The organism is Edaphosphingomonas fennica (genome assembly GCF_003034225.1).
Classification (GTDB): domain Bacteria; phylum Pseudomonadota; class Alphaproteobacteria; order Sphingomonadales; family Sphingomonadaceae; genus Sphingomonas_E; species Sphingomonas_E fennica.
Window position 1 is genome coordinate 1 of the sequence record NZ_PHHF01000044.1, and the last position, 115,343, is coordinate 115,343.

98 protein-coding genes, 1 tRNA gene and 1 riboswitch (1 of these 100 running past the window's edge) are annotated in these 115,343 nt (G+C 67.8%); of the genes, 47 read left to right on the forward strand and 52 right to left on the reverse strand.

Annotation, left to right across the window (positions count from 1 at the left end; translation table 11 throughout):
- Positions 1-70: 70 nt before the first annotated feature.
- From zwf to CV103_RS10465, 6 genes are all read right to left on the reverse strand, one after another.
- A complete protein-coding gene (gene zwf, locus CV103_RS10440) occupies positions 71-1,525 on the reverse strand; it encodes a glucose-6-phosphate dehydrogenase (protein ID WP_015460014.1) in 1,455 nt (484 codons plus the stop codon).
- Positions 1,526-1,532: 7 nt separating this feature from the next.
- Positions 1,533-4,025 (reverse strand): glycoside hydrolase family 3 protein, encoded by a 2,493-nt coding sequence (locus CV103_RS10445; protein ID WP_107394947.1) that lies wholly within the window; start codon positions 4,023-4,025, stop codon positions 1,533-1,535.
- 76 nt (positions 4,026-4,101) lie between these two features.
- On the reverse strand, positions 4,102-5,418 hold the full coding sequence (locus CV103_RS10450; RefSeq protein WP_107394881.1) for a sugar MFS transporter: 1,317 nt from the start codon (positions 5,416-5,418) through the stop codon (positions 4,102-4,104).
- Positions 5,419-5,461: 43 nt separating this feature from the next.
- The gene (locus CV103_RS10455; RefSeq protein WP_107394882.1) at positions 5,462-7,723 is read right to left on the reverse strand and encodes a beta-glucosidase family protein; all 2,262 of its coding nucleotides are present in this window, start codon (positions 7,721-7,723) and stop codon (positions 5,462-5,464) included.
- Positions 7,724-7,738: 15 nt separating this feature from the next.
- Positions 7,739-9,277 carry a tryptophan halogenase family protein gene (locus CV103_RS10460; RefSeq protein ID WP_107394883.1) on the reverse strand — a complete coding sequence of 513 codons (1,539 nt, stop codon included), beginning with the start codon at positions 9,275-9,277 and terminating at the stop codon, positions 7,739-7,741.
- A 103-nt stretch (positions 9,278-9,380) separates the two neighbouring features.
- The gene (locus tag CV103_RS10465; protein WP_107394884.1) at positions 9,381-11,849 is read right to left on the reverse strand and encodes a TonB-dependent receptor; all 2,469 of its coding nucleotides are present in this window, start codon (positions 11,847-11,849) and stop codon (positions 9,381-9,383) included.
- A 389-nt stretch (positions 11,850-12,238) separates the two neighbouring features.
- On the opposite strand from CV103_RS10465, the gene CV103_RS10470 reads away from it, so the two are divergent.
- The 4 genes from CV103_RS10470 to CV103_RS10480 all read left to right on the forward strand — a co-directional run bounded on the left by CV103_RS10470 (position 12,239) and on the right by CV103_RS10480 (position 15,206).
- Complete coding sequence (locus CV103_RS10470) at positions 12,239-13,261, forward strand: LacI family DNA-binding transcriptional regulator (RefSeq protein ID WP_342749163.1); 1,023 nt, start codon at positions 12,239-12,241, stop codon at positions 13,259-13,261.
- Positions 13,262-13,269: 8 nt separating this feature from the next.
- Positions 13,270-13,587 (forward strand): hypothetical protein, encoded by a 318-nt coding sequence (locus CV103_RS22420; protein ID WP_170112610.1) that lies wholly within the window; start codon positions 13,270-13,272, stop codon positions 13,585-13,587.
- Positions 13,566-14,492, forward strand: coding sequence for an MFS transporter (locus CV103_RS10475; RefSeq protein WP_170112611.1), 927 nt, complete (start codon positions 13,566-13,568; stop codon positions 14,490-14,492). Before CV103_RS22420 ends, CV103_RS10475 begins: the two co-directional genes overlap by 22 nt.
- 84 nt (positions 14,493-14,576) lie before the next feature.
- Complete coding sequence (locus CV103_RS10480; protein WP_107394887.1) at positions 14,577-15,206, forward strand: NAD(P)H-dependent oxidoreductase; 630 nt, start codon at positions 14,577-14,579, stop codon at positions 15,204-15,206.
- Between the two features lie 11 nt (positions 15,207-15,217).
- Here CV103_RS10480 and CV103_RS10485 read toward each other — a convergent pair whose 3' ends face one another.
- Both CV103_RS10485 and CV103_RS10490 read right to left on the reverse strand, forming a co-directional pair.
- On the reverse strand, positions 15,218-16,420 hold the full coding sequence (locus CV103_RS10485) for an MFS transporter (protein ID WP_015460005.1): 1,203 nt from the start codon (positions 16,418-16,420) through the stop codon (positions 15,218-15,220).
- 55 nt (positions 16,421-16,475) lie between these two features.
- On the reverse strand, positions 16,476-17,369 hold the full coding sequence (locus CV103_RS10490; RefSeq protein ID WP_107394888.1) for a LysR family transcriptional regulator: 894 nt from the start codon (positions 17,367-17,369) through the stop codon (positions 16,476-16,478).
- A 126-nt stretch (positions 17,370-17,495) separates the two neighbouring features.
- Between CV103_RS10490 and CV103_RS10495 the strand changes: the two genes are divergently transcribed.
- Both CV103_RS10495 and CV103_RS10500 read left to right on the forward strand, forming a co-directional pair.
- Positions 17,496-18,236 carry an SDR family oxidoreductase gene (locus tag CV103_RS10495; protein WP_107394948.1) on the forward strand — a complete coding sequence of 247 codons (741 nt, stop codon included), beginning with the start codon at positions 17,496-17,498 and terminating at the stop codon, positions 18,234-18,236.
- Positions 18,237-18,284: 48 nt separating this feature from the next.
- Positions 18,285-19,184: an SDR family oxidoreductase gene (locus CV103_RS10500; RefSeq protein WP_107394889.1), complete on the forward strand. Its 900-nt coding sequence runs from the start codon at positions 18,285-18,287 to the stop codon at positions 19,182-19,184.
- Positions 19,185-19,230: 46 nt separating this feature from the next.
- On the opposite strand, the gene CV103_RS10505 is transcribed toward CV103_RS10500, so the two are convergent.
- Positions 19,231-19,830, reverse strand: a complete 600-nt coding sequence (locus tag CV103_RS10505; RefSeq protein ID WP_107394949.1) for a hypothetical protein — start codon at positions 19,828-19,830, stop codon at positions 19,231-19,233.
- A gap of 126 nt (positions 19,831-19,956) precedes the next feature.
- Between CV103_RS10505 and CV103_RS10510 the strand changes: the two genes are divergently transcribed.
- Positions 19,957-20,853: a diacylglycerol kinase family protein gene (locus tag CV103_RS10510; protein ID WP_107394890.1), complete on the forward strand. Its 897-nt coding sequence runs from the start codon at positions 19,957-19,959 to the stop codon at positions 20,851-20,853.
- A 39-nt stretch (positions 20,854-20,892) separates the two neighbouring features.
- A riboswitch (Fluoride riboswitch) is annotated at positions 20,893-20,966 on the forward strand.
- Between the two features lie 23 nt (positions 20,967-20,989).
- A complete protein-coding gene (crcB, locus tag CV103_RS10515; protein ID WP_015459999.1) occupies positions 20,990-21,361 on the forward strand; it encodes a fluoride efflux transporter CrcB in 372 nt (123 codons plus the stop codon).
- A 12-nt stretch (positions 21,362-21,373) separates the two neighbouring features.
- Here crcB and metH read toward each other — a convergent pair whose 3' ends face one another.
- From metH to CV103_RS10535, 4 genes are all read right to left on the reverse strand, one after another.
- Positions 21,374-23,953, reverse strand: a complete 2,580-nt coding sequence (gene metH, locus CV103_RS10520; RefSeq protein WP_107394891.1) for a methionine synthase — start codon at positions 23,951-23,953, stop codon at positions 21,374-21,376.
- Positions 23,954-24,121: 168 nt separating this feature from the next.
- The gene (locus tag CV103_RS10525; protein ID WP_107394950.1) at positions 24,122-25,180 is read right to left on the reverse strand and encodes a homocysteine S-methyltransferase family protein; all 1,059 of its coding nucleotides are present in this window, start codon (positions 25,178-25,180) and stop codon (positions 24,122-24,124) included.
- 134 nt (positions 25,181-25,314) lie between these two features.
- Complete coding sequence (gene metF / locus CV103_RS10530) at positions 25,315-26,256, reverse strand: methylenetetrahydrofolate reductase (protein ID WP_211314378.1); 942 nt, start codon at positions 26,254-26,256, stop codon at positions 25,315-25,317.
- On the reverse strand, positions 26,253-27,215 hold the full coding sequence (locus tag CV103_RS10535) for an ArsR/SmtB family transcription factor (protein ID WP_107394892.1): 963 nt from the start codon (positions 27,213-27,215) through the stop codon (positions 26,253-26,255). Before CV103_RS10535 ends, metF begins: the two co-directional genes overlap by 4 nt.
- Positions 27,216-27,328: 113 nt before the next feature.
- Between CV103_RS10535 and CV103_RS10540 the strand changes: the two genes are divergently transcribed.
- The 3 genes from CV103_RS10540 to CV103_RS10550 all read left to right on the forward strand — a co-directional run bounded on the left by CV103_RS10540 (position 27,329) and on the right by CV103_RS10550 (position 29,044).
- Positions 27,329-28,252: an MlaA family lipoprotein gene (locus tag CV103_RS10540; RefSeq protein ID WP_107394893.1), complete on the forward strand. Its 924-nt coding sequence runs from the start codon at positions 27,329-27,331 to the stop codon at positions 28,250-28,252.
- Positions 28,253-28,397: 145 nt separating this feature from the next.
- Positions 28,398-28,640 carry a hypothetical protein gene (locus CV103_RS10545; protein ID WP_015459993.1) on the forward strand — a complete coding sequence of 81 codons (243 nt, stop codon included), beginning with the start codon at positions 28,398-28,400 and terminating at the stop codon, positions 28,638-28,640.
- Positions 28,641-28,834: 194 nt separating this feature from the next.
- The gene (locus tag CV103_RS10550) at positions 28,835-29,044 is read left to right on the forward strand and encodes a hypothetical protein (protein WP_015459992.1); all 210 of its coding nucleotides are present in this window, start codon (positions 28,835-28,837) and stop codon (positions 29,042-29,044) included.
- A gap of 114 nt (positions 29,045-29,158) precedes the next feature.
- Here CV103_RS10550 and groL read toward each other — a convergent pair whose 3' ends face one another.
- Positions 29,159-30,799 (reverse strand): chaperonin GroEL, encoded by a 1,641-nt coding sequence (gene groL, locus CV103_RS10555; RefSeq protein WP_015459991.1) that lies wholly within the window; start codon positions 30,797-30,799, stop codon positions 29,159-29,161.
- Positions 30,800-30,854: 55 nt separating this feature from the next.
- Positions 30,855-31,142: a co-chaperone GroES gene (groES, locus tag CV103_RS10560; RefSeq protein ID WP_015459990.1), complete on the reverse strand. Its 288-nt coding sequence runs from the start codon at positions 31,140-31,142 to the stop codon at positions 30,855-30,857.
- A gap of 261 nt (positions 31,143-31,403) precedes the next feature.
- Between groES and sppA the strand changes: the two genes are divergently transcribed.
- Entirely contained in the window at positions 31,404-33,290 is a 1,887-nt protein-coding gene (gene sppA, locus CV103_RS10565) for a signal peptide peptidase SppA (protein ID WP_107394952.1), read from the forward strand.
- Positions 33,291-33,346: 56 nt separating this feature from the next.
- Here sppA and CV103_RS10570 read toward each other — a convergent pair whose 3' ends face one another.
- The 3 genes from CV103_RS10570 to CV103_RS10580 all read right to left on the reverse strand — a co-directional run bounded on the left by CV103_RS10570 (position 33,347) and on the right by CV103_RS10580 (position 36,255).
- Entirely contained in the window at positions 33,347-33,973 is a 627-nt protein-coding gene (locus CV103_RS10570; protein ID WP_107394894.1) for a trimeric intracellular cation channel family protein, read from the reverse strand.
- A 173-nt stretch (positions 33,974-34,146) separates the two neighbouring features.
- Positions 34,147-35,556, reverse strand: a complete 1,410-nt coding sequence (gene ahcY, locus CV103_RS10575; protein WP_107394895.1) for an adenosylhomocysteinase — start codon at positions 35,554-35,556, stop codon at positions 34,147-34,149.
- 138 nt (positions 35,557-35,694) lie between these two features.
- Entirely contained in the window at positions 35,695-36,255 is a 561-nt protein-coding gene (locus CV103_RS10580) for a YqgE/AlgH family protein (RefSeq protein WP_015459986.1), read from the reverse strand.
- Positions 36,256-36,389: 134 nt separating this feature from the next.
- On the opposite strand from CV103_RS10580, the gene CV103_RS10585 reads away from it, so the two are divergent.
- The 3 genes from CV103_RS10585 to CV103_RS10595 all read left to right on the forward strand — a co-directional run bounded on the left by CV103_RS10585 (position 36,390) and on the right by CV103_RS10595 (position 39,487).
- On the forward strand, positions 36,390-36,872 hold the full coding sequence (locus CV103_RS10585) for a peroxiredoxin (RefSeq protein WP_107394896.1): 483 nt from the start codon (positions 36,390-36,392) through the stop codon (positions 36,870-36,872).
- A gap of 78 nt (positions 36,873-36,950) precedes the next feature.
- The gene (locus CV103_RS10590) at positions 36,951-38,390 is read left to right on the forward strand and encodes an AMP nucleosidase (RefSeq protein WP_107394897.1); all 1,440 of its coding nucleotides are present in this window, start codon (positions 36,951-36,953) and stop codon (positions 38,388-38,390) included.
- A gap of 155 nt (positions 38,391-38,545) precedes the next feature.
- Positions 38,546-39,487 carry an SDR family oxidoreductase gene (locus CV103_RS10595; RefSeq protein ID WP_107394898.1) on the forward strand — a complete coding sequence of 314 codons (942 nt, stop codon included), beginning with the start codon at positions 38,546-38,548 and terminating at the stop codon, positions 39,485-39,487.
- Between the two features lie 21 nt (positions 39,488-39,508).
- Here CV103_RS10595 and CV103_RS10600 read toward each other — a convergent pair whose 3' ends face one another.
- On the reverse strand, positions 39,509-39,865 hold the full coding sequence (locus tag CV103_RS10600) for a winged helix-turn-helix transcriptional regulator (protein WP_015459982.1): 357 nt from the start codon (positions 39,863-39,865) through the stop codon (positions 39,509-39,511).
- Between the two features lie 122 nt (positions 39,866-39,987).
- Here CV103_RS10600 and CV103_RS10605 point away from each other — a divergent pair, with 122 nt between their 5' ends.
- From CV103_RS10605 to CV103_RS10615, 3 genes are read left to right on the forward strand one after another with little or no spacing between them, the layout of a single operon-like run.
- On the forward strand, positions 39,988-40,815 hold the full coding sequence (locus CV103_RS10605) for an SDR family NAD(P)-dependent oxidoreductase (RefSeq protein ID WP_107394899.1): 828 nt from the start codon (positions 39,988-39,990) through the stop codon (positions 40,813-40,815).
- A gap of 29 nt (positions 40,816-40,844) precedes the next feature.
- Positions 40,845-41,741, forward strand: coding sequence for an NAD-dependent epimerase/dehydratase family protein (locus tag CV103_RS10610; RefSeq protein WP_015459980.1), 897 nt, complete (start codon positions 40,845-40,847; stop codon positions 41,739-41,741).
- Between the two features lie 4 nt (positions 41,742-41,745).
- Positions 41,746-42,546 (forward strand): SDR family NAD(P)-dependent oxidoreductase, encoded by an 801-nt coding sequence (locus CV103_RS10615; protein ID WP_107394900.1) that lies wholly within the window; start codon positions 41,746-41,748, stop codon positions 42,544-42,546.
- A gap of 97 nt (positions 42,547-42,643) precedes the next feature.
- On the opposite strand, the gene CV103_RS10620 is transcribed toward CV103_RS10615, so the two are convergent.
- Positions 42,644-43,144 (reverse strand): GNAT family N-acetyltransferase, encoded by a 501-nt coding sequence (locus CV103_RS10620; RefSeq protein ID WP_107394901.1) that lies wholly within the window; start codon positions 43,142-43,144, stop codon positions 42,644-42,646.
- A 13-nt stretch (positions 43,145-43,157) separates the two neighbouring features.
- Complete coding sequence (locus CV103_RS10625; RefSeq protein ID WP_041864968.1) at positions 43,158-43,415, reverse strand: YjhX family toxin; 258 nt, start codon at positions 43,413-43,415, stop codon at positions 43,158-43,160.
- 227 nt (positions 43,416-43,642) lie between these two features.
- On the opposite strand from CV103_RS10625, the gene CV103_RS10630 reads away from it, so the two are divergent.
- The 9 genes from CV103_RS10630 to CV103_RS10670 all read left to right on the forward strand — a co-directional run bounded on the left by CV103_RS10630 (position 43,643) and on the right by CV103_RS10670 (position 54,328).
- Positions 43,643-44,410 carry a response regulator transcription factor gene (locus tag CV103_RS10630; RefSeq protein ID WP_425443854.1) on the forward strand — a complete coding sequence of 256 codons (768 nt, stop codon included), beginning with the start codon at positions 43,643-43,645 and terminating at the stop codon, positions 44,408-44,410.
- 25 nt (positions 44,411-44,435) lie between these two features.
- Entirely contained in the window at positions 44,436-45,746 is a 1,311-nt protein-coding gene (locus CV103_RS10635; RefSeq protein ID WP_107394902.1) for an ATP-binding protein, read from the forward strand.
- A gap of 82 nt (positions 45,747-45,828) precedes the next feature.
- Complete coding sequence (gene ptsP, locus CV103_RS10640; protein ID WP_015459974.1) at positions 45,829-48,105, forward strand: phosphoenolpyruvate--protein phosphotransferase; 2,277 nt, start codon at positions 45,829-45,831, stop codon at positions 48,103-48,105.
- Positions 48,106-48,228: 123 nt separating this feature from the next.
- Entirely contained in the window at positions 48,229-49,101 is an 873-nt protein-coding gene (locus tag CV103_RS10645; RefSeq protein ID WP_245896767.1) for a helix-turn-helix domain-containing protein, read from the forward strand.
- Positions 49,102-49,233: 132 nt separating this feature from the next.
- Complete coding sequence (locus CV103_RS10650; protein ID WP_107394904.1) at positions 49,234-50,151, forward strand: YbgF trimerization domain-containing protein; 918 nt, start codon at positions 49,234-49,236, stop codon at positions 50,149-50,151.
- A gap of 31 nt (positions 50,152-50,182) precedes the next feature.
- The gene (gene tilS / locus CV103_RS10655) at positions 50,183-51,127 is read left to right on the forward strand and encodes a tRNA lysidine(34) synthetase TilS (RefSeq protein WP_107394954.1); all 945 of its coding nucleotides are present in this window, start codon (positions 50,183-50,185) and stop codon (positions 51,125-51,127) included.
- Between the two features lie 81 nt (positions 51,128-51,208).
- Positions 51,209-53,155 carry an ATP-dependent zinc metalloprotease FtsH gene (ftsH, locus tag CV103_RS10660; RefSeq protein ID WP_107394905.1) on the forward strand — a complete coding sequence of 649 codons (1,947 nt, stop codon included), beginning with the start codon at positions 51,209-51,211 and terminating at the stop codon, positions 53,153-53,155.
- A gap of 84 nt (positions 53,156-53,239) precedes the next feature.
- On the forward strand, positions 53,240-53,842 hold the full coding sequence (locus tag CV103_RS10665) for a DUF3800 domain-containing protein (protein ID WP_070933513.1): 603 nt from the start codon (positions 53,240-53,242) through the stop codon (positions 53,840-53,842).
- A gap of 108 nt (positions 53,843-53,950) precedes the next feature.
- The gene (locus tag CV103_RS10670; RefSeq protein WP_015459968.1) at positions 53,951-54,328 is read left to right on the forward strand and encodes a VOC family protein; all 378 of its coding nucleotides are present in this window, start codon (positions 53,951-53,953) and stop codon (positions 54,326-54,328) included.
- Positions 54,329-54,364: 36 nt separating this feature from the next.
- On the opposite strand, the gene CV103_RS10675 is transcribed toward CV103_RS10670, so the two are convergent.
- The 3 genes from CV103_RS10675 to CV103_RS10685 are packed head-to-tail and all read right to left on the reverse strand — an operon-like array spanning position 54,365 to position 58,468.
- Positions 54,365-55,735 (reverse strand): amidohydrolase family protein, encoded by a 1,371-nt coding sequence (locus CV103_RS10675; RefSeq protein WP_107394906.1) that lies wholly within the window; start codon positions 55,733-55,735, stop codon positions 54,365-54,367.
- A 16-nt stretch (positions 55,736-55,751) separates the two neighbouring features.
- The gene (locus tag CV103_RS10680) at positions 55,752-56,363 is read right to left on the reverse strand and encodes a thioredoxin family protein (RefSeq protein ID WP_107394907.1); all 612 of its coding nucleotides are present in this window, start codon (positions 56,361-56,363) and stop codon (positions 55,752-55,754) included.
- Positions 56,364-56,398: 35 nt separating this feature from the next.
- Positions 56,399-58,468, reverse strand: coding sequence for a protein-disulfide reductase DsbD family protein (locus CV103_RS10685; RefSeq protein WP_107394908.1), 2,070 nt, complete (start codon positions 58,466-58,468; stop codon positions 56,399-56,401).
- Between the two features lie 95 nt (positions 58,469-58,563).
- Here CV103_RS10685 and CV103_RS10690 point away from each other — a divergent pair, with 95 nt between their 5' ends.
- Positions 58,564-60,195, forward strand: a complete 1,632-nt coding sequence (locus tag CV103_RS10690; protein ID WP_107394909.1) for an alkaline phosphatase family protein — start codon at positions 58,564-58,566, stop codon at positions 60,193-60,195.
- 108 nt (positions 60,196-60,303) lie between these two features.
- Complete coding sequence (typA, locus tag CV103_RS10695) at positions 60,304-62,124, forward strand: translational GTPase TypA (RefSeq protein WP_070933508.1); 1,821 nt, start codon at positions 60,304-60,306, stop codon at positions 62,122-62,124.
- 150 nt (positions 62,125-62,274) lie between these two features.
- Here the strand turns inward: typA and CV103_RS10700 are convergent, their stop codons facing one another.
- On the reverse strand, positions 62,275-63,411 hold the full coding sequence (locus tag CV103_RS10700; RefSeq protein ID WP_107394910.1) for an acyl-CoA dehydrogenase family protein: 1,137 nt from the start codon (positions 63,409-63,411) through the stop codon (positions 62,275-62,277).
- 3 nt (positions 63,412-63,414) lie between these two features.
- Positions 63,415-64,569 (reverse strand): acyl-CoA dehydrogenase family protein, encoded by a 1,155-nt coding sequence (locus CV103_RS10705; protein WP_015459961.1) that lies wholly within the window; start codon positions 64,567-64,569, stop codon positions 63,415-63,417.
- Between the two features lie 95 nt (positions 64,570-64,664).
- On the opposite strand from CV103_RS10705, the gene CV103_RS10710 reads away from it, so the two are divergent.
- The gene (locus CV103_RS10710; protein WP_107394911.1) at positions 64,665-65,045 is read left to right on the forward strand and encodes a nuclear transport factor 2 family protein; all 381 of its coding nucleotides are present in this window, start codon (positions 64,665-64,667) and stop codon (positions 65,043-65,045) included.
- Positions 65,046-65,087: 42 nt separating this feature from the next.
- On the opposite strand, the gene CV103_RS10715 is transcribed toward CV103_RS10710, so the two are convergent.
- A complete protein-coding gene (locus tag CV103_RS10715) occupies positions 65,088-67,457 on the reverse strand; it encodes a TonB-dependent receptor (protein ID WP_107394912.1) in 2,370 nt (789 codons plus the stop codon).
- Between the two features lie 249 nt (positions 67,458-67,706).
- Here CV103_RS10715 and CV103_RS10720 point away from each other — a divergent pair, with 249 nt between their 5' ends.
- Positions 67,707-68,117, forward strand: a complete 411-nt coding sequence (locus tag CV103_RS10720) for an EVE domain-containing protein (protein WP_015459958.1) — start codon at positions 67,707-67,709, stop codon at positions 68,115-68,117.
- Here the strand turns inward: CV103_RS10720 and CV103_RS10725 are convergent.
- Positions 68,107-68,832 carry an N-formylglutamate amidohydrolase gene (locus CV103_RS10725; protein WP_015459957.1) on the reverse strand — a complete coding sequence of 242 codons (726 nt, stop codon included), beginning with the start codon at positions 68,830-68,832 and terminating at the stop codon, positions 68,107-68,109. The two genes, CV103_RS10720 and CV103_RS10725, sit on opposite strands and share 11 nt — an antisense overlap.
- Entirely contained in the window at positions 68,829-69,575 is a 747-nt protein-coding gene (locus tag CV103_RS10730) for an enoyl-CoA hydratase/isomerase family protein (RefSeq protein ID WP_070933504.1), read from the reverse strand. The genes CV103_RS10725 and CV103_RS10730 overlap by 4 nt, the downstream gene beginning before the upstream one ends.
- Positions 69,576-69,670: 95 nt before the next feature.
- Here CV103_RS10730 and CV103_RS10735 point away from each other — a divergent pair, with 95 nt between their 5' ends.
- Positions 69,671-71,506 carry a DUF885 domain-containing protein gene (locus CV103_RS10735; protein WP_245896769.1) on the forward strand — a complete coding sequence of 612 codons (1,836 nt, stop codon included), beginning with the start codon at positions 69,671-69,673 and terminating at the stop codon, positions 71,504-71,506.
- A gap of 225 nt (positions 71,507-71,731) precedes the next feature.
- On the opposite strand, the gene CV103_RS10740 is transcribed toward CV103_RS10735, so the two are convergent.
- The 5 genes from CV103_RS10740 to CV103_RS10760 form a co-directional block, all read right to left on the reverse strand.
- Entirely contained in the window at positions 71,732-72,583 is an 852-nt protein-coding gene (locus CV103_RS10740) for a 4-(cytidine 5'-diphospho)-2-C-methyl-D-erythritol kinase (RefSeq protein WP_211314382.1), read from the reverse strand.
- On the reverse strand, positions 72,580-74,280 hold the full coding sequence (locus CV103_RS10745) for a tetratricopeptide repeat protein (protein WP_107394914.1): 1,701 nt from the start codon (positions 74,278-74,280) through the stop codon (positions 72,580-72,582). Before CV103_RS10745 ends, CV103_RS10740 begins: the two co-directional genes overlap by 4 nt.
- An 86-nt stretch (positions 74,281-74,366) precedes the next feature.
- The gene (locus CV103_RS10750) at positions 74,367-75,431 is read right to left on the reverse strand and encodes a PA0069 family radical SAM protein (RefSeq protein ID WP_107394915.1); all 1,065 of its coding nucleotides are present in this window, start codon (positions 75,429-75,431) and stop codon (positions 74,367-74,369) included.
- Positions 75,432-75,476: 45 nt separating this feature from the next.
- Positions 75,477-77,795 (reverse strand): membrane-bound PQQ-dependent dehydrogenase, glucose/quinate/shikimate family, encoded by a 2,319-nt coding sequence (locus CV103_RS10755; protein ID WP_107394916.1) that lies wholly within the window; start codon positions 77,793-77,795, stop codon positions 75,477-75,479.
- 153 nt (positions 77,796-77,948) lie between these two features.
- A complete protein-coding gene (locus tag CV103_RS10760) occupies positions 77,949-78,581 on the reverse strand; it encodes a TetR/AcrR family transcriptional regulator (protein WP_107394917.1) in 633 nt (210 codons plus the stop codon).
- A 110-nt stretch (positions 78,582-78,691) separates the two neighbouring features.
- Between CV103_RS10760 and CV103_RS10765 the strand changes: the two genes are divergently transcribed.
- From CV103_RS10765 to CV103_RS10775, 3 genes are read left to right on the forward strand one after another with little or no spacing between them, the layout of a single operon-like run.
- Positions 78,692-81,073, forward strand: coding sequence for a TonB-dependent receptor (locus CV103_RS10765; RefSeq protein WP_070933497.1), 2,382 nt, complete (start codon positions 78,692-78,694; stop codon positions 81,071-81,073).
- 20 nt (positions 81,074-81,093) lie between these two features.
- Positions 81,094-81,978, forward strand: a complete 885-nt coding sequence (locus CV103_RS10770; RefSeq protein WP_107394918.1) for an alpha/beta fold hydrolase — start codon at positions 81,094-81,096, stop codon at positions 81,976-81,978.
- The gene (locus CV103_RS10775) at positions 81,975-83,228 is read left to right on the forward strand and encodes a spinster family MFS transporter (RefSeq protein ID WP_070933495.1); all 1,254 of its coding nucleotides are present in this window, start codon (positions 81,975-81,977) and stop codon (positions 83,226-83,228) included. Before CV103_RS10770 ends, CV103_RS10775 begins: the two co-directional genes overlap by 4 nt.
- A gap of 1,050 nt (positions 83,229-84,278) precedes the next feature.
- Here the strand turns inward: CV103_RS10775 and CV103_RS10780 are convergent.
- The 3 genes from CV103_RS10780 to CV103_RS10790 form a co-directional block, all read right to left on the reverse strand.
- A tRNA-Pro gene (locus tag CV103_RS10780) sits at positions 84,279-84,355 on the reverse strand.
- A 76-nt stretch (positions 84,356-84,431) separates the two neighbouring features.
- Positions 84,432-85,454, reverse strand: a complete 1,023-nt coding sequence (locus CV103_RS10785) for a 50S ribosomal protein L11 methyltransferase (RefSeq protein ID WP_107394919.1) — start codon at positions 85,452-85,454, stop codon at positions 84,432-84,434.
- Positions 85,444-86,160 (reverse strand): SDR family NAD(P)-dependent oxidoreductase, encoded by a 717-nt coding sequence (locus tag CV103_RS10790; protein ID WP_015459945.1) that lies wholly within the window; start codon positions 86,158-86,160, stop codon positions 85,444-85,446. The genes CV103_RS10785 and CV103_RS10790 overlap by 11 nt, the downstream gene beginning before the upstream one ends.
- Positions 86,161-86,274: 114 nt before the next feature.
- Between CV103_RS10790 and CV103_RS10795 the strand changes: the two genes are divergently transcribed.
- The 5 genes from CV103_RS10795 to CV103_RS10815 all read left to right on the forward strand — a co-directional run bounded on the left by CV103_RS10795 (position 86,275) and on the right by CV103_RS10815 (position 92,258).
- Positions 86,275-86,943, forward strand: coding sequence for a TetR/AcrR family transcriptional regulator (locus CV103_RS10795; protein WP_245896771.1), 669 nt, complete (start codon positions 86,275-86,277; stop codon positions 86,941-86,943).
- Positions 86,944-86,995: 52 nt separating this feature from the next.
- Positions 86,996-87,874, forward strand: a complete 879-nt coding sequence (locus CV103_RS10800; protein WP_015459943.1) for an SDR family NAD(P)-dependent oxidoreductase — start codon at positions 86,996-86,998, stop codon at positions 87,872-87,874.
- 13 nt (positions 87,875-87,887) lie between these two features.
- On the forward strand, positions 87,888-89,309 hold the full coding sequence (locus tag CV103_RS10805; protein ID WP_107394957.1) for an aldehyde dehydrogenase family protein: 1,422 nt from the start codon (positions 87,888-87,890) through the stop codon (positions 89,307-89,309).
- A gap of 85 nt (positions 89,310-89,394) precedes the next feature.
- Positions 89,395-90,804 (forward strand): cytochrome P450, encoded by a 1,410-nt coding sequence (locus CV103_RS10810; protein ID WP_107394920.1) that lies wholly within the window; start codon positions 89,395-89,397, stop codon positions 90,802-90,804.
- A 47-nt stretch (positions 90,805-90,851) separates the two neighbouring features.
- Positions 90,852-92,258, forward strand: a complete 1,407-nt coding sequence (locus tag CV103_RS10815) for a cytochrome P450 (protein ID WP_070933491.1) — start codon at positions 90,852-90,854, stop codon at positions 92,256-92,258.
- A 53-nt stretch (positions 92,259-92,311) separates the two neighbouring features.
- On the opposite strand, the gene fghA is transcribed toward CV103_RS10815, so the two are convergent.
- The gene (gene fghA, locus CV103_RS10820) at positions 92,312-93,157 is read right to left on the reverse strand and encodes an S-formylglutathione hydrolase (RefSeq protein WP_281258478.1); all 846 of its coding nucleotides are present in this window, start codon (positions 93,155-93,157) and stop codon (positions 92,312-92,314) included.
- A 216-nt stretch (positions 93,158-93,373) separates the two neighbouring features.
- Entirely contained in the window at positions 93,374-93,718 is a 345-nt protein-coding gene (locus CV103_RS10825) for a GIY-YIG nuclease family protein (RefSeq protein WP_245896773.1), read from the reverse strand.
- A 248-nt stretch (positions 93,719-93,966) separates the two neighbouring features.
- Between CV103_RS10825 and CV103_RS10830 the strand changes: the two genes are divergently transcribed.
- On the forward strand, positions 93,967-94,263 hold the full coding sequence (locus CV103_RS10830) for a PilZ domain-containing protein (protein ID WP_015459938.1): 297 nt from the start codon (positions 93,967-93,969) through the stop codon (positions 94,261-94,263).
- Positions 94,264-94,781: 518 nt separating this feature from the next.
- Here the strand turns inward: CV103_RS10830 and secA are convergent.
- From secA to CV103_RS10850, 3 genes are all read right to left on the reverse strand, one after another.
- On the reverse strand, positions 94,782-97,517 hold the full coding sequence (gene secA, locus CV103_RS10840; RefSeq protein WP_015459937.1) for a preprotein translocase subunit SecA: 2,736 nt from the start codon (positions 97,515-97,517) through the stop codon (positions 94,782-94,784).
- A gap of 121 nt (positions 97,518-97,638) precedes the next feature.
- Positions 97,639-97,905 (reverse strand): hypothetical protein, encoded by a 267-nt coding sequence (locus CV103_RS22425; RefSeq protein ID WP_015459936.1) that lies wholly within the window; start codon positions 97,903-97,905, stop codon positions 97,639-97,641.
- A gap of 114 nt (positions 97,906-98,019) precedes the next feature.
- Positions 98,020-98,652, reverse strand: coding sequence for an energy transducer TonB (locus CV103_RS10850; RefSeq protein WP_107394923.1), 633 nt, complete (start codon positions 98,650-98,652; stop codon positions 98,020-98,022).
- Between the two features lie 110 nt (positions 98,653-98,762).
- On the opposite strand from CV103_RS10850, the gene argJ reads away from it, so the two are divergent.
- Positions 98,763-99,986: a bifunctional glutamate N-acetyltransferase/amino-acid acetyltransferase ArgJ gene (argJ, locus tag CV103_RS10855; RefSeq protein ID WP_107394960.1), complete on the forward strand. Its 1,224-nt coding sequence runs from the start codon at positions 98,763-98,765 to the stop codon at positions 99,984-99,986.
- Positions 99,987-99,990: 4 nt separating this feature from the next.
- Positions 99,991-100,602 (forward strand): glutathione S-transferase family protein, encoded by a 612-nt coding sequence (locus tag CV103_RS10860; RefSeq protein WP_107394924.1) that lies wholly within the window; start codon positions 99,991-99,993, stop codon positions 100,600-100,602.
- A gap of 10 nt (positions 100,603-100,612) precedes the next feature.
- Here CV103_RS10860 and CV103_RS10865 read toward each other — a convergent pair whose 3' ends face one another.
- Genes CV103_RS10865 through CV103_RS10880 form a run of 4 tightly spaced genes read right to left on the reverse strand, consistent with a single transcriptional unit; the run spans position 100,613 to position 105,031 of the window.
- The gene (locus CV103_RS10865; protein WP_146163411.1) at positions 100,613-101,146 is read right to left on the reverse strand and encodes a hypothetical protein; all 534 of its coding nucleotides are present in this window, start codon (positions 101,144-101,146) and stop codon (positions 100,613-100,615) included.
- Between the two features lie 52 nt (positions 101,147-101,198).
- The gene (dgcA, locus tag CV103_RS10870) at positions 101,199-102,197 is read right to left on the reverse strand and encodes an N-acetyl-D-Glu racemase DgcA (RefSeq protein WP_107394961.1); all 999 of its coding nucleotides are present in this window, start codon (positions 102,195-102,197) and stop codon (positions 101,199-101,201) included.
- 5 nt (positions 102,198-102,202) lie between these two features.
- Positions 102,203-103,774: a hypothetical protein gene (locus CV103_RS10875; protein WP_107394926.1), complete on the reverse strand. Its 1,572-nt coding sequence runs from the start codon at positions 103,772-103,774 to the stop codon at positions 102,203-102,205.
- Positions 103,775-103,804: 30 nt separating this feature from the next.
- Positions 103,805-105,031: a polyhydroxyalkanoate depolymerase gene (locus CV103_RS10880; protein WP_107394927.1), complete on the reverse strand. Its 1,227-nt coding sequence runs from the start codon at positions 105,029-105,031 to the stop codon at positions 103,805-103,807.
- Between the two features lie 142 nt (positions 105,032-105,173).
- Here CV103_RS10880 and CV103_RS10885 point away from each other — a divergent pair, with 142 nt between their 5' ends.
- From CV103_RS10885 to CV103_RS10895, 3 genes are all read left to right on the forward strand, one after another.
- A complete protein-coding gene (locus CV103_RS10885; protein ID WP_107394928.1) occupies positions 105,174-106,946 on the forward strand; it encodes an ABC transporter transmembrane domain-containing protein in 1,773 nt (590 codons plus the stop codon).
- A gap of 5 nt (positions 106,947-106,951) precedes the next feature.
- On the forward strand, positions 106,952-107,650 hold the full coding sequence (locus CV103_RS10890; protein WP_107394929.1) for an HAD family hydrolase: 699 nt from the start codon (positions 106,952-106,954) through the stop codon (positions 107,648-107,650).
- 89 nt (positions 107,651-107,739) lie between these two features.
- A complete protein-coding gene (locus CV103_RS10895; RefSeq protein WP_015459926.1) occupies positions 107,740-108,582 on the forward strand; it encodes an AAA family ATPase in 843 nt (280 codons plus the stop codon).
- Positions 108,583-108,622: 40 nt separating this feature from the next.
- On the opposite strand, the gene CV103_RS10900 is transcribed toward CV103_RS10895, so the two are convergent.
- From CV103_RS10900 to CV103_RS22130, 5 genes are all read right to left on the reverse strand, one after another.
- Positions 108,623-109,591 (reverse strand): DUF2268 domain-containing putative Zn-dependent protease, encoded by a 969-nt coding sequence (locus tag CV103_RS10900; protein ID WP_107394930.1) that lies wholly within the window; start codon positions 109,589-109,591, stop codon positions 108,623-108,625.
- A gap of 14 nt (positions 109,592-109,605) precedes the next feature.
- Positions 109,606-110,805, reverse strand: a complete 1,200-nt coding sequence (locus tag CV103_RS10905; RefSeq protein ID WP_070933478.1) for a class I SAM-dependent RNA methyltransferase — start codon at positions 110,803-110,805, stop codon at positions 109,606-109,608.
- Positions 110,802-112,208, reverse strand: coding sequence for an NAD(P)H-hydrate dehydratase (locus CV103_RS10910; RefSeq protein WP_107394931.1), 1,407 nt, complete (start codon positions 112,206-112,208; stop codon positions 110,802-110,804). The genes CV103_RS10905 and CV103_RS10910 overlap by 4 nt, the downstream gene beginning before the upstream one ends.
- Positions 112,189-113,910 carry a dihydroxy-acid dehydratase gene (gene ilvD / locus CV103_RS10915; protein WP_107394932.1) on the reverse strand — a complete coding sequence of 574 codons (1,722 nt, stop codon included), beginning with the start codon at positions 113,908-113,910 and terminating at the stop codon, positions 112,189-112,191. Before ilvD ends, CV103_RS10910 begins: the two co-directional genes overlap by 20 nt.
- A 213-nt stretch (positions 113,911-114,123) precedes the next feature.
- On the reverse strand, positions 114,124-114,315 hold the full coding sequence (locus tag CV103_RS22130) for a hypothetical protein (protein ID WP_041864966.1): 192 nt from the start codon (positions 114,313-114,315) through the stop codon (positions 114,124-114,126).
- A gap of 53 nt (positions 114,316-114,368) precedes the next feature.
- On the opposite strand from CV103_RS22130, the gene CV103_RS10920 reads away from it, so the two are divergent.
- On the forward strand, positions 114,369-115,208 hold the full coding sequence (locus CV103_RS10920; RefSeq protein ID WP_107394933.1) for a class I SAM-dependent methyltransferase: 840 nt from the start codon (positions 114,369-114,371) through the stop codon (positions 115,206-115,208).
- Positions 115,209-115,253: 45 nt separating this feature from the next.
- On the opposite strand, the gene phaR is transcribed toward CV103_RS10920, so the two are convergent.
- A protein-coding gene (phaR, locus tag CV103_RS10925; protein ID WP_015459920.1) for a polyhydroxyalkanoate synthesis repressor PhaR crosses the window boundary here: on the reverse strand, positions 115,254-115,343 show its final stretch. The gene runs 492 nt beyond the window's last position; 90 of the gene's 582 nt are visible here — the last part of the coding sequence; the start codon falls outside the window, past its right edge; the stop codon is at positions 115,254-115,256.

The following is a 115,343-nucleotide window of genomic DNA, read 5'->3' on the forward strand; positions in this document are numbered from 1 at the left end:
ATACGCCCGGCGCCCCGCCGCCGACCGCTCCACCACCCGAGACGTAACTGACGATATAATCGGGTGAAGATCAGTCATGCCAGCTTACTCCATCGCGTTCGGTGAGCGCGATCGCGGCGGTCGGCCCCCAGGTGCCGGCCGCGTAACCGCCGGGGATCATGCCGGTGGCCTTCCAGCCGGCGCGGATGCCGTCGATCCAGCGCCACTGCGCCTCCACCTCGTCCCGCCGGACGAACAGGGTGGGATCGCCCTCGACCAGATCGAGCAGCAGCCGTTCATAGGCGATGCGCCGCCGGACGCCGGCAAAGGCATTGGGCACGGAGATGTCGAGCGGCACTTCCCGCACCAGGATGCCGTCGCGATCGAGGCCCGGTTCCTTCGCCATCACGAGGAGGCGGATATTCTCGTCCGGCTGGAGACGGATGACGAGCTTGTTGGCCGTAAGCCGGCGGCCCTCGAAGATCGAATGCGGCACGCCGCGGAACTGGACGATGATCTCCGACTGGCGGGCGGGCAGCCGCTTGCCGGTGCGCAGATAGAAGGGCACGCCCTTCCAGCGCCAGTTATCGATATGCGCCTTCAGGGCGACGAAGGTTTCGGTATCGGACGCGCGGCCAAGCTCGTCCGCATAGCCCGGCACGATCGCGCCGCCGACCGCACCGGCGCGATACTGGCCGATCACGCTGTGGCTGCCGATGCTGGCCGCGTCGATCGGGCGCAGCGATTTCAGCACCTTCACCTTCTCGTCGCGCACGGCGGCGGCATCGAAGCGGGCCGGCGCCTCCATGGCCACCAGCGCGAGGAGCTGGAGCATGTGGTTCTGCACCATATCGCGCAGCGCGCCGGTGCCGTCGTAGAAATCGACGCGCCCTTCGAGGCCGACGGTTTCCGAGACGGTGATCTGGACATGATCGATGCCGGCGGCGTTCCACAGCGGCTCGAACAGGCTGTTGGCGAAGCGCAGCGCGATCAGGTTCTGGACGGTTTCCTTGCCCAGATAATGATCGATGCGGAACGTCCGGTCCTCCGGGAAGGCGGCGGCCACCGCATCGTTGATCGCCCGGCTGGACGCGAGATCGAAGCCCAGCGGCTTTTCCAGCCCGATGCGAACGTTGTCACCGGCCAGACCGGCGGCGGCGAGGCCGGCGATCGTGGGTTCGAACAATTGCGGCGCGGTCGACAGGAAGATGGCGATCCCATCGCCCGCGCGCGGCCCCAGCGCATCGGCCAGCCGGCCGAAGCTTTCCGGCCGCGAGGCATCAAGCTCGACATAGCTCAGCCGGTCCAGGAAGGCGGCGATGCTGTCCACGCTGCGGTTTTCCGGCAGGACGTGCCGTTCCAGCGCCGCTTCGGCCATGGCGCGGAAGGAGGCATCGTCCTCCCCGCTCCGCGCCGTGCCGACGATGCGGAAATCCGGGGCGATCAGGCCATCCGCATGCAGGCCGTAAAGCGACGGCAGCAGCATGCGGCGCGCGAGATCGCCCGTCGCGCCGAACAGGATGAGGGTCTTCGCAAGCGACGGCATGGGAGGCTTACCGGTCTCCACAAACCGTCATCGGGGTCGAGACATAATCGAGCCGGATATCGGAGATCGACAGATCGAGGCCGGCCCCGCCCGAGAGGATGAAGGGCACGCGCACCTGCGACATATCGAGCCCGTCGCGGCGGAAGCAGCCGAGCGGGATGGCGAGCGTGGTCCATTCGCCCGGCTTGGCGGCGATGGTGCGGGTGACGGGCATCGCCTGGCGGCGGCCTTCGGTGCCCATGCCGATCGTCACCGGCCCCTGCCCGGCCTTGTCCAGCCGATATTCGACGATCAGGCTGATCTCGCCATTGGTCTCGCGCGAATAATCGAGCGGCTTGGGCGCCTCCAGCCGCGCCTCGGCCGTGCCGCTCCAAACGAGGCGGCGCGAATCCTCCTGCGCGCGATGGTCGACGCCGGTGACGGCAAGCGCGCCGCCCTTGCCGACCGCGCCGGCAAGCTTTGCGCCGCCCGCCCAGAAGGACCAGCCGTCCGGCAGGCGCCCCTTGCTCCAGAAACGGGTGGCCGGGCCGGTTTCCATGCCCTTGGGCCGGGTTTCGTCCAGCTTGCCGACATGGGCCGGCTGCGCATAGGTGAGGCCGTAGCCGATCGGGAAGAGCGGGTCATAGCCCGGATCGCGGCGGTTGAGGACGAACTGGTTGGGCAGCTTCGGCCAGGAGAAGCTGAGCCTGCCGCGCCAGTCATAGGCGATCGAGCCATCCGGCTTGCGGAACAGCATGTCGGCCACGCCGGCGCCTTCGGCACCCGGCAGGAAGGCGGCGACGAAGGCGTCCGAAGCGTTGATCTCCGCATTCACCCAGAGCGGCCGGCCGGAAAGGAACACGGCGACCACCGGAATGCCCTGCGCCTTCAGGCGGCGCAGCATCTCCAGATCGGACTTGTCCTCCGCGCTATATTCCAGATCGGCGCGGTCGCCGCGGAACTCGGCATAAGGCTGTTCGCCGAACACGACGATCGCCGCATCGGGCTTGGCGGTGAAGCGGCCTTCGGGCGAGAAGGTGGCGGTGCCGCCGCCGGCCTTAACCACATCGGCGATGCCGCTCCAGATCGACTGGCCGTTGGGGAAGGCCGAATTGGGCACGTCGATCCCCTGCCAGGTGATCGACCAGCCGCCGGCCGCCTGGCTGATCGTATCGGCGCCCGCCCCGGCGACGAGGATGTTGGCGCTGGGCTTCAGCGGCAGCACGCCTTCATTCTTCAGCAGCACCATGGATTCGCGCACCGCCCGGCGCGCCAGCGCGCGATGGGCCGGGGCTGCGATATTTTCGAACTTGCCGGCCATCGGCCGCGAGGACGGGCGGCCCCGCTCGAACAGGCCAGCGCGGATCTTCACGCGCAGGATGCGGCGCACGGCATCGTCCAGCCGCGCCATCGGGATCTCACCCGATTTCACCTGGGCGAGCGTGTTGGCATAGAGCTTCTTCCAGTCCGGCCCCGAATACATGAACATGTCAAGGCCGGCATTGATCGCCTTGGCGCAGCTTTCGTTGGTGCAGCCATCGACCTGGCCGTGGCTGTTCCAGTCGCCGACGACGAAGCCGTCAAAGTGCATGCGATCCTTGAGCACGCCGGTGAGCAGGCTCTTGTTGCCGCTCATCTTCTCGCCATTCCAGCTCGAGAAGCTGGCCATCACCGATTGGGTGCCCGCCTCGATCGCCTGCGGATAGCCGCCGAGATGAACGTCGCGCAGCACCTCCTCGGTCACGCGGGTATCGCCCTGGTCGCGGCCGCCGGTGCCGCCGTCGCCCAGGAAATGCTTGGTCGTGGCGATGACATGGCGGGGCGAAAGGAAATCCGGCGTGTTCACCTTGCCCTGCACGCCTTCGATCATGGCGCCGGCATAGGCCTGGGGAATGGCAGGTTCTTCCGAATAGCTTTCGTAGGTGCGGCCCCAGCGATCGTCCTGCACCACGGCGAGCGTGGGCGCGAAGGTCCAGTCGAGGCCGGCCGCCGCCGTCTCCAGCGCGGTGGCGGCGCCGATTTCGCGGATCAGATCGGGATCGTTGGCGGCGCCCAGCCCGATATTGTGCGGGAAGAGCGTGGCGCCGACGATGTTGTTGTTGCCGTGGACCGAATCCGTGCCCCAGATGATCGGGATGCGCGGGCGGCCGTCGCTGCGCTCCATCGAGGCGTCATAATATTCGTCCGCAAGCTGCATCCACTTGGCGGGCGAGGCATATTCATCGCCATAGGGGCCGGAATTGCCGCCGTTCAGAACCGATCCGATCTTCCACGTGCGGACATCGGCCGGGGTAATGCTGCCGATATCGACCTGGATGAGCTGGCCGACCTTGTCCTCCAGGCTCATCGCCGCCATCAGCTTGTCGATCCGCGCCTCAACGGCCGGATCGCGCGAGGGCTGCGCCTTCACCTCGGGCCAGATTTCCGGCCGGGCGACCGACGAGAGGTTTTCGGCGGTCGCCGGCCATGCCCCGACCAGAGCGACGGCGGCGAGGGAGACGGCAGTCAGATAGCGTGTCATCTTCTTGTCCCGGATCAGGCTGAAGCAGGCGGCCCAGCGACCGCCCGGATGGAAGAATGGAAAGGTGCGGCCGGCATCAGGCCTCCACCGGCGGCAGGGCATCGCCAGGCTCGGCGAGCCCAAGCTCGGTGGGATTGCGCCGGCAATAATAAGCGAAGGCCGCGATCAGCGCGTAGCAGACGGCCGGCACGATCAGCGCGAAGCGCAGGCTGGTGACGTCCGCCGCCTTGCCGGTGAGGAGCGGCACGATCGCGCCGCCGACGATGGCCATGCAGATGATGCCCGATCCTTCGGCCGCGCGTTCGCCCAGCCCCTCGCTCGCGAGGCTGAAGATCGTCGGGAACATGATGGCGTTCATCAGCCCGATGGCAAGCAGCGACCAGCCCGAGACGATCCCGGTTGTGTTGGCCGAGATCAGGATCAGCAGGATCGCGCCGAAGGTGACCGCAACCAGCATCCGGGCGGGCGCGATGAAGCGCATCAGCGCGGCGCCGATGAAGCGGCCGACCAGCGCGCCGCCCCAGTAGAAGATCAGGTGCTTGCCGGCATCCTCCGCGCCCAGCCCCATCACGTCCGACTGGACGAGATAGTTGACGATCAGCGATCCGATCGCGACCTCCGCCCCGACATAGAGGAAGATGCCGAGCGTGCCGAAGGCGAAGCGGGGGCGCTTCAGCAGGCCGAACGCCTGCAGGATATTGTCCTGCGCCTGATGTTCGCGCAGCCGGTTGCGGCCCATCCACACCACGCCGGCGATCACCAGCAAGGCGGCGGCGAGGCCGAGATAGGTGTGGACGATGGTGCGGGTCTCCTCCGCCCGGAACGCCGCCAGCGCGCCGCCGGAAAGCGTGGAGGGATCGACGGTGGCGAGCGAGCCCAGGATGAGGATCGAGCCCACCGGCGGGAAGATGGTGGTGCCCAGCGAGTTGAACGCCTGCGCGAAGGTGAGCCGGCTGTGCGCCGTGCGCGGCGCGCCGAGCATCGAGATCAGCGGATTGGCGACGACCTGGACGATGGTGATGCCCGCGCCCAGCACGAACAGCGCGCCCAGGAACAGGCCGAACTGGCCCGCCCCCGATGCCGGCACGAACAGCAGGCAGCCCGCCATCATCGTCAGCAGGCCGATCGACGCGGTGCGCATATAGCCCATGCGCTGCACGATCATCGCGGCCGGCAGCGAAACGATGAAATAGGCCGCGAAAAAGGCGGACTGGACGAGCATCGCCTCGTGATAGCTGAGCGTGAAAAGCTCCTTCAGCTTCGGGATCAGCACATCGTTGAGGCTGGTGATGCCGCCGAAGATGAAGAAAAGCGCGAAGACGAACCAGCGGAGGCTGGCGACCGATCCGGTCGTCTCAGCCGCCTGGCCCGTGGACGCCACGGAAAGCGCCATGTTTATTTCCCCCCTGCGATATGGCGGCCGATGACCGGAACCGTCACGGCTGCATCCGGTCCGCGGCGAGCGTGATCGTCCCTTCCGCGACATGATCGATCGCGGTGCGGCCGATGGCGAAGCGGCGCGGGCCGCCATCCACCACCCAGCCGCGCTGCGCGGTATCGAAACGCGCGAAGGTGCGGCATTCCAGCGGGATCGTCACCCGCTGCGTCCGGCCCGGATCGATCGAGACGCGGGCGAAGCCGGCCAGCCGCCAGGTCGGCGCATCCGCCCCGCCCTGCACATAGACCTGAACGACATCGTCGCCGGCCCGCGCGCCGCTGTTGGTAACGTCGATGCTCACCGTCGGCGCGGCGCCGCCGGTCGCCTCGGGCTTGCCATAGGTGAAGCGGGTGTAGCTGAGGCCGTGGCCGAACGGGAAAAGCGGCTTCTGGCCGGTCTTCTCATACCAGCGATAGCCGACGTCCGCGCCTTCCTGATAATCGACCGGGAAAGACTCCACGCCCACGGATACGCCATGGTTGGAGGTGGCGCCCGCCGCCTTCGCCGCCTGCATCGCCTTCAGCTGGGCAAGGCCCACCGGCTCGGGCCGGGGCGCCTGGCTGGCGCTCGCCGGGAAGGTGATCGGCAGGCGGCCCGACGGGTTCACGGCGCCCGTCAGGATATTGGCGATCGCCTCGCCGCCGCGCTGGCCGGGATACCAGGCCTGCAGCACCGCCGGCACCTTGCCGATCCACGGCATCAGCACCGGGCCACCGGTTTCCAGCACCACCAGCGTCTTGCCGTTGGCGGCGGCAACCGCATCGATCAGGGCGTCCTGATCGTCCGGCAGCGCGATCGTCTCGGTATCCTGCGCCTCGGTCTGCCATTGCCAGGCGAAGACGATGGCGAGATCGGCATCGCGCGCGGCGGCCGCGGCGGCGGCGGGGTCCTTCCCGTCGACATAGCGGACGTCCGCGCCCGGCAGCGCCGCCTTGATCGCCTTCAACGGCGACGAGGCGTGCCAGGTGACGCGGGCGAAGGACGCGGCCTCGCCCTCGGTCAGCGGGATTTCCACCGGCGCGCCGCCGGTCGACCGCACCTGCGAGGAGCCGCCGCCGGAAAGCACGCCGACATCGGCATGCGCGCCGATCAGCACCACCTTGCGCGCGGTGCGCGCCAGCGGCAGCAGTTCGCCTTCATTCTTGAGGAGAACGATGCCCTTTTCGGCCACCGCCTGCGCGACATCGGCATGATCGTCGAGCGGGATGGGCTGCGGCGTGGCGGGCACCGGATCGTCCATCAGCCCGCTGGCGATCACGCCCGTCAGGATGCGGCGCACCATATCGTCCAGCCGCGCCTGCGGCACCCGGCCGGCCTTGATCGCCGCGCGCAGCGGCTTGTCGAAATAGATCGCCTTGTCGAGTTCCTGGCCGGACTGCTGATCCAGCCCCGAAAGCGCGGCCTTCTCGGTCGAATGGACGGCGCCCCAATCGGACATCACCCAGCCCGGATATTTCCAGTCGCCCTTCAGCACGCCGTTCAGCAGCGCATCCTGCTCGCACGCATAATGGCCGTTGATCTTGTTGTAGGCGCACATCACCGAACCGGGCCGGCCGCGCTCGATCGCGATCTGGAAGGCAAGGAGATCGCTCTCGCGCAGCGCCTGCTCGCCGATCCGCGCGTCGAGGACGTGGCGGCCGGTCTCCTGCGAATTCAGCACATAATGCTTCACGGTGGAGACGATGTGATTGCTCTCCACGCCGGCGATCGCCTCGCCGCCCAGCACGCCGGCCAGCAGCGGGTCTTCGCCCAGATATTCGAAGTTGCGGCCGTTCCAGGGATCGCGCGTCAGGTTGACGCCGCCGGCCAGCAGGATGTTGAACGTCTTGGCGCGCGCCTCCGCGCCGATCATGACACCGCCGGCGCGGGCCAGTTCCGGGCTGAACGTCGCCGCCGTGGCGAGGCCGGCGGGAAGCGCCGTCGCCGTATCGCCCTTGCGCTGCTCGATCTGGTTGGCAACGCCAAGGCTCGCATCGCTTTCGCGCAGCGTGGGGATGCCCAGGCGCGGGATACCGGGGATATGGCCGGCGGACGGGATCATCCCCATCTTCTTCGCCGGCTTGGCGAGCGGCGGGAAATAGCCGTGCACCATCTGGATCTTCTCGTCGAACGTCATCGCCTTGACGAGGAGGTCGGCCCGCGCGGCGGCATCCAGGCTGCGATCCGCCCAGGGCTGCGCCGCGGGAGCGGCCATGGCCGGCAGCGCCGCGACCGGCACCGCACTGGTTGCGAGGAGGACGGAGAGGATCAGCTTCTTCATATCGGTCCTTGACGCTTACGCAGCCCGCAACTGTTCGAGCAGCGCACGATGGGGCGGAAGTTCGGCCACCGCCTGGCGGGCGGCCTGGAAAACGCGGACGAAGGCGGCGCCGGCCTGCTCATCGTCGCGATGGCTGGAGGAGACCGCCGCCGGATCGGTGCAGAATCCCATGCCATAGAGGATGAATTGCCAGCTCGCCGGCAGGAAGGTTTCGTGATCGACGACGAAATCGAAGCGCGAGGGCGGGCGGTGGCGCCATTGCGCCAGCTTGTCGCGCAGCCCCTCGGGAATGCTCGCCGCGTCGCTATTGTCGCGCCAATAGGCGGTGTCGCGGCGGCCGCTGATGCAATAATGGAGCTTCAGGAACTCGACGATCGCATCGAAGCGGGCGAGCATCAGGCGGTTATACTGGCGCGCGGCGGCGGCCATTGCGGCCTCGTCGATCGCCGGGGAGCCGAGGAAATCGGAGATCATCCGCGCCGCCACCTCGATCAGCATGATGCCGGTCGATTCCAGCGGCTCGAAAAAGCCGGCCGAAAGGCCGACCGCCGCGCAATTGCCGATCCACTGGACCGAGCGATAGCCGCTTTCGAAACGAAGCTGGCGGGGCGAAAGGCCATCCGCCGCCTTGCCGATATAAGCGCGCAGCACGCGCTCGGCCGCCTCGTCGTCGCTGTGGCGGCTGGAATAGACATAGCCGATGCCCCGGCGCGCGCCGAGGCCGATATCCCACGTCCAGCCCGCCTCGTGCGCGGTCGCCAGCGTATAGGGGCGGATCGGCGTATCGGCATCGCCGTGCGGCACCTGCATCGCCAGCGCGCGATCGTTGAACAGCACGTCGCCGACATGCCGGAAGGGCGAACCCAGCGCCTTGCCGATCAGCAGCGCGCGGAAGCCGGAGCAATCGATGAAGAAATCGCCCTCGATGGCCTCGCGGCCATCCCCGGGAACCACGGCGGCAATGCGGCCGTCCTCGGCCTGCCGCACCTCGTTGATGGTCGCTTCGATCCGCTCGACGCCGTTGGCCGTGGCCACCTTGCGGAGATAATCGGCGAAGCGCGCCGCGTCGAAATGATAGGCATAGTTCATCGGGCCGTCGAAGCCCGGATCGCTGGCGCGCTTGGGCGCGCAGCCGGCACGGATCACATGCCCCTGCACCGTCACGGCATCGGCATAGGAAGGCCGCCTGGCCTCGCCCGCCGCCTTGATCCAGTAGGGAAGCAGCCCTTCGTCGCCGCCATAAGGCAGGTTGAAGGGGTGGAAATAATCGTCGGTATCGTTGCCGGGTGTTGGACCGCCGGTCCAGCCGGAAAAGCGCACCCCCTGCTTGAAGCTTCCATCCGCCTCGCGCAGGAACTCCCGTTCGTCGACGCCGATGGCCGACAGGGTTTCGCGGATCGTGGGGAAGGTGCCCTCGCCCACGCCGATGATGCCGATATCCGGGCTTTCGACCAGGGTGATCGACCAGCCGGACCGGCCGAGCGAGCGGATGAGATAAGCAGCCGTCAACCAGCCGGCGGTGCCGCCGCCCACGATGATGATCCGCTTCGCCATACCGCACCGTCCTTCAAAAAGGAGGCGGTCATTGCCTTCCGAAGATTGCAATGACCGCGAAGGGTTGGGCCGTGCGAGGGGACGCCCGGCCCGGGGAGAGACCTTAGAACTTGGTCCGCGCCCGCACGCCCCACGTGCGCGGCGGCTGGAGGTTGGAGAGGAAGACCGGGTCGTAACGCGGTGCGCCGAAGGCGCCTGCGCTGGTGCGGATCTTCCCGTTTTCGATGTTCTGGATGAAAGCCTCGACCGAATATTTGTCGTCCGCGGCAGTGAAGCGGATCGACGCATCGGTGCGGATATAGGCCTTCTGGCGATCCCAGCTCGTGCCCCAGCCACCGCGGTTCGGAATGTTATCCGTATTCTCGGTGATGAAGGGGTTGCCGTCGCCGTTGAAGTAGCTGAGCCAGCTCTTCGTCTCATAGTGGGTGCTGACGCGCGGCGTGATCGTCGCGCCGCTGGCCAGCTCGAAGTCATGCTCGTAGCTTGCCGTGGCCGAGAAACGCGGCGCGTGGGCCAGCTCGTTGCCCTTCAGCTGAACGACCGAGGAAGGCTTGCCGCCGTCGTAGAGGCGGCCGTCCACGCTCTCCAGATCCTCCAGCTTGGTCTTCTGGATGGTGCCGGAGAATTGCAGGCGATCCTGATCCGTGACGTTGGCGACCAGTTCCGCTTCGAGACCATAGGCCTTGGCGCCCTTGGCGTTCTGCGTGACCATCTGGCTCCGGATGACATTGCCTTCGTCGTCGCGGAAGGTGACGGCCTGGTTGACCTGATAGCCCTTGAAGTCGCTGTAATAGGCCGCGAGGTTCAGCGTCACGCGACGATCGAACAGGCGGGTCTTCAGGCCGACTTCATAGTTGGTCAGCGTCTCCGGCTTGGTGAGGCCGGCATTGTCCTGGATGTTGCCCGACTTAAAGCCCGAGCTGATGCTCGCATAGCCCAGGATGTCGTCGGCCAGATCCGCATCGACGCGGGCGAGGTAGGTCACCTTGTCCCACTTGCCCTTCACGTCGTTGTTCGAGATCGAGTAGCCGGGCAGCAGGTTGACGAGCTCATCGGCGGTGGCATCCGGATAGGCGCCGAAGATGCCACCCTGGCAGGCGCCGCCGGGGGCCTTGTCCGCATCCGAGCAACCATCGCCCGAATACATCACGTTGCGGCCGCCCTTGTCCTGCTTCTTGTCGGACGTGTAGCGCAGGCCGCCGGTGACGCGCAGCCAATCGGTGGCATGCCACACGGCCTGGCCGAAGACGGCGCGGGAGTCGATCTGGCGGTTGGCCTGGATGAAGCTGCCCGCCCAGGAGAAGGTCCCGTCGCGATAGCCGTTCCGCTGGTCGATATCGAAGCGGATCTTGTTCTTCTCGTGGCTGTAGTAAGCGCCAAGGATCCAGTCGACGGCCTGCTCGCCGGTCGACTTCAGCTGGAGCTCGTGGCTCTGGAAGTCGTAGCGCGACCAGACGGTGCGGTTCTCGTTGAAGGCGCCCAGATACAGGTCGTTGCCGTCGGCATCGACCTGGCCGGTCGGCGGCAGCGCGCCGGCATCGGAATCGACCTGGGTGGAACCGCCGATGCGCGACCAGCCGGCGATGTAGCTGACCTGGATGCCATCGGTGACGTCGTAGTTCATCGTGCTGCGCACGGCGACCGAGTAGCGATCGGTGTCGGGCGCGGTATCGCTCAACGTCGACCAGCGCTTGGTGCCGGGGCGCGCGGTCTGGAGCAGGCCGACGACCGGGGCGCCATTGTCGAGGAAGCCTTCAGCGGAGAGGTTCCAGCTGAAGCGATCGCTGGGTTCCCACAGCATCGACACGCGGCCGGACTGCTGATCGGCGGCATAATATTTCTTGCCGGTCGACACGAAGGCCGACTTGTTGATCCCCGGAACGTCCGGCGCCTGCTGGAAATCGGCATAGCCATCGTGACGATCGGTCACGAAGGCGACGCGGAAGGCCAGCGTGTCGGTGACGGGGATGTTGATCGCGCCGCGAACGCCGAGGCGATCATAGTTGCCCGCGACGACTTCGACATTGCCGCCGAATTCGCCGAGCTTCGGCTTGGCCGAGATCAGGCTGAGCGCACCGACGGTGGCGTTGCGGCCGAACAGCGTGCCCTGCGGGCCGCGCAGCACTTCAACGCGCTCCATGTCGTACATGAGCACCGAGGCGCCCTGCGCGCGCGGCGAATAGATGCCGTCGACATAGATGGCGACTTCCGGGTCGGCGACTTCCGTGAAAGCGCTGTCATTGCCGATGCCGCGAAGCGTGAGCAGCACGGCCGACTGGTCGCCCTGCTGGTTGAACTGGAGGCTCGGCACGAAACGCGCCAGATCCGTGACATCCTTGACCTGCTGCTTGTCGAGCGCGCCCTGGCTGAAGGCCGAGACGGCGATCGGTGTGCTCTGCAGGTTGGTTTCGCGACGCGTGGCCGTGACAACGATGTCATCAACGCCACGATATTCGCCGGCCGTCTGGGCGGCATCACCCCCCGCGGGCGAGGTCTGCGCGAAGGCGCCCTGCGTCCACGAAATCGCTACGGCGAAGGCGGTGCTGGCCGCCAAAATGCCCCTATTCTTCATGCTCGGTCTCCCTGGCCGGGCCTTATTATCAGGCCGCGACATACGTCAACACGCCCGAAATCGTCCAGCGATTTCGGGATTTATCGATTATACGACAATATCACCCGCCACCCCGTTGGGATCGCGAGCGAATTTCGATGATCTTTAGTTGGATCCAGTCACGCGCATAACTGCGCTCATGCGGAACTGCTCATAGGACATCCCCTAAATTGCCGGGCTCAACCGGTCTCTGCGACTCCCCTTTAAGCAGATATTGAGAACGTTCACAATATCAAATCGCCACCCCAGATTCCCGTTGCGGCGCGGCGCGCGCTGGCTGATAGCTTGGGGAAACAAGCGAACCAGTGGGAAACGGGTCGGCGGAGATGGGCGCAGTAACGATAAAGCATGTGGCGAAAGAGGCCGGCGTTTCGCTTCAAACGGTGTCCCGCGTTGTCAACAACGGACCCAACGTCACCGATGCTATGCGCGAACGGGTGCGCGCCGCGATCGACAAGCTGGGCTATGTGCCCAACATGGCCGCGCGCCGCATGGGCGGATCGAAATCCTACCTCCTCGTCGCCTTCAACGATCGCAAGCCGACGCTGGAAAAATGGCGCGCGGGCCGCGGCAGCGACTGGGTGGCGCAGATGCTGCTGGGCGCGATCCCGCGCTGCGAGCGCGACGGATATCACCTGCTGCTGGAACTGCTGGACGGCCATTCGGCGAAGCTGCACCAGAAGATCGATGCCATCATCTCCTCGCTGCGCCCGGACGGCGTGATCCTCACCCCGCCCCATTCGCAGGACCGGAGCATCATCGACCAGCTCGAGCATCGCAAGGTCCCCTATGCCCGCCTCAGCCCCGGCGAGGACGACGAACGCGGCTTCCGCGTGCGGATGGACGAACGGCAGGCGGCCGTCATGGCGACGCGCCACCTGCTCGACCTCGGTCACCGGCGCATCGGCTTCCTTACCGGATCGGCGGAATATGCCGTCAGCACGGAACGGCTCGAAGGCTTCCGCGCCGCGATGGCCGATGCCGGCGCGGCGATCGCGCCGGAATGGGTGCGGCAGGGCGAGTTCAGCTTCGAATCCGGGATCGCATCGGCCGACGCGCTGTTCGCCCTGCGCGGACCGCCCACCGCGATCATCGCCAGCAGCGACGAACAGGCGCTGGCCGTCCTGCATCGCGCCAAGGATATGGGGCTGGATGTGCCGGCGGACCTTTCGCTGATCAGCTTCGACGATACCCCGCCGATCGCCTTCAGCCTGCCGCCGCTCACCGCCATCCGCCATCCCACCGCCGCCATGGCCGAACGCGCCGCCGCGCTGTTGATCGAAGGCCATGGGCTGGACATGCCCCCCTCCCCGCCCTGCACCCTGCCGTTCGAGTTGGTCGTGCGCGGCTCCACCGTGCCGCCACGCCGTTGACCCGGCCGATGGCCTCGCCGCCGCTCCGGCGCTTCCTCTGGCTCTATCCGCTTGCCAATGGGGGAGCCTATATCGCCTTCCTGCCCTTGCTGACGCTGATCGTGCCGCTGCGCGCGGCGGAGATCGGCGGCGCCGGCAAGGTCGCGCTGCTGAGCGAGACGCTGGCCGCCGGCGTGCTGATGGCGACCGTCGCCAACATCCTGGCCGGCATGGCGAGCGATCGCACGCGGGCGCGCTTCGGCACGCGGCTGCCCTGGCTGTGGATCGGGCTGGCGGCAAGCTGGATCGGCTACGGACCGGACTGGTGCTGGCCGCGCGGGACATGATCGCCCTCATATTGGCGGTGGCCTTCTTCCAGGCCGGCTTCAACACGCTGTTCGGGCCAATGACAGCGTTGTTCGCGGATAAGGTGCCGGACCGGCTGAAGGGCCGGGTTTCGGCCTTCGCCAGCCTTGCCTGGCCGGCCGGGCTGCTCGGCACCGCCTTGATCGGCCTGCCCGCCTTCACCGGCAACAACGGCCGGGTGCTGGCGCTGATCGGGTTTACCGCGCTGCTGATCCTGCCCCTGCTGCTGGCATGGCCCCGCGCGCTGGCCGATGTGCCGACCCCGCCGGCAGGCGCGGACGACAAACAGGCGAGGCCGCGCCTGTCGGCAACATTCTATAGCCTGTGGGCGGCGAAGCTGCTGGTCCAGCTATCGGGCAACGTGCTGCACAGCTATTTCCTCTTCTACCTGCAGGATCTGCTACGCCACCCCTCCCCCCACGCGCCGCCGACCGCCGAGATCGGCTTTGCCGGGATCATGACGCTGTCGACGATCGCCACGGCGCTGCTGTCGATCGCCTTCGGCCACAGTTCGGACCGCGCCGACCGGCGCAAGCCGTTCCTGCTCGCCGCCATCGCCCTGATGGCGACGGGGCTGGGCATCCTCATCCTCGGCAGCAGCTGGACGGCGGCGCTGATCGGCTACACGCTGACCACCGCCGGGCTCGGCGCGTTCATGACCGTGGATATCGCGCTCGTCGCCCAGATCCTGCCTTCGGACCGGCATCGCGGCCGCGACCTCGGCGTGATGAACGTGGCCAACACGCTGCCCGCGATGATCGGCCCGATGATCACGCTGACGATCCTGGACAGGATGGGCGGCGGCTATGACGGCCTGTTCGCCTTCCTCCTCTGCGCGCTGGCGGGAAGCGCCATCATCCTCATCGCCAATCGGACGCTGCGCTAGGGTATAGCTATCGGATTTTCCGGGGGACTCCCTCGCCGCCCCGCTTCGCGCTACAAGGACGGCCCAGACAGCCGGGAGACCGCCATGAGCATGTCGTCGAGCCGCCCCAAGCATGTCCTGATCCTCTGCCACCCCGACGAGCACAGCTTCAACGCCGCGGTGGCCGAGCGATATGAGCGAACGATACGGTCGCTCGGCCATGAGGTGGTGGTCCGCGATCTCTACCGGATGCATTTCGATCCGGTGCTGAAGGCGTCCGAGCGGCCGACCGCCGCCGATTTCACCCTGTCCGCCGATGTCGCGGCCGAACTGGAGCTGATCCAGGGCGCGGCGGCCTTCGTCCTCGTCTATCCGCTCTGGTATGGCATGCCGCCGGCGATGCTGAAGGGCTATGTCGAACGGGTGCTGGGCGCGGGCTTCCCCTTCGGGGCGCTGCGCATGCAGATGCCCAATCCCCTGCTGAGCGGGCGCCGGCTGCTCAGCTTCACCTCATCGGGCACGACGCGCGCCTGGCTGGACGAGCAAGGCGCCGCGCTTTCGCTGCGCAACCTGTTCGACGATTATCTCCGGCACGGATTCTCGCTGGAATCCACCGATCACGTCCATTTCGCATCGATCGTGGAAGGCATCCAGCCGCGCGTGGTGGAGGAACATCTGTTCGAGGTGGAGCAGACGGCGCGGAAGCTCGCCAGCCTGCTGCCGCGCAACGGCTAGGTTCCGGCAGATCAGCAGGCGAGCGCGCGGCGGCGGCTCGCTTTCTCGTCCCACACGGCGATGCCGAGGATCGCCAGCCCGCCGAGCGCGAGCAGGCTGCCCACCGGCCCGGTCGAAGTCCAGCCATAGCCGGCGGCGATCGCCAGGCCGCCCAGCCACGGCCCCAGCGCATTGGCGAAGTTGAAGGCGCTGTGGTGCAAGGCGGCGGCAAGCGTCTGCGCATCCCCCGCCACATCCATCAGCCGCGTCTGCAGCACCACGCCCACGCCGCCGCCCAGGCCGATCAGGAAGATATTGGCGGAAAGCGACCAGATATTGCCCGCCGTCAACGGGAACAGCGCCAGCGTCACCGCGCTCCACAACAGCATGCCCGCCGCCGTCGGCATCAGGGCGCGATCGGCCAGCCAGGCGGCACCGAGATTGCCGATGGTGAGGCCGACGCCGAATATGCCGAGCACCAGCGGCACCATCTCGCCCGATACATGCGTCACCTCCAGCATGGTGGAGGCGACATAGGTGTAGACGGCGAAGAGGCCGCCGAAACCGATCGCGCCGGTGCCCAGCGTGAGCCAGACCTGCCGGCGGCCGAGCGCCCCCAGCTCGCGCAGGGGGCTCGCGCCGGCGGCCGGGCGGTCATGCGGCGCGAACTTCCACACCAGCAATGCGGTGATCAGCGCCAGCACCGCGACGATGGCGAAGCCCCAGCGCCAGCCGATAAGCTGGCCCAGCCCGTTGGCCGCCGGCACGCCGATCACCGTGGCGATGGTGAGGCCGGCCATCACCCGCGCCACCGCCTGCGCCCGCCGGTTGGGCGGGACGAGACCGGCGGCGACAAGGGCCGCCACGCCGAAATAGGCGCCATGCGGCAACCCGCTCAGAAAACGGAACAGCAGCATCCAGCCGTAAGTGGGGGCCAGCGCGCTCAGGCCGTTGCCCAGCGCGAACATCGCCATCAGCAGGATCAGCAGGGTGCGCCGCGGCATGCGCGCGGCCAGCACCGCCACGATCGGCGCGCCGACCACGACGCCGAGCGCATAGGCGCTGATCACATGGCCCGCCGTCGGCGCATCGATGCCCAGCGCCGGCGCGAAATAGGGCACGAGGCTCATCGCCGCAAACTCGGTGGTGCCGATCGCGAAGCCGCCCATCGCAAGCGCGAGCATGACGAGCCCGGGGTGAACCGCCGGGGGAGCGGAGTTGGTGGTGTCGGCCATGATGTCCATGCTGCACTGCAAGATGGCATGCAGATAACGCTACCACCCGGCTCCATCAACCCACGGCGGCGAATTGGCGGGCCGCCCAGTCGAGAAAGACCCGCACGCGCGGCGACAATTGCCGGTTGGGCGGATAAAGCAACGACACCGGCACCGAGGGCGGCGGCGTTTCGAGAAGGATCGGGACGAGCGAGCCCTGGCGGAGATCCCGCTCGGCATGGAACAGCGGCACCTGGAACAGCCCCAACCCCAGCCGCGCCACCACGATATAGCTTTCGGTGCCCGTGACGGAGACTGGGGCGGGCAGCATGATCGATCGATAGCCGCCCTTGCCGTCGGCGAATTCCAGCGGCGCGAGGTGGCCGGTGGTGATCGATCGAAGGCCGATCATGCGATGGCCGGCAAGGTCGTCCGGGCTGCGAGGCACGCCATGTCGCTCGAGATAGGCGGGCGCCGCGCAGGTCAGCCGCTCGATCATCGTCACGCGGCGGCGCACCATCTCGCTGTCGGGCAGATGGCCGTAGCGCAGCACGCAATCCACCCCTTCGCGCACCATGTCCACCCAGCGCTCGCCCTCGCTGATCACAAGCTCGATATCGGGATATTCGGCGAGGAAGGCCGGCAGGCCCGGCAGCAGGAAGTGGCGCGCCAGCGTGCCCTGCACCTCCACCCGCAGCAGGCCCCGGGGCTTCGCCGCACCGAAGGCGCCTTCGGCATTTTCGATATCGGCGAGAATCGCCACGCAGCGGCGGGCATAGGCCTCGCCGTCCAAAGTAGGGCTGACGGAGCGGGTGGTCCGCTGGAGCAGCCGCACGCCAAGCCGCTCCTCCATCTGCTTGATCACCTGCGTCACGGTCGATCGCGGCACGCCGGTGTCATGGGCGGCGGCCGTGAAGCTCCTCCGCTCCACCACCCGCACGAACAGGCGCATCGCATCGATCCGGTCCATGGCCGCCTTATTGTTTGTTAAATCGGAACAGTGATGCCGAATATAGGCCGATTATCTTCCATCCGTCATGCGGCAAATTGCCTTCGTCAGCCCCGCCCGGTCCCTGGGCGCACGATGGAGGAAGAGATGAACCAGCAGACAGGCAAGGTTGCGATCGTCACCGGCGCGTCGCGCGGCATCGGCGCCGCAATCGCCCGGCGCCTCGCCGCCGACGGCCACATCGTCATCGTCAACTATGCCGGCAGCGCCGCGGCGGCCGAAGACCTCGTCCGCGCGATCGAGGCGGGTGGCGGCCGCGCCATCACCGCCCAGGCGGACGTAAGCGACGCCGGCGCGGTCGCCCGCATGTTCGACAGCGCGGAGGCCGCATTCGGCGGGGTCGACATCCTCGTCAACAATGCCGGCATCATGAAGCTGGCGCCGATCGCCGAAAGCGACGACGCGCTGTTCGACAGCCAGATCGCGATCAACCTGCGCGGCACCTTCAACACGCTGCGCGAAGCCGGCAACCGCCTGCGGGACGGCGGCCGCATCATCAACTTCTCGACGAGCGTCATCGGCCTGCGGCTGGAAAATTACGGCGTCTATGCCGCCACCAAGGCGGCGGCGGAGACGCTGACCGCGATCATGTCGAAGGAGATGCGGGGCCGTTCCATCACGGTCAACGCGATCGCCCCCGGCCCCACCGCGACCGCCCTGTTCCTCGACGGCAAGTCGCCCGAGCTGATCGATCGCATGGCGAAGATGAACCCGCTCGAACGGCTCGGCACGCCCGAGGATATCGCAGCCGCCGTGTCCTTTCTCGTGGGGCCGGACGGAGGCTGGATCAACGGCCAGGTGCTCCGCGCCAATGGCGGCATGATCTAGCGGCCGCCGGCAAAGCGATCCGCTGCCCTTTCGAAAAGGATCATAACGATGAAGCAGGTCATCATCATCACCGGCGCATCGAGCGGCTTCGGCGCCCTCGCCGCGCGCCAGCTCGCGCTCGCCGGCCACAGCGTCTATGCCGGCATGCGCGCCACCCAGGGCCGCAACGCTCCGCAGGTCGCCGCGGTCGAGGATTTCGCCCGCGAACATGGCGCGGACATCCGCGCGATCGAAATGGACGTGCAGTCCGATGCATCGGTCGTCGCCGCCATCGACCGCCTGATCGCGGAGCAGGGCCGGATCGATGCCGTCATCCACAATGCCGGCCACATGTCCTTCGGCCCGGCCGAAGCCTTCACCCCGGAACAGTTCGCCGAACTCTACGACGTCAACGTGCTGTCTACCCAGCGCGTGAACCGGGCCGCGCTTCCCCATCTCCGCGCGCAGGGCAAGGGGCTGCTGCTCTGGGTTTCGTCCAGCAGCGCGCGGGGCGGCACGCCGCCCTATCTCGCCCCCTATTTCGCCGCCAAGGCCGCCATGGATTCAGTGGCGGTTTCCTATGCCGGCGAGCTTGCCCGCTGGGGCATCGAAACATCGATCATCGTGCCCGGCGCCTTCACCAGCGGCACCAACCATTTCGCCCATTCCGGCAAGCCCGCCGATGCCGCGCGGGTCGCAGCCTATGATCAGGGGCCGGGCGCGGACATAGCCGCCATCGCCCTGAAGGGATTGGCCGATCTGGAGCCCGCGGATGCCGATGCGACGGAGGTGGCGCGCGCCATCGTGAGGATAGTCGGCATGCCCCATGGCAAGCGCCCCTTCCGGGTCCATATCGATCCTTCCGAAGACGGTGCGGAAGTCGTCAACGCCATGGCGGATCGCGTGCGCGCGGAGCTGCTGCGCCGCATCGGGCTGGAAGATCTGCTTCGGCCCCGTATCGCCGCCTGACCGGCGGAGAATGAGAGGTCGGCGCGGCGCATCCGGCCGCGCCGGCTTACTCCGCGTTCGGCGGCACCTTGTAAGGCTGGCCGATCTTCACGAATTCCTCGACGAACCGGTCGGCCGCCGCGCGGGCCTCCTTCAGCTTCGCATAGGGGAATTCCACGCGGCCGCGCACGTCCCAATAGCCCCGCTCGACCGTCCACAGGCCGACGCCGACGCGCTTGTCGCCCTGCTGCGCGCGGAAGATGCCGATATAGCCGTCCACGCCCTTGCCGGGCCGGTCATACGGGCCTTCGGACACCACCTTCACATCGGCCAGCCCGTTGAGCGCCATCGGCTTGGCGATGATGAAATGCTCCTTCGCGGTCATGCCGATGATGTGGACGATCGCGATCCTCAGCGAGATCGGCGTGCCATCCGCCAGCGTGCGCTTGTAGGCGACGCCGACATAGTCGCCGCTGCCGTCGAACGCCGCCTGGCCGACCCGCTCGAACCCGGCGATCCGATCGGGGAAGCGCGTGCCGCTTTCCACATGCACCAGCATCGCCCCCTCGGTCGCGAAGGCGCCCGCCTCGCCCGTTTGGGCCGGGGCCGATTGCGCCGCGATCGCCAGGCAAAGCAGAGGGGCCAGGACAAGAGGCAGCTTCCGCATCATTCGTCTCCACGGTGGACATGCTCGACAGGAAGCCCTGCCTCGCGCGCCCTCTTAGCAGCCGTCGCCGCGAACGGAAATCCATCGCTCTTGCGCCGATGGCCGCGATCGTGCGTTCTGTCCCTCGTGACCGAAATCAGACCGCTCCCCCGATCCGCCGTCCTCATCGTCAATGCGAAGTCCCGCAAGGGACGCAAGCTGTTCCGCAGGGCCGTCACCGGCCTCAGGGCGGCAGGCGTGGAGATCATCGCCGCCCATGCGGTGCGCAAGCCCAAGCTGTTCGCCCCCGCCATCCGCGAAGCCGTGCGATCGGGCGCGCCGATGGTGATCGTGGGCGGCGGGGACGGATCGCTCTCCTCCGCCGTCGATCATTTCGTCGGCCATGATTGCGTGTTCGCACTGCTGCCGCTGGGCACGGCCAACAGCTTCGCGCGGACGCTGGGCATCCCGCTCGACCTGGAAGGCGCGATCGGCGTGATCGCGGGCGGACAGCGGCGGCGGATCGACCTCGGCATGATCGACGGGGACTATTTCGCCAACTGCGCCGCGATCGGGCTTTCGCCGCTGATCGCCGAAAGCGTGCCCCACGGCTTCAAGGCCTGGGCCGGCCGTGTCGGCTACCTCAGCTGGGCGATGCTGGTGCTGTTCCGGTTCAAGCCGTTCCGGCTGACGGTGGGCGAAGGCGATACGGCCGAGACGATCGACGCGCTGGAGGTGCGCATCGCCAATGGCGGCTTCCATGGCGGCACCGAACTGGTGGACGACGCGGAGGTGGACAGCGGCGAAATCGTCGTCCAGGCGGTCGTCGGCAAGGCGCTGCCCTATCTCGGCTGGAGCTGGCTCACCAGCCTGCTCCGCCTGCCCCAGCGCCGGCAGACCACCCGCGAATTCCATGGCCGTGCGCTGCGCGTGGCGACCGATCCGCCGCTCTCCATCTCGATCGACGGCGAGGTGCTGGCGAAAACGCCGGTGACGGCGCGCGTGGCGAAGGGCGCGATCGAGGTGGCCGCGCCGGCTGGGTGACGGGCTGCCATTGACGCGCTGCCCCACCCCCGCCATATCGCCGGCCACGGCAATGGATTCCTGCCGGGCCTCGCGCCGAACCGCCATTGAGGGCTGATGATTCCTACCTGCGGCCGCCCTGCGGCAAGGAGGAATCATGCGTTCGGTATTTCTCGTCTTCATCGGATCGGGCCTGGGCGGGGCGTTGCGCCATCTGGTCGGGCTGGCATCGCTGCGCCTGCTGGGGCCGGGCTTTCCCTGGGGAACGCTGACGATCAACGTGCTGGGATCGACGCTGATGGGCGCCGTTGCCGGCCTGTTCGCGGCGCGGAGCTGGGGCCATCCCGAATGGCGGCTGTTCCTCGCCACCGGCGTGCTCGGCGGCTTCACCACCTGGTCCACCTTCTCGCTGGACGTGGTGACATTGTGGGAACGCGGGCGGCCGGCGGCGGCGCTGGGCTATGTCGCCGCCAGCCTGATCCTGTCCTTCGCCTTCATGGCCGCGGCCCTGCTGATCGCGCGGCGATGAAGGCGGGCCGGGTCAATCCAGATTGGGCCTGAGCCAGCGTTCCGCGGTTTCCAGATCGACGCCGCGCCGCACCGCATATTCCTCAAGCTGATCGCGGCCCACCCGCGCCACCCCGAAATACTGGCTTTCGGGATGGCCGAAATAGAAGCCGGAAACCGCCGCCGTCGGCAGCATCGCGAAGCTTTCGGTCAGCGTGATGCCGGTCGCGTCGCCGGCCTGCAGCAGATCGAACAGGATCGGCTTCTGGCTGTGATCCGGGCAGGCCGGATAGCCGGGCGCAGGGCGGATGCCGCGATATTGTTCGCGGATCAGCGCCTCGTTGGTCAGCTGCTCGCCCTCGGCATAGCCCCAGAGCACGGTGCGGACATGGGCGTGCAGCCGCTCGGCAAAGGCTTCCGCCAGGCGATCGGCCAGCGCCTTCAGCAGGATGTCGCGATAATCGTCATGCTCCGCCTTGAAGCGGGCGAGATGCGCGTCGATGCCGATGCCCGCCGTCACCGCGAAGCCGCCGATCCAGTCGCCGGCGGGATCGATGAAATCGGCCAGGCACATGTTCGCGCGGCCCTCGCGCTTGGCGATCTGCTGGCGGAGGAAGGGCATGCGCACATCGCCGCCCTCGGTTTCGATCACGACGTCGTCGCCTTCGCGCCGGCACGGCCACAGGGCGGCGACGCCCTTCGCCGTCAGCCATTTCTCCGCGATGATCTGGTCCAGCATCGCATTCGCGTCGGCGAAGAGGCTGCGCGCGCTTTCGCCGACCACCTTGTCCTCCAGGATCGCCGGATAGTTGCCGGCCAGCTCCCACGCGCGGAAGAAGGGCGTCCAGTCGATATAGTCGCGCAGATCCTCCAGCGGCCAATCGGCGAAGACATGGCGCCCCGGCTGCCTCGGCGATGCCGGCTTCTGCGCGAAATCGGTGGGGAAGGCGTTGGCGCGGGCGGCGGCGATCGGGATCAGCTCGCTCTGCCCCTTGCCCTCGCGCGCCTTGCGGACGGCTTCGTAATCCGCCGCCGTCTTTTCCACGAAGGCGTCGCGCTGGGTGTCGGACATCAGGGTCGAGGCCACGCCCACCGCGCGGCTGGCATCCAGCACATGCACCACCGGCCCCTGATAGGCCGGCGCGATGCGGAGCGCGGTGTGAACCTTCGAGGTGGTGGCACCGCCGATCAGCAGCGGCATCTCCATGCCGGCGCGCTGCATCTCGCTCGCCACCGTGACCATCTCGTCCAGCGAGGGGGTGATGAGGCCGGAGAGGCCGATGATGTCGGCGTCATTCTCGTTGGCGGCCTTCAATATATCCATCCACGGCACCATCACGCCGAGATCGATCACCTCATAGCCGTTGCACTGGAGCACGACGCCGACGATGTTCTTGCCGATATCGTGGACGTCGCCCTTCACCGTCGCCATGACGATGCGGCCCTTGGAACGCTGGCCCGCCACCTTCTCCGCCTCGATGAAGGGCAGCAGGTGCGCCACCGCCTTCTTCATCACGCGGGCGGACTTCACCACCTGCGGCAGGAACATCTTGCCCGATCCGAACAGGTCGCCAACCACGTTCATGCCGTCCATCAGCGGGCCTTCGATCACCTCGATCGGCCGGGCGAACATCTGCCGCGCCTCTTCGGTGTCGTCGACGACATAGGCGTCGATGCCCTTGACCAGCGCATGTTCCAGCCGCTTGACGACATCCCAGCCGCGCCATTCCTCGGCCGCCTTTTCCGCCGCCGCATCCTTGCCCTTGAAGCGTTCGGCGATGGTGATGAGCCGCTCGGTCGCATCCGGGTTGCGGTTGAGGATCACATCCTCGCACGCCTCGCGCAGCTCGGGATCGATCGTGTCATAGACGTCGAGCTGGCCGGCATTGACGATGCCCATGTCCATCCCCGCCGGAATGGCGTGGTAGAGGAAGATGGAATGCATCGCCCGGCGCACGGGCTCGTTGCCGCGGAAGGAGAAGCTGAGGTTGGAAAGGCCGCCGGAGATATGCGCGTGCGGGCAGCGCTTCCGGATCTCGCGCGCCGCCTCGATGAAATCGACGGCATAATTATTATGCTCCTCGATCCCCGTCGCCACCGCGAAGATGTTGGGATCGAAGATGATGTCCTCGGGCGGGAAGCCGTCTCCCACCAGCAGCTTGTAGGCGCGCTCGCAGATTTCGACCTTGCGGTCCTTCGTATCCGCCTGCCCCACCTCGTCGAACGCCATGACGACGACGGCCGCGCCATAGGCCCGCACCTTGCGGGCATGTTCCAGGAACTGGGCCTCGCCCTCCTTCATGCTGATCGAATTGACGATCGGCTTGCCGGATACGCATTTCAGCCCGGCCTCGATCACGCTCCACTTGGAGCTGTCGATCATGATCGGCACGCGGGCGATGTCTGGCTCGGCCGCGATCAGCTTGAGGAAGGTGGTCATCGCCACCTCCGCATCCAGCAGCCCCTCGTCCATGTTGACGTCGATGATCTGCGCGCCGTTCTCCACCTGCTGGCGCGCGACCTCCACGGCCTTCACATAGTCGCCGGCCATGACGAGCTTCTTGAACGCCGCCGATCCGGTGACGTTTGTGCGCTCGCCGATATTGACGAACATGGCGCGGGCCGGCGTGGGAGCGTCGTCGGGAAGGTCTGGTGCGGTTGCCACTATCTTCTCTCTTCTTCGTCACCCTGAACCTGTTTCAGGGTCCACCGCGCGACGGGCGAAGGCGACGCCGGTGAAAAATGGGTGCTGAACCAGGCTCAGCAGACGGCGCGGACAAGGCTATGCAGCGATCACCATCGTCTCCAGCCCGGCCAGCACGGTGCGGACCGGGGGACTTGCGATCGCGCGGGGAGCCGCGCCCTGCACCGCGTGGCGCATCGCCGCGATATGGGCGGGGGTGGTGCCGCAGCAGCCGCCGACGACGTTCATCAGCCCGTTTTCCGCCCAATCGCGGATGAAGCCGCCGGTGGTCTCCGGCTCCTCGTCATACTGCCCCAGATCGTTGGGCAGGCCCGCATTGGGATAGACCATCACCAGCGTATCGGCGATGCCAGCAAGCGCCGACACATGCGGGCGGAGCTGCGGCGCGCCGAACGAGCAGTTCAGCCCGATGGTGAGCGGCCGGGCATGGCGCACGCTGGCCCAGAAGCTTTCGATCGAATGGCCGGAAAGGTTGCGGCCGGACATGTCGGTGACGGTGAAGCTGATCATCAGCGGAACCTCCGCGCCCCGCGCCTCGGCCGCCTCGATCCCCGCCATGATGCCGGCCTTGGCGTTCAGCGTATCGAAAATCGTCTCGATCAGGATGAAATCGACGCCGCCGTCCAGCAGCGCGTCGATCTGCTCGCGATAGACCTGCTTCAGCTCGTCGAACTCGATCGCGCGATAGCCGGGATCGTTCACGTCGGGCGACAGCGACAGCGTCTTGTTGGTCGGCCCCAGCGCACCGGCCACGAAGCGCGGGCGACCATCCTTCGCCTCGGCCGCCTTCGCCGCGTCGCGGGCGATCTGCGCGGCGGCGAGGTTCATGTCGCGCACCAGATGCTCCGCGCCATAATCGGCCTGGCTGATCCGGTTGGCATTGAAGGTGTTGGTGGAAACCATGTCCGATCCGGCATCCAGATAGGTTTCGGTGATCTCGGCGATCACGTGCGGCCGCGTGATCGCCAGGATGTCGTTATTGCCCTTCTGGTCGAAGCCGAGGTCGAGCCCGCCGCGATAATCCTCCTCGGTCAGGCGATAGCCCTGGATCATCGTGCCGAACGCACCGTCGGTCAGCAGGATGCGATCGGCGGCCTCCGCGCGGAAGCGGCGGGCGGCTTCGGATGGGGTCAGCATGTTCATATTCTCAACTCCAAACCGCTCATTCCGAGGAGCCATTGAGCCTGGCGAAACGGCATCTCGAAGGATGTTCCGAAACGAGCCCTCGGCAAGCCCGGTCCCTCCTCAGCATGAACGGGAAATCCGCAGGTTCACGCCGCCTTCTCCGCCGCCGCCGGATTGGGCCGAAGCCCGAGCAGATGGCAGATCGCGTAGCTCAGCTCCGCGCGGTTGAGCGTGTAGAAATGGAAATGCCGCACGCCGCCCGCATAAAGCTTGCGGCACATCTCGGCCGCGATCGTGGCGGCGACGAGCTGGCGGGCGGCCGGGCGGTCGTCCAGCCCCTCGAACAGGCGGTCCATCCAGGCGGGGATGGCGGCGCCGCACATGCCGGCGAACTTGCGCGTCTGGGCGACGTTGGACACCGGCAGGATGCCCGGCACGATCTCCGCATCGATGCCGGCGGCCTCCACCGCGTCCCGGAAGCGGAAGAAGGCATCGGCCGAAAAGAAGAACTGGCTGATCGCGCGGTTGGCGCCGGCATCGATCTTGCGCTTCAGATTGTCGAGATCGGCCGCCACGTCCGTCGAATCGGGATGGCATTCGGGATAGGCCGCGACCGATATCTCAAACGGCGCGACCGACTTCAGCCCCGCGACCAGCGCGGCCGCATTCTCGAAACCGTCGGGATGCGCCTGGAACTTCTCGCCCTCGCGCGGGGGATCGCCGCGCAGCGCCACGATGTGCCGCACGCCGGCCGCCCAATATTCGCGGGCGACATCGAGTATCTCGTCGCGGCTGGCATCGACGCAGGTGAGGTGCGCGGCCGCCGGGATCGCCGTTTCCCGCGCGATCCGGGCGACGGTGGCGTGCGTCCGCTCGCGCGTCGATCCGCCCGCGCCATAGGTGACGGAAACGAAGCGCGGCCCCAGCGGCGCCAGCGTCTCGATCGCGTTCCACAGCGTCTCCTCCATCTTCTCCGTCTTGGGCGGGAAGAATTCGAAGCTCACCTGGCAATCGCCGGCGAGGTCGGCGAACAGCGGCGCATCCAGCGCGCGGCGGGCCTCCTCCATCTGGGCGATCGAAACGCTCATGCCGCAATATCCTCTCGTGCGTCGGCCGGGCGACACCGCCCCAGCCACAATTTCACCGTCAGCTCGCCGCCGTCGAGCCGCTCGACCGCCTCGACGTCCAGCCCGGCGGCCGCGAACCAGCCCGCCATCTGTTCGTCGTCGAAACCCAGACGGACATGCGCGTCGCGGGTGCGCAGCTCCTCCTTCTCGTGCCGGTCGAAATCGACGATCAGCAGCCGCCCGCCATCCGCCAGCAGCCGCGCCGCCTCGGCGATCGCGGATGCCGGCTGGTGGGCATAATGCAGCACCTGGTGCAGGATCACCGTATCCGCCGATCCGCTCGCCAGCGGCAGGGCATACATGTCGCCCTGGCGCAGCTCGGCCTTGTCCAGCCCGGCCTCCGCCAGCTTGGCCCGCGCCATGCGCAGCATCTCCGGGCTGCGGTCCACGCCCAGCGCGCTCGTCGCCGTGCCGCCGACCAGCTCGATCATCCGGCCGGTGCCGGTGCCGATATCGATCAGCCGACCGATCGCATCCCGCCCCAGCAGGCGCCGGATCGCATCCTCCACCGCGCTTTCGGCGACGTGGAGCGAGCGGATGGCATCCCATTCATCGGCATGGGCCGCGAAATAGCCTTCCGCCGCCGCCGCGCGATCGGCGCGCACCGCCGCCAGCCGGGCGATATCCGCGATGGCCCAATGATCGCCGGGCTCGCCCGCCGCCCAGGCATCCATCGCCGCGAGGAGCGGCGCGACCCGCGCATCATCCCCCAGCGTCAGGAACACCCAGCTTCCTTCCTTGCGGCGATCGGCAAGGCCGGCATCGGCCAGAATCTTCACATGGCGCGAAACGCGGGGCTGGCTCTGCCCCAGCACCTGTGCCAGTTCTCCGACCGAAAGCTCCATCGCACGCAGCAAGGCCACGATCCGCAGGCGCGTCGGATCGGCCAATGCGCGGAAGGTGTCGAGCATGCGCGTCATGATGGATAAGGATATAAAGATATCTTTATATCCGTCAAGCAACTTGTTCGCGCTTTGCCCCTATGGCAGGCGCGGGACAGGGGGCTGTGGAATCGTTGCAAGAGGCCGTTTAGATGCGCATTTTCGTCACCATCGCCGCCGCCGCGCTGCTGGCAGGGTGCGCCACCACGCAGAAAAGCGCCGCGACCGATCTGGAAGCATCCGGGCCGCGCGATCCGCTGGAAGGCTTCAACCGCGCCGTCTGGGGCTTCAACCAGACGCTCGACAAGGTGGCGATGAAGCCGGTTTCGACCGTCTATCGCACCATCACCCCGCGCGCGGCGCGGCGCGGCATCCTGCACGTCTTCGATAACCTCACCGAGCCATGGTCCTTCGTCAACAACCTGCTGCAGGGCAAGCCCGGCCGGGCGGTGAACAATCTCGGCCGCTTCGTCGTGAACACCACGATCGGCGTCGGCGGCCTCGCCGATCACGCCACCGGCCTCGGCATCAAGCCCGCGCCGGAGGATTTCGGCCAGACGCTGGCGGCGTGGGGCGTGAAGAGCAGCACCTATATCGTCCTGCCGCTGTTCGGCCCCTCCACGATCCGCGACGGCATCGGCACCGGCGTCGGCATGTTCGCCGATCCGGTGAACATCTGCCTGCGCGAATGCACCGACCTGTCGTGGACCGAACGGATGATTCCCGATGTGGTGAATCTGGTGAGCATCCGCGCCAACCTTACGGAAACGGGCGCCGATACACTGCTCAACACCAGCCTCGATCCCTATGCGACCGCGCGTTCGGCCTATTTCCAGCGCCGCGCGGCGGAAATCGCCGATCAGGCGGGCGATGCCGGATCGGCCAGCGACGCGGACGTCGATGCCGCGATCAAGGAACTGGATGCGGATACGCCCACAGCCGACGCGCCGAATCCCGATTCCGCGCCGGCCGGGGACGAACCGGCCGCCACCCCTGCCCCGCAACCCACGGAGCAACCACAGGAAGAGCCGGCCGCGCCGCCGCAGCCATCCTCGTCCGATCTTAACCTGAAATGATCAGTCTACCGGAACAAGAGAGATTGCGCCGCCGCATCGAACCCGATAAAGGGGGCATCGCTGGTTTCGGGGGAAACACGCCTTGATCTGTGATTAAGCGGCGTCCACGCATCCATCAGCTATTGCCACCTGGAGGGTTTAGCCCATGAAGAAGATCGTTGTTCTCTCGCTCGCCGCCGTCGCTTCGTTCGGCCTCGCCGCCTGCAGCAAGCAGGAGCCGGCTGCCTCGAACGAGACCGAAGTCACCAACGAAGTCGCCGACGTGAACGCGACTGTCGAAGAAGCCGTGACCGACGTGAACGCGACCGCCGAGAACGCCGTTGCGGACATCAACGCCGCGGCCGAGAACGCCACGAACGCCGTCGAGAACGCCACCAACGCGCAGTAATGCCGTTGGGGACGTTGCGCGCGCCATAACGCGCGCACGGTTCCGGGATCAGGGGCCGCGCCTCGCACGAGGTTGCGGCCCCTTTTCTTTGCCCCTCCCACATCCCGGCCCGGCCGCCGGCCGCCGGCGATTTTGCGTCCGGCGCCAATCGCGATACTATTCCGGTTCCTGACCATTTTCCCGGAGCCGGCGCCATGATGCGGACGAAGTGGATGTCGATGCTGGCGGCGATCGCCGCGATCGGCCCGCTCAGCGCCTGCGGGCGCCCCTCCCCCGACAACGCGCAGGTCAACACCGATCCGGCTGCCACCGAAATCGAGAGCGTCCCCGCCGACGGCCTCGTCGCGCCCGCCAACATGGCCGAGGACAGCGAGAGCAGCCAATCTTCCGACAACGGCTATTAGGAACGGCGCCGGACGACGCGGCCGGCGGGCAGCCGTCACTCTCTGAAGGCATAGAAAAAGGGCCGGGGATCGCTCCCCGGCCCTTTCCTTTGCCGTTCGGCTGGAAGCGTGGACTTAGAAGTCCATGCCACCCATGCCGCCCATGCCACCCGGCATCGCCGGGGCGGGCTTGTCGTCCGGCAGCTCGGCGATCGTCGCCTCGGTGGTGATCAGCAGGCCGGCGACCGAGGCCGCGTCCTGGAGCGCCGTGCGCACCACCTTGGTGGGATCGATCACGCCGGCAGCCACGAGGTTCTCGTAGGTGTCGGTCGCGGCGTTGAAGCCCTTGGTCTCATCATTCTCGCGGAGCAGGTTGCCGGAAACGACGGCGCCGTCATGGCCGGCATTCTGGGCGATCTGACGAAGCGGGGTCTGGATCGCCTTGCGGATGATGTCCACACCACGGGTCTGGTCGTCATTCGCGCCCTTCAGGCCTTCGAGAGCCTTGGTGGCGTAGAGGAGAGCCGTGCCGCCGCCGGGAACGATGCCTTCCTCGACAGCCGCGCGGGTGGCGTGGAGGGCGTCGTCGACGCGATCCTTGCGCTCCTTCACCTCGACCTCGGTCGCACCGCCGACCTTGATGACGGCGACGCCGCCGGCCAGCTTCGCCAGACGCTCCTGGAGCTTCTCGCGATCATAGTCGGAGGTCGTGATCTCGATCTGCTTGCGGATCGCTTCCACGCGGCCCTTGATCGCATCGGCATCACCGGCGCCATCGACGATGGTGGTGTTGTCCTTGTCGATCGTGACGCGCTTGGCGGTGCCGAGCATGCCGACGGTGACGTTCTCGAGCTTGATGCCGAGATCTTCCGAGATCAGCTCGCCCTTGGTGAGGATCGCGATGTCCTCGAGCATCGCCTTGCGGCGATCGCCGAAGCCCGGCGCCTTGACGGCCGCGACCTTCAGGCCGCCGCGCAGCTTGTTGACGACGAGCGTGGCGAGAGCCTCGCCCTCGATGTCCTCGGCGATGATGAGGAGCGGACGGCCCGACTGCACCACCGCTTCCAGGATCGGAAGCATCGACTGCAGGTTGGACAGCTTCTTCTCATGGATCAGGATGTAGGGGTCGTTGAGCTCGACCTGCATCTTTTCCGGGTTGGTGATGAAGTAGGGCGAGAGGTAGCCGCGGTCGAACTGCATGCCTTCGACGACGTCCAGCTCGAATTCGAGGCCCTTGGCTTCCTCGACGGTGATCACGCCTTCCTTGCCGACCTTCTCCATCGCTTCCGCGATCTTCTGGCCGACTTCGGTGTCGCCATTGGCCGAGATGATGCCGACCTGGGCGACTTCGTTCGATCCGGCGACCGGCTTCGAACGCTTGGCCAGATCCTCGACGACCTTGGCGACGGCGAGATCGATGCCGCGCTTCAGATCCATCGGGTTCATGCCGGCCGCGACCGACTTCATGCCTTCACGCACGATCGCCTGGGCGAGCACGGTGGCGGTGGTGGTGCCGTCGCCGGCGACGTCGTTGGTCTTCGAGGCGACCTCGCGGACCATCTGGGCGCCCATATTCTCGAACTTGTCCTTCAGTTCGATTTCCTTGGCGACAGAAACGCCGTCCTTGGTGATACGCGGCGCGCCGAACGACTTGTCGATCACGACGTTGCGGCCCTTCGGACCCAGCGTCACCTTCACCGCATCGGCAAGGATATCGACACCGCGCAGGATGCGTTCACGCGCGTCGCGCGAAAACTTGACGTCTTTCGCTGCCATGTTCTTGTTCCTCTAGCTTATCTGAATTGGAATTCTGGTCGGTCGGGCGATCGGCTCAGGCGATGATGCCCAGGATGTCCGATTCCTTCATGATCAGCAGGTCTTCGCCGTTCACGCGGACCTCGGTGCCCGACCACTTGCCGAACAGGATGCGATCGCCGGCCTTCACGTCGAGCGGGGTCACCTTGCCGTCCTCGGCCTTGGCACCGGCGCCGGCGGCGACGACTTCGCCTTCCTGCGGCTTTTCCTTGGCGGTATCGGGAATGATGATGCCACCGGCCGTCTTCTCCTCGGCCTCGACACGACGAACCAGCACACGATCGTGCAGCGGACGGAAATTCATTGCGCGTCACCCTTTCTAGTCTTGCGGCTCGCCGATCCTCCCCGTGGTCGGACAGCGGCGGCGCGCTGGGAACGAATGATCTGTTAGCACTCCCCATTGGCGAGTGCCAGCCGCCATATTGGAGCCGACCCGAAAACCGTCAAGCGTGGCCGGGACGAAATTTTCGCTTTCCGCCGCGATCCGGGGCGGCGGCGCGACGATCGCCCTTTCATGCGGCCGCCGAACAGGATAGCCCCTGCATGTTTCAGCATGGGGACGATGATGCAGTTGCTGCGCGGATTGTGGAAAATCCTGGTCGGCGTGAAAGATGCGCTGGTCCTGCTTTTCATGCTGATCTTCTTCGGCGGGCTCTATGCCCTTCTGTCCGCCACGCCCAAGCCCGCGACGGCGACCAGCGGCGCGCTGGTCCTCGATCTCAGGGGCACGCTCGTCGAGCAGCCGGCCCAGCCCGGCACGATCGACACGCTGACCGGCGGCAACCCCGCAAGCCGCGAATACCGCCTGCGCGATATCGTGCGCGCGCTGGATGGCGCGGCGCGCAATCCCTCGATCAAGGCGGTGGTGCTGGATCTAGATCGCTTCGCCGGCGGCGGACAGGCGACGCTTGCCGCCGCGGCCAAGGCGATCGACGGCGTCCGCGCCGCGAACAAGCCCGTGCTCGCTTATGCGACAGGCTATACCGACGACAGCTACCAGCTTGCCGCCCATGCCAGCGAGGTGTGGGTCGATCCCTTCGGCGCGGTGCTGCTCACCGGCCCCGGCGGATCGCGGCTCTATTACAAGGGGCTGCTCGACAGGATCGGCGTCCAGACCAAGGTCTATCGCGTCGGCCAGTTCAAATCGGCGGTCGAACCCTATACCCGCACCGATCAGTCGCCCGAGGCGCGGGCCGCCAACCAGGCGCTGGTCGACAGCCTGTGGGGGACCTGGCAGGCGGACGTGCAGCGCGCACGCCCCCGCGCGCAGCTCGCAACCTATATCGCCGATCCCGAACAGGCCCTGGCCAAGGCCGGCGGCGATATCGCCAAGGCAGCGCTGGCCGCCGGGCTAGTGGACAAGGTGGGCGATCGCGTGGAATTCGGCCGGCGGATCGCCCAGATCGCGGGCGAGGCCGGCGATCGCGAGGCCGGCGCCTTCAAGGCGATCCCGCTGGAAGGCTGGCTCGCGGCCAACCCGGAAAATGCGAGCGGCCAGATCGGCGTCGTCACCATCGCCGGCGAGATCGTCGACGGCGAGGCGGCACCCGGCCGGGCCGGCGGCGATACCATCGCCAAGCTGATCCTGAACGAACTCGCCCGGAACCGCATCAAGGCGCTGGTGGTGCGCGTCGATTCGCCCGGCGGATCGGTCACGGGCTCCGAACGGATCCGGGAAGCGATCCTGGAGGCCAAGCGCAAGAAGCTGCCCGTCGTCGTCTCGATGGGCACCTATGCGGCATCCGGCGGCTATTGGGTCTCCACGCCGGGCGACTTCATCTTCGCGGAACCGGCCACCGTCACCGGATCGATCGGCGTGTTCGGCCTGCTGCCCAATTTCGCGGGCACGCTCTCCAAGGTCGGCCTGTCGGTGGATGGGGTGAAGACGACGCCGCTATCGGGCGAACCCGATCTGCTGCGCGGCACCTCGCCCGAATTCGATCGGCTGATGCAGGCCGGGATCGACGATATCTACCGCCGCTTCACCGGCCTCGTCGCGCAATCGCGCAACCTGCCCGTCGCCCGCGTGGACGAGATCGGCCAGGGCCGGGTCTGGTCGGGCAGCACCGCCGTCGGCCTCCGCCTCGTCGACAAGACCGGCGGGTTGAGCGACGCCATCGCCGAGGCCGCGCGCCGGGCGAAGATCGATCCCGCCAAGGCCCGGCCGCTCTATATCGAACGCGCGCCCAGCCTCATCAGCCAGTTCCTCGCCGGGCTGGTGCAGAGCGAGGAGCAGGCCGATGCGCCGCGCGATGCCTATAGCCGCATCGCTCGCCTGCCCGAACAGCAGATGCTGCGCGCCTTCCATGATCTGAAGGCGATGGCGGAAGGGCCGGCCATCCAGATGCGCTGCCTCGAATGCCCCATTGCCGCTACCCCCGCGCCCCGCGCCCGTGGCGGCCTGATGGAGGCGCTGCTCATGAAGCTGGGTCTGGAACGGCTCGTCCTCTGATTGCGCCGGATCGGCCGCTCCAGCTTTTGCTTGCCGCGTTTTCTTGGAAAGCCTCTCTAGCCGCGGCGATAGGCGGGCAGCCCCAGCCCGCGGGCGATGGCGAGGGCACGGAGCGCGAAGCCCGCGGCAGCGCCGGCGCCCCAGGCGATCGGCAGGGATGCCCCGAGCAGGGTGAGCACGACGAACAGCCCCGCCGCCAAGGCGGCGGCGGTCACGTAGATTTCGGGCCGGAGCAGGATGGAAGGCTCGCCGGCCAGCACATCGCGAATGATGCCGCCGCAACAGCCCGTCACTACCCCCATCATCGCCGCGGCAAGCGGCGGGACGCCGAAGGCCAGCGCCTTGGACGCGCCATAGACCGCATAGGCCGCCAGCCCCACCGCGTCGAACCAGTCCAGCGCGCGCGGGCGCCACCAGCGCGACGGCGTCAACCACACCAGCCCCGCCATCACCAGGCACACCGCCAGCGCCGGATTGTCCTGCATCCAGAATACGGGCGCGCCGATCAGCAGATCGCGCAGCGTGCCGCCGCCCGTGCCGGTGATGACGGCGAAGAAGGCGAAGGTCACCAGCGTCTGCCGCGCGCGTGCCGCCGCCAGCGCGCCGGAAGCGGCGAACACCGCGATGCCGGCAAGGTCCAGCCACTCGGGCGCCTGGTCGAGGATCGGGGCGTGGATCGACATGGTGGCTCCGAATGGGTCTGGCTGATCGTTAGACGAACAGGGGGCATTCCGTCATGCTGAACTTGCCCCCTCCCCGCCCGATGCCGCGATTGCCGGCACCCGGCGGGACGATATGAAAAAAGGGCCGCCCACCTCCCGGTCGACGGCCCCTTTCCCGAAAATGTCCGGTCGGATCAGTAGCGGTAATGATCCGGCTTGAACGGGCCTTCCGGCGTCACGCCGATATAGGCCGCCTGCTTCGGGGTGAGCTTGGAAAGCTTCACGCCCAGCTTCTCGAGGTGGAGCGCGGCCACCTTCTCGTCGAGATGCTTCGGCAGCACATAGACCTCGTTCTTATATTCGTTCGACTTGGTCCACAGCTCGATCTGGGCCAGCACCTGGTTGGTGAAGCTGGAGGACATGACGAAGCTGGGATGGCCGGTGGCGCAGCCCAGGTTCACCAGGCGCCCCTTGGCCAGCACGATGATCTTCTTGCCGTCGGCGAACTGGACCTCGTCCACCTGCGGCTTGATCTCCGTCCACTTCATGTTGTTGAGGCCGGCGATCTGGATCTCGCTGTCGAAGTGGCCGATGTTGCACACGATCGCCATGTTCTTCATCGCGCGCATGTGATCGACGGTGATGACGTCCTCATTGCCCGTCGCGGTGACGAAGATGTCGGCGCGGGTCGCGGCCTCCTCCATCGTCACGACTTCATAGCCTTCCATCGCCGCCTGCAGCGCGCAGATCGGGTCGATCTCGGTCACCAGCACGCGCGCGCCGCCGTTGCGGAGCGAAGCGGCCGAACCCTTGCCGACATCGCCGAAGCCGGCGACGCAGGCGACCTTGCCGGCCAGCATCACGTCGGTGGCGCGGCGGATGGCGTCGACCAGCGATTCCTTGCAGCCGTAGAGATTGTCGAACTTCGACTTGGTGACGCTGTCGTTCACGTTGATCGCCGGGAAAGGCAGCTTGCCCTTCTTCGCCAGCTCATAAAGGCGGTGGACGCCGGTGGTCGTCTCTTCCGAAACGCCCTTGATGGCCTTGACCGTCTCGGTCAGGTAGCCGGGGCGTTCCGCCAGGAAGCGCTTGAGCGTCGCGACGAAGATTTCCTCTTCCTCGTTGGACGGGGTGAACAGCGCTTCGCCGGCCTCGACGCGCGCGCCCCACAGCGCGAACATGGTGGCGTCGCCGCCATCGTCCAGGATCATGTTGGCGGTGGTATCGCCCCAGTCGAAGATGCGGATCACATAATCCCAATATTCCTCCAGCGTCTCGCCCTTCACGGCAAAGACGGGGATGCCCTGCGCGGCGATGGCGGCGGCGGCGTGATCCTGGGTGGAGAAGATGTTGCACGAGGCCCAGCGGACCTCGGCGCCCAGATGCACCAGCGTCTCGATCAGCACCGCCGTCTGGATCGTCATGTGCAGCGAACCGGTGATCCGCGCGCCCTTCAGCGGCTGCGACGGGCCATATTCCTTGCGCAGCGCCATGAGGCCCGGCATCTCGGTTTCGGCGATCTCGATCTCCTTGCGGCCGAATGCGGCGAGCGAGATGTCGTGGACCAGATAATCGGTGAAGCTTTCGGCAGGCAGGGTCGCCACGTCGGTTCTCCTTGGGGGGACACGGGTACTACCGCGCGGGAAAATGGCGCGCGGAACATGACTGCGGCACTTAGCCGGGCCGGCGCCGCAACGCAATTCCAAATATAAAGATTTCTTTATGTCCTGTGGAAACGGCGATCAGGCGTGGCCGATTTCGGGCGCGAGCAGGCGCGCGTCGATCCCGGCATTGGCGAAGGCGCAGGTCCAGCGCTGGTCCACCGCGGTATCGAACAGAACGCCGGGGCTGCCGCCGGTCGCGAACCAAGCATTGCCCGTCATCTCGTCCTCGAGCTGGCCGGGGCTCCACCCGGCATAGCCCAGCGCGACCAGCCAGCGCGAAGGCCCCCTGCCCTCGGCGATGGCGCGCAGCACGTCCAGCGTGGAGGTCAGCGCCCAGCTTTCGCCCACCTGCAGCGTATCCTGCCCGCCCCAGTCCAGCCCATGCAGCACGAAGCCGCGCTGCGGCTCCACCGGCCCGCCCACATGGATCGGCACGTCGGGCGCCTCGCCGGGATCGATATCGAGCTGGGCGAGCAGGCTGTGCAGGCGGATGCGCGGCATCAGCTGGCCCACGCCGATGCCCAGCGCCCCTTCCTCGTCATGCGCGCACATCGCGATCACCGCGCGCGAGAATCGGGGGTCGCCCATGCCGGGCAGGGCAAGCAGCAATTGGCCGCTGAGATAGGCTGGCGCATCCATATCCCCAATCTATAGATGGCTGGAGCGGATGGAAGGTGTGCTTTCCACAAGGCGTTCCGAACATGCGCCATGCTTCAAACTGCAATCGCGCTGGCGTAGACCAGCGCGACTCCTGGCTACAGAAGGATGCCGATATGACGATCAAGGCGGGCGACACGCTTCCCGAAACCACCTTCACCAAGCCGACCGAAAGCGGCCCCGAAGCGGTGCAGAGCGCGGATTTCTTCAAGGGCCGCAAGGTCGCGCTCTTCTCCGTGCCGGGCGCCTTCACCCCCACCTGCTCCGCCAAGCATCTGCCGGGCTTCATCGAGAAGGCGGCCGAGCTGAAGGCCAAGGGCGTGGACGAGATCGCCTGCACCGCGGTGAACGACGCCTTCGTGATGGGCGCCTGGAGCAAGAGCGCCGGCGCGGGCGAAGCCGTGACCATGCTGGCGGACGGCAATGGCGATTTCGCCAAGGCGCTGGGCCTCACCATGGACGGCAGCAAGTTCGGCCTCGGCACGCGCGGGCAGCGCTTCTCGATGATCGTGGACGACGGCGTCGTCAGCGTCCTGAATGTCGAGGCGCCGGGCGAGTTCAAGGTGAGCTCGGCCGATTACATGCTCGGCCAGCTTTAAGGCCGCATCCGGGGGCCGCGCCCGCACGGCGCGGCCTTCGCTTATATTCGACCACAGCAGACCATAGGAGAAGCCCACATCGCCACCAAAGCCAGCCTCGCCATCGTCGACCAGCTCGACACCCTCTATCAATCCTCCGTCGAAGCGCTGCGCGCGGCACTCGGCCGCTATATCGCCACCGGCGAACGGCCCGACGAGGCCGCCCGCGCGGCGGGTGCCTTCACCTATCCCGAACTGCACCTCCGCTATGACGGATCGACCCGCCATCATCCGCTGCGCGCCTTCGGCCGGCTGACCGCCGCCGGCCATTATGCGGTCTCCGTCACCCAGCCGACGATGTTCCGGGAATATCTGGCCGAGCAGATCGACCTGCTGGTCGCCGATTTCGGCGCGGAGATCGAGGTTTCGCGCGGGCGCCAGGAAATCCCCTATCCCTACGTGCTCGATGCCGGCGTCGACCTTGCCGACGCGGCGGCGGCCGAGCTTGCCCGCGTGTTCCCGTCCAACGACCTCATCCATATCGGCGACGAGGTGGTGGACGGCCTGTGGCAGGGCGAAGGCGGCGAGGCCCGCCCGCTGGCGCTGTTCGACGCCCAGCGCGTCGATTTTTCCATCGCGCGGCTGCGCCATTATACCGGGACGCCGACGCAGCATGTGCAGAACTATATCCTGTTCACCAACTATCACCGCTATGTCGATGAATTCGTGCGCTGGGCCTGCACGCAGCTGTCGGACGACGGCCCCTATCAATTGCTGAGCTGCGCGGGCGGGCTGGAGCTTACGGCGGCCAATGCCGATCCCGATCGTGCCATCACCGACAGCGCCTGGCGGCGGCATCAGATGCCGGCCTACCACCTCGTCGGCCCCAACCGATCGGGCATCACCCTGGTCAATATCGGCGTCGGCCCGTCCAACGCCAAGACGATCACCGATCACCTCGCGGTGATGCGGCCGGAAGCCTGGCTGATGATCGGCCATTGCGGCGGCCTGCGCCCGTCGCAGCGGATCGGCGATTATGTGCTGGCCCACGCCTATCTGCGCGACGATCATGTGCTGGACGACGTGCTGCCGCCGGAAATACCGATCCCGGCCATTGCCGAGGTGCAGCAGGCGCTGAGCGCGGCGGCCGAGACGGTTTCGGGCGAGCCGGCCGAGCAGTTGAAGCGGCGCCTGCGCACCGGCACCGTCGTCACCACCGACGATCGCAACTGGGAACTGCGCTACACGCGATCGGCGCTGCGCTTCAACCAGAGCCGGGCGGTGGCGATCGACATGGAATCGGCCACGCTCGCGGCCCAGGGCTATCGCTTCCGCGTGCCCTACGGCACCCTGCTCTGCGTGTCGGACAAGCCGATCCATGGCGAGATCAAGCTGCCCGGCCAAGCCAACCGCTTCTACGAGCGCGCGATCAGCGAGCATCTGCGGATCGGCATCGCCGCGATCGACGAGCTGCGCCGCACCGGCGAGCGCCTCCACAGCCGCAAGCTGCGGGCGTTCAACGAGCCGCCGTTCCGCTAAACGCGGCATCGCCACCGGAAAGGGCGAGAGGGAAAGAAAGCGAAATCGCGTTCGCCCTCTCATGCCCGCCATCCCCTTGCCACCCGGTAACGGCCGATCTAGCCGATGGTCCACCGGCGTGGATCATGAGGCCGGACAAGGGGAAAGAGGCCGGCATGCGCAAATGGGGCGAAAACGACATTCCCGATCTGTCGAGCAAGCGGGTGCTGATCACCGGCGCCGCCAGCGGCATCGGCTTCGAAGCGGCCAGGGCGCTCGCCCGGCGCGGCGCCGAGATACTGGCGGTCGACCGGAACGAGCAGCTGGGCCGGACGATCGCCGATCGCATCGGGGCATCGACGGCCGATGCGAAGCTCGAATTCCGCATGCTCGATCTCAGCCGCCTTCAGGCCGTGAAGGATTTCGCCGCGTCGCTCGCGGCGGAAGGCAAGCCGATCGATATCCTTGTCAACAATGCGGGCATCCAGCCGATCAGCGAGCGGCGGACGAGCGGCGACGGATTCGAGCTGACCTTCGCGATCGGCCATCTCGGCCATTTCACCCTGACGGGCCTGCTGCTCCCCCTGCTGAACGCCACCCCGGCCCCGCGCGTGGTGACGGTATCGAGCCTGGTGCACGGCCAGGGGCGGTTCAACTGGAACGACCTTCAGATCGAGCGCGGCTACCGCGCCCAGCGCGCCTATAACCAGACCAAGCTCGCCAACCTGCTTTTCGCGCGCGAATTCCAGCGCCGGATCGATCAGGCCGGCAGCAATATCAAAAGCATCGCCGTGCATCCCGGCGTGGCGCAGACATCGATCGGCGCCAATCGCAAGCAGCTGGGCAAGTTCCGGCTGGCCGATCATTTCATCAGCTCGATCCTGTCGGTGGTGATGCCCTATCTCGGGCAACCGGCATCGGCAGGCGCGCTGCCGACGCTCTATGGCGCCACCGCTCCAGACGCCGAAGGCGGGGGATTCTACGGGCCGGGCGGCTTCGGCGGGATGAAGGGCGCCCCCGCGCCGGCCACGATCAAGCCTTCGGGGCAGGACATGGCAGCCGCCGGAAAATTGTGGGGCATTACGGAGGAGCTGACGGGCATCCGCTTCCAGCTCTGATCCGGCAGCGGCCCGGCCTCCTCAGGCCGCCAGCCGCGCCGAATCGAAATGGGTCCGGGCGGCCTGCAATTCCTCCAGATTGTCCTTGGTCCACTGGCAGATCACGCTCGCGGCGGAAAGGAAGGTGCGGCCCAGCCCGGTCAGCGCATATTCCACCTGCGGCGGGGCGGTGGGCAGCACGCTGCGGTCGACCATGCCGTGCCGCTCCAATCCGCGCAGGGTCTGGGTCAGCATCTTCTGGCTGATCGGGCTGGCCCGCCGCTTCAGCTCGGAAAAGCGCATGGCGCCCTCGCCCAGCGTATAGACCAGCAGCAGCGTCCATTTGTCGCCCACCAGATCCATGATCTCCAGCGTCAGCGCGGGAAAATCATCCTGCATCGCTCATCCGTCCCCATGGTTTCCATTTGGATACCAAGCGCCGCGAAGGTGCGTGGTTGCCATTGGTTTGTGCGTATCATAGCCTCCGTAAAAATACGAACTATTGCGTTTGGAGAGGTCATTTGATCGACTTTGCGGGAAAGATCGCGCTGGTAACGGGCGGCGGCGTCGGTATCGGCCGCGCCACGGCGGAAGCCTTCGCCAAGGCGGGCGCCACCGTCGTCACGATCGAGAAGGATGCCGACCGCGCGGCCGACGTGCGCGCGGCGCTGGGCGACGGGCATCTGGTGGTGGAAGGCGACGTCACGGTCCAGGCCGATGTCGACGCGCTGGCCAGGGCGATCGACGACCGGTTCGGCGGGCTGGACGTGCTGGTCAACAATGTCGGCGACTTCCTGATGATCGTGAAGCGCTTCGAGGATCATACCGACGAGGATATCGAGCGCCTCTACGCCACCAACATGCGGCAGATCTTCTCGGTGACGCGCGCGATGATCCCGCTGATCCGCAAGCGCGGGGCCGGCGGCAGCGTCATCAGCGTATCCTCGATCGAGGGCTTTCGCGGCATCCCGTTCAACAGCGTCTATTCGGCGTTCAAGACGGGCATCACCGGCTTCACCAAGAGCCTGGCGCTCGACCTCGCGCCCGAAGGCATCCGCGTGAACCTGATCGCGCCCGAGACGACCGATACGCCGCAGGTGGCGATCAGCCAGTATATCAAGCCGGAATATAAGGATCATCTGAAGCAGTGGATCCCGCTCGGCCGCTTCGGCACGCCGGAGGACATGGCGGGCGGCATCCTGTTCCTGGCGAGCCCGCTGGCCGCCTGGATGACGGGCGCGGCGCTCAACGTCGATGGGGGGGCGCTGGCGGCGGCCGGCTGGTATCGCACGGCCGAGGGCAAGTGGACCAACGTGCCGGTGATCCCCACCGACGGCCTGATTTTCTGATTTCCTGAACAAATCCCCGGAGAAAGACCATGAAGATCCTCGTTGTCGGCGGCGCCGGCATGATCGGCGGCCACGCCGCGCTCCACCTCAAGTCCAAGGGCCATGACGTCAGCATCGCCGGCCGCACCCCGCCGACCCCCGGCACCCCGCTGGGCGAGCTGCCGTTCATCAAGGTCGACTATATCAACGACACCAGCTTCCCGGCCGGCTTCGACGCGCTGGTGTTCTGCGCCGGGCAGGACGTTCGCCACATCCCGGAAGGCGAGGATAACGAGACCTATTGGAAGAAGGTCAACTCCGTGGCGGTGCCGCGCTTCTTCCAGCTCGCCAGGGATGCGGGCGTGAAGGTCGCCGTCAACGTCGGCAGCTTCTATCCGCAGGCCGCGCCCCACCTCGTCGCCGGCAACCGCTATGTCGAATCGCGCAAGGAAAGCTGCGAAGGCATCCGCGCGCTCAACGGGCCGGGCTTCCGCACGCTGAGCGTCAACGCGCCGTTCGTCGTCGGCACGGTGCCCGGCCTCGTCGTGCCGATGTTCGTCGCCTATACCCAATATGCGCAGGGCAAGTTCGCGCCCATGCCGGAATTCGCGCCGGGCGGCGGCGTCAACTTCATCTCCACCCAGTCGCTGGCCGAAGCGGTCGAAGGCGCGCTCGAACGCGGCGAAGGCGGCAAGGCCTATCTGGTCGGCGACGAGAACCTCTCCTACCAGCAATATTTCGGCTTCTTCTTCCAGGCCGCCGGGCGGGATGTGCCGCCGGTGCTGGATCAGGAGCATCCGATGCTGCCCGACGCCGCGATCTTCGCCGGCCGTGGCAACGACCTGTTCTACGAACCCGACGCCGCCGAGACCGCGACGCTCGGCTATCGCCGCAACGACATCCAGCGCACGGTCAACCAGATCGTCGCCCAATATAAGGACATGTAAGGCCATGGCGGGGCGGTTCGCCGGCAAGGTGGCGCTGGTCACCGGGGCCAGCGGCGGGATCGGGGCGGCCAGCGCCGTCCGGCTCGCCGCCGAAGGGGCGATCGTGGTCTGCCACGGCCGCGACGAGGGGCGGACCGCGGCCGCCGCGGATGCCATCCGCAAGGCCGGCGGCACCGCCCATGTCGTGATCGGCACGCTCACCGGCGATGCCGAGGCGGCGGCGATCGTCGATGCGACGCGGGCGGCGACGGGCGATGTCGACATCCTCGTCAACAATGCCGGCGGGGAATCGGCCGGCGGCGGCATGGCCGGCTGGTTCGAGGCGAGCGCCGAGGACTGGCTGGCGACCTACGATTCCAACGTCGCCTCGATGGTGCGGCTGATCCACGCCTTCACCCCCGCGATGCGGGACAAGGGCTGGGGCCGGCTGATCCAGATGTCCAGCGGCGTGGTGGACGTGCCGATGCCGATGATCCCCGATTATCAGGGCGCCAAGGCCGCGATCCGGGCGCTGACCGTCAGCCTTTCCAAGGCGCTGGCCCGTACCGGCATCACCGCCAACAGCATCAGCCCCGGCTTCGTGCTGACCGACACCAACCGCAAATGGGTGGCGGCGATGGCCGAGCGCAGCGGCGTCACCGGCGACTGGAGCGAGGTGGAACGCTGGGCCGCGCGCAAGTTCGTGCCCAACCATGCCGGCCGCCTCGGCAAGCCGGAGGATATCGCCAACGCCGTCGCCTTCCTGGCCGATCCCGCATCCGATTTCGTGAACGGCATCGATATCCGGGTGGACGGCGGGCACTAGGCTGCGGGGGACGGATCGGCGCCGCCCTCCGAAATCCGGCGGTAAGCATAAGCTGGGAGGAATAAGCGGGCCGCCTCCGGGGCAACCCGCTCATCCTTCAGGACGCCCCGAAACCGGGATGATATTCGACCCGGCCCTCCGGCGCGGGATCGGCGAATGCGATCCGCATGAAATAAGCGGCGGGCGCGCCGTCATAATATAGGGCTTCGTCCCTTTCGAAGCCGAAGCGCCGATAATATGCGGGCTCGCCCAGCACCACGCAGCCGCCGGCGCCCTGCCGCCGAAGCTCTTCGAGCCCCGCGCGGATCAGGGCGCCGCCGATGCCCGCCCTTTGCCGATCGGGGCGGACGGCCACGGGGCCGAGCCCGAACCAGCCCCCTTCCCGCCCGTCGATGGTGACGGGGGAAAAGGCGGCATGGCCCGCGATCCGGCCGTCATCGTCGACCGCGACCAGCGACAGGGCGAGCGCCCCCGCATCCCGCAGCGCGGAGATGATCGCGGGCTCGGTCCCGTCGCTATGATCCACGCCGGCGAAGGCGTCGGCGGTGATCCGGGCGATCGCGGCATGATCCTGCGGCTGTTCCTTGCGGATGATCATCCCCTGCCTCCTGCTATCGGTTATCGGGTTGCGATCGCACCGAGCGCCTGCCCAGTTCGGAAATGCGATAGGGGCTCGATTCCCTGGATTCGATCAGCCGCTTGCGCCGCAGCTTCCTGAATATGCCCAGGGTGCAATCGGAAAGGACATGACCGTCCCGCGTGAAGCAGAGGACGTCGGCGATCCGCCCCCGTTCGTCATGGCGATGACGAATGAAGCCGCCCTGAGCCAGCACGTGAAGCACGCGCTGCTCGTATCGTGAAATGTTCATTATAAGCTCGTGGATAGAACCGCACGGATGACAACCCAGGACGCGCGAAGGCGCACCCGGACGATGGTTGTCGGCAGTCTCGGTCGGCCGAGACGTCAGGCGGTTTGCACAAGCTCCAACATGAAACCCGCCCATACGACGTGGTTTCCGGCCATGTCAAACGCAGGGAGGACGGGCTTGCGCCGATGACATGACGCCGGGCGCGGCGCGCGCTATCGTCCGCCGCCATGACCGAAACCGATATGCATTCCGCCCATCCCGCCGCCGATATCGCCGCCGACATGCCTGCCCGTGTGCTGATCGTGGAGGACGATGCCGGCATGCGCGTGCTGCTGGTGCGCGCGCTGCATGGCGAGGGGATCGAGGCGATCGGCGCGCGGGACGAGAATGAGGCCTGGCCGCTGCTGGCTGCCGGCGGCATCGATCTGGTGATGCTGGACGTGATGCTGCCGGGCCGATCTGGGCTGGACATGCTGGACGACATCCGCGCGCGCCATCCCATCCTGCCCGTCATCATGGTGAGCGCGCTGGGCGGCGAGGCGGACCGGATCGCGGGGCTGGATCGCGGCGCCGACGATTATGTCGCCAAGCCGTTCAGCCGGGGCGAGCTGCTCGCCCGCGTTCGCGCCGCGCTCCGCCGGGCGCGGGCGCCCGTGGTCGCCGATATGCCGCGCGGCGACATCGCCCGCTTCGCCGGCTGGACGCTGGACCTGCGCCGCCGCACGCTCACCGCGCCGGACGGCACCGCCGTCGAGCTTTCCGGCGCGGAGCATGATTTGCTGGCGATCCTGGTGCAGCACCCCCATCGCGTGATCGGCCGCGAGCGGCTGCTGGAGCTTTCCCGCGCGCGGCGCGCCCAGGCATCGGACCGCAGCATCGACGTGCTCGTCAGCCGCCTGCGCCGCAAGCTCGGCGATTCGGATCAGGGCGACACGCTGATCCGCACCGTGCGGGGCCGGGGCTATATGCTGGCGGCGGACGTGACGCGATCCTGAGCCATTGACCGGAGGCGCCACCGCCATGCTGAAGGGATCGCGCCTGCTTTCGATCGGGCTTGCCGGCCAGATCGCGCTCGTCATCCTCGTCACCACCAGCCTTTCCTTTTTCGGCAGCGAGCTGCTCTACAAGCGGGCCGAGACCGAGCTTGTCGCATCCAGCCAGGCGGAGCGGGTCGCCGGCCGATTGGCATTGGCAGACCGGCTGATCGCCCCCCTGCCCCGCGCGGAACGGGGCGAGGCCGCCCGCCGGCTTTCGACCGACAGCCTCGCCCTGGGATGGTCCGCTGGCGCCGCGCCGCCCATGGCGGAGCCATCGCCGCATCTGCCCGTGGGCCATATCCGCAAGCGGATGTCCGAGCTGGAGCCGGGGCTGGCCCACCGCGACATCCGCATCGTCGAGGATGCCGGCGGCGGCGTGGCCGGCGCGCTCCGCCTGGGCGACGGATCAAGCATCATCTTCCGCGCCGAAGGGCGCAGCGCCCGCGTGCCCACGCTGGGCAGCCATCTGGTGTCGCTGCTGCTGCTGACCGGCGGCGTGCTGCTGGCGACGCTGCTGCTGCTGCGCGCGCTGGCCGAGCCGCTGCGCACCCTGGCCCGGGCCGCCGACCGCGCCGGGCTGGGCGAGCCGATCACCGTGCCGGAGGAAGGCCCGCCCGAGGTGATCAGCCTCGCCCGATCGGTGAACGCGATGCAGGCCCGGCTGATCGCGCTGGTGGAGGATCGCACCCAGGCGCTGGCGGCGGTCTCCCACGATCTGCTGACGCCGATCGCCCGGCTGCGGCTGCGGGCCGGCGCGCTGGAACCGGGCGAGACGCGCGATGCGATCCTGCGCGATCTGGACGAGATGCAGGCGTTCATGACCTCGATCCTCGGCTATCTGCGCGGCGCGGAGCCGGAGGCCGCCAAGCCGATCGATCTCGCCTCGCTGCTGATGACGATCGTGGACGATGCCGCCGATACCGGCGCCGACGCCAGCTATGACGGGCCGGACCGGTTGCCGGCCGTGCTGCCGCCGCTGCGCATCCGCCGCGCCGTCGCCAACCTCGTCGAGAATGCGCTGCGCCATGCCGGGCAGGCGCGGGTCCGCCTGTCGCGCGAAGCCGATGCCATCCGCATCACGATCGACGATGACGGCCCCGGCATCGCCGAGGCGGACATGGCGCATGTGTTCGAGCCCTTCCACCGGCTCGACGCCTCCCGCAGCCGGGAAAGCGGCGGGGCGGGCCTTGGCCTCGCCATCGTCGTCCGCGCGCTGGAGGGGATCGGCGCGGTCACGCTCGCCAATCGCCCCGAAGGCGGCCTGCGCGCCGAGATACGGCTGCCGGCCCGCTAGAATGCGGTCCAGCCCACCGCCATCGCCGCCCCCAAGCATAACTGTGTGGCGCGGCGGCCACTTCCTCTGTTAGCAGGGGCACATGCCCGGAACGACCGCCACCTCCGCCGCCCGTGAGATACTGACGCGCCTGCACGACGTGATGGCCGCGCGCACCAATGCGCAGGCCAAGCTCAACCAGGTGGTGAACATCATCGGCGAGGCGCTTTCGAGCGAGGTCTGCTCCATCTACCTGCTGCGCGACGGGCTGCTGGAGCTCTACGCCACGCGCGGCCTGAAGCAGGAGGCCGTGCACGTCACCCGCCTCGCGCTGGGCGAGGGCCTCGTCGGCCACATCGCCGCCGAGGTGAAGACGCTGAACCTGGACGAGGCGACCAGCCACCCCGATTTCGCCTACAAGCCCGAAACCGGCGAGGACCTGTTCCACAGCTTCGCCGGCGTGCCGATCGTGCGGCGCGAGCGCGCGGTGGGCGTGCTGGCCGTCCAGCATGCCGAGCCGCGCCGCTATGACGAGGTGGAGATAGAGGCGCTGCAGACCGTGGCGATGGTGCTGGCCGAGCTGATCGCCGGCGCCGGCCTGATCGACGAGGCTTCCCCCGGCACCGGCGGCGCGCGCGAGGCCGGGCCCGTGCGGCTTGGCGGGCTGAAGCTGGTGGAGGGCATGGGGCGCGGCCATGTGGTGTTCCACCAGCCGCGCGTGCACATCGAATATACCGTGGCCGAGGACATCGAGGTCGAGCGCCAGCGCGTCTATGCCGCCTTCCGCCAGATGCGCGAGCAGATCGAGCGGATGACCAGCCAGGCCGAATTCGGCACGGCGGGCGAGCATCAGGACGTGCTCGAGACCTACAAGATGTTCGCCTATGACGAAGGCTGGACCCGCCGGATCAACGAGGCGATCGACAGCGGCCTGACCGCCGAGGCGGCGATCGAGCGCGTGCAGCAGCGCACCCGGATGCGGATGCGCGAGATCAGCGATCCGCTGCTGGCGGACCGGATGCACGATCTGGAGGATCTTTCCAACCGGCTGCTGCGCACGGTTTCCGGCCAGCTCGGCACCGCGGCCCAGATGGGCCTGCGGCAGGATTCGATCCTGGTGGCGCGCAACCTCGGCCCGGCCGAGCTGCTGGAATATGACCGCCGCCGGCTGAAGGGCGTGATCCTGGAGGAAGGATCGCTGACGGCGCACGTCACCATCGTCGCCCGCGCCATGGGCGTGCCGGTGCTGGGCCGGGTGCGCGATATCCGCCAGATGGTGCAGGAAGGCGATCTCGTCCTGCTCGATACCGCGCAGGGCGCCGTGTTCATCCGGCCGACCGCCACGATGGAGGAGGCGTTCGACGCCAAGCTGACGCTGGGCCAGAAGCGCCGCGCCGAATTCGCCGCGATGCGCGATCTGCCGCCCGTCACCCTCGATGGCCGGCGGATCACGCTGATGGTGAATGCCGGCCTGCGCGACGACGTTTCCGCGCTGGACGTGACGGGCGCCGACGGGATCGGCCTGTTCCGCACCGAATTCCAGTTCCTGGTTTCCGCCACCCTCCCCCAGCGCGAGCGCCAGCAGCGGCTCTATCGCGACGTGCTGGAAGCCGCTGGCGACCGGCCGGTAATCTTCCGCACCGTCGATATCGGCGGCGACAAGACGCTGCCCTACATGAACCATGACGCGCATCAGGAGGAAAATCCCGCCATGGGATGGCGCGCCATCCGCCTCGCGCTCGATCGCGACGCGCTGATGAAGGCGCAGGCGCGCGCCCTGCTGGAGGCCGCCGCCGGGCGCACGCTCCACGTGATGTTCCCGATGGTTTCCGAACCGTGGGAGTTCGATCAGGCGCAGGCCCTGTTCGAAACCCAGCGCCGCTGGATCGCCGATCGCAACCGGCCCCTCCCCACCGCCGTGCAATATGGCACGATGCTGGAGGTGCCGGCGCTGGCGGAGATGCTGGACGTGCTGCTGCCGAAGCTGGATTTCCTGTCGATCGGCACCAACGACCTCACCCAGTTCCTGTTCGCCGCCGATCGATCGCATCCCAAGCTTGCCGAACGGTTCGACTGGCTTTCCCCCGCCATCCTGCGCTTCGTCGCGCGCGTTGCCGAAACGGCGCGCGCAGCCGGCGTGCCGACGGCGGTTTGCGGGGAAATGGGCGGCCGCAGCCTGGAAAGCATGGCCCTGATCGGGCTGGGCATCGAACGCTTGTCCATCACGCCCGCTGCCATCGGGCCGGTCAAGGCGATGGTGCGCACGCTGGATGCCGCGCGGCTGCGCGCGGACATGGCGCGATGGCTTGCCGAAGGCGCGCCGGACATGCGCGCCCGGCTGACGGCCTGGGCCGATGAACAAGGCGTGGCTATAAGCTGATTTTTCGCGTAAATATGGGCCGGGACGATCGTTTCGATTTGACGTCCCGGTTTGCATTTGTGACAAGGCAACAGGTGGCGCGCGCTTTTTCGGGATAATGGGATGGAGCGCCCCGGAGGTCGCATGAATGACACGACCGGCGAATTCGCCGTGGAGGCTCCCTTTACTGTAGGCGCACGCCTGGCCGAGGCGCGCAAGGCGCACGCGCTCGACCTCGCGGACATCGCCGCGCGGACGCGCGTGCCGCTGCGCCATCTGGAAGCGATCGAGGCGGGCGACATCGCGGCGCTTCCGGCCGTGCCCTACAGCGTCGGCTTCGTCCGCGCCTTCGCCCAGATCGTCGGGCTCGACGCCAACGCCCTGGCCCGCGAATTCCGCGAGGAGATGGGCGGCGGCCAGCCCGAGCGCATCATTCCCGAACCCTTCGAGCCCGCCGATCCGGCCCGCGTGCCCTCCCGCTTCCTGGTGACGGTGGCGATCGTCGTCGCGATCGTGCTCGGCGGCGCCTATGCCTTGTGGCGGAGCGGCGCCTTCACCGGATCGGGCGACGAGGAACGGGTGGCCAGCGCCACGCCGGCCCAGGGCCTGCCCGAACCGACCCCGCCGCCCGCCTCGATCGCGCCACCGGCTCCCACGCCGTCGAGCGGACCGGTGGTGCTGACCGCGCTCGAGCCGGTATGGCTGCGCGTCTCGGACGGCGGCACCCGTCTGATCGAAAAGCAGCTTAACGTCGGCGAGACGTGGGAAGTGCCGGCCACGGCCGCCGATCCCCGCATCCTCACCGGACGGCCGCAGGCCCTGCGCGTCACCGTCGGCAGCGCGGTGATCCCACCGCTGGGCGCCCCGGAACGCACGATCCGCGACGTGAGCCTGAAGGCGGATGCCCTGCTCGCCCGGCTCAATCCGCCCACCGCTTCCGCGGCCCCGGCGCCGGCAGCGGCGCTTCCCGGCGATCCGGCGCCCGTCCTGCCCAACCCGGCGCCGATCAACCCCTGATCCCTGCCACCGGCTCGGCCGTTCGCGGCCGGCATCCGGCGCGCTTTCGCGCGATCGGGGCTTGCTTCATCGCAGCGACAGCCGCCATGGAGGATGGACATCCTATCCATCAACCGAGCTGAGGGACTAATCATGCGTTTCGCGATCACCGCGGCCCTGCTGCTGGCGACGACGGCCGCGCCTCTGGCGGCGGCGCCCCAACCCGCCGATGTCGGCCAGCGCGTCGACAAGCTGGAGCGCGAGATGCGCGCGGTGCAGCGCAAGGTGTTTCCCGGCGGCAACCAGCAATATTTCGAGCCGGAGATCGCCCCTCAGCCGGCGGCGCCCGCGACCGGCGGCGTGCCCGCCAGCAACCCGCTCGCCGATCTCACCACACGGGTCAGCTCGCTGGAGCAGGAGCTGGCGCGCCTGACCGGCCAGATCGAACAGAACAGCTTCAAGATCCGCCAGATCGAAGAGCAGATGAGCCGTTTCAAGGGCGATGCCGAATTCCGGCTGAACGCGCTGGAAGGCAATCCCACCGCCAAGCCGGGCGGCAGCGCCGCGGCCCCCGTGCTGACGCCGCCCGCCCCCGGCCGTCCCGCCCAGCCCGCGCCGGAGGTCGCCCCGCCCCCGCCCGCCGCCGTCGCCTCCAGCCGCCCGGCATCGGGCGATGCGGGCGAGGATGCCTATCTTGCCGGCTACGATCTGTGGGCCGCCAAGAAATATCCCGAGGCGGAAAGCACGCTGCGCGCCTTCATCGCCAAATATCCCGATCACAAGCGCGCCAGCTTCGCCCGCAACCTGCTGGGCCGGACCTTGCTGGACAGCGGCCAGCCGGCCAAGGCGGCCCAGACCTTCCTGGAAAACTACAAGAAGCTGCCGCGTGGCGAGCGCGCGCCCGACAGCCTCTATTATCTCGGCCAGTCGCTGATGGCGCTGAAGCCGCCCAAGCCCAGCGAGGCGTGCGAGGTCTATCGCGAGCTTGACGACGTCTACGGCACGACGATCGCGGCCGCGCTCAAGGACCGCGTGACCAAGGCCAGGGCCGACGCCAAGTGCAAGTCCTGACCGGCCTTCAGGCTTTCGCGACAGGTTGATGATGCCGGCCGGATCGCCCGCCGCCGATCGGATCGATCGCTTCCAGTCCGACATCGGCAGGCTGGCCGGCGATCAGGCCCGTATCGGCCTGGCCGTATCGGGCGGGCCGGACAGCGTTGCATTGCTGCTGCTGGCGGCCGAGGCGATGCCCGGCCGGATCGCGGCCGCCACCGTCGATCACGGCCTGCGCCCGGAAGCCGCCGCCGAGGCCGCGTTCGTGGCCGGCCTCTGCGCCGCGCGCGGCGTGCCGCATGCCACGCTCGCCGTAACCGTGGCGCCCACGGGTGAGGGCGTCCAGGCCGCCGCCCGCACCGCCCGCTATGCCGCGCTGGAAGGCTGGCGCGCGGACGCAGGGCTGGCCTTCATCGCCACCGCCCATCATGCCGACGACCAGGCCGAAACGCTGCTGATGCGCGCCAGCCGGGGCGCGGGCGTGGGCGGGCTGGCCGGCATCCGGGCAGCGAACGGCGCGATCATCCGCCCGCTGCTCGGCTGGCGCCGCGCCGAGCTTGCGGCGATCGTCGCCGAAGCCGGGATCGATCCCGTCGACGATCCTTCCAACCGCGATCCCCGCTACGACCGCAGCCGGATGCGCGCGCTGCTGGCCGCCAATCCCGAGCTGGACGTGCCCGGCCTCGCCCAGGCCGCCGCCAACCTCGCCGATGCCGCCCGCGCGCTCGACTGGGCGGCCGAAAGGCTGTGGAACGAACGCGCCGGCCTGGCCGGGAACCGGGTGACGCTCGACCCTGCCGGCCTGCCCGCCGAGCTGGTCCACCGACTCGTCCGCCGCGCGCTCGCGAATCTCGACGAGGAAGGCCGGGCGGACCGAATCGCGCCGCTGATCGCGCGACTCGAGGCCGGCCAGCCCGCCTCGATCGGCGCGATTCTGGCCCGGCCGGGCGCAATCTGGACGTTCGCCCCCGCCCCACCCCGCAGATTCGGCTGAAAAAGCGGCCCCATCCCCCGGCGTTGGATTGCCATTAACCGGGGACCCCCTATCTTGGTGGCCTCGAAAGGTCAGGAACGCATGAACGACGACAAGGAACCGCAGGGCAACCCCTGGATGAAAAGCCTTCTCATCTGGGTGGGCATATTGCTCGCGCTCGTCGCGTTCGTTTCGATGTTCGACAGCTCGTCACGCCGCGCGGACGCCAGCGCCATCCCTTATTCGGAATTCCTCAACCATGTGGAGGAAGGCACCGTCAAGGATGTCGAGATCACGGGCGACGTGGTCACGGGCAAGCTCAACAACGACCAGAGCTTCCGCACCATCGCCCCTTCCGATCCGCAGCTTGTGCAGCGGCTTGCCGAAAAGGGCGTGAACTTCCGCGCCAAGGCGGAGGAGCAGGCCAGCTTCTGGATGATCCTGCTCTACCAGTCCCTGCCCTTCCTCCTGATCCTGGGCATCGCCTTCTTCGTGATGCGCCAGATGCAGAAGAATGCCGGTTCGGGCGCGATGGGCTTCGGCAAGAGCCGCGCCAAGATGCTCACCGAAAAGCATGGCCGCGTCACCTTCGACGACGTGGCCGGCATCGACGAGGCGCGCGAGGAACTGCAGGAGATCGTCGATTTCCTGAAGGACCCGACCAAGTTCGCCCGGCTCGGCGGCAAGATCCCCAAGGGCGCGCTGCTGGTCGGTTCGCCCGGCACCGGCAAGACGCTGCTCGCCCGCGCGATCGCGGGTGAGGCGAACGTGCCCTTCTTCACCATTTCCGGCTCCGACTTCGTCGAGATGTTCGTCGGCGTCGGCGCGTCCCGCGTGCGTGACATGTTCGAGCAGGCGAAGAAGAACGCGCCCTGCATCGTCTTCATCGATGAGATCGACGCGGTCGGCCGCCATCGCGGTGCCGGCCTCGGCAACGGCAATGACGAGCGCGAGCAGACGCTGAACCAGCTCCTCGTCGAGATGGACGGGTTCGAAGCGAACGAGGGCATCATCATCGTCGCCGCCACCAACCGGCCCGACGTGCTCGATCCCGCGCTGCTGCGCCCCGGCCGCTTCGACCGGCAGGTCGTGGTGCCGCGCCCGGACATCGAAGGCCGGCAGAAGATCCTCGAAGTCCATATGAAGAAGACGCCGCTCGCCCCCGATGTCGATTCGCGCACCATCGCGCGCGGCACGCCGGGCTTTTCCGGCGCCGACCTCGCCAACCTCGTCAACGAGGCCGCGCTCCTCGCCGCGCGCAAGGGCAAGCGCCTCGTCGCGATGAAGGAGTTCGAGGAAGCCAAGGACAAGGTGATGATGGGCGCCGAGCGCAAGTCCATGGTCATGACCGAGGACGAGAAGAAGGCGACCGCCTATCACGAGGCCGGCCACGCGCTCGTCTCGCTGCATGTCCCCGGCTGCGATCCGCTGCACAAGGTGACGATCATCCCGCGCGGCCGCGCGCTGGGCGTGACCTGGAACCTGCCCGAGCGCGACCGTTATTCCATGTCGATGAACCAGATGAAGGCGCGGCTCGCGCTCTGCTTCGGCGGACGCATCGCCGAACAGCTGATCTACGGCAAGGACGCGCTCAACACCGGCGCCTCCAACGACATCCAGCAGGCCACCGACATGGCCCGTTCGATGGTGATGGAATATGGCATGTCCGAACGGCTCGGCTGGCTGCGCTATCGCGACAATCAGGATGAGGTGTTCCTGGGCCATTCGGTCGCCCGCTCGCAGACCGTGTCGGAGGAGACCGCGCGCCTGATCGACCAGGAGGTCCGCCGCTTCGTCGAGGAAGGCGAGGCGACCGCCCGCCAGGTGCTCACCGAGAATCTGGACGAGTTGCATCGCCTGGCCGAAGCGCTGCTGGAATATGAGACGCTGACCGGCGAGGAAGCCAAGCACGCGATCAAGGGCGAGCGAATCGGCCGCGACGAGACGGGCGGCCACCGCCATGTGCAGATCGGCGTCGGCGGCTCCTCCATCCCCAAGAGCAAGCGTCCCGGCGGCGGCTGGGGGGATCCGGCGCCGCAAGGGGCCTGAACCCACCCGCCGTCAACCAATTGCCAGGGGCCGCTCCGTTGCGACGGGGCGGCCCTTTCTTTCAGACCGGACATGGGGGGCAGGATGCCGATCTTCTGCGATGAAAGCGGGGCGCCCGCCACGGGGGCGATGACGCTTGCCGCGGTGGCGATCAGCGACGAAGGCGCGGAGGCCCTCCTCGCCCGCTATCGCGCGGTGACGGGGCTGACCGGCGAACTGAAGGGCAGCCGCATCGATCCGATCGAGCGCGCTTATGTGCTGGAACTGATCGAGCGCTTCGGCGGCGAGGCGATCATCAGCGTCGCCACGCCCGCCCGCCATCCGGGCGAGGATAGCGGCGCGCTCGATCTCAAGACCTATTCGGCGCTGCTGGCCGATGCGATCGGCGCGCATCTGGATGCCGCACCCGGCCCGGTGACGGCGCTGATCGACGACGGCCGCTATTCCGATGCAACGCTGGCCCGCGTGCGCGACGAAGTGGAAAGGCTGATAGACCGGCACGATCCCGCCTCGCGCGCGGAACTGCGCGACAGCCGCCGCACCGCCGGCATCCAGATCGCCGACATCCTGGCCAACAGCGCCTGGAACGTCGCCACCGGCACGCTGCGCAGCGCCCGCATCGCCGTGATCCTCGAACCCTTCATCGCCAACGGCGTGATCCGCATGCGGCAGGTGAAAATTCCCTGAGGCGTCTCCCCCCGGTCCCGGCCATCGCGCCGGGACGGCGATTGAATCCACCCTGCCCCGGCCCCACATGCAACCTCCCCACCCGAGGCAACGGAAGGTGGTGCCAAGATGGTCGCGGAACTGAACCACATCATCGTCTGGTGCGCCGACACGGCGGCCTCCGCCGGCTTCCTGGCGGATATCCTCGATCGCCCGGCGCCCACCCCCTTCGGCCATTTCCGGGTGGTGGCGCTCGACAACGGCGTTTCGCTGGATTTCCTGGCGAAGGACGGCAATGTCTCGCCGCAGCATTACGCCTTCCTTGTCGGCGAGGAGGATTTCGACGCCGCCTTCGCCCGCATCCGCGAACGCGGCCTCACCTGGTGGGCCGATCCCGCCCGTTCCAGGCCGGGCGAGATCAACCGTCATGACGGCGGCCGTGGCCTCTATTTCGAGGATCCGAACGGCCATCTGCTGGAAATCATCACCCGGCCCTATGGCGGCTGATCCGCCATCGATATGGCGGCCCCGCTCCGGGCGGTCTCAGCCCGGCATGGCGTAACCGGCCGCCACATCGGCCAGCATTGCGGCGAGCGCGGGGGCATCGTGCCAGCGCCCACCCGCCATCACGCCGGCCGGCCGGCGAAGCGTGGCGAGGTCGTCGAGCGGGTTGGCCGATGCCAGGATCAGGTCCGCCCGGCTTCCCGGCGTGACGGTGCCGAACGGCGTGCCGCCGGGATGGGTCTTGGCGATGAATTCGCCGGCGCGGCGCGTGGCCGTTTCCAGCGCGGCATAGCGGCTGAAACCGGCGGCGACCAGCCGGTCGAGATTGCCGTGCAGCGCGAAGCCCGGCACCAGCCCCGGAATATCCGGCGAATCCGTGCCCGAAAGCAGCGGCACGCCCGCCTGTTCGAGCGCGCGGGCGAAGACGCGCAGGAAGCGGACGCGATCGTCGAGGCTGCCGGCCTTGCGGGCATAGCCCTCGCGCGGCCAGGAAAAGCGATAGGCGGGCGCGAGATAGCGGGCCTCGGGCGCGGCGAGGAAGGCCTGCACCTGTTCGGGCTTTCCCCACTGGCTGGCGATCGTCCCGTAGGTGACTAGATCGGCGACGATGAACGTGCCCGCCTGCTTTGCCAGGGCCACGGCCGCCGGGATGGCGGCTTCATCCGGTGCGGCGTTGGGCGCGCTTTCCGGCGGCTGGGGGAAGAAGGTGTAGAAGAATTCCTCCAGATGGGCGACCATCGCCTGGCCGGCCGCGATCTGCCCGGCCAGCCCCACCGCCGTCACGCCATGGCCTACGATCGGCAGGCCCATGGCCGGCCCTTCCCGCGCGAGCACCGCGAAGCATTCGGCCGAGAGATTGTTGTATACCTTGATGAAGTCGTAGCCGTTGGCGCGCGCCACGATCAGCGCGGCGCGCGCCTCCTCCGGCGTGCGCACCACCAGATGGCCATATTGGGGCGATCCATCGACGGCGAGCGCCGCGAAGACGCGCGGCCCCGGCACGTCGCCCCGCGCCACGGCGGCGCGGGTGCGGCCGACGAAGCTGTTGCGCGCCTCGCCCATGTTCAGGCTGGTGGTGATCCCGCAGGCGAGCTGCACCGCCAGATCCTGCCGGCTGTCCGAATGATTGTGCATGTCGGCAAGGCCGGGCAGCAGGAATGCGGTGCCGCCGCCGTCGATGCGGCGCGCGCCCGACGGAACGGCGATCCCCCGGCCGATCGCGCGGATCAGCCCGTCCGCCACGATCACCGTCTGGCCCCGCAGCACGCGCTGCCGATCCATGGGCAGCACGTTGACGTTCACGAAGGCGGTGGCGGGCGATGCCGGGGCGGGCGCCGCAAGCACCTGCCGGCCCGCCGCCAGGAGCGCCAGCCCACCGGCCAGCGCCTGCCGGCGCGTCCACCCCCGCATCCCCGCCACGCCCGGATCAGCCGGCGTATTTCACCGAGCAGCCATAGGGCTTGCTGGTCGCCACCGCGACCGGCTTGCCGGCCTTCACGTCCGCCAGCGCCGCCAGCACATGGTTGCGCGCCGTCGTGATATCGGCCTGGTCGGCGGTGGGCTTGTCGTCGATCGCGCCGGCATAGACGAGCGTGCCCGCCGGATCGATCACATACATGTGCGGCGTCGTCTTGGCGTCGTAGAGCTTGCCGACGATGCCCTTGGGATCGAGCAGATAGGCCGTCGCCTCCGCCTTTTCCTTCTTTTCGAAGGCCTGCGCCTCGGCGCCCGTCATATAACCCTGCTTGCCCGGCGCGCCCGAATTGATCGTCAGCCACACCACGCCCTGCGCCTTCGCGGCCGCCTGCGTCTTCTGCATGTTGCCGCTGTCATAATGCTTCTGCACGAAGGGGCAGCCGGGATTGTTCCATTCCAGCACCACCGTCTTGCCGCGGAAGCCGGAGAGCTTCACCGGCTTGCCATTGGCATCGGCGGCGATGAAATCGGGCGCCGGCTGGCCGACGGTGGCGGTGGCGGTGGCGAAGGCGGGCGCCGCGATGGCGATGGCGGCCGCGAATGCGATGCTTTTGCCGATCATCTGATGGTCCTTCCTCTGCTTCCAACTCTCGATATTCAGGCGGTAAGCGCGGTGAGCGTGCCGGGGGTCAGCACCTGCGGCAGCGTCTCCACCGGCCGGCCGGGGCGGTAGAAGAGATAGAGCGGCACGCCCGATCGGCCCTGCTGGTTGAGGAAGCGGCCGATGGCGGCATCGCCCTTGGTCCAATCCCCTACCAGCACCGCCACATTGGCGTCGGCGAAGGCCTTGGCCACCTCGGCCCGGTCGATCGCCACCTTCTCGTTCACCTTGCAGCTCAGGCACCAGTCGGCGGTGAAATAGACGAAGACCGGCCGGCCTTCCGCCTGCAGGGCGGCCAGCTTCTCCTCGCTGAAAGGCTGGGCGCCGAGCGCGCCTTCGCTCGCCTGGGATGCCGCGGCGACCGCGGGCTCGCGCGGCACCGCCACCATCAGCGCCAGCGCGGCGGCGGCGGCGGGCGCCAGCGGCCACCAGGCGGCGGCGCGCCCGGTCGCCTGCCGGCGGCCGACCCACCACAGGCCGAAGCCGGTGAGCAGCGCGGCGCTCAGGCCCAGCGTCATCCCGTCCACGCCCGCCTGCTGGCCCAGCAGCCAGGCGAGGCCAAGCGCCGTCAGGAACATCGGGATGGCGAGGATGCGGCGCAGCCGGTCCATCCACGGGCCGGGGCGCGGCAGCCGCCGGCGCAGCGCCGGCACGAAGCCGAGCGCAAGGAAGGGCAAGGCAAGCCCCAGGCCCAGGCCCGCGAACACCGCCAGCGCGGCCGCCGCCGGAAGCACCAGCGCCGCGCCCAGTGCCGCGCCCATGAAGGGGCCGGTGCAGGGGGTGGCGATGAAGGCGGCGAGCGCGCCCGTCCAGAAGGCGCCGTGCGTGCCGCCCTTGGCCGCCAGCGCCTGGCCGCCGGCCACGGCCGGAAGCTCGAACAGACCGGCGAGGTTGAGCGCGATCGCGGCGGTGAGCAGCAGCAGCAGCAGGATCACGCGCGGGTCCTGCAGCTGGAAGGCCCAGCCCGCCGCCTCTCCGCCGGCGCGCAGCGCCAGCAGCACGCCGCCCAGCGCCAGGCAGGTCGCGACGGCGCCCGCCGCATAGGCCAGGGCTTCGTGCCGCGCGCCGCGCCCGTCGCCACCGGCGCGGGCGAGGCTCAGGGCCTTGAGGCTGAGGATCGGGAATACGCAGGGCATGACGTTCAGCAGCAACCCGCCCAGGATCGCCCCGCCCAGCGCGAGAAGCGCGGTGCGGACGCCGCCGGCCCCGATCCCCGCGCCTTCCGACGAAGCCGTCACCGGCGCGCCGGCCGCCGGCACGTCGCCGGGCTTCGCCGACAGCGCCAGCCCGTTGTCCCTGCCGATCCTGAGAACGCCGTCGACCTCGTTCAGGCCCGCCGCCCCGCCGCCGGCCTTCACCTCGACGATCAGATTGTCGCCGTTGCGGCTCACCGCCTGCGGTGCGGCATAATCGATCGCGCCGTCCGTCAGCGGGAAGAAATAGACGTCCGCCACATCCAGCTTGGCCGGGATCGGCACGGCGAGGCGGAAGGTTTCGCCTTTCACGGCGAAGCGGCCCTCGCTGCCGAGCGGCTTGGGCATGGCGGCCCGCCAGCGCGCGAAATCCCCGGCCAGGGCCGCATCGGCGCGGCCGTCGCCCACCTTCAGGTCGATGGCGATGTCGGCTTTCTCCGGGACGCAGATTTCCTTGGTGCAGGCGAGCCATTTCGCCGTGCCCCGGATCGGCAGCGTCGTGCCCGGCGCAAGGCCGGCGGGCAGCTTGAGCTGGATCAGCTGGGCATATTCGCCTTCATAGACATAGTTCATCAGCCCCGCGACGATCAGCGTGTGCGGCACCGGATAGGCAAGCTCGCCCGCCGTGACGCCATCGGGCAGCTTCCAGTCGATGAGCGTCTCGATCCCCGAGTCGCCGGGATTCTTCCAATAGCCGTGCCAGGTGGGCGCGGGCTTCATCACCAGCGCCAGCGTGGTCGCGCCGCCGGCCGCCGGCTCCGCGCTTTCCGCCACCAGCCGGGGCGCGATGTGCAGGCCCTGCGCGGATGCGGGCGCTAGGCCGATCAGCATCAGGCCAAGCATCGTCATCAATCGGCAACCGAAGGCGATCATCGGGGCTCCAATTTCCATGGTCACGCCGCTATAGCACCGCCGGGGCCAGCACGCATACCGGGAGCATCCAAGTGAAATTGTGGCAAAAGGTTACGATGGCGGCGGCGACGGCCGCCATGCTGCCGACGGCGGCGCAGGCGGACGGCGCGGTGGCGCAGCCTTCCCGGCCGAAGCTGCTGGTGGCGATCTCGGTCGATCAGTTCTCCGCCGATCTCTTCGCCGAATATCGGCAGCATTATACCGGCGGCATGAAGCGGCTGGCCAATGCGATCGTCTTCCCGGCCGGCTATCAGAGCCACGCCGCCACCGAAACCTGCCCCGGCCATTCGACGATCCTCACCGGATCGCGCCCCGGCCGCACCGGCATCGTCGCCAACAACTGGTATGATCTGTCGCTGCCGCGCGCCGACAAGAAGGTCTATTGCTCGGAAGATCCGTCCGCGCCGGGCAGCGATTCCGATCATTATGTCGTCTCGCCGCTCTATCTGAAGGCGCAGACGCTGGGCGATCGGATGAAGGCCGCCGATCCCGGCAGCCGCGTCGTCGCCGTCGCCGGCAAGGATCGCGCCGCCGTGATGATGGGCGGCCATGTGACCGACCAGATGTGGTTCTGGGGCGGCAAGAGCTATGTGACGCTGCCCGATCGCAAGGATCGCCCTGTGCCGGCCGCGATCGGCCCGATCAACGCCCGCGTCGCCGCGCTGGTGGCGAAGCCCGGCAAGGCGGAATTGCCGGCGATGTGCCGTTCGCGCTCGGTGGCCGTGCCGATCGGACAGGGCAAGCAGGTGGGCGTGCTGGCCGATCGCAAGGCGGAGGATTTCAAGGGCTTCCGCGCCGCCGCCGATTTCGATGCCGCCACCACCGATCTCGCCATCGGCCTGCTCGACGAGCTGAAGCTCGGCCGCGGCGCCGGCACCGACGTGCTGACCATCGGCCTTTCGGCGACGGACTATGTCGGCCACACCTACGGCACCGAGGGCGCGGAGATGTGCGCGCAGATGGTGGCGCTCGACAATAATGTCGGCCGCATCCTCGCCGCCCTGGATGCGACGAAAGTGCCCTATGCCGTCGTCCTCACCGCCGACCATGGCGGCCACGACCTGACCGAGCGCACCCGCCAGCGCGGCTTCGCTTATGCCGAGCGCGTCGATCCGAAGCTGAACCCGGCCGCCTATTCCGAGATCATGGCCAGGGAGTTCAACCTCTCGCTGAAGGACGATCTGATCCACGGCGACGGGCCGTTCGGCGACTGGTATCTCTCGCGCGAGATTCCGGCGGATGTCCGCCCGCGCCTGCTCGCGGCGCTCAAGGCGCGGCTGCTGGCGCACCGCCAGGTGGCGGAGGTGTTCACCGCCGACGACATGCGCCGCCTGCCGATGCCGCAGCCGCCGGTGGAGGAATGGTCGCTGGCCGAGCGCACCCGCGCCTCCTTCGATCCGGAACGCTCGGGCGACCTGATCGTCCTCCTGAAGCCCAAGGTGATGCCGATCGCCGATCCCACCAGGGGCTTCGTCGCCACCCATGGCTCGCCCTGGCAGAACGACCGGCGCGTGCCGATCCTCTTCTATCGCCCCGGCGCCACCGGCTTCGAACAGCCGCTGTCGGTGGAGACGGTGGATATCCTGCCGACGCTGGGCGCGCTGGTCGGCCTCAAGATCCCGGCGGGCGAGATTGACGGCCGCTGCCTCGATCTGGATGCGGGCGCGGCCGACAGCTGCGCCGATTGATGGTTTTCCGGGCGCCATGACCGCCGAAACGCATTGTTGCCTTGTTGCAGCGCGGCGATTCGGATATGGCGCCCGGCAAATTCCCTCTCCTCCGCAGGATCCTTTTTCATGAGCCTCCGCAACGTGGCCATCATCGCGCACGTCGATCATGGCAAGACCACGCTGGTCGACCAGCTTTTCCGCCAGTCGGGCACGTTCCGCGACAATCAGCGCGTGGAAGAGCGCGCGATGGACTCGAACGATCTGGAAAAGGAACGCGGGATCACCATTCTCGCCAAGCCGACCTCGATCGACTGGCAGGGCACGCGGATCAACATCGTCGACACGCCCGGCCACGCCGATTTCGGCGGTGAGGTGGAACGCATCCTCTCGATGGTCGACGGCGTGATCCTGCTGGTCGACTCCTCCGAAGGCGCGATGCCGCAGACCAAGTTCGTCACCGGCAAGGCGCTGGCGCTGGGCCTGCGTCCCATCGTGGTGGTCAACAAGATCGATCGTTCGGACGCGCGCGTGCAGGAAGTGCTGGACGAGGTGTTCGACCTGTTCGTCAGCCTCGACGCGACGGACGAGCAGCTCGACTTCCCCGTGCTCTTCGCCTCGGGCCGCAACGGCTATGCCAGCGACGATCCCGAGGCGCGCGAAGGTACGCTGACCCCGATGTTCGAAAAGATCATCAGCCATGTGCCGCCGCCCAGCGTCGATCTGGATGCGCCCTTCTCCTTCCTGGTCACGCTGCTCGATCGCGACAATTTCCTCGGCCGCATCCTCACCGGCCGCGTCAATTCGGGCGTGGTCAAGCTCAACCAGCCGATCCACGCGCTCGATGCCGACGGCAATGTGATCGAGGCGGGCCGCGCGTCCAAGCTGATGACCTTCCGCGGCCTCGATCGCGTGCCGGTGGAGGAAGCGCAGGCGGGCGACATCATCAGCCTGGCCGGCCTGGCCGTGGCGACCGTGGCGAACACCATCGCCGATACCTCCGTCAGCACGCCGATCAAGGCGCAGCCGATCGATCCGCCGACGCTGTCGATGCGTTTCGCGGTGAACGATTCCCCCTTCGCGGGCCGCGAGGGATCGAAGGTCACCAGCCGCATGATCCGCGACCGCCTGTTCCGCGAGGCGGAATCGAACGTCGCCATCAAGGTGACGGAAGCCGCCGACAAGGACAGCTTCGAGGTGGCGGGCCGCGGCGAGCTCCAGCTCGGCGTGCTGATCGAGACGATGCGCCGCGAGGGCTTCGAGCTCGGCATCAGCCGCCCGCGCGTGCTGTTCCGCGATGGCGAGAACGGCCGCGAGGAACCGTATGAGACCGTCGTGATCGACGTGGACGAGGAATTCTCCGGCACCGTCGTCGACAAGATGAACCAGCGCAAGGCCGAGATGACGGACATGCGCCCGTCCGGCGGCGGCAAGACCCGCATCACCTTCTCGGCGCCGTCGCGCGGCCTGATCGGCTATCATGGCGAATTCCTGTCGGATACGCGCGGCACCGGCATCATGAACCGGCTGTTCGAGAAATATGGCCCCTATAAGGGCACGATCGAGGGCCGGAAGAACGGCGTCCTCATCTCCAACGGCAATGGCGAGGCCAATGCCTATGCCCTGAACTCGCTGGAAGATCGCGGCATCCTGATGGTCGGCCCCGGCGAGCCGCTCTACGAGGGCATGATCGTCGGCGAGAACGCCAAGGATGACGATCTCGAAGTCAATCCGATGAAGGCGAAGCAGCTCACCAACTTCCGCGCCTCGGGCGGCAAGGACGACGCGATCCGCCTGACCCCGCCGAAGAAGATGACGCTGGAACAGGCCATCGCCTATATCGACGATGACGAGATGGTGGAGGTGACGCCCAAGACCATCCGCCTGCGCAAGCGCCACCTCGACCCGCACGAGCGCAAGCGCGCCAAGCGGGCTTCCGAAGCGGCCTGAGGCATCCTGATCGCCCCGTCTTCATCGGGGCCGGAAGAAAGAACCCCGCGCAACCATCGTTGCGCGGGGTTTTCTGTTTCGGCGCCTGCAGGGCGGTGACGGCGCTTTCCGGGCACGAGCTGCGCCCGGCACCCCGAATATCGCCCCGCTCTAATAATTGTTGAGCCGCGCCACCCGCTCCGCATGGAAGGCGGTGTCGCCGAACAGCTCGTCCAGCAGGCGATGCCGCTTCATGTAGAGGCCGATGTCATATTCGTCGGTCATGCCGATGCCGCCGTGCATCTGCACGCCTTCCTGCACCGCCAGCATCGCCGCCTTGCCGGCCTTGGCCTTGGCCACCGCCGCCATCAGCTCCGCCTTGGGGTCGTCCGCATCCATGAGCTGCGCGGCCTTCAGCGTCGCGGCGCGGGCGATCTCCAGTTCGGAATAAAGATGCGCGGCGCGGTGCTGCAGCGCCTGGAACTCGCCGATCAGCCGGCCGAACTGCTTGCGCTGGCGCAGATAGTCCATCGTCATGGCCATCGCCGCGCCGCCCACGCCCAGCATCTCGGCCGCAGCACCCACGCGCCCCGCATCCAGCGTGCGGGTGAGCAGGCTCCAGCCGTCGTCGACGGTGCCGATCACCGCGCCGGCATCCACCTCCACGTCCTCGAACAGCATCTCCGCCGCGATCGAGCTGTCCACCATCCGCACCGGATCGGCGGTAAGGCCGGCCGCGCCCTTTTCCACCGCGAACAGGGTGATGCCCCGCATCTCGCCCACGTCGCTGGAGGTGCGCGCCGCCACGATCAGCAGGTCCGCGACATGGCCGTGCACCACGAAGCGCTTGGCGCCGTTGAGGCGGAAGCCATTGCCCGATCGCTCGGCCGCCAGCGCGACATTGGCCGGATCGTGCCGGCGCCCCTCGTCCACGGCGATCGCCGCCACCGTCTCGCCCGTCGCGATGCCCGGCAGCCACCGGGCGCGAAGCTCGGCATCCGCGCCGCCGATCGCCGTCACCGCCGCCACGGCGGTCGACAGGAAGGGCGATGGCGAAAGGTTGCGGCCGATCTCCTCCAGCACGATCCCGGCCTCGACATGGCCCAATCCGCCGCCGCCCTGCGCCTCCGGCACCAGCACGCCCGCCAGCCCCATCTCGCCGAACCGCCGCCACAGGTCGCGGGAAAAGCCGGCGGCGTCGTTCGCATCGCGCAACTGGCGGAGATGCTTCACCGGCGCCTGATCGGCCAGGAAAGGCCCGGCCATGTCCTTCAGCATCACCTGCTCTTCGGTAAGGAACAACGCCATTGCTCAGGCTCCCGGCAGGTTGAGGATATGCTTGGCGATGATGCCGAGCTGGATCTCGCTCGTGCCGCCCTCGATCGAATTGGCCTTGGAACGCAGCCAGTGGCGGGAAACGGCATTGTCGTCGCCCCAGACCAGCGCGTCCGTGCCGCCGGCCGCCATCTCCAGTTCCAGCCTGCGCTTGTTCAGCTCGGTCCCCGCATATTTCATCATCGATGGCTGGGCGGGATGGGCCAGGCCGGCCTTGAACTCGTCCAGGAATTTCTCGGACATGGCGCGGAAGGCCAGCATGTCCACGTCGTGCAGCGCCACCTCGGCCCGCAGCACCGGGTTGGCGAAGGCGCCCAGCCTTTCCGCCAGATCCCGCCCCAGCGAGGGATCGCCGCTGCCGAAACCCATCGCGCTGATCATCTCGCGCTCATGCCCCAGCAGATATTTGGCGACGGTCCAGCCCTGGTTCACCGCGCCGACGATCTGCTCCTTGGGCACCTTCACATCGTCGAAGAAGGTCTCGCAGAAGGGTGAGGAGCCGGAGATCAGCAGGATCGGCCTGGTCGAGACGCCGGGCGAGGCCATGTCGAACAGCAGGAAGCTGATGCCGCCCTGCTTCTGCGCGGGATCGGTGCGGACGAGGCAGAATATCCAGTCCGCCTTGTCGGCATAGCTGGTCCAGATCTTCTGCCCGTTGACCAGCCAGTGATCGCCCTTGTCCTCGGCGCGCGTCTGGAGGCCGGCGAGGTCCGATCCGGCGCCCGGTTCCGAATAGCCCTGGCACCAGCGAATGCGGCCCTGCGCGATATCAGGCAGATAGCGGCGCTTCTGCTCCTCCGTGCCGAATTTCAGGAGCGCGGGGCCGAGCATCCAGATGCCGAAGCTGTGGAGCGGGCTGCGGCAGCCGAGCGCCGCCATCTCCTCGCGCAATATCTTGGTCTCGGAAGGGCTGAGGCCGCCGCCGCCATAATCCTTCGGCCAATCGGGCACGGTCCAGCCGCGCGCGGCCATCGCCTCGAACCATGCCTGTTGCTCCGGGCTGGAAAAGCGGCCGTTGCGGCCGCCCCAATAGACATCGTCCAGCCCCGTCACCGGCTCCCGCATCGCCGGCGGGCAATTCGCCTCCAGCCAGGCGCGGGTTTCGGCGCGGAAGATTTCCTCGTCTGCCATGCTATCCTCTCCGGCGGGCCATGATCCCCGTCCGCTGGGGAGACTGCCATCCCCTTACGCTAACGTAAAGGGCAACATCGACGGGGGAGAGACGGATGGATGCGACCGCACTGATGCGTCGTTATTACGATGCCTATAATCGCGGGGATGCGGCGGAACTGTCGGCGCTGCTGGCCGAAGACGTGGTGCTGCGGTCCGCCGCGGGCGAGCAGATCGGCCGCGACGCCTATCTTGCCACCTATCGCTGGATGATCGAGCGGTTCGAGGACCGGATGACGCCGGAACATATCGAAAGCGATGCCGCTGGCGCCACCGTATCGATCCACGACAGGCTGACGGCGCGCATCGACGTGCCGGATTTCCTCGGCCGATCCGTCCGGGCGGGGGACGTGATCGAGCTGGCGCTGACGGGGCGCTATACGATTGCCGGCGATCGCATCGCCCGGATCGAGATCAGCCCCCGTTCGCCCGACTGATCGGCACCGCCCGGATCATGGCGATCCGGGCGGCCCTTCGCATCAGAAGCGGAAGCCAAGCTCCACGCCATAGGTCGCCGGCTGGCCATAGGACGCCGCCTGCGAGAAATAGCCGTCGATGATCGATCCCGAGCCGACGACGAAGCCCGGATAGCGCTTGTCGAAGATGTTCTTGCCCCACAGCGCCAGCGATATGCTGCGATCGTCGCCGCGATCGATCGTGTAGGTGATGCGCCCGTCAACCAGGCCGTAGCTGGCGTTGATCGGCTTGTCGCGGCCCATCGGCACGGACGGGCCGTCGCCCGCGGTGGTGTAGATCTTGTCCTTCCAGGTGTAATCGGCATGCAGCGCCAGGCTGCCGGGGCCGATATCGCCCACCGTCCAGTCGCCGGACAGGCGCAGGCTGTGCTTGGGCGTGAAGGGCAGCACGAAATAGCCCGAGATGTCATCGCCCACCTGCACCGGCGACCCGGCGTTGACGACGGGATCGAAGATCGAGCCTTCCGGCGCGAACACCTTGGTGATCTTCGAATGGGTGTAGGTATAGCTGGCCGCCAAGGTGAGCCCGCTCACCGGCACCACCGTCAGGTCCGCCTCGAGGCCCTTCACGTTCGCCCGGCCGACGTTGAAGGTATCGGCGAGCGACGCATCGGCCGCATCCGCCGAGATATCGAGCTGCAAATCCTTGTAGATGGCAATGAAGCCGCTGAGGTTCAGGCGGACGCGACGATCGAACAGATCGCTCTTCACGCCGACTTCGTAGCTCGTCACCGTTTCCGGGTCGAAGGTGCGGGTGAAGGTGGGCGAGGCTTCGTTCGATCCGCCGGCCTTATAGCCCGTCACCACCTTGCCGTAGACGGAGACATTGTCCGTCGCCCGATAGTTCAGGATGACCGAGGGATTGAACTTGTGGCTCTTCACCCGGATATCGCCGACCGTCACGCCCAGCGGCAAATAGGTGCCGTTGCCGAGGAAGCGGCGGTTCACCAGCGGGGATACGTCCTCCGGCGTATCGCCGATGAAGAATTCGGCGCTGCGGGTGCGATCGGCGCTACGCTTGTCCCAGGTGTAGCGCCCGCCGACCGTGACCTCGAGATTGTCTTCCAGGATCGGCGGCGTCCAGGTCGCCTGGCCGAAGATCGCCTTCGACGTGGACTTGGCCTCGGTATAGCGGTCCGACATGGCGAGCTGCCCCGGCACTCCGGTGCCGACATCCACCAGCAGCAGGTGGTCCGCCTTCTCGCGGAAATAATATAGGCCGCCGACATATTTGATCCGGTCGCCGATATCGCCGATCGCCTGGAATTCCTGCGTGTAGGTCTTCGAATGGATGAAATCGATCGAGTAGAATGGCGCCAGGAAGGATTCCACATAATCCTGGTAGGCGGTGTAGTTGATGTGGCGATAGGCGGACAGCGACTTCAGCGTCAGCCCGTCATTCGCTTCCCATTCGGCGATCAGGGTCTGCCCGTCCGATTTCACGCGGCTATAGGGCAGGTATACCGGGCGATAGGCTTCCTTCGGATTGTCGGTGTAGCCGGGGAAGAGGAAGGAAGCGACCGCCGGATCGGTCACATAGCGCACCGGCGTGGTGCGGGCGTTGCTGTAATCGCCCGAATAATCGATCGTCACATTGTCCGCCGGTTCCCAGCGGATCGCGCCGCGCACCGCATATTTGCGGTCACTCTGGAAATCGTTGGCATCCGGCGTGTCGCCGGTATCGTCGGCATTCTTCGCCCAGCCGTCGCGGTTGCTGTAGAGGCCGGTCAGCTTGATCTTGAAATCGCCGAGCTGCGGCAGGTTGGCGTTCACCAGCACGCGCTGATGGTTGTAGTTGCCGATCGTCACCAGCCCGTCGACCGAAGCCTCGCCGGTCGGCTTCTTGCTGATGATGTTCACCGCGCCGCCCGTGGTGTTGCGGCCGTAGAGCGTGCCCTGCGGGCCGCGCAGCACCTCGACCCGCTCGACATCGGCAAGGTCGAAGGCGGACGCCTGCGGACGCGACTGGTAGATGCCGTCGACATAGAGGCCGACGCCGCCATCCTTGGTGATGATGCCCGGATCGCCGATGCCCTGCCCGCGCATGTAGAGGATCAGCGTGGTCGACGAATTGGGATAGGGCGCGAAATAGAGGCTGGGCGTCGCCTGGACGACCCCGGTGATGTCGGTGATGCCGGCGGAGGTCAGCGCGCTGTCGGTCAGCGCGGTGATGGCGATCGGCGTGGTCTGCAGATTTTCCGAACGGCGCTGGGCCGTGACGACGATATCCTCAAGCCCGCCGTTCGGCGCCTGCGCGGCGGCCGATGCCCCCTGCTCGGCCTGCGCAAAGGCGGTCGCCGTAGAAAGAGCGCCAATGGAAACAGCGGCATAAGCCAGGCCGAGTGCCAGCCGGCGCGCGGTGAACGAACCCATTTATGATCCTCCCTGTATGGTTATGTCTTATTATGTTTTTCACGCGGATCGGCTTAATCATTGCATTCAACAACGCATATGCGTTTCCGCTGTCGCTTTTCATAACGCAATTCGGATGAAAAAAGAAAGAGCGACGATGCACCTCGAAAGGCGCCAGGGATGCGGGCCGGCGGCTTTCGAGTTTGTCGATCTAAAGCAACGGAAAATGATCTAGGATCGCCTCGCCGCGATCGAGGGAAAGGAGAGCGCATGGCGCACTGGCTGATGAAATCCGAACGCGAAAGCTATGCGTGGGAAGATCTGGTCCGCGATGGCGCAACCGAATGGGATGGCGTGCGCAACCCCACCGCCCGCATCAACCTGCGCGCCATGCAGGTGGGCGACGAAGCATTGTTCTACCATAGCGGCGCGGACAAGGCGTGCGTGGGCGTGATGCGGATCACCCGCACCGCCCGGCCGGATGGGCCGGACGGCAAATGGGCATCGGTGGCGGTGGCCCCCGTCGCCCCGCTGGCCAAGCCCGTGACGCTGGCGGCGATCAAGGGCGATCCCCGGCTGGCGGGGATGGAGATGGTGCGCCAGTCGCGCCTGTCCGTCTCGCCCGTCAGCGATGCCGAATGGGCGGCGATCCTCGATCTGGCGGGCGGCCTCAGCCGATAAGGGCGTCCGCCGTCGCGCGGATGACGGGCGCCAATATCCCCGCCCAGCGGGCAACGCCGGCCTCGTCGCCGATCAGGTCCTGCCGCACCTCGATGCCCAGATAGGGGATGCCGCTGCCCTCCCCGTGCAGGTTCATCGTCGCGTTCAGCACCTTGCCCGAATAAGGCTGGTTGTCGCCGGTCGCCACGCCGGCCGCCTCCAGCAGCGGGATCGCGATCCGCGCGGCGCGATCGTCCTCATTGTAGAGGATGCCGATCGACCATGGGCGCGGCTCGTCCGACGTGGCGAGCTTCGGCGTGAAGCTGTGGAGCGATATCAGCATCGCCGGCAGGCCGGACGCGATCAATTCCGCCACGCGGGCGTGGTAGGGCCGCCAGAAACGGGCGATCCGCGCCTCGCGCCCGGCATGGTCCAGCGCATTGCCCGGAACGGCGTGGCCGTCGCTGGCGATCGGCACTAGGCCGGGCTTGTCCTCCTCCCGGTTCAGGTCCGTCACCAGCCGCGACACCCCGCCCAATATGCCGGGGCAATCCAGCGCGGCGCAGAGCGCCCGGCCGAGCGGATCGACGCCGATGTCGATGGCGACATGCTCGTTCAGCAGCGCCGGATCGATGCCCAGGTCGATGTCCGCCGGCACGCGGTTGGAGGCATGATCCCCGATCAGCAGCAGGCGCGACGCCGGATTGCCGGGAATGTCGATCCACGCCTCGCTCATCGCCGGAACTCCGGCTTGCGACGCTCGCGATAGGCGGCGATCCCTTCGGGGAAATCCGCCGATCCGAAGCTCGCGTCGAACAGCGCGTCGGTATCCACGCCCGGCCCCACGCCCGCGATCATCCGCTTCAGGGTCGCGAAGCTCGAAGGCGCGCCCTCCGCCATCGCCGCCGCCAGCCGTTCGGCCTCGGCCAGCGCCACGGGCACGGCGCGCTCGACCAGCCCGATCCGCGCGGCTTCCGCCGCATCGATCGTCTCCATGCCCAGCAGCATCAGCCCCGCCTGCCCGCGCCCCACCCGCGCGGCCAGCCGGTCGATATCCTCCTGCGGATAGGCGATGCCCAGCCGCGCCGGCGGCACCGCGAACCGCGCGCCTTCGCCCGCCACCGCCACGTCGCAGGCCAACATCAGCGCCACGCCCGCGCCGAAGCAGCCGCCGTCCACGGCCGCGATCACCGGAAAGGGCAAGGCCGCCAGCGCGTCGATCGCCCCGCGCATCGCCAGCCGGAACGCGGTGCGCCCGCCGACATCCTGCCCCAGCGTGGCGAGATGGCCCAGGTCCGCGCCCGCGCAGAAGGCCCCTTCCGCCGCCGATTGCACGATCAGCGCGCACGGCGCCGCCATCTCCGCCGCGACCGTGGCAGCCGCCAGCTCGCCCCAGCCTTCCAGCGGCACGGCATTGCGCTGGCGTGGGCGATCGATGATCAGGCGGCCGAACGGCCCGTCGCTAACATATCGGAACATGCGACCAGTTGCCGTGGATCGCGGCGGATGTCACCACTGCAATTCACGGGCATGGGGATGATCGGATGGATCGGGGCGGAACAAGGCGCGAAACCATGAGGTTGCTGGGCGGCGGCGCGATCGCCGCCTGGGCCGCGCCCTCGCTGCTTTCGCCCGCCGCCGCCAAGCCCCCGCCCCCCTGCCCGATCCGTGCGCCGCTGGATGCGATCGCCGATCGGCTGCTGGCCCATACGCCCGAAACCGCCGTCTATAACGGCGTCGCCGATGCCGATGTCGGCGGCCCGCTCGCCACCCGGCTGGACGATTATTCCCCGGCCGGCGAGGCCGCCTGGCGGGCCGCGCTCGCCCAGGCGGCGGCCGATCTCGCGCCCGTCGCCTGCGGCAAGGACGATGATCTCGCCCGCCTGCGCCTCGCCACCGCCGCCAACATCCTCGCCAATGCCAACCGGTCGGCCGCCATTCCCTATGGCCGGATCAACGCCTTCAACTTTTCGGGCCATGTGCCCTATCTCGTCACCCAGATCGCCGGCCCGCACATCGACACGCCGAACGCGATGCAGGCGCAGCAGTCGCTCGCCACGCCGCAGGCGGTGGACGCCTGGATCGCCAAGCTGGACAACTTCCCCACGGCCTTCGCCGGCGTGATCGAAAAGGTGCGGGCGGACGAGGCGGCCGGCGCCGTCCCGCCCGCCGCGCTGATCGCCAGGACGCTGCCGGTGCTGGATGCCTTCCTGGCCGGGCCGGAGGCGGATCATCCCCTGATCGCGGCCTTGCGCACCCGCACCGACGCGGCCCGGCTGGACGCCAGCTTCCGCGCGAAGGCGGAGGAACGCGCGATCACCGCGCTCCGCAAGCGCGCGCGGCCCGCCTTCCAGGCGCTGCGCCGGCAGATGGTCGCGATGCTGCCGCGCGGCCGGGCGGAGGCCGGGCTCTGGGCGCAGCCGCAGGGCGAGGCGCTTTATGCCGCCAACGTCCTGGCGCTGGCGGATTCGCACCTGCCGGCGGAGGATATCCACGCGATCGGCCAGTCCGAGGTGGAGCGCATCTCCGCCGCCATGGGCGATCTGCTCGCCGCGCGGGGGCTTACCCGGGGCAGCATCGGCGCGCGCATGGATGCGCTGGCCCATGATCCGGCCAACCTCTTCGCCGACAGCGATCGGGGCCGCGCCGACCTGCTCGATTATGTGCGCGGCCTCGTCCACCAGATGGAGGAGCGCTATGCCGAAATCCTGCCCAACGCGCTGATCCCCACCCAGCCGCTCGAGGTCCGCCGCATCCCGCTGGCGACGGAGGATGGCGCCCCCGGCGGCTTCTACGATGGCCCGTCGCTCGATGGCTCGCGCCCCGGCACCTACTGGATCAACCTGCGCGACATGAACGCCGTCGCCCGCTTCCGCCTGCCTACGCTCAGCTACCATGAAGGCGTGCCCGGCCATCATACGCAGAGCTGCATCGCGCTGGCGCTGGGCGAGGCGCCGCTGCTGCTGCGCATCGCCAGCTTCAACGCCTATCAGGAAGGCTGGGGCCTCTATGCCGAGCAGCTCGCCGCCGAGATGGGCGCCTATGCCGAAGACCCGCTCGGCAATCTCGGCCGCCTGCAGGACGAATTGTTCCGGGCCGTCCGCCTCGTCGTCGATACCGGCATGCATGCGATGCGCTGGAGCCGCGAACAGGCCATCGCCTATATGCGCGACGTCACCGGCGTGGCGGAAAGCCGCGTGGTGGCGGAAATCGAACGCTATATGGCCTGGCCGGCGCAGGCGCTGGGCTACAAGCTCGGCCAGATTCGCCTGCTCGAGATACGGGACGCGATGGCCAAGGCGCGCGGCCGGCGTTTCGACCGGCGGCAATTCCACGCGCTGGTGCTGGCGAACGGCCCCATGCCCCTCGATCTCGTCGCCGGGCAGGCGGATCAGCTTCCGTCCCGATAGATATCGCCGGTCCGGCAGGGGAAGGGCGGCGGCTCCGCAAGGAACCGCCGCCCCCTGACGGCGGGTTGCATCATGGGGGATGGACCGGCCGCCCGCGGATGGATGCACCGCCGCGCGCGCAGCGATCCGCTACCGTAACGATCAGCAAGCGTCATGCCATATGGGCGAAGGGCGGAAAGCCGGGGCTTTCGGCGGAACGCCCCGTCCCGTTTCGGGACGGTCGGGTCAGATCAGTGCCGTTGCGAGACACCACCAGCCCGGCCGCGCGGCCATCAGCCGGCCGGCCGCGGCATCGCGATCGGCCGCTTCGGCGAAAAGGGCGAAGCAGGTGGCACCCGATCCCGACATGCGCGCCAGCACCACCCCCGGCATGCCGGCGATCAACCCGATCGCCTCGCCTATCTCTGGCACCAGTGCCCTCGCTGGCGCCTCCAGATCGTTCAGGCCGGCCAGCGCCGCCCGCAGGGGATCGCCCCGCTCCAGCGGCCCGCGATCCACGCCGTCCCAGCCCCGGAACACCGGCCCCGTCGGGCAGGCGACGCCGGGATTGACCAGCAGCAGCGGCATTCCGGCCAGCGCCTCGGCTCCCGCCATCGCAACCAGCCGGTCGCCGCGCCCGTCCGCCCAGGCCGTCCGGCTCGCCACGCAGGCCGGCACGTCCGCACCCAGCTCCGCGGCGATCGCCATGATCCGGGCATCATCCGCCGGCAGCGCCCACAGCCTCGCCAACGCCCGTAGCGCCGCCGCCGCATCGGCCGATCCACCGCCGATGCCCGAGGCCACCGGCAGCCTTTTGTCCAGCCGGATCGCGGCCCCCGCCGAAACGCCGAATGCACCCCGCAGCGCCCGCGCCGCGCGCATCACCAGGTTGGTCTCCACAGGCTCCGCCGCCAGAAGAGCAGCATAGGGCCCATCAATGGCAAGGCTCAGATCGTCGGCGGGCGCCACCGCCAGCCCGTCGCCATCCCGCGCGAAGGCGAAGATCGTCTCGATCGCGTGATAACCGTCGCCACCCCGCGCGCGGACATGCAGCGCAAGGTTGATCTTGGCGTGGCCGATATCGGCGATCGCGCTCAGGGAGCCGCCATTTCGGGCGTCCAGCCCATGTCGATCTTGGCGCTGATCCGCTGCTTTTCCTTGTCGTCGGCATGCACCAGCGCTGCGCGCCAGGCAAAGCGCGCCTCCAGCCGCCGCCCGGCCGACCAATAAGCGTCGCCGAGATGCTCGTTGATCGTCGGTTCGCCCGGCTCGCCCTCCACCGCGCGCTCCAGCAGCTCGATCGCGCGGGGCACGTCGCCGCGCACATAATGCGTCCAGCCGAGCGAATCGGTGATCGCGGAATCATCCGGCCGCAGCTCGCTCGCCCGCTCGATCAGGGTCTGCGCCTCCGCCAGATTCTCCCGCCGCTCCAGCTGGGCATAGCCGAGATAGTTGAGCACCACCGCCTCGTCCGGCGCCGCCTTCGCCGCCTCCTCCAGCACGGGGCGCGCCGCCGCCCAGTCGCCCGCTTCGTGGAGCGAGCTTCCCAGCAGCAACAGCAGCGTCCAGCGCGGTCCGGCGCCGTCGCCGCTTCCGGCAAGGTCGATCGCGCGGCGATAGGCGTCGGCCGCGTCGGCCGGCCGGTCGAGCTGGCTGTAGATGCCGCCCACCCGCGTCCACGCCGCCGGCTCGGTGGATCGGCGCGCCGTCTTCAGCGCCTCGTCCAGCGCCGTCTCGCGATCGCCCAGCTTCACCAGAAGCTCCATCCGCTGGCCCCGCGCCGCTTCCGCCATCGGATCGCGCGGCCCGATATTGTCCAATATCTTCAGCGCGGTGCCATAATGTTCCTGGGCGGTCAGCAGCTCGCTCGCCACCAGCCAGGTTTCGGCATGCTTGGGCGCCATGAAGGTGCCCAGCCGCGCGAAGGTCAGCGCGATCGGCGTCACCCGCTCACGGTTGATGTCCACGGCCACGCGGGTGAACAGCTCGGCCAAACCTTCCGGCGCGGTGGAAACGCCGGGCGGCAGGGGCTTGCGCTCGGCGATCCGGCGGCGGGCCACCGCCAGCAGCGGCTCCTCGCCATCCAGCAGGGCCAGGGCCTGCGCACGATCGCCCGCCTTCACCAGCGCCGCGGCCGCCGCGATGCGCAGCCGCAACGCCCCGCGCCCGCCCGGCCCGGTCAGCGATTTCACCGCCGCCACGCCCTCGTCGCGCTGGCCGGTCGCGATCAGCAGCAGCGCGCGATGCTCGGCCGCATAGGCCGCCGCGATGCCCCCGGCCCGGCGCGCACCGTCCAGCGGCTCCAGCGGATCGCCCTTGCCACGGCCGCGCACGATCCAGGCGCGCAGCACCGGCACGGTGAAGGCGAACACCTGGTCCTTCTCGATCCGGTCGGCCAGCGCATCAGCGCCGTCCCAGTCCCTGGCGGCCACCGCCTCGACCAGCAGCAGCATCTCGCCATCGGGCGGCAGCCTGTCCTTGGCATCCAGGATGCGCGCCGCGCGAACCGCCAGCGCCCGATCGCCCGCCATCATCGCCTGGCGATAGGCCCGCGTGGCGATCAGCTCGTCATCGGGGGAAGCCGCGAGCGCGGCGCCATAGCCCACCGCCGCAAGCTCCGTCAGGCCCGCCGAATCCGCCGCCCGCGCCCGCACATATTCCAGCACCGGCGAAATCTCCGGGCTCACCGTCGCGCGGAGCTGGGGCGCCGGGGCGGCCGCCAGCGCCGGCAGGGTCGCGCCGCTGGCCAGCAGGCCGGCGATCAGGGCGGCGGCGATCGGACGAAGCGGGCTCATGTCATCCTCATTCCGGCCTTGCGGCCTCAATTCTTCGATTCCTGCCGATCATAGGCCCTTGTTGCGGGATTTCGACCGTTTTTCGGTCAGAATAATCTCAGCTGGTCGCCTTCCGGCGGGCGGAACAGATCGGTCCTGAGCGGGACGTGGCGATTGACGAGGCCGTGCCTGCGGCAGGCGATGTGGAAACGGGTGCGCATCAGCTCTGCCCAGGCGCCCTCCCCCTTCATCCGGCTGTGGAATCCGGGATCATTGTCCCGCCCGCCGCGAATGTCGCGGATGATCCCCATCACCTTGGCCGCGCGATCGGGAAAATGCGCATCCAGCCAGGCGCGGAACAGGGGCGCCACCTCATGCGGCAGGCGCACGGGGATGAAGAAGCAGCCGATCGCGCCTGCATCCGCCGCCGCCTCCACCAGATGCTCCATCTCATGATCGGTGATCGCCGGGATCACGGGCGCGATCGATACGAAGGTCGGCACGCCTGCCGCCCGCAGCGCCCGCACCGCCGCCAGCCGCCGCTCGGGGCGCGGCGCGCGCGGCTCGATGGTCCGCGCGATCTCCGGCGTCAGCGACGTCACCGAAAGCGCCACCGCCGCCAGCCCCTTCTCGGCCATTGGCGCCAGCAGGTCGATATCCCGCATCACGCGATCGGTTTTGGTGGTGATCGTCAGCGGATGGCCTGTCTCCGCCAGCACCTCCAATATGCCGCGCGTGATGCGCCATTCGCCCTCGATCGGCTGATAGGGATCGGTATTCGTCCCCATCGCGATCGGCCCCACCCGATAGCCGGGCTTCATCAGCTCACGCCGCAGCAGCGCCGGGGCATCGGGCTTGGCGAACAACCGCGATTCGAAATCCAACCCCGGCGACAGATCGTGATAGGCATGCGTCGGCCGCGCGAAACAGTAGATGCAGCCATGCTCGCAGCCGCCAAAGGCGTTGATGGAGCGATCGAAGCCGATGTCGGGCGATTTATTGTAGGTGATGATCGTGCGCGGGGTCAGCGCCGTCACGGTCGTCTTTAGCCCGGGCGGCGGCCCGTCCACCGCTTCACGGTCGTCCAGCCAGTCGCCGTCGGCCTCCCGCTCGGGAAGGCCGAAACGCCGGCTGGTCCGGTTGCCCGTCGCTCCACGCCCGTTGATCGCCATGGGCCGAATGGAACATAAAGAGAACAAAAATGCAAGCCAGGCCGATCAGCCCGTCGGCAGGGCGAAAGCCATCACATAATCGCCCACCGCCTCGGAATGGGCCGCGCCGCCTACCGACACGACCACATATTGCCGCCCCGTCCGGGGGGAGATGTAGGTCATCGGCGTCGCGCTCGATCCCACCGGCAGCGGATGCTTCCACAGCTCGCGTCCGGTGGCGGTGTCATAGGCGCGCAGGTAGAAATCCTGGCTGCCCGCGAAGAAGAGGAGGCCGCCGGCCGTTACCGAGGTGCCGGCATAGGTGGGCATGCCGATCGGCATCGGCAGGCCGAGCTTCAGGCCCAGCGGCCCGAGCTCCTCCGCCGTGCCGGCCGGCACCTGCCAGGCGATCCTGCGGCTGTCGAGGTCGATGGCGGTGATGGTGCCGAAGGGCGGCTGCACGCAGGGGACGCCCAGCCCGCTCATCCACAACATCGTGCCCATGCCGTAGGGCGTGCCCGCCTGCGGCGACGGGCCGTGGCCGGTGCCGTCGCTCGGCACCTTCTTCGAGTAAGCGGGATAGTCGGCGCGCGGCACCAGCCGGTAGGATGCGGGCGTCCGGATATCGTTCATGAACACCCGGTTGGTCGCGACGTCGACCGAAAGGCTGCCCCAGTTGAGCCCGCCGACATTGCTCGGCTGCTCCAGCGCCTTCCTGAGCCCGATCGGGGTGAAATCCCCATCATAGCGATGCTGGCGGAAGGATATGCGGCAGGCGAGCTGATCGAACATCGTCATGCCCCACGCCCGCTTCTCGCTGAGCCGCATGGCACCGATCACCGGCATGCCGACGGAATAAGGCTGGGTGGGCGAGAGCCGCTCGCCCGGCGCCGCGCCCACCTGCGTCACCGGCTTTTCCGCCACCTCCGCCAGCGGCGCGCCGGTCGCGCGGTTGAGCAGGAAGAGCTGGCCGCGCTTGGTGGGCAGCAGCAAGGCGGGCACCTTGCCGCCGCGGCCGTCCGCCACGTCGATGAGCGCGGGCTGGGCCGGCAGATCATAATCCCAGATGTCGTGGTGGACGGTCTGGAACTTCCACCGCTCCCGCCCGGTGGCGACGTCGAGGGCCACGAGCGTCGCATTATAGGCATCCGCCCAGGGCGCGCGGCCGACGCCGTAATAATCGGGGGTGGCGTTGCCGAGCGGGAGGTAGATCAGCCCCAGCCGGTCATCATAGGCGGCGGTCGTCCACATATTGGGCGTGCCGCGCGTATAGGTCTGCCCCGGCGGCGGCAATTTGGTGATGGCCGGATTGCCGAGATCCCAGGCCCAGGCCAGTTCCCCGCTGCGCACGTCGAAGGCGCGGATCACGCCGGAAGGCTCGCCCACCTCCTGATTGTCGACCACCCAGCCGCCGATGATGATGAGGTTGCGCGCCACCAGCGGCCCGGATGTCTGGAAATAATAGCCGGGCTTGATCGGCCCCATGCCTTGCGAGAGCGCGACCATGCCGTCCTGCCCAAAGCCGGGGCAGCGCGCGCCGGTGCGGGCATCCAGCGCGAAGAGGCGGGCATCGATGGTGGTGGCGATGATCCGGTCGACGCAGGGCGCGTCCGCAGCGCTCGCATCGTCGTGGAAAAAGGCCAGCGACCGGCAGCGCTGCCAGATCGGCGACCTGGCCTGGGGATCGAAGGTCCAGCGCGGCTTGCCGCTGTCGACGTCGATCGCGGCGATGCGGTTGTTGCGCGAGCAGGTGTAGAGCGTGTCGCCGATCTGGAGCGGGGTGTTCTGGTCGATGCCGGGGCCGCTGTCGCCGGTGCGGAACGTCCATGCCGGGCGCAGCTTGCTGATATTCTCCCGGTTGATCTGGGTATAAGCGGTGTAGCGCAGCCCCTCGGTCGTCTTGCCGTAGGAGGTCCAATTGTCCGGGCCGTTGCTGCCGCTGCTCACCGGATAGGTCGCGCCGGCCGCGGGCATGATCGCGCCATGCGGCACGAAGGCGAAGGCGAACAGGGCGGCGAAGACGATGCCGCAGCCCCCCGCGCCGGCATAAGCCGCCTTCCGCGCACCCGTGCGGACCAGCGAAGGCAGGAAGGCCAGGCCGAGCCCCGTCAGCGCCAGCGGCGCCATCAGGCGCGGGAACAGCGCCCAATAATCCAGCCCCGCCTCCCACAAGGCCCAGGCCAGCGTCGCCGCCATGATCGTCGCCATCAGCCACAGGGCGGCCGCGCGCCCGCGCCATGCCAGGAAGGCGGCCGCCATATAGGCCAGCCCGACCAGCAGATAATAAGGCGATCCGCCCAGCGCGGCCAACCATGCGCCGCCAAGCGCAAGGCCCAGTCCGATCAGGAGGAGGATCGCGGCAAACAGGCGGGCAAGCAGGCGCATGGCTGGGCTCCCGAAGCATGCGCGGGAACGCGATCGACGCCTCCCGCAAAATCTGGCCGCGCAACATGCCCTATCGGGCGCAGTATCTTGTGAAGATGTTCGCCAAATATCAAACGATTAATGCGGATGCCCGAAAATGACGGGCAGAACCGGTCAGGATGAAGGCCGGGTAATGCCGTCCTGCAATATCGATCGGGCTACTTCGGCGACCTGATCCGCCGGCAATTCTTCGGACCAGATACTGTAGCGCAGGCCCAGGAACACGTTCATGCCCATGATCGCCCAGGCATGGGCTTCCTGAAGATCGGTACGCAGCTCGCCCGATCGGCCGCCGGCCTGCAATCGCTCGAAGATGCGCCGCGCGGTCGATTCGTAATGGCTGCGATAGCTTGCGGGGTCGACGAACTCGGCCTCGTCGATGATCCGGTAGATTTCCTTATGCTCGCCGGCGAAGCGCAGGAAAGCCGCCAGCGCCTCGCGCTCGGTCTCCAGGGCGCCGCCGTCCGCCCTGCCGGTCAGCGCCGCGCCCACCGTGGATCGCACGCGATCGCTCAGGTCCGTCACCAGCGCGCGGAAGATTTCGTCCTTGGAATCGAAATAGGTGTAGAAGGTTCCCAGCGCCGTCTTGGCCCGGCCGGTGATGCCGATGATCGAGGCTTCGTGAAACCCCTTCTCGCCAAATTCGATGGCCGCGGCGTCCAGCAGCTTGCGCAGGGTCTGCCGCCCCCGCTCCGTGCGCGGAACCTTGTTTCCGACGGGCCCGGAGGACGGTTCTGATGTGGTCATGAAGACACAGCTACCCGCTGACCGATGCTATGGCAACGAGCCATATTGAAAGATGGTTCAACTATCAATATAGCTCCCTCAAATAGAACGAAACCAGGGAGAGTGATGCGATGGGCAAGGCCCGTTTTCTCGTGCGTGGCGCAAATATCGGTCTTGCGGCGGTGCTGGTCGCGTCGGGCCTCGCCTCCGGCGGCACGGCCCAGGCGCAATCGATCGAACCGACCGTCTCGATCGACGAAGCCGACGCCGCCATCATCGTTACCGCCCGGCGGCGAGAGGAACGGCTGATCGACGTGCCGATCGCCGTCACCAGCTTCAGCGGCGCGCAGCTCGAAAAGGCGGGCGCCATCGATCTTACCGATATCGGCCTCACCACGCCCAACGTCACGCTGGAAACCTCGCGCGGCACCAACTCCACGCTGTCCGCCTTCATCCGCGGCATCGGCCAGCAGGACCCGGTCTCCGGCTTCGAACAGGGCGTCGGCATCTATCTGGACGATGTCTATCTCAACCGCCCGCAGGCAGCCGTGCTCGATATCTACGATGTCGAGCGGATCGAGGTGCTGCGCGGCCCCCAGGGCACGCTCTACGGCCGCAACACCATCGGCGGCGCGGTCAAATATGTTACCAAGCCGCTGCCGGAGGAATTCTCGCTCAAGGTGAAGGGCAGCTACGGCAGCTACGATCAGGCGGACGGCGTGGTCACGGCTTCGGCGCCGATCGGCTCGATCGTCCGCGTCGGCGCCTCGCTGGCAAGGCTTTCGCGCGGGGGCTTCGGAAAAAACCTCACCACCGGCCTCGACAATTACAACAAGGATGTGTGGGGCGCGCGCGGCACGCTGGAAGTGGGCGGCCATGGCGCGCCGGTGGAGATCCGCATCTCCGGCGACTATACCAAGGACAAGAGCAACCCGCGCGGCGGGCACCGCCTGATCCCTGGGCTGGTTTCCGGCACGCCGGTTCTGTCGGACGTGTATGACAGCGAAGGCGCGCTCAACGATCCCAAGCAGGATGTGGAGGCATATGGCCTCTCCATGAACGTCACCGCCGATCTCGGCGCCGGCTTCACGCTGCGGTCGATCAGCGGCTGGCGCAAGGACGACAGCGCCTCGCCGATCGATTTCGATGCGCTGGCCGCCGTCGACGTGGACGTCCCGGCTTATTACCGCAACGAACAGGTCAGCCAGGAATTCCAGCTGCTATATGACAATGGCGGCCCGCTGACCGGCCTCATCGGCGCTTATTATCTGTCCGCCAAGGCCGATACCCAGTTCGACGTGCGGCTGTTCACGTCCGATCCGATACTGCTCCCCGGCCTCACCGCCTTCACCCAGGCGGATGTGGATACCGATACCTATGCGATCTTCGGCGATTTCACCTTCAAATTCACCGAACAGCTCAGCCTTTCGGCCGGCGGCCGCTACACCTGGGACAAGCGCAGCGCCTATATTCTCCGCCAGAATTATCTCGGCGGCGGATCGCCGGTGTTCGGCGGGATCGGCCTGCCGCTCGGCGCGCCGGGCACCGATTTCGACGGCAGCCGGAAATTCAACAAATTCACCCCGCGCGTCTCGGTAAGCTACCAGCCCAGCCGCGATCACAATATCTATGCGAGCTATTCGCAGGGCTTCAAGGGCGGCGGCTTCGATCCGCGCGGCGTCGGCGTGAACGCGCCCGATCTCAACCGCGACGGCGTGCTCGAGGATTCGGAAATCGCCGCCTATCTCAGCTTCCGCCCGGAAACGGTGGACAGCTACGAGGTCGGCTACAAGGGCAATCTGCTCGACGGGGCGCTCTATGTGGCGCTCGCGGCCTTCCGCATGGATTACAAGGACGTGCAGATCCCCGGATCGTCGGGCTGCGTGGTCAACGGCGTCCCCACCTTCTGCGGCGTCATCACCAATGCCGGCAAGGCGCGCTTCCAGGGGCTGGAGCTTGAGACGACGGCCCGCCTCGGCCGCGATCTGGCGATGGCGGGGGATAGGATCACCTTCTCCGGCTCGCTCGGCTATATCGATGCCAAATATAAGGAATATGTGACGCAGGTTCCCGGCCAGGGCCCGGTCGACGTCGCCGATTTCCGCAAGGTGCAGAACACGCCCAAATGGACCGGCAGCGGCACCTTCACCTATGCCGCGCCCCTGGCCGATGGCGAGATCAGCCTGAGCTCGACCGTGTCCTACCGCAGCAAGACCTACCAGTTCGAAATCCCCAACCCCTATATCGACCAGAAGGGCTATGCGCTGTGGGATGCGAGCCTGGTCTATACCGCGCCGGCCAATCGCTGGAGCCTCGGGCTGCACGGCCGCAACCTCCTCGACAAGCAGTATAAGACGTCGGGCTATACCTTCCTCGATGCCGATCCCGTCACCGGGGCGCTCAGAACGGCGCCGAACGGCAACCTTATCCCGACGCTCGGCAAGGAGGGCACGCTGACCGCCTTTTACGGCAGCCCGCGCCAGGTCTTCGTGACCGCGACCTATAATTTCTGACGCGGTCGCGGCGCCCCTTCGTGACGATCGATCCCACCGCCTTCGTGCCGCACCGCTATCGCAGCGCGTGCGGCCGGCTGGAGCTCTTCGCCCGCATCTACCCGGGCGAAGGGCCCACGCTGCTGCTGATGCACGGCCTGACCCGCAACAGCGCCGATTTCGAGCCGCTGGCCCGGCATCTCGCCGGGCGATACCGCCTGATCGTGCCGGACCAGCGGGGGCGCGGCCTTTCGGATCATGATGCCAATCCGGGCAATTACCGGCCCGATATCTATTCGGCGGACATGTTCGCGCTGCTGGACGGGCTGAGCGTGGATAAGGTGACCCTGATCGGCACCTCCATGGGGGGGCTGATGGCGATGATGATGGCCGCGATGCAGCCCGATCGCATATCGGCCATCGCCCTCAACGATATCGGCCCCCGCCTGGAACCCGCGGGCCTCGCCCGCATCCAGGGCTATGTCGGGCCGGGCGCGGCCTTCGCGGACTGGGCCGAGGCGGCCGCGCGCTGCGCCGCGATCAATGCGGAGGCCTTTCCCGGTTTCACGGCGGAGGACTGGCTCGCCTTCGCCCGCCGCACCTGCCGCGAGGATGGGGACGGCGCCGTCCGCTTTGCCTACGATCCCGCCATCGCCGGCAGCATCGGCGGCGACGAGCCCGGCACGATCCCGCCCGATCTCTGGCCGCTCTGGGATGCCCTGTCCGCCACGCCGGTGCTCGTGGTGCGCGGCGCCCTTTCCGACCTTCTTTCCCCCGCCACCGTCGCGGAGATGGCGCGCCGCCACGACGGGCCGTTCGCCCATGTCGAGGTGCCGTCGCGGGGGCATGCGCCCCTGCTCGACGAGCCGGCCGCGCTCGATGCGATCGAACATTGGTTGCGCGGCCTGCCGGACGGATCGATATGAACGCCAAGCCGTCCCGGCCCAATGTCGTGCTGGCGATGCTGCTGGTCGTCTACATCTTCAATTTCGTCGACCGGCAGATATTGGCCATCCTGGCGGCCCCCATCCAGCACGATCTCGGCCTGTCCGATGGCCAGATGGGCCTGCTCGGCGGCGTCGCCTTCGCGCTCCTCTACTCCACCCTCGGCGTGCCGCTCGCCTGGTTGGCGGATCGCACGCGCCGCAGTTGGGTCATCACCCTCTCGCTGATCTGCTGGAGCGGCTTCACCGCGCTCTGCGGCTTCGCGCAGAATTTCTGGCACATCTTCATCGCCCGGCTGGGCGTGGGCATCGGCGAGGCGGGCGGCGTCGCCCCGTCCTACGCCCTCATCGGCGATTATTTCCCCAGCCATCGCCGCGCCTTCGCGCTTTCCGTCTATTCGCTCGGCATCCCGCTGGGCTCGGCGGCCGGCGTTCTCGCCGGCGGCTATATCGCCGCCACGGTCGACTGGCGGGCCGCCTTCCTGGCCGTCGGCTGCGCCGGCATCCTGATCGCGCCGCTGTTCAAGTTCCTCGTCCGCGACAGGAAGGTCGCCGCCGATGCCGCCGGGGAAGCGCCGCGCCTGCTCGCCACCGCCCGTCTGCTGGCGGGCAAGCCCTCCTTCTGGCTGCTCTCCTTCGGCGCGGCGACAAGCTCGATGCTCGGCTACGGGCTGGCTTTCTGGCTCCCCAGCCTGCTCCAGCGCAGCTTCGCGCTCGATCTGGTGGAGACATCCTATTTCATCGGCGCGGTGCTGCTGATCGGCGGCGTGGCCGGCATGCTGCTCGGCGGGTGGCTGGGCGACAGGCTGGGCTCGCGCGATCGCGCCTATTTCGCCTATCTGCCGGCTTCAGCCTTCCTGATCGGCGTGCCGCTCTTCGCCATCGGCATCTACAGCGCCGACGTGCGCCTGGCTTTCATCCTGTTCCTCGTGCCGCAGGCCATGGCCTATGTCTGGCTGGGGCCGGTGCTGGCCGCCATCCAGCATCTCGTGACGCCACCGGCCCGCGCGACGGCCTCGGCCCTGTTCCTGCTGATCAACAACCTGATCGGCCTCGGCGGCGGCATCTACGCCCTCGGCGCCCTTTCCGACGCGCTGGCCCCGATCTACGGCAGCGAAGCGCTCCGCCATTCGATGCTCTATTCGCTGGCGCTCTACCTGCTGGCGGCGGCGCTGATGGCACTGGCCGGCCCCCGACTGCGCCGGGACTGGATCGGCGACCTGCCGGCCTGACGGGCGCCACCCCGGACCGAAAGCCCCGACGAAGAACCAATGGCCGTATGAAGGCAGGCGAGGCCCCGAGGAGGCCACGGGCCCTTGATCCGCAATCACCCGGCGATATCGCGACCTGGCAATTCCAGACACAGCGTTTCGGTCAAGAAACTTTCCACCTCATCAAGGAACAGCCGCTCCTCGGCTACCATTCGCAGAATTTTAAAGCCCCCTTGCCGCCACATCTCGGAGGCCTCACTTTCTCAATAAGCTGACCTACCCCTATTCATATCCGCGCCTCCAATATTCCTTCCGATAGATATCGCGACACGACTCCGCCCTTTGGCGGCCACATCTTCCATATCTCTATTTACGGCCTTCGGACATTTTGCCATCAAGATGAGGCAGCTCCGCAAATCGGGCTGCGGGGGGGCGTCGTAACCATTGCCACGGGCCGGTCGGATTTTCCGGCCGGATGGCTGTCGCGCATGTCCAAGGCTCTGCCCAACGACGGCAAAGCCTCGACGCGCAGGGTTGCGAACACCGGGCCTTGGTCCGGGAAGCCTCTCAATGAAAGAATGAGGGGCCATAGATGCGGACAGCGAACGCGCTTTTCATCGACGTGGGCGTCACAACCGAATTTGACCGGGCCAAGGATATCGGCCTGAGCGGTGGCATTCCGCCCGCCAAGGCATGTCTGGCTTCATAAGCGGGGGGTCTGGGATCATGTCCAACACACAAACCGCTTATGCCGCATCGGAGGAAAGCGACGGAGATGGCGCCAGCACTCGCGAGCGCAAAGATACGGCGCTTCCGGCATCGAGCGGAAACGAACCATCTCCCCTTGGCGAGCCGACATCTCAGGCAAGGGGCCGCTCAGGGCTCGCCTTTCGGACCATATGCGCCGCAATCGGACAATGGCTGAAGCGAATGTTCCGGCGGAAACCCAAAGCCATCATTCCTCGCAGCGAAGCGGAATGGCTCGAGCTGGAGACAGGCTCATTCCCGGACGAAGGGGAGGCCTGATCGGCCAGCGCGGGGAAAAGAGGTGGAAATCCCGTCACTTGAAAATGGTCGGGGAGACAGGATTCGAACCTGCGACCCTCTGCTCCCAAAGCAGATGCGCTACCAGGCTGCGCTACTCCCCGACATGCCGGCCTTAGCGGCGGTGGATCGGCGGGCGCAAGCCCAATCCGTCATCCGCCGCCCCGGCGGCCGGCAAAGTCATCGATGGCGCTTCACCAGCCGCAGCGTCGGCCAGTCGCCGCGCACGATCGTGTCGGCCAGCCGCATGCCCTGCCGGCGATAGGCGGACGCCACCGCATCGGCCTGATGATCCAGCAGGCCGGCGAGGATCAGCGACCCGCCCGGCAGCAGCGCGCCCGCCAGCACCGGCGCCAGCTCGATCAGCGGGCCGGCGAGGATATTGGCGATGATGAGATCATAGGGCACCCGCGCGCGCAGGCGGCGATGGGCGAGGCCGGGCGCCGTCACCAGCTCGATCCGGCCCGCGCCGTGCCCGATCATGCCTTCCTTGGCCGGAATGCCGTTCACCGCCGCATTTTCCGCCGTCACCTCGATCGCGACGGGATCGATGTCGGATGCGATCACCCGCGCGCGCGGCCATACCGCCAGCGCGGCGAAGGCGAGCAGCCCCGTGCCGGTGCCGACATCGGCGATGTCGGTGAAGCGGCGGCCGTTGCGCTTCAGCCGATCGATCATCAGCAGGCAGCCGGTGGTGGTTTCATGATGCCCCGTGCCGAAGGCGCGGCCGGCCTCGATGGTGAAGGCGATCGATCCTTCGGGCGGCGCCTCGGTCGCGGCCGGGGTGCGGACGTGGAAGCGCCCGGCGTGGATCGGCTCCAGCCCCGCCTGCGAGAGCGTCACCCAATCCTCCTCGGGAATATGGGCGATCACCGGCTCGACACCGTCCGCGCTGGGCACGAGCGAACGGACCAGCGCCACGGCCGCATCGTCGGGCCGCCCTTCGAAATAGACGTCGAGCTGCCAGTCGTCCGGCCGCGCCGGATCGGGCTCGCTGGTCATGATCGTCGGCATCGGATCGATCAGCGCCAGCGCCGGCACGTCGTCCGCCAGCAGTTCCGCCTCCGCCTTGGTGCAGGGGAGCGTCAGCTTCCAGCTTCCCTCGCGCGGGGCATCGAAAGGAAAGCCGGTCACGCCGTCGCCCTTCGGCTCCGCCGCGGGGCCCCTGCGGCCCCTGCGGGCGACCGGTTGCTTAGCGGACATAGCTTGCTCCATTGATATCGATCACGGCCCCCGTCATCGACGCGGGCGCCTCCAGCGCGAGGAAACGCACGGCCTCGGCCACCTCCTCCGGCATGGCAACGCGGCCCAGCGGAATATCCGCCAGCAGCCTGTCCCCGCCGCGGCTCGCCATATATTCCTCCGCCGGCCCGTTCATGGTGAAGCCGGGGCAGACGGCGAAGGCCAATATGTCCTGCCGGGCATAAGCGCGCGCGATCGTCTTGGTCGCCGCCAGCAGCCCGGCCTTGGACGCGGCATAATGCCAATGATCGGGGCTGTCGCCACGGTGCGCCGCGCGGCTGGCGACATTGACGATGCGGCCGCCGGCCTTCCGCTCCTGCCAATGGAGCACCGCGCGGCGGCAAAGATCGGTGGCGGCGAGCAGGTTCACCTGCAGGGTGCGTTCCCAGCCGGCGCGCCATTCGGCGTCGGGCAGGCCGATCGGCGTGGCTTCGAAGATGCCGGCATTGTTGATGAGCACGTCGATCCGGCCGTCCAGCCGCTCCAGCGCCTCGCCCCACAGCCGCGCGGGTGCGTCGGGATCGGCGAAGTCGCAGGCGATCGTTTGCGCGTCCGCCGCACGGGTGGCCTGGCCGACCACGCGGACGTCCGGCAACCCGCCCAGGCTTTCGCGGATGGCGGCGCCGATACCCCGGCTCGCGCCGGTCAGGAGAATATGAATGGACATGGCCATGCCGATAGGACGACACCGGCCGTCTGGGAAGGCCCTGTCGCCGGATCGTGGCGCGACGGGGTTGACGTCCCGATCTTTCCGAACGAGTATCCGAATGTGATTCGAGAAATGCCTACGCCCCGCCGCTCGATCGGCCGACCACGCCTGCTCACCCGGGATATGGTGATCGACGCCGCGATCGATATCGGCCTGGCCGCCATCAGCATGAAACGCCTTGCCGAGCATCTCGGCGTGGGCACCGCCACGCTCTACCAATATGTCGGCAGCCGCGACGAGCTCCTGAAGCTGGCGGCCGCGCGACAGGTCTCCTCGCTCGACATGGACGAGGCGAGCGACCTGCACTGGTCGAAATATATCGCCGCCTTCGCCCATGCCATCCAGGACCAGCTCGTCCGCTATCCGCAGATCATCGTCCAGTTCATCGATGCGGGCCTGGGGCCGGAGGTCGAGCTGGAGGTGGCCGAGCGGTTCCTGCAGGGCATGGTGACGCGCGGCTTCACCTCGGAAAAGGCGCTGGAGATACAGAGCCATATCGGCGCGCTGGCGATCGCCGGCGCGGTGGCGATCTGCCGTGAGCGGGCGAGCCGCGCACGGGGCCGCTCCTCCACCGCGCGCGTCCAGGCGGCCCTCACCCATTATGCGCCGGAGGAGCTGCCGCTGATCCGCGCCCAGGCACAACATTATTCGACCGACACCGAGACCATAATCGACCGGTTGATCGTTCCACTGATTGAAAAGATCGCGCGCGAACGCGGGGAGGCTCTGCCCGAGGGCTGATCCCCTCCCCCCGTCAGCCTGCCAACGACATCAAATGAGAGGATGAAGGCAAATGCAGGATTTGAAGGATAAGGTCGCGGTAATAACCGGCTCCGCCAGCGGGGTCGGCAAGCAGCTCGCGCTCCGCCTGTCGCGGGCCGGGGCGAAGGTCGTCCTCTCCGATATCGAAGCGAACGCGCTGGAAGCCGCGGTGGCCGAGGTGAAGGCCGCCGGCGGCACCGCGATCGGCCAGGTGGCAGACGTCTCCAAGCGCGAGCAGGTGGACGCGCTGCGCGATCGCGCGCTGGCCGAATATGGCAAGGTCCATCTGGTGTTCAACAATGCCGGCGTCGGCGGCGGCGGCGGCCCCACCATCTGGGATACGCCCGAAAAGGCCTATCGCTGGGCGATGGACGTGAACTTCTTCGGGCCGCTGAACGGCGTGCTATCCTTCATGCCCACCCTGATCGCGCAGGGCGAGGAAGCGCTGATCGCGGCGACATCCTCGGGCGCGGGCATCGTCTTCCCGCCGTCGGGCGCGGCCTATTCGGCGTCGAAGGCGGCGCTGATCGCGCTGATGGAGGTGCTTTCCTACCAGCTCCAATTCTCGGGCACGCAGGTTCGCGCGGCGATCCTCTTCCCCGGCCCGCACGTGGTGGACACCAACCTGTTCAGCTCGCACCGCAACCTGCAGAAGGAATATGACGATCCCGCCATCGCGTCGGGCGCCGGCATCAACAATGTCGACGAATTCCAGGCGGCGATGAAGATGCTGATCGGCCATGAAGTGCCGCTGACCAAGCCGGAGGATTTCGCCGAGGAGGTTTATCAGTCGATCCTGCGGGACGATTTCTACATCCTGCCGCTGACCGACAAGACCAAGGACGCGATCCGCAAGCGGTATGACGACATGATCGAGCGTCGCCAGCCCGCCATTCCGGACATGATGTGAGGAGTTGGCCGAGATGAACCAATATTCCCCCGTCGCCGAAGCCAATCCCTATCAGGACGTCTTCGACAGGCTGCAGGCCCGCGCCCCCGCGCTGGCCCGCACCACCGCCGCCGAACGCATCGCCAAGCTGCGCGCGCTCTACCAGGCCGTCTACGAGCTGCGCGCCGAAATCGGCCAGGCCGGCCATGACGAGCTGGGCATGGACGGCAAGCTCCACCTCATCCCGCTGAAGGAGGAGATCAACTTCTTCTGCGAGCGACTGGAAAGCTGGATGGGCAACGAGGCCGTCGAGGACGTGCCGATGCTCCAGGGGCGCAAGGCCTATATCCACTGGGAACCCAAGGGCGTGGTGCTGCACCTGTCCACCTGGAACTCCCCGGTGCTCATCAGCCTCTCCCCGCTCATCAGCATGATCGCCGCCGGCAACGCCGTGGTGCTGAAGCCGTCCGAGGTGGCGCCGCTTTCCGCCGAGATGGTGCGCCAGGTGATCGAGAAGGCCGGCCTCGCGGATGACGTGGCCGTCATCACCGGCGGCCCGGAAGTGGCGCAGGCGCTGCTGAAGCTGCCGTTCAATCACATCTGCTATGTCGGCAACAACCGCGTCGGCCGGCTGGTGATGGAAGCCGCCGCCCGCCATTTCGCCGGCGTCACGCTGGAAATGGGCGGCAAGAACCCCGCCGTGATCGAACGCGATGCCGATCTGGAGGATGCCGGGTCCAAGATCGCCTTCGTCCGCCACCTGATCGCCGGCCAGGTCTGCCTGTGCCCCGATTATCTGCTGGTCCATGAAAGCATCAAGGATGCCTATGTGGACAAGCTGAAGGAGAAGATCACCGCCTTCTACAATCCGAACGGCGATGGCTTCAAAAGCTCGGAGGATCTGCCGCGCATCGTCAACGAGCGCCACACGCTCCGCATCAAGGCGCTGATCGACGATGCCGTGTCCAAGGGCGCGCGCGTGCTGATGGGCGGCGAGGTGGACCCGGCGACCCGGTTCGTTTCGCCCACCATCCTCGACAATGTGACCGAGGATATGGAAATCTTCCAGGAGGAAGTGTTCGGCCCGGTGCTGACCGTCCACAGCTTCTCCACCCGCGAGGAAGCGGTGAAGGAGATCGCCAAGCGGCCCAAGCCGCTCGGCCTCTATGTCTTCACCCAGGATCGCGAGACCGCCGACTGGTATATCGATCATACCCGTTCGGGCTCGGCCGCCGTCAACAATGCGGCGATCCAGGCGAACATCCCCACCCTGCCCTTCGGCGGCTCGAACCACAGCGGCATCGGCCGGCTGGGCGGCAAGGCCGGCTTCCAGGAATTCTCGAACGGCCGCGCGGTCGTGGAGGATGCGCTGGATCCCGCGCAGGGCGCGCCGATGTTCTACCCGCCCTTCCCGAAGGAAGCGGCGATGTTCGTGGAGCATCTGCTGATGCCCTGATCGGGCCGATATCGCCGGTTCGCCCCATGCCGCCGCCGGTGGCGCCGGGGCGGGCCGGCACCGGCCGGATAGACAGGAGGTTGTCTTGGCCACGCTACTCGAAAGACCAATGGCGCCGGAAACGAGCGATCCTTCGCTTGCGCGTCCGGCGAGCGAGATCCCCCTTGTCTCGGGCGTGCCCTTCCTCGGCAACACGCTGGAAATGGCGAAGGACCCCGCCGCCTTCTTCCTGCGCTGCTATCGCGAATATGGCTCCGTCTTCAAGGTGAAGGTGTTCGGCCGCGAATCCATCGTGATCGCGGGCCCCGAATCCGCCCTGTTCATGACGACGCGGGAGGGCCGCGATGCCCTGCGGTCGAAGGAATATAACCAGGGCGTCGCCGACGAATATGGCGCGACCGAGGTGATCAACGGCGTGGACGGCGAACGCCATGTCCGCCTCCGCACGCTGATGCGCCAGGGCTTCTCGCGCGAGGCGGTGCACGGCCAGTATGACGATCTGGTCCGCATCACCGACAGCGCGATCGCGCGCCGCTGGCAGGTGGGCTCCCGGCTGCCGGTCGTCTCCGCGATCCAGTATATGATCGTCGAGCAGCTCGGCATGATCCTGACCGGCAAGGCGCCGCTCGATTATGTCGAGGATATCCGCTTCGCGATCCTCACCATCCTGAACGTGCTGGTCACGCGCCAGCGGCCGAAGATCATGCTGAAGGACCCCCGCTACAAGCGGGCGCGGGCGCGCGTGGACGAGCTTGGCCACCGGATGATCGCCGATTTCCAGCGCATGCTGGACGAAGGCACCGCGCCGGACAATCTGATCACCGACATCATCCGCGCCAATCGCGACGACAAGGATCTGATGCCGGATCGGAACCTGATCCTCACCGTCACCGGCCCCTATGTCGCTGGCCTCGATACCGCCGCCAACACCATCGCCGCCTGCATATACGGCATCCTGAAGGACCCGGAGATCACGGCGCGCGTGCAGGCCGAGGCGGACGATCTGTTCGCCAAGGAAACGCTGGGCGAGGAGGATATCCGCAAGCTGCCCGTCATCAACGGCGCGGTGATGGAAGCCATGCGGCTCTGGCCGATCGCGGTGGCCCAGATGCGGGCCGCCAATTTCGACTTCGTATATGACGGCTACGTCATCCCCAAGGATTCCATGCTCTATGTCGGCACCAGCGTGCCGCATTTCATGGAGGAATTTTATCCCGATCCGATGCGGTTCGATGTGGACCGCTATCAGCGCCCGCGCGCCGAACACCTCCAGAAGGGCGCCTATTCGCCCTTCGGCCGCGGGCCGCACTCCTGTCTGGGCCAGGGACTTGCCGAGGTGCTGATGGCCATGAGCATCGCGCGCGTGTTCCACCGTTTCGATCTGGCGCTGCCGACGCCGGATTATGTCCTGAAGACCAAGACGGCCCCCAGTCCCGGCCCCGCGATGGATTTCGCGATCCGCATTCTCGGCGAACGCCGCCCCGGCCTCGCCTGAACGAACAGAGGCCCCTCGAAAGGGCCGCGATTGAAAGGAGACGTTTGATGGCAACGGTTCTCGAAAAGCCGACGAATGACGCCAGTCCGGCGCCCAGGGCACGCCCTGCCAGCGAGATTCCGGTGGTCCCCGGCATTCCCTTCCTGGGCAACACGCTGGAAATGGCGAAGGACCCCGCCGCCTTCTTCGTCCGCTGCTATCGCGAACATGGGCCGGTGTTCCGGATCAAGGTGTTCGGCCGCGAATCGATCGTCATCGCCGGGCCGGAATCCGCCACCTTCATGACGACCCGCGAGGGCCGCGACGCGCTCCGCTCGAAGGAATTCTGGGAAGGCCTCATCAAGGAATATGGGGCGACCGAAACCATCACCAGCACCGATGGCGAACGGCACATCAAGCTGCGCACCCTGATGCGCGAAGGCTTCTCGCGCGAGGCGGTGCAGGGCCAGTATGACAATCTGCGCGACATCACCGATCGCGCGATCGGCCGCCGCTGGGATGTCGGCACCGACATCCCCGTGGTCGAGGCGATGCAATATATGGTGGTCGAACAGCTCGGCATGCTGCTCACCGGCCAGGCCCCGCTGGAATATGTGAAGGATATCCGCTTCGCGATCCTCACCATCCTGAACGTGCTGGTCACGCGCCAGCGGCCGAAGATCATGCTGCACGATCCCCGCTTCCGTAAGGCGCGCCGCCGGGTGGAAGAGCTCGGCCACACCATGATCGCCGATTTCCAGCGGAAGGTGGCGGACGGCACCGCGCCCAAGAACCTGATCACGGACATCATCCGCGCCAATTTGGACGACAAGGATATCATGCCGGATCAGAACCTGATCCTCACCGTCACCGGCCCCTATGTCGCCGGGCTCGATACCGCCGCCAACACCATGGCCGCCTGCATCTACGGCGTCCTCAAGAATCCCGAGGTGCTGGCCCGCGTCCAGGCCGAGGCGGACGAGCTGTTCGCCAAGGAAACGCTGAACGAGGACGATATCCGCAAGCTGCCGGTCATCAACGGCGCGGTGATGGAAGCCATGCGGCTCTGGCCGATCGCGGTGGCGCAGATGCGCGTCGCCAATTTCGACTTCGAATATGCGGGCTACACCATCCCCAAGGACGAGATGATCTATATCGGCACCAGCGTGCCGCACTTCATGGAGGAATTCTTCCCTGACGTGAACAAGTTCGATGTGGATCGGTATCAGCGCCCCCGCGCGGAGCATCTTCAGAAGGGAGCCTATTCCCCCTTCGGGCGCGGCCCGCATTCCTGCCTGGGCCAGGGCCTGGCCGAGGTGCTGATGGCGATGAGCATCGCCCGGATCTTCCACCGGCTCGATCTCGCCCTGCCGCATCCGAACTACGAGTTGAAGACCAAGACCGCGCCCACGCCGGGGCCGGCCATGGACTTCGCCGTCAAGGTCATCGGCGAACGGCGGCCCAGCGGCATCTGATCGCGCCTGCGCCTATGCCCCCTTCCCATTGCGGGAGGGGGCATGGGGCTATTTCAGCCAAGGCGCCGGGCGTGCCAGCGCAGATGATCCTCCATGAAGGTGGAGATGAAATAATAGCTGTGGTCATAGCCCGGCTGCATCCGTAGCGTCAGCGGGATGCCGGCGCGATCGCACGCCTCGGCCAGCAGCTCGGGCTTGAGCTGGGTTTCCAGGAAAGCGTCCGCCTCGCCCTGGTCCACCAGCAGCGCATCGACGCGCGCGCCGTCCTCGATCAGGGCCGTCGCGTCATAATCCCGCCAGCGCGCACGATCCGGTCCCAGATAGCCGCCCAGCGCCTTCTCGCCCCAGGGGCAGCGCATGGGCGAGGCGATCGGCGCGAAAGCGGAAATGCTGCGATAGGCGGCCGGATTGCGGAGCCCGATGGTCAGCGCGCCATGGCCGCCCATCGAATGCCCCATGATCGCCTGCGCCCCCATGTCCGCGGGGAAATGCCCGGCAATGAGCCCCGGCAACTCGCGCTCGACATAGCTGCGCATGCGATAATTGGCGGCGAAGGGCGCCTCGGTCGCATCGACATAGAAGCCCGCGCCCAGCCCGAAATCATAGGCGCCGTCGGGATCGTCCGGCACGCTTTCCCCGCGTGGGGACGTATCGGGCGCGACGAAGATCAGGCCCAGTTCCGCGCAGACCCGCCGATATTCCCCCTTCTCGGTGACATTGGCATGGGTGCAGGTGAGGCCGGAAAGATACCACACCACCGGCCGCTTCTCCCCGGCGATCGCCTGCGGCGGCAGGAAGACGGAAAAGGCCATGTCGGTGCCGGTTTCGGCCGAGGCATGGCGATGCACGCTCTGGATACCGCCGAAGCTGCGATTGCTCGACAAGGTTTCGATCGTCATTGCCCGGCCCCTTTTTCAGATTTCCCGATTGCCCCGCCCCGTTAGATGGATTTCCCAACGGATGGAATTGCCGACCGCTCCACGCCTCGGCTGATGGGACGGAGCAATTCCGAAGCGGCGACCATTGGCTGTCGGCGACAGAAAATAGGCCCGCGCGGTCGGAGGTGGGGCGGACAACGCCCTATCGTCACCCCGGGCTTGTTCCGGGGTCCACCGTCAAGCAGGTGATGGCGCCACCGGCTCAAGCCCGAGCGGCACCGCCTGATCATGCCAAGACGGATTATCCCGTTCGATCAGATTCCGTTTCCAGTCCCTTCGCCAGCGCTTGATCTGCTTTTCGCGCAGGATCGCGGCTTCCATCGTGCCAAACGCTTCCCAGTAGACGAAATATTTCACCCCATATCGCTTGGTGAAGCCATCGAACATGCCGTCGCGATGCCGGGCGATGCGGCGCAGAAGATCGGACGTTACGCCGACATACAGCGCGCCGTTGAAGCTGCTGGCGAGGATGTAACCGCAAGGCTGGCGCTCGATCATCAACGCCAATGTCTGCGGCACCATGGACCCCGGAACAAGTCCGGGGTGACGATGGGGTATGCGTGCAGAGCTATGTCCGCAATGCCGACGTCTTTGGAAAGCCACTTTGCCAGACGCCCTATCCGCACCGATGCAGATCAAGGAAACCAGCTTTCCGAAACAGCCCCCCACCCTGCCGGGGTTTACGCAGATTTCACCTCCTCGCGCGATAATCGGCATCGAGGGCCGGCGAATTGCGGGGCAACGGAATGTCGGAAGCGACCAGACGAAGCATGCGGCATGATGTGATCGCGCAGGCCATCCTGCATGTCGCCGGCGAGGCGCCGATGGCCGCCACGCTCTGCAATATCTCCCGCCACGGCATGGTGATCGACAGCCTCGCCTCGCTTTCCAGCCACAGCGATATCCGCATCGAATTGATCGAGGGGCAATTATTGCCGGCCCGGCTGATCTGGCGCGAAGGCTTCAAGGCCGGGCTCGAGCTTGTCGAGCCGCTGCGCGCCAACGATTACTGGCCGCTCCTCGTCGCCCTGGCGACCGACGACGCTTCGGCATCGGACGCCTGCTGAGGCCGCTTGGGGCCGCGCGCGGCAGGCAACTCCATCCCCGGCAGCGGGCAAAAAAAGAGGCCGACCCAAGGGCCGGCCTTTGAAGTTTTTAGGAGAGGATGCCTGAAAGGCCCGTCCTTTTTGCGTCCGCGAACGATATTACGCAAGTGCAAAACTACGAGCCATGGTTGCAAAATATGCAATCTCACCCCATTCCGCCCCATGATCTCGGTATCAGCAAATCAGAAACATGAGTTTGCGTATCGTGAGGTAGATTTTTCTACGCACCCATTGCCCAATATGGGTGCAGATGCTGCAATGCAGCATAAAGCGAATCGCAGCGATATCCTGGAATTCCGGCGCTCCCCGCCGGATTTGCCCGCTCGCCGACATCTGCCCGCTTTTTAGGCACAGCATCCGACACACAGCCGCGGGCGGGCCCGCCGGGCATCAATCCAGCGCGCGGGGAAAGCGCGGTGCGCGCGGGGACGGGGCGGACACTCCGCCGCCCCTCCCCGCCGGGCCCACCGCCGCTGCGATCAGAAGGCGCCGTGGCAGTGCTTATATTTCTGCCCCGATCCGCAGGGGCAGGGCGCGTTGCGGCTGATCTTGCCTTCCCAGTCAGCCGGATCGCTGCCCAGCTCGTCCGCCGCCGATGCGGTGGCGATGGAAAGCGGCGCGATGCGCGTCGTCACCAGGCCGAGCGCCCCCGCATCGATATCGCGGGTATCGTCCTCGCCCGTGAACGGATCGATATGGCTGGTGATGAAGTCCGGCATCGGCGGCAGCTCCGGCGGCGCGCCGAACTGCACATGGCTCAGCATGCGGGTCACGTCCTCGCGGATCGCCACCAGCATCCGTTCGAACAGCGCGAAGGCTTCCTGCTTATATTCGTTGATCGGCGTCTTCTGCGCATAGGCGCGCAGGTGGATCACCGCGCGGAGCGCATCGAGCGTCGCGAGATGCTCCTTCCAATGATGGTCGAGCGACTGGAGCAGCACGCTCTTCTCGACGCTGCGGCGGGTTTCCGGCTCGACCGTGGCGAAACGCTCGGCGATCCGCTCCTCGGCGAGCGCCTGCAGCCGCTCGTTCACCATCTCCGGCTCGACCGCCTCTTCCTTCAGCCAGTCGTCGATCGGCGGCTCCAGGCCCAGCAGCTCGGCAACGCGCGCCTTCAGGCCGGCGAGGTCCCACTGCTCGGGATAGGAATTGGGCGGGCAGGCATCGGCGACGATCGCGTTCACCGTCTCGGCGCGCATGTCGGCGACGACATCGTCCACCGTCTCGGCGTCCATGATGTCGGCGCGCTGCTCATAGACCACCTTGCGCTGGTCGTTCATCACGTCGTCATATTCGACGACCTGCTTGCGGATGTCGTAGTTGCGCGCCTCGACCTTCTTCTGTGCGGTCTCGATCGCCTTCGATATCCACGGGCTGATGATCGCCTCGCCATCGGCGAGGTTCTTGTTCATCATCTTGGCGAACATCGTCTGCGGGCCGAAGATGCGCAGCAGGTCGTCGTCCAGGCTCAGGTAGAAGCGCGAAAGGCCCGGATCGCCCTGGCGGCCCGAACGGCCGCGCAGCTGGTTGTCGATGCGGCGGCTCTCATGCCGTTCGGTGCCGAGCACGAACAGGCCGCCGGCCGCCAGCACGGCTTCCTTCTCCGCCGCGATCTCGGTGCGGATCTCGGCCGCCTTCGCCTCATATTCGGGCGTGCCTTCGACCAGATCCGGATGCTCGTCCAGCATGCGGAATTCCAGGTTGCCGCCCAGCTGGATGTCGGTGCCGCGGCCGGCCATGTTGGTGGCGATCGTCACCGCCTTCAGCCGCCCGGCCTGGGCGACGATATGGGCTTCCTGCTCGTGATAGCGGGCGTTCAGCACCTTGTGGTCGACGCCTTCCTTCTTGAGATATTCGGAAAGCAGCTCCGACTTCTCGATCGAGACGGTGCCCACCAGCACCGGCTGGCCGCGCTCCGCCGCCTCGCGGATCGCCTTGGTGATGGCGCCGAACTTGTCGGTGATGTTCTTGTAGAATTCGTCGTCCTGGTCGATGCGGCGAACCGGCAGGTTCGTCGGGATCGTGACGACGTTCATCTTGTAGATCTGGTAGAATTCGCCCGCCTCGGTGGCGGCGGTGCCGGTCATGCCGCCCAGCTTGGGATACATGCGGAAATAATTCTGGAAGGTGATCGAGGCGAGCGTCTGGTTCTCCGGCTCGATCTTCACGCCTTCCTTGGCTTCCACCGCCTGGTGGAGCCCGTCGGACCAACGGCGCCCGTCCATCATGCGGCCGGTGAACTCGTCGATGATGACGACCTTGCCGTCCTTCACGATATAGTCGGTATCGCGCTTGAACACGACGTTGGCGCGCAGCGCCTGGTTCAGGTGGTGGACGACCTGCGTATTCTCGAAATCGTAAAGGTTGGCGCCTTCCAGCAGCCCCGCCGCTTCCAGCAGCCGCTCGATCCGCTCGGTGCCGTCTTCGGTGAGCGTCACCGATTTCTGCTTCTCGTCGAGCTCGTAATCCTCCGGCGTCACCTGCTTCACGATGGCGTCGACGGCCAGATAAAGCTCGGACTTGTCGTCGGTCGGGCCGGAGATGATCAGCGGCGTGCGCGCCTCGTCGATCAGGATCGAATCGACCTCGTCGACGATGGCGTAGGCGAAGGGCCGCTGCACCATCATCCCGCGATCATATTTCATGTTGTCGCGCAGATAATCGAAACCGAATTCGTTGTTCGTGCCGTAGGTGATGTCCGCCGCATAGGCATCGCGCCGCTGCTGGTCAGAAAGGTTGGGCACGATCACGCCCACGCTCAGCCCCAGGAAGCGATAGACCTGGCCCATCCACTCGGCATCGCGGCTGGCGAGATAGTCGTTGACGGTGACGACATGGACGCCCTTGCCGTCCAGCGCGTTCAGATAGGTGGCGAGCGTCGCCACCAGCGTCTTGCCCTCGCCCGTCCGCATCTCGGCGATCTCGCCGCGATGGAGGACGATGCCGCCGATCAGCTGCACGTCATAATGCCGCTGGCCGAGCACGCGCTTGGCCGCCTCGCGCACGGTGGCGAAGGCTTCGGGCAGGATATCGTCCAGCGTCTCGCCGGCGGCGAGGCGGCCTTTCAGCACCACCGTCTGGTTCTTCAGCGCTTCATCGTCCAGCGCGGAAATCTGGGGCTCCAGCGCGTTGATCTTCGCGACGATGGAACGCAGCGACTTCACGTAACGGTCGTTGGACGATCCGAAAATGGCCTTGGCGAGTCCGCCCAGCATGGTGATTCCTGTTCGTTGAAATTGGCAGATGCGGGGCCGGAAGGGCCGGCCCGAGGCGCCTTTCGGCGCATGAAACCGGGGAACGGCCGCGCCAGCGCGCCGGCCGTCGACGCCGGGCGCGTTATTCGCGCCGGCGCTCGCTCACGCGGAAGGGATCGGGCGCGGGGGCCGTGACGATCGCGAAAGCGCGCACGGACAGAATCGTCGCGAGCGCGGCGACGGCCGCCAGGACGACGGGCGCCCGGACGGCGGCCTCGGCCAATTCCTCCGCGATCACCGTCACCTCGGCGCTGGCGCGCTCCAGGCTCGACGGCGCAGCCACCCGATCGCCGGAGATCACCCCGGTCAGGCCGCTCAACAGCGCGGAGAGGAAAAGCAGAAGCTGCAAGGACGATCCCATAGTTGCGAAGCGCACCACATAGGTGCTCCCGGCCCGTCCGTCCAACCGAAATCGAAAGGACAGGCCGTCCTTCGCGCAACGAAGCGCTACTTCGATATTACTTCAGCGCGGCGCCGGGGTGCCGCGCTCAGCCTCGGCCGACGCCGCCCCGCCCCCGGTCTCCACGGCATCCTCCACCGTCAGCGAATTGCGGAACGTGACATGTTTGCGCACGGGCTTGCCCGCCGCATCCCGGAACGGCTCCATGCGCACCCTCTCGGATCCGCCGCAGGGATCGGCGCCCGGTGCGGCACCGCTTCCCCACGCCACCTTGCAATTCTCGATCAATCCCGCTTCGGAAACGTCATATTCGTAGATGAACGAATAAGGCTGGGGAGCCCCCAGCTTGATTCGCTCCCCCTCATCGTCTTTTGGCAGCTGCCAGCGGACACGCCGCGAATAGACCGATGAAACCGGCTGCCCCATCTGATCCCTGGCCGGTTCGAACCGGCCGCGCAGCAGCAGCAGATTGCAGGTGGTATCGTCCAGCAGCTTGTGGCCGCTGGATACGGTGACCGCGCAGCCGGAAGGCCGCCCCTCGGCCGAAATTCTAAGCTGGACGGCCGTCATCCCCTCCATCCCCGCGCGCAGGGCTTCGAACGGATAATCCTCGGTCGTCACCCAGGTCAGGGTATCGCCAACCTCTTTCGGTTCCACCGCCACCAGCGCGACGGCGCCCGACATCGTCAACAGCAATGACAGCAAATCCGTGTCCCCCCGAACATTCCCGCCATTCCCTACCAAGGCGACGGCCAATGGCAATGAGCGCCCTTCTATCGCGGGCGGACTCGCATTATGGCGCGCCCATGGAAAAATCGCCCCTCGCCCCCGCCGCCTTCCCCCTCCTGCCGTCGATCGCCGGCGTCCGCCCGGCGGTGGCGCGCGCGCGATACAAGGCGTGGGACCGCTGCGACCTCACCTTCGTGGCGCTGGACGAGGGCACGGCGGTGGCCGGCGTGACGACGAAGAGCCTCTGCCCTTCGCCCGAGGTCGAATGGTGCCGCGCCGCGCTGCCGCTGGGCCGCGCCAGGGCGCTGGTGGTGAATGCCGGCAATTCCAACGCCTTCACCGGCCATCGCGGCCGCGCGGCGGTGGAGGCGATCGCCGCCAGGGTGGCGGGCGCGATCGGCTGCGCGCCCTCGGACGTGTTCGTCGCCTCCACCGGCGTGATCGGCGTGCCGCTGCCCATCGACAAGGCCGAGGCCGGGATCGATGCCGCCCTCGCCGCGCCGGAAGCCTCGTGGGAGGAAGCCGCCGCCACGATCATGACGACGGATACCTTCCCCAAGGCCGCCGCGACGCGCGTCGTGATCGGCGATCGCACCGTCGATCTCGTCGGCATCATCAAGGGTTCCGGCATGATCGCGCCGGACATGGCGACCATGCTCGGCTTCATCTTCACCGATGCCGCGATCGAACCCGCCTTCCTCCAGCAGATGCTGAACGCCGCCAACGGCCGCAGCTTCTCCTGCATCACCGTGGATGGCGATACCTCCACGTCGGATACCGTGCTGGCCTTCGCTACGGCCAAGGCGGGCAACGCGCCGCTCGCTTCGTTCGACGATGCCGGGGCCGATGCCTTCCAGGCGGCGCTCACCGATCTCTGCACCCAGCTCGCCCAGCTCGTCGTGCGCGACGGCGAGGGCGCGTCCAAGTTCATCGGCATCACCGTGGAAGGCGCGGTTTCCGACGAAAGCGCGCGGCGCATCGCGCTTTCCATCGCCAACTCCCCGCTGGTGAAGACCGCCATCGCCGGGGAGGACGCCAATTGGGGCCGCGTCGTCATGGCGGTGGGCAAGGCGGGCGAGCCGGCCGAGCGCGACCGGCTGGCCATCCGCTTCGGCGCCACCCAGGTCGCCCGCGACGGGCTGGCGGTGGAAGGCTATGACGAGGCCCCCGTCGCCGCCCACCTGAAGGGACAGGAAATCGAGATCGGCGTGGAGCTTGGCCTGGGGGACGGGCGCGCCACGGTCTGGACCTGCGATCTCACCCATGGTTACATCGCGATCAACGCCGATTATCGGAGCTGACCCGATGCTGACGATCTGGGGAAGGCCCAATTCCCACAATGTGAAGAAGGTGGTCTGGTTCGCCGAGGAGATCGGCCGCCCCTTTGTCCGCCTGAATATCGGCGGCGCCTTCGGCATCACCGACAGCTATCGGGAGATGAACCCCAACGCCCTCATCCCCACCATCGAGGATGACGGGCTGGTGCTATGGGAATCGAACGCCATCCTCCGCTATCTGGCCGCCAGATATGGCGAAGGGACGCTATGGCCGGCCGATCCCGCCGTCCGCGCCCGCGGCGACAAGTGGATGGACTGGCAGTTCGGCTATGCCGATGCCCAGCGGGATGCCTTCCTCAACCTCGTCCGCCATTCGCCGGAAGAACGGGATGCGGCCGCGATCGCCCGATCGGCCGAGGCCACGGCGACGATGATGGCGATCCTCAATCAGGCGCTGGCCGATCGCCCCTGGCTGTCGGGCGACAATTTCGGCGTGGGCGACGTGCCGATGGGCGTCTATGCCCATAGCTGGTTCGCCCTGGATATCGAACGTCCGGCCATGCCCCATGTCGAGGACTGGTATGCCCGGCTGCGCGAACGGCCCGGCTATGCCGCCCATGTGATGATCCCGCTGACCTGACGGGGCGGCGTCAGGACGGCGTGGCGGGCGCCGTCTCCCCCGCCGCCTGCCCAGTCATCGCCTCGCACAGCGCCCCGGCCATGCCGGCGCGCGGATCGCCCCCGTCCTTCCGCCCGTGCGGCCGGATCACGGCGACATGATAGATTTCCCGCGCGGCGGCGATGTCGGTGAGGCTGAAGGAAAGCGTGGCGTTCCGGTGCCGTCGGTCGCGGCTAGGCGCATCGGCCCAGCGGCCGTTCACCGCCTCAGCCCCGGCATCGGGCGTCGCCGCCTCGTGGATGAACAGGTTGGTGCCGGCCGATCGATCCGAAAACGCGACCTGCGCGAGATAGGCCGGATGGGCATCGTCCGCGCGGAAGCCCATGCCGGCAAGGCATCCGGCCACCGTGTCGCCAAGGTCGCCGGCCTGATCCAGCCGGAAGCCCGCCCCGGACGCCGCCGGCAGCGCGCCGGTCTGCACGATGCGCATCCGTGGAGCCCCGCCGCAGCCCGCAAGCAGCAGGGAAAGGCCCAGCAACGCCCCGAAATGCCTGTTGATTGTCATGAGCCTCCGATAGCGCCTTCCGGCACCTCTCGCCAGTTCGCCGTCGTTGCGATCAGCCCCAATATCCCTGCGCCGGCGGATGCATCGTGCCGCCGGTGAAGACGAAGCCCGGCGCGCGATCCTTCGCCAGCAGCAATGGACCGTCCAGATCCACCCAGCGCGCGCCCTGCGCCGCGAGGAAGGCCGGCGCGATGCCGAGCGAGGTGGAAAGCATGCAGCCCACCATGATCTCCAGCCCCGCCGCGCGCGCTTCGGCGGTCAGCGCCAGCGCCTCGGTGAGGCCGCCCGCCTTGTCCAGCTTGATGTTCACCGCCTGATAGCGGTCGATGCACCGCGCCAGATCGGCGCGATCCTGGCAGCTTTCATCCGCGCAGAGCGGGATCGGGGAACGGATGCCGTCCAGCAGCGCATCCTCCCCCGCCTTCACCGGCTGCTCGATCAGCTCCACGCCATAAGGCAGCAGGGCGGCCGCTTCCGCCGCCACGTCCCGCCCGGTCCAGGCTTCGTTGGCATCCACGATCAGCCGGGCCGCGGGCGCCCCCCGCCGCACCGCCGCCACCCGGTCCAGATCGCCCACGCCCGCCAGCTTGAGCTTGAGCAGCGGATGCCGGTCCGCCGCCGCGCGGGCGTCCGCCTCCATCCGCGCCGGTTCGCCGAGCGAGATGGTATAGGCGGTCAACAGTGGCGCGGGCGGCGCCAGCCCGGCGATCGCCCATGCGGGCCTGCCCGTCCTCCGCGCTTCCAGATCCCACAGCGCCGCATCCACCGCGTTGCGCGCCGCGCCGCGCGGCATCAGCATCTGGATCGCCGCGCGATCGGCGCCCGCCTCGATCGCGTCCGCCGCCGCCATCACCTGCGCCGCCACGCTCTCCGCGCTTTCGCCGTGATAATAAATGGCGGTCGCCTCGCCCCGGCCGACATGGCCGTCCGCCGCGATCTCGGCAATGACGACATCGACATGGGTCTTGGCGCCGCGCGCGATGGTGAAGGCGCCCGCCACCGGCCAGCGTTCGATCCGCGCGGAAAGGCGCGGGGTGCTTTTTTCGGTCATGGTCCTCAGGTGAGTGTCGAGGGTTCGTCCGTGCCGCGGCGCGGGATGGGCCGCGGCGTCCGCGCCGGCCACAGGCGCCTGGGCAGGATGCGCGCGCTCCTGTCGAACGCGGCCTTCACGTCCGTCCGGGTGAGGAAGGCCACCCAGAGCCCGCGCAGCCGCGATCCCGCCGGCGCCCAGATCGCCTCGTCCGGCTGGAACTGGTCGGCGATGGCGGCCGTGCCGTCCGGGGTGGCGAGGGTGGCCACCGCGATCTTCGCGGCGTCGTCGGCGCGGCCGGCGCAGAGCAGCGCCTCGATGGCGGCGGCCTCATTGTCGGCGGAACCGGCGATCAGCCCGTCGGCGATCGGCTTCGCCTCGCCCCCGCGCCCCATGGTGGAAAGCGCGCATACCTCCGTCCGCCGCAGCCAGGCGCGGCCCCATTTGCTGATCGTATCGCCGCTGGATGCCTGGGCGGCGCGCGCCACCGCCAGCGCCTCCGCCGGCCGGGCCGCCTCGTCCAGCAGCTCCGCCAGGCCGACGAGGCCGGAAACGCTGGACGGCGTCTTCGCGGGATCGATCGTCGTGAACGGCCGCAGCCGCTCGATCGCGCCCGCCCGGTCGCCTTCGGCGGCCAGCGCCTGCGCGTGGTAGCGCACGCTCGCCACCGCATCGTCGCTCATGCCGTCGACCACGGCCACCTTCTCGCCAAGCTCGATCGCTTCCGGATAGCGGCCGAGCAGGATGAAGGCGCGGATGGCGTCGCGGCGCGTGCGATCGTCATTCTCGCTGCGGGTGAAGGCTTCCAGCCGGCCCAGCGCGAAGCGATCGATCGCCAGCCCCGAATGATCGCCCAGCCGCGCCTCGATCGCCGGCCAGAGCGGCTCGTAAAGCCGTTCGGTCGCCATGGTGACGAGGATTTCGGGCATGGCGATGCGCGGCAAAAACGCCTCGGCCTCGGGCAGCCGCCGATCGGCCAGCAACGCCTCTATCGCGCCCTGCGCCACGCTTTCCCGCATGTCCGGCTCGTCCGCCGGCTGCCAGTCGGCCCGCGCCAGCGCCACGAACAGGCGCTTGCGGCCGGCAAGATCGTGCCGCTCCCCCAGATCCTGCAGGATGCCGCGCGCCAGCACGCCGTTGATCGAGCCCAGGCCGTCGGGCGCCTGTTCGGCCAGCGCCGTCAGCCGGCGGGCGGCCTCGGGCATGTCGTCCAGCTGCGCGGCGACGAACACGCCCACCGCGCGCACCGACGGATTGTCCGGCTCCGACGCCGCCATTTCCTTGTAGATGCCCGGAATCTCGTCGCCCCGCCCCACCGGCCCCAGGCAGGAGATGCGCAGGATCTGCACGGCGTTGCGCTGCCTGCCGGTCATGTCCGCGACAAGCGGATCGAGGATCGCCAGCGCCCCCGCGCAATCGCCCTGCTGCAAGCGGGCAACCGCCGCCGTCAGCCCCTGCTCCCGGCCGGGCTCGCCGCCCGCGGCCGGCGGATCGATCCGGGCCGGGCGGGATGCCTCCGCCGGCATCGGCGCCAACAGGCAGGCGACGGCGATGGCCGGCGGCAGAAGCGCGCCGATGCCGGTGCGGCCCCGCCCCATCAGGCGTGCCCGCTCAACGGCGCGCGGCGATCAGGCGCGATCGTCATGCGCGGCCATCCAGTCGATGACCACCGGTGCGATGATCTCCCGCCAGCGCCGGCCGTTGAAGATGCCGTAATGGCCGACGCCCTCGGCCATATAATATTTCTTCAGCGCGTCCGGCAGGCCGGTGGAGATGGTGAGCGCGGCCTTCGTCTGGCCGATGCCGGAAATATCGTCCCGCTCGCCTTCCACGGCCAGCACCGCGATGTCCTTGATCGCGGCGGGATCGACCTTGCGGCCCCGGTGCATCATCCGCCCGTCCGGCAGGGCATGGTCCTGGAACACGACATCGATCGTCTGCAGGTAGAATTCGGCATCCATGTCGCAGACGGAACGATATTCGTCGTAGAAGGCCTTGGTCGCGTCCGCGCTGTCGCCGTCGCCGTCCACCAGATGCTTGAACATCGTCCAGTGGCTGATCAGGTGGTTGCCGAGGTTCATCGCCATGAAGCCGGTGAGCTGGAGGAAGCCGGGATAGACCCGCCGCCCGGCGCCCGGATAATAAAAGGGCACCGTCACGATCACATTCTGTTCGAACCAGCTATGCGGCCGTTGCGTGGCGACGGTGTTCACCTCCGTCGGCGCCTTGCGCGTGTCGATCGGCCCGCCCATCATCGTCAGCGTGCGCGGCCGGGCGGGATTATCGTCCTCCGACATCAGGCAGGCGGCGGCATAGCAGGGCACCGAAGGCTGGCAGACCGCCAGCATATGCGCGCCGGGGCCGATATACTCCAGGAATTCCACGATATAATCGACATAGTCGTCGAGGTCGAACAACCCTTCCGACAACGGCACCATCTTCGCGTCGCGCCAGTCGGTGATGTAGACGTCATGGTCCGGCAGCATCCGTTCCACGGTGCCGCGCAGCAGCGTGGCATAGTGGCCGGACATCGGCGCCACGATCAGCAGCTTGCGCCCGCCCTTCACGCCCTTGCGCGCGAAATGCTTGAGCTGGCCGAACGGCTTGCGCAGCACGATCTCTTCCGAAACCGGCACCGTCTTGCCGTCCACGATCGTGCTGGTGAAGCCGAAGGCGGGCTTGCCGCGCGGCGCGGCGGCATGGGCGAAGACATCCAGCCCCGATGCCATCACCGGTCCGAAAGCCGTGTAGGACAAGGGATTGGCCGGATTCTGCATCCATTCCGCCCCCATATTGGCGAGCGAGCTTGCGCCCGCCAGCAGGGTGCGCTGCATTTCATAGGCGTTGTACAACATCAGATACAGAATCCCGGAAAAGACTTGACGGCAGCTTACGCCCAAACTTCGCGACGGTGCAATGCAGCATGGCCCCGGTCGCCGTCGCCTGCGGCATTCCGCCCCGTTGAGCAGGGTGCGGCGTCCTGCTAGTCGGGCGCGCATGGCCGACCAGCAAACCGCCCCGCCCGCCGATCGCAAGCTCGGAAATCTCGGCCTCATCTGGCGCTTCGCCATCCGCTATCCCGGCCACATCGCGGCGGCCGGGCTGGCGCTGGTGGCGGCCGCCGGCGCGACGCTGGCGATTCCCCAGCGGCTGCAGCGGATCATCGACAAGGGCTTCATCGCCGGCGGCGGGGAGGTATCGCCTTATTTCCGCTACCTGCTGATGATCGTCGTCGTGCTGGCGCTGGCCACGGCGATGCGATTCTATTTCGTGTCGTGGCTGGGCGAGCGGGTGGTGGCCGATATCCGGGCGGCCGTGCATCGCAACCTGCTGACCCTCGCCCCCCGTTTCTTCGAGGAGAACCGGCCGGCGGAAATCGCCTCGCGCCTGACGTCGGACACCACGATCATCGAACAGATCGTCGGCACCACCGCATCGGTCGCCCTGCGCAACCTCGTGCTGGGGATCGGCGGCATCCTCTATCTCTTCACCCTCGCGCCGAAGCTCACGGCCATGCTGCTGCTGGGCATTCCGCTGGTGATCGCCCCGATCGTGATCCTCGGCCGGCGGCTGCGGGCGGTTTCGCGGTCCAGCCAGGATCGCATTGCCGATGTCGGCGCGATGACGTCCGAGACGCTGGGCGCGATGAAGATCGTGCAGGCATTCGGCCAGGAGGACCGCGAGAGCGGCCGCTTCACGGCGGCGGTGGAAAGCGCCTTCGGCACGGCGCGCCGGCGCATCACGCTGCGCGCGGTGATGACGGCGATCGTGATCCTGCTCGTCTTCGGATCGATCACCATGGTGATGTGGCAGGGCGCGGTGGACGTCGCCTCGGGCCGCCTTTCGGGCGGATCGCTGGCGGCCTTCATGCTTTCGGGCGCGATCGTGGCGAGCGCCTTCGGCGCGCTCACCGAAGTCTATGGCGATCTGCTGCGCGGCGCGGGCGCCGCCAGCCGGCTGGCCGAGCTGCTGGCCGAGGTGCCCGATATCGCGCCGCCGCCGCATCCGGTGCCGCTGCACCTGCCGGCACGCGGCGCGCTTGCCTTCGATCACGTCACCTTCCGCTACCCCACCCGCCCGGAGGTGAAGGCGCTCGACGATTTCACCCTTGCCATCCAGCCCGGCGAGATGGTCGCCGTGGTCGGCCCGTCGGGCGCCGGCAAGTCCACCCTGTTCCAGCTCGCCCAGCGCTTCTACGATCCCGAAGGCGGCAGCGTGCGGATGGACGGCGTGGCGCTCACCGATGCCGATCCCAAGGACGTCCGTGCCCGCATCGCCATGGTGCCGCAGGAAACGGTGATCTTCGCCGCATCCGCGCGCGACAATCTGCGCTACGGCCGCTGGGACGCGGACGATGCGGCGCTGTGGGCGGCGGCCGAGGCCGCCAACGCCGCCGAATTCCTCCGTGCCTTGCCGCAGGGCCTCGATACCTTCATGGGCGAAGGCGGCGCGCGCCTTTCCGGCGGCCAGCGCCAGCGCCTCGCCATCGCCCGCGCGCTGTTGCGCGATGCCCCGCTGCTGCTGCTGGACGAGGCGACCTCCGCCCTCGATGCCGAATCCGAACGGCTCGTGCAGACGGCGCTGGACAGGCTGATGCGCGATCGCACCACCATCGTGATCGCGCACCGCCTCGCCACCGTGCGCGCCGCCGATCGCATCGTGGTGATGGAACGCGGCCGGATCGTCGAACAGGGCAGCCATGATGCGCTGGCGGCCAATGGCGGGCTTTACGCCCGGCTTGCCCGCCTCCAGTTCGAAGGCGTGGAATAGCCGCGATGGCGATCACCCTCGTCGGCCTCGATGCGGACGACACGCTCTGGCATAATGAGACGATCTTCCGCCTCACCCACCAGCGCTTCAACGCCCTGCTCGCCGATTTCGCCGATGCGGAGACGGTGGAAGCCCGGCTGGCCGAGGTGGAGAGGCGCAACCTCGCGCTTTACGGCTACGGCGCCAAAGGCTTCACTTTGTCGATGCTGGAAACCGCGCTGGAGATCAGCGGCAATGCGGCCCCCACGGCCGTGATCGCGGAGATCGTCGCCGCCGGGCGGGAGATGATGGCCCATCCCGTCGATCCGCTGCCCGGCGTGCGCGAGGCCCTGGAAACGCTGGCGGCCGACCATCGCCTCGTCCTCATCACCAAGGGCGATCTGTTCCATCAGGAACAGAAGCTGGCGGCATCCGGCCTCGGCGGCCTGTTCCATGGCGTCGAGATCGTCAGCGAGAAGACGGCCGATCATTATGCCCGCGCCTTCGCCCGCCATGGCGGCCGGGCGGAAGACGCGCTGATGGCCGGCAATTCGGTGAAATCGGATGTGCTGCCCGCGCTGGCGGCCGGCGCCCACGCCGCGCTGATCCCCTACCCCCTCGTCTGGGCGCATGAGGCGGCCGACGCCCCGACCGATCATCCCCGCTATCGCGAGCTGGCGGCGCTGGGCGATCTGCCCGCGTGGCTTGCGGAGCTTCGGGGCTGAACGCCTGCGCAAAACGCGGCGGCTTGCCAGCCCGCGCCACGCCCCCTATCGCTGGACCGGCTTGACGCGAACGGCAAGGGAGTGGCGGGGTGCGTTTCGAAGGCACGAAGGATTATGTCGCGACCGACGACCTGAAGGTCGCCGTCAATGCCGCGGTCACGCTCCGCCGCCCGCTGCTGGTGAAGGGCGAACCCGGCACCGGCAAGACCGTGCTGGCGCATGAGATCGCCAAAGCCACCGGCGCGCCGCTGATCCAGTGGCACGTGAAATCCACCACCAAGGCGCATCAGGGCCTTTACGAATATGATGCCGTCGCCCGCCTGCGCGACGGCCAGCTCGGCGATCCGCGCGTCCACGAGATTTCCAACTATATCCGCAAGGGCAAATTGTGGGAGGCCTTCACCTCCCCGCAGCTGCCCGTGCTGCTGATCGACGAGATCGACAAGGCCGATATCGAATTCCCGAACGACCTGTTGCAGGAACTCGATCGGATGAGCTTCGACGTCTATGAGACGGGAGAGACGATCGCCGCGCGGGAGCGCCCGATCGTCGTCATCACATCGAACAACGAGAAGGATCTGCCGGACGCCTTCCTGCGCCGCTGCTTCTTCCACTATATCAAGTTCCCGGATCGGGAGACGATGCAGGCGATCGTCGACGTCCACTTCCCCGGCATCCAGAAGATACTGGTCTCCCGCGCGATGGACATCTTCTACGAGGTGCGCGACGTGCCGGGCCTCAAGAAGAAGCCGTCGACCAGCGAACTGCTCGACTGGCTGAAGCTGCTGCTGGCCGAGGACATGCCGCTGGACGTCCTCCAGTCCAAGGACGCCCGCAAGGCGATCCCGCCCCTCCACGGCGCGCTGCTGAAGAACGAGCAGGACGTGATGCTGTTCGAACGCCTCGCCTTCATGGCCCGCCGGCAGGGCTAGGGCCGGACGGCATTCGGTTTCCGTGCCGTAAGCCGGCCCGCTAGGCCGGGCGCGGCGCCGTCCGGGTGATCGGGCCGGTGGCGGCCGGCGGGGCGCAGGGGGCATGGGCTTCCGCGATCAGGCTGGCGAGCGCGCCCGCCACCACGGGCCGGGCGGCCTCATTGTCCAGCCGGTCGAGCGCCGCCAGGCTCCGTTCGCGTCCCGCTTGTTCGGCGATGCGCAGGCCGACATAATAGCCGAAGCGCGACGGCAGCCCCGCCGCCTGGGCGCCGCCGGTGAACACGGCATCGATGTCGCCGCCGTCCACCGCGTCGAAGCGGGTGGCGACGAAGCACAAGGCATCTCCCCAGCGCGCGTCGGTCGGCGCGCGGATCGGCGCCGGCTGGTCCAGCAGCAACTGGTGATCGCTGGCGCCGGGCGTCAGCGTGGCCGCGGCATGGGTCGCCAGCCCTTCCTGCCACAGCACGCACCATAGCTGGTCGCAATCGTCGAAATGCCGGGCATGTTCGAGATGGAACAGCTCATGATCGAGGAAGGTCGGCAGCGAATCGTCATTATGCAGCCGCGCGATCATATCGGCGCCGAACAGCATCACCTTGCGCCCGTTCACATAATCCGATCCGCCGTCACGCACGCCCAGCTGATGGGTCAGGTAGATGGGCAGCGGCGGCACGAAATCGGGGAAGACCTTGCGGAACCGCGCCACCGATCCCGCAAGAGTCGCCGGAAATTCGCGCTCCACCTGCCGATAGGCCGTGCGGATCGCGGGAAACTCCGCCAGCGCCGCCGCGATCCGCCGGTCGAGCTTCGCGGGGCCCCTGGTCGTGTAGAGCCCCGGCGCCAGCCGATCGAAGGTGGCGCGGAATTCCGCCACCCGCCGGGCGGGGTCCATGCCTGCGGTGTGCGCCTCGAATGCGTCGAAGGCCGGTGCCAGGTTGGTGAAGGGCACGGGCGGCGGCGCGGCGGCCACCGTGGCCAGTCCCAGCAGCGCCAGCATCGCTTTGCGCATCCGTCTCTCCGTCGTTACGCCAGGAATTCCCCCACCAGTTCGACATGGGTGGACCAGCGAAACTGCCCCACCGGCGTGATCCGCGCCAGCTCATATCCGCCCTGGATCAATATCTTGGCGTCGCGGGCGAAGGTGTGCGGGTTGCAGGATACATAGGCGATGCGCGGCACCCCGGCGCCCGCCAGCTCCTCCGCCTGCTCGACGGCGCCCGCGCGCGGCGGATCGAGCACCACCGCATCGAACCGCGCCAGATCCTTGGCGTCCACCGGCCGGCGGAACAGGTCGCGATGCTCCACCATCACCGCCCGGCCCGCGCGCGCCGCCGCCAGCTTCAGCGCCGTCGCCGGATCGCGCGCGCCTTCCGCGGCATAGACCTTCGCCTTCTCCGCCAGCGGCAAGGCGAAGGTGCCGATGCCCGAAAACAGGTCCGCCACCACCGCCGCGTCGCCCACGATCCGCCGCACCTCGGCCAGCAGCGCCGCCTCGCCATCCGCCGTCGCCTGCAGGAAGCCGCCGATCGGCAGCCCCACCGCGATGCCGCCCAGCGTCACCGTCGCCGGCGCCGGTTCCCAGCGCACCTGCGGCCCGTCGCCCTCATCCACCGCCAGCCGGGCCAGCCCGTGGGTTTCGGCAAAGGCGGTCAGCGCCTCGGCGGCGGCCAGCCCTTCGGCCTCGACCTTCTCGATCAGCAGGTCCACGCCCTGATCGGCCAGCGTCATCTGCACAGCCGCCGCGCGCCGATCGCGCACCAGCCCGGCCAGCAGCCCCTTCAGCGGCTCGATCAGCCTCGCAAGCTCCGGCCGCAGCACCGGGCATTCCTTCAGGTCGACGATCCGGTGGCTGGCCCCTTCGTTGAAGCCCAGCAGCACGCGCCGCCCCTGCCGTTCCGCCCGCATCGTCGCGCGGCGCCGGGCGCCCGGCGGGGAAAGGTGCGGCAGGTCCATCGGCGGCGGCTCCACGCCCTGCGCGCGCAGCGATCCCACGATCCGGCTCGTCACGAAATCGGCATAGACCTCGTCGTCGACATGCTGGAGCTGGCAGCCCCCGCAGCGCGGGAAATGGCGGCACAGCGGCTCCACATGCTGCGGGCCGGGAATGACGGTGCCGTCCGCCGCCACCATGTCGCCCGGCGCCGCCAGCCGGACATGCCGGCCATCGGCGGTCACGCCATCGCCGCGCCCGGCGAGGCGGACGACCAGTCCGTCCTCGCTCATGCGCAGGCCGCCAGCGCGGATGCCAGATGGGCCGGCAGGTCGTCGGCGATCAGGCCGGGGCCGGCCTGCGCCGCCGCCGCGCCGTGCAGCCACAGGCCGGCCTGCGCCGCCGCGAACGGGTCCAGCCCGCGCGCCAGCATCGCGCCGGTGATGCCCGCCAGCACATCGCCCGTGCCCGCGCTCGCCAGCCAGGCCGGCGCCGTGGCGGCCACCGCCGCCCGGCCATCGGGGTGGGCGACCACGCTGTCCGCGCCCTTCAACACAATCACTGCTTCACTCCGTCGCGCGGCTTCCCGCGCGCGATCCAGCTTGCTGCCCGGCAGATCGCCGAACAGGCGCTTGAATTCGCCCTCATGCGGGGTCAGCACCGCCGGCATCGCCAGCCGGCGGAGGCGCGATAGCCCAGCATCGGCCAGCAAGGCCAGCCCATCTGCATCGATCACGATCGGATGGCCCGAATCCATCGCCGCCCGCAGCCGCCGGCGCGCCGCGATGTCGCGCCCCAGCCCCGGCCCCGCCACGACCGCGCCGGTGCGCGGATCGGCCAGCGCCGTCGCATCGTCCCGCCGCACGATGGCATGGGGCAGCGTCCCGGCGCCCTCGCCCGTCAGCACGACATAGCCGGCACCGGCGCGGGCGGCCGCCGTCGCCGCCAGCATCGCCGCGCCCGGCATCGCGCCGCCGATCACTGCCACCAGCCCGCGCGTATATTTGTTGTCGGCGGGCGTCGGCGCCGCCAGCCGCGGCCGCGCCACCCGCCACGCGCGCGCTTCGCCGCCAAGGCCGATATCGGCCACCGCCACCCGCCCGCAAAAGGATGCGGCTGGCTGCAGCACATGCGCCGGCTTCAGCACGCCCAGCGCCACCGTCAGGTCGAAACGCGGCACGGGGGAAAGGATCGCGCCGTCGTCGGTGGCGATGCCGCTCGGCAGCTCCACCGCGATGGCGAGCTTCGCCGCCGCCGCCAGTTCCGCCAGCCGGCCCGCGACGTCGCCGTCCAGCGGCCGCGACAGGCCGGTGCCGAACAGGGCATCGATCAGCAGCGGCGCCGGCTTCGCATCGGCCAGCGCCTCCACCGGCCTGTCCCACCGCGCCCGCATCTCGCGCGCCGCCTCGGTTCCGGGCTCGCCGGTCGCCGCCACGCGCACCGGCACGCCGCGTTCGCGCAGGTGCCGCGCGACGACATAGCCGTCCCCGCCATTATTGCCCGGCCCGCACAGGATCAGCGTCGGCGGCATCGCGGCGAAGCGCCACGCGGCCTCGGCCACGGCGGCGCCCGCCTGCTCCATCAAGTCCGCCACCGGCACGCCGCGGGCGAAGATCGCCTCCTCCGCGGCGCGCGTTTCCGCCGCCGTCAGGATCGCGCGGCGCGCCGCCGCCGGATCAGATGTCGGCGTAGACATGGGTCTCCGCCCTGGCGCCGGGATGCGTCACCGCCCCCTTCCACGCCGGCCCAACATTTCGGGCATAACGCCACAGCGCGCCCGAATTATAATCGGTCCTGCGCGGCTGCCACTTCGCCCGGCGCTCCGCCAGAACGTCGTCAGCCACCAGCAGGTCGATTGTGCCGGCCTCGGCATCGATGCGGATGGGATCGCCATCCTCGACCAGCGCGATCGGCCCGCCGTCCGCCGCTTCCGGCCCGACATGGCCGATGCAGAAGCCGCGCGTGCCGCCCGAAAAGCGCCCGTCGGTGATCAGCGCCACCTTCTCGCCCATGCCCTGCCCGTAAAGCGCCGCCGTGGTCGAAAGCATCTCGCGCATGCCCGGTCCGCCCTTCGGCCCTTCATAGCGGATGATGATGACCGATCCCTCGGCGATATCGCGCGCCTCGACGGCGGCGAAGGCATCCTCCTCGCAATCGAACACGCGCGCCGGCCCTTCGAACTGCAGCCGGTGCATGCCGGCCACCTTCACGATCGCGCCTTCCGGGGCCAGCGTGCCCTTGAGGCCGACGACGCCGCCGGTGGGGGTGATCGGGGTCTTGGCGTCGTAGATCACCTTCTGGTCGGGGTTCCACGTCACCTCGTCGATATTCTCGGCGAGCGTCCTGCCCGTCACCGTCATGCAGTCGCCGTAGAGCAGCCCTTCGGCCATCAGCGTCTTCATCAGCATGTAGATGCCGCCCGCCTCGTGCATGTCCTTGGCGACATAGCGGCCGCCCGGCTTCAGATCGGCGATATAGGGCGTGGACTTGAAGATCTCGGCCACGTCGAACAGGTCGAACTCGATCCCCGCCTCGTTCGCCATCGCCGGCAGATGGAGCGCGCCGTTGGTCGATCCGCCGGTCGCCGCCACGATCCGGGCGGCGTTGATGAAGGCTTCGCGCGTGCAGATGTCGCGCGGGCGGATGTTCCGCGCCACCAGTTCCATCACCTGCCGTCCCGCCGCGCGGGCGATCTCGTCGCGGCCCTTATAGGGCGCCGGCATCATGTTGCTGTTGGGCAGCGACAGGCCGATGGCCTCGCCCACGCAGGCCATGGTGTTGGCGGTGAACTGGCCGCCGCAGGCGCCGTGGCCGGGGCAGGCCACCTTTTCCAGCGCTGTCACTTCCGAAAGCGGGCAGGCGTGCGCGGCATATTTGCCGACCACCTCGAACACGTCGACCACCGTCACGTCGCGGTCGTGGAACCGGCCGGGCAGGATCGATCCGCCATAGACGAAGATCGAAGGCACGTTCAGGCGCAGCATCGCCATCATCATGCCGGGCAGCGATTTGTCGCAGCCGGCAAAGCCCACCAGCGCGTCATAGCAATGGCCGCGCACCGAAAGCTCCACCGAATCCGCGATCACCTCGCGGCTGACCAGCGAGCTTTTCATGCCCTGATGGCCCATGGCGATGCCGTCGGTCACGGTGATGGTGTTGAACCGGCGGGGCGTGCCGCCGCCCGCGATCACGCCCTCGCGGCAGATATCGGCCTGTTCGTTCAGCGTGGTGTTGCAGGGCGCGCTGTCGTTGCCCGCGCTCGCCACCGCCACGAACGGACGGGCGATCTCCTCCTCGGTCATGCCCATCGCGTAATAATAGCTGCGATGCGGCGCGCGCTCCGGCCCGACGGAAACATGGCGGCTGGGCAGGCGGGACTTGTCGAACTGATGGGTCATGACACGCTATCCTGGGGCTTGAACGTCTCGATCGCTCCGCCGGGTGCCGGCCGATCGGATCGTGAATCAGGCTCCGCTCCTTTAAGGGTTGGGTTTGCGGGGCGTCTTTGGCCTGTCGCGCCGCTTCGCGCAACCCGTGGCCCATGATTTTTTGAAACGACGTTACTCTTTACCCGTCACATGAGTAATTTTCATTCAACGCCCCGCATCCGGTCACTCCGGATTGTGGATGGCGAAGGCGGTGAAGGCCAGCGCCAGCAGGATCGCCAGCATCACGATCAGCGGCCACGGCACCCAGCCCACCCGGTCCACGTCGCGGCGGCGGTTGCGGCGGTGGTCCGCCAGCGCCGCCAGCCCGGCCACCGCCGCCGAAGCCCCCGCCAACGCCCAGAGTGTGCCTTGCATCCCCAACCCGTCCTCCGCATCATGCCGCCATCGTCATGATTGGGAGAGAGACTTTGCGCCACCCTGTTTTTGCGGCAGCCCTGCTGGCCGGCCTGGCGGCTTCCGCGCCGGCCTTCGCGCAGGAGGATCATTCCGCCCACGCCGGCCACGCCATGCACCACGCCGCCGCTTCCGGGCCGATCGCGGCCGCCGTGGCCGATCCGCGCCGCAAGGCGGAAAATCGCGCGCGCGATCAATATCGCCATCCGGTGGAAACGCTCAGCTTCTTCGGCATCCAGCCGGACCAGACGGTGGTGGAAATCTGGCCCAGCGGCGGCTGGTATACGGAAATCCTGGCCCCGCTGCTCAAGGACAAGGGCCGTTACATCGCCGCCGCCCAGCCTCCGGGCAAATATCGCACCGCCACCGAAACGCTGGTGGCCAGCGATCCGGCCCGCTTCGGCAAGGTGGAGATCACCACCCTCGATCCCAAGGCCCCCGGCGATATCGCGCCGGCCGGCAGCGCGGACGTGGTGCTCACCTTCCGCAACGCCCACAACCTGCTGATGACGGGCGAGCCGGAAGCGAAGGCCGCCTTCGCCAGCTTCTACAAGGCGCTGAAGCCCGGCGGCGTGCTGGGCGTGGTCGATCACCGCCTGCCCGAGGACCGCGATTCCGCCCTCGAAAAATCCAGCGGCTATCTGAAGAAGTCGACGATCGTCCGCCTCGCCGAAAGCGCCGGCTTCAAGCTGGCCGCCGAATCGGAAGTGAACGCCAATCCCAGGGACAAGGCCGATTATCCCAACGGCGTGTGGACCCTGCCGCCCACCCTTTCGCAGGGGGACCAGGACCGCGAAAAATATCTCGCCATCGGCGAAAGCGACCGGCTCACGCTGAAATTCGTGAAGCCCTGATCGAAGGGGCGGGGCCGGCGCGCGGAAAGCCGCCGGCCCGCCCGCTTATTCGCCCAGCTTGTCGATCTTGGCCTGCAGGCCGGCAAGCTGCGCCTTCAGCGCCGCCAGCTCGTCATCGCGCGATCCGCCAGCGGC

Coding starts and splice junctions, on each gene's coding strand:
- CV103_RS10675 (WP_107394906.1), bottom strand. CDS start 55,735: ATGCGGGGGTGGACGCGCCGGCAGGCGCTGGCCGGTGGGCTGGCGCTC.
- metH (WP_107394891.1), bottom strand. CDS start 23,953: ATGTTCGTCAATATCGGCGAGCGCACAAACGTCACCGGATCGGCGGCG.
- CV103_RS10500 (WP_107394889.1), top strand. CDS start 18,285: ATGAAGCAGGTCATCATCATCACCGGCGCATCGAGCGGCTTCGGCGCC.
- CV103_RS10580 (WP_015459986.1), bottom strand. CDS start 36,255: ATGGATGCGCCAGCCTATCTCAGCGGCCAATTGCTGCTTGCCCTGCCC.
- CV103_RS10890 (WP_107394929.1), top strand. CDS start 106,952: ATGGCGATCACCCTCGTCGGCCTCGATGCGGACGACACGCTCTGGCAT.
- CV103_RS10550 (WP_015459992.1), top strand. CDS start 28,835: ATGATGCGGACGAAGTGGATGTCGATGCTGGCGGCGATCGCCGCGATC.
- CV103_RS10825 (WP_245896773.1), bottom strand. CDS start 93,718: ATGGTGCCGCAGACATTGGCGTTGATGATCGAGCGCCAGCCTTGCGGT.
- CV103_RS10705 (WP_015459961.1), bottom strand. CDS start 64,569: ATGGCAGACGAGGAAATCTTCCGCGCCGAAACCCGCGCCTGGCTGGAG.
- tilS (WP_107394954.1), top strand. CDS start 50,183: ATGCCGGCCGGATCGCCCGCCGCCGATCGGATCGATCGCTTCCAGTCC.
- CV103_RS10880 (WP_107394927.1), bottom strand. CDS start 105,031: ATGTTGTACAACGCCTATGAAATGCAGCGCACCCTGCTGGCGGGCGCA.
- CV103_RS10585 (WP_107394896.1), top strand. CDS start 36,390: ATGACGATCAAGGCGGGCGACACGCTTCCCGAAACCACCTTCACCAAG.
- CV103_RS10480 (WP_107394887.1), top strand. CDS start 14,577: ATGAGCATGTCGTCGAGCCGCCCCAAGCATGTCCTGATCCTCTGCCAC.
- CV103_RS10685 (WP_107394908.1), bottom strand. CDS start 58,468: ATGATCGCCTTCGGTTGCCGATTGATGACGATGCTTGGCCTGATGCTG.
- CV103_RS10570 (WP_107394894.1), bottom strand. CDS start 33,973: ATGTCGATCCACGCCCCGATCCTCGACCAGGCGCCCGAGTGGCTGGAC.
- ptsP (WP_015459974.1), top strand. CDS start 45,829: ATGCCCGGAACGACCGCCACCTCCGCCGCCCGTGAGATACTGACGCGC.
- typA (WP_070933508.1), top strand. CDS start 60,304: ATGAGCCTCCGCAACGTGGCCATCATCGCGCACGTCGATCATGGCAAG.
- CV103_RS10690 (WP_107394909.1), top strand. CDS start 58,564: ATGGCGGCGGCGACGGCCGCCATGCTGCCGACGGCGGCGCAGGCGGAC.
- CV103_RS10795 (WP_245896771.1), top strand. CDS start 86,275: ATGCCTACGCCCCGCCGCTCGATCGGCCGACCACGCCTGCTCACCCGG.
- CV103_RS10910 (WP_107394931.1), bottom strand. CDS start 112,208: ATGTCTACGCCGACATCTGATCCGGCGGCGGCGCGCCGCGCGATCCTG.
- CV103_RS10445 (WP_107394947.1), bottom strand. CDS start 4,025: ATGACACGCTATCTGACTGCCGTCTCCCTCGCCGCCGTCGCTCTGGTC.
- CV103_RS10750 (WP_107394915.1), bottom strand. CDS start 75,431: ATGGCGATCAACGGGCGTGGAGCGACGGGCAACCGGACCAGCCGGCGT.
- CV103_RS10725 (WP_015459957.1), bottom strand. CDS start 68,832: ATGAGCGAGGCGTGGATCGACATTCCCGGCAATCCGGCGTCGCGCCTG.
- argJ (WP_107394960.1), top strand. CDS start 98,763: ATGGAAAAATCGCCCCTCGCCCCCGCCGCCTTCCCCCTCCTGCCGTCG.
- CV103_RS22130 (WP_041864966.1), bottom strand. CDS start 114,315: ATGCAAGGCACACTCTGGGCGTTGGCGGGGGCTTCGGCGGCGGTGGCC.
- CV103_RS10900 (WP_107394930.1), bottom strand. CDS start 109,591: ATGCGCAAAGCGATGCTGGCGCTGCTGGGACTGGCCACGGTGGCCGCC.
- CV103_RS10680 (WP_107394907.1), bottom strand. CDS start 56,363: ATGATCGGCAAAAGCATCGCATTCGCGGCCGCCATCGCCATCGCGGCG.
- fghA (WP_281258478.1), bottom strand. CDS start 93,157: ATGACGATCGAAACCTTGTCGAGCAATCGCAGCTTCGGCGGTATCCAG.
- CV103_RS10455 (WP_107394882.1), bottom strand. CDS start 7,723: ATGAAGAAGCTGATCCTCTCCGTCCTCCTCGCAACCAGTGCGGTGCCG.
- CV103_RS10775 (WP_070933495.1), top strand. CDS start 81,975: ATGAACGCCAAGCCGTCCCGGCCCAATGTCGTGCTGGCGATGCTGCTG.
- dgcA (WP_107394961.1), bottom strand. CDS start 102,197: ATGACCGAAAAAAGCACCCCGCGCCTTTCCGCGCGGATCGAACGCTGG.
- CV103_RS10460 (WP_107394883.1), bottom strand. CDS start 9,277: ATGGCGAAGCGGATCATCATCGTGGGCGGCGGCACCGCCGGCTGGTTG.
- CV103_RS10540 (WP_107394893.1), top strand. CDS start 27,329: ATGCGCATTTTCGTCACCATCGCCGCCGCCGCGCTGCTGGCAGGGTGC.
- CV103_RS10905 (WP_070933478.1), bottom strand. CDS start 110,805: ATGAGCGAGGACGGACTGGTCGTCCGCCTCGCCGGGCGCGGCGATGGC.
- CV103_RS10735 (WP_245896769.1), top strand. CDS start 69,671: ATGAGGTTGCTGGGCGGCGGCGCGATCGCCGCCTGGGCCGCGCCCTCG.
- CV103_RS10830 (WP_015459938.1), top strand. CDS start 93,967: ATGCGGCATGATGTGATCGCGCAGGCCATCCTGCATGTCGCCGGCGAG.
- CV103_RS10885 (WP_107394928.1), top strand. CDS start 105,174: ATGGCCGACCAGCAAACCGCCCCGCCCGCCGATCGCAAGCTCGGAAAT.
- CV103_RS10805 (WP_107394957.1), top strand. CDS start 87,888: ATGAACCAATATTCCCCCGTCGCCGAAGCCAATCCCTATCAGGACGTC.
- CV103_RS10785 (WP_107394919.1), bottom strand. CDS start 85,454: ATGTCCGCTAAGCAACCGGTCGCCCGCAGGGGCCGCAGGGGCCCCGCG.
- CV103_RS10595 (WP_107394898.1), top strand. CDS start 38,546: ATGCGCAAATGGGGCGAAAACGACATTCCCGATCTGTCGAGCAAGCGG.
- groL (WP_015459991.1), bottom strand. CDS start 30,799: ATGGCAGCGAAAGACGTCAAGTTTTCGCGCGACGCGCGTGAACGCATC.
- CV103_RS10860 (WP_107394924.1), top strand. CDS start 99,991: ATGCTGACGATCTGGGGAAGGCCCAATTCCCACAATGTGAAGAAGGTG.
- CV103_RS10525 (WP_107394950.1), bottom strand. CDS start 25,180: ATGCTGACCCCATCCGAAGCCGCCCGCCGCTTCCGCGCGGAGGCCGCC.
- CV103_RS10495 (WP_107394948.1), top strand. CDS start 17,496: ATGAACCAGCAGACAGGCAAGGTTGCGATCGTCACCGGCGCGTCGCGC.
- ftsH (WP_107394905.1), top strand. CDS start 51,209: ATGAACGACGACAAGGAACCGCAGGGCAACCCCTGGATGAAAAGCCTT.
- CV103_RS10505 (WP_107394949.1), bottom strand. CDS start 19,830: ATGCGGAAGCTGCCTCTTGTCCTGGCCCCTCTGCTTTGCCTGGCGATC.
- CV103_RS10450 (WP_107394881.1), bottom strand. CDS start 5,418: ATGGCGCTTTCCGTGGCGTCCACGGGCCAGGCGGCTGAGACGACCGGA.
- CV103_RS10875 (WP_107394926.1), bottom strand. CDS start 103,774: ATGGGGCGGGGCCGCACCGGCATCGGCGCGCTTCTGCCGCCGGCCATC.
- CV103_RS10815 (WP_070933491.1), top strand. CDS start 90,852: ATGGCAACGGTTCTCGAAAAGCCGACGAATGACGCCAGTCCGGCGCCC.
- CV103_RS10610 (WP_015459980.1), top strand. CDS start 40,845: ATGAAGATCCTCGTTGTCGGCGGCGCCGGCATGATCGGCGGCCACGCC.
- CV103_RS10755 (WP_107394916.1), bottom strand. CDS start 77,795: ATGCGCCTGCTTGCCCGCCTGTTTGCCGCGATCCTCCTCCTGATCGGA.
- CV103_RS10745 (WP_107394914.1), bottom strand. CDS start 74,280: ATGAGCCCGCTTCGTCCGATCGCCGCCGCCCTGATCGCCGGCCTGCTG.
- CV103_RS10545 (WP_015459993.1), top strand. CDS start 28,398: ATGAAGAAGATCGTTGTTCTCTCGCTCGCCGCCGTCGCTTCGTTCGGC.
- CV103_RS10635 (WP_107394902.1), top strand. CDS start 44,436: ATGCTGAAGGGATCGCGCCTGCTTTCGATCGGGCTTGCCGGCCAGATC.
- CV103_RS10670 (WP_015459968.1), top strand. CDS start 53,951: ATGGTCGCGGAACTGAACCACATCATCGTCTGGTGCGCCGACACGGCG.
- CV103_RS10800 (WP_015459943.1), top strand. CDS start 86,996: ATGCAGGATTTGAAGGATAAGGTCGCGGTAATAACCGGCTCCGCCAGC.
- CV103_RS10650 (WP_107394904.1), top strand. CDS start 49,234: ATGCGTTTCGCGATCACCGCGGCCCTGCTGCTGGCGACGACGGCCGCG.
- CV103_RS10615 (WP_107394900.1), top strand. CDS start 41,746: ATGGCGGGGCGGTTCGCCGGCAAGGTGGCGCTGGTCACCGGGGCCAGC.
- CV103_RS22420 (WP_170112610.1), top strand. CDS start 13,270: ATGGCCTCGCCGCCGCTCCGGCGCTTCCTCTGGCTCTATCCGCTTGCC.
- metF (WP_211314378.1), bottom strand. CDS start 26,256: ATGAGCGTTTCGATCGCCCAGATGGAGGAGGCCCGCCGCGCGCTGGAT.
- CV103_RS10765 (WP_070933497.1), top strand. CDS start 78,692: ATGGGCAAGGCCCGTTTTCTCGTGCGTGGCGCAAATATCGGTCTTGCG.
- groES (WP_015459990.1), bottom strand. CDS start 31,142: ATGAATTTCCGTCCGCTGCACGATCGTGTGCTGGTTCGTCGTGTCGAG.
- CV103_RS10630 (WP_425443854.1), top strand. CDS start 43,643: ATGACCGAAACCGATATGCATTCCGCCCATCCCGCCGCCGATATCGCC.
- CV103_RS10485 (WP_015460005.1), bottom strand. CDS start 16,420: ATGGCCGACACCACCAACTCCGCTCCCCCGGCGGTTCACCCCGGGCTC.
- CV103_RS10490 (WP_107394888.1), bottom strand. CDS start 17,369: ATGGACCGGATCGATGCGATGCGCCTGTTCGTGCGGGTGGTGGAGCGG.
- CV103_RS10790 (WP_015459945.1), bottom strand. CDS start 86,160: ATGTCCATTCATATTCTCCTGACCGGCGCGAGCCGGGGTATCGGCGCC.
- crcB (WP_015459999.1), top strand. CDS start 20,990: ATGCGTTCGGTATTTCTCGTCTTCATCGGATCGGGCCTGGGCGGGGCG.
- CV103_RS10535 (WP_107394892.1), bottom strand. CDS start 27,215: ATGACGCGCATGCTCGACACCTTCCGCGCATTGGCCGATCCGACGCGC.
- CV103_RS10760 (WP_107394917.1), bottom strand. CDS start 78,581: ATGACCACATCAGAACCGTCCTCCGGGCCCGTCGGAAACAAGGTTCCG.
- secA (WP_015459937.1), bottom strand. CDS start 97,517: ATGCTGGGCGGACTCGCCAAGGCCATTTTCGGATCGTCCAACGACCGT.
- CV103_RS10600 (WP_015459982.1), bottom strand. CDS start 39,865: ATGCAGGATGATTTTCCCGCGCTGACGCTGGAGATCATGGATCTGGTG.
- CV103_RS10730 (WP_070933504.1), bottom strand. CDS start 69,575: ATGTTCCGATATGTTAGCGACGGGCCGTTCGGCCGCCTGATCATCGAT.
- CV103_RS10645 (WP_245896767.1), top strand. CDS start 48,229: ATGAATGACACGACCGGCGAATTCGCCGTGGAGGCTCCCTTTACTGTA.
- CV103_RS10665 (WP_070933513.1), top strand. CDS start 53,240: ATGCCGATCTTCTGCGATGAAAGCGGGGCGCCCGCCACGGGGGCGATG.
- sppA (WP_107394952.1), top strand. CDS start 31,404: ATGCAGTTGCTGCGCGGATTGTGGAAAATCCTGGTCGGCGTGAAAGAT.
- CV103_RS10715 (WP_107394912.1), bottom strand. CDS start 67,457: ATGGGTTCGTTCACCGCGCGCCGGCTGGCACTCGGCCTGGCTTATGCC.
- CV103_RS10865 (WP_146163411.1), bottom strand. CDS start 101,146: ATGACAATCAACAGGCATTTCGGGGCGTTGCTGGGCCTTTCCCTGCTG.
- CV103_RS10625 (WP_041864968.1), bottom strand. CDS start 43,415: ATGAACATTTCACGATACGAGCAGCGCGTGCTTCACGTGCTGGCTCAG.
- ilvD (WP_107394932.1), bottom strand. CDS start 113,910: ATGACCCATCAGTTCGACAAGTCCCGCCTGCCCAGCCGCCATGTTTCC.
- CV103_RS10700 (WP_107394910.1), bottom strand. CDS start 63,411: ATGGCGTTGTTCCTTACCGAAGAGCAGGTGATGCTGAAGGACATGGCC.
- CV103_RS10620 (WP_107394901.1), bottom strand. CDS start 43,144: ATGATCATCCGCAAGGAACAGCCGCAGGATCATGCCGCGATCGCCCGG.
- CV103_RS10720 (WP_015459958.1), top strand. CDS start 67,707: ATGGCGCACTGGCTGATGAAATCCGAACGCGAAAGCTATGCGTGGGAA.
- zwf (WP_015460014.1), bottom strand. CDS start 1,525: ATGCCGTCGCTTGCGAAGACCCTCATCCTGTTCGGCGCGACGGGCGAT.
- CV103_RS10710 (WP_107394911.1), top strand. CDS start 64,665: ATGGATGCGACCGCACTGATGCGTCGTTATTACGATGCCTATAATCGC.
- CV103_RS10465 (WP_107394884.1), bottom strand. CDS start 11,849: ATGAAGAATAGGGGCATTTTGGCGGCCAGCACCGCCTTCGCCGTAGCG.